At 63.3% G+C, this 83,949-nt stretch carries 82 protein-coding genes (1 of these 82 cut by a window edge); 49 read left to right on the top strand and 33 right to left on the bottom strand.

Annotated elements, in window-relative coordinates:
- Positions 1 to 285 precede the first annotated feature (285 nt).
- The 11 genes from oscA (at position 286) to ACIPW4_RS09980 (ending at position 9,262) form a co-directional block, all read left to right on the top strand.
- On the top strand, positions 286 to 468 hold the full coding sequence (oscA, locus tag ACIPW4_RS10030; protein WP_012274726.1) for a sulfur starvation response protein OscA: 183 nt from the start codon (positions 286 to 288) through the stop codon (positions 466 to 468).
- A 50-nt stretch (positions 469 to 518) separates the two neighbouring features.
- Complete coding sequence (locus ACIPW4_RS10025) at positions 519 to 1,526, top strand: sulfate ABC transporter substrate-binding protein (RefSeq protein WP_110632752.1); 1,008 nt, start codon at positions 519 to 521, stop codon at positions 1,524 to 1,526.
- Between the two features lie 100 nt (positions 1,527 to 1,626).
- Positions 1,627 to 2,445 carry a sulfate ABC transporter permease subunit CysT gene (gene cysT, locus ACIPW4_RS10020; protein WP_346643105.1) on the top strand — a complete coding sequence of 273 codons (819 nt, stop codon included), beginning with the start codon at positions 1,627 to 1,629 and terminating at the stop codon, positions 2,443 to 2,445.
- Positions 2,446 to 2,455: 10 nt separating this feature from the next.
- Positions 2,456 to 3,328 carry a sulfate ABC transporter permease subunit CysW gene (gene cysW, locus ACIPW4_RS10015; protein WP_400657173.1) on the top strand — a complete coding sequence of 291 codons (873 nt, stop codon included), beginning with the start codon at positions 2,456 to 2,458 and terminating at the stop codon, positions 3,326 to 3,328.
- Between the two features lie 3 nt (positions 3,329 to 3,331).
- Entirely contained in the window at positions 3,332 to 4,321 is a 990-nt protein-coding gene (locus ACIPW4_RS10010; RefSeq protein ID WP_400657171.1) for a sulfate/molybdate ABC transporter ATP-binding protein, read from the top strand.
- 388 nt (positions 4,322 to 4,709) lie between these two features.
- Positions 4,710 to 5,498, top strand: a complete 789-nt coding sequence (locus tag ACIPW4_RS10005) for an energy transducer TonB (RefSeq protein ID WP_400657169.1) — start codon at positions 4,710 to 4,712, stop codon at positions 5,496 to 5,498.
- Between the two features lie 30 nt (positions 5,499 to 5,528).
- A complete protein-coding gene (locus ACIPW4_RS10000) occupies positions 5,529 to 6,248 on the top strand; it encodes a MotA/TolQ/ExbB proton channel family protein (protein WP_400657167.1) in 720 nt (239 codons plus the stop codon).
- A gap of 1 nt (position 6,249) precedes the next feature.
- Positions 6,250 to 6,651 (top strand): biopolymer transporter ExbD, encoded by a 402-nt coding sequence (locus tag ACIPW4_RS09995; protein WP_261942257.1) that lies wholly within the window; start codon positions 6,250 to 6,252, stop codon positions 6,649 to 6,651.
- 174 nt (positions 6,652 to 6,825) lie between these two features.
- Positions 6,826 to 7,407, top strand: coding sequence for an alpha/beta hydrolase (locus ACIPW4_RS09990; protein ID WP_400657165.1), 582 nt, complete (start codon positions 6,826 to 6,828; stop codon positions 7,405 to 7,407).
- Between the two features lie 64 nt (positions 7,408 to 7,471).
- Positions 7,472 to 8,302, top strand: a complete 831-nt coding sequence (locus tag ACIPW4_RS09985) for a sigma 54-interacting transcriptional regulator (RefSeq protein ID WP_400657164.1) — start codon at positions 7,472 to 7,474, stop codon at positions 8,300 to 8,302.
- Between the two features lie 174 nt (positions 8,303 to 8,476).
- Positions 8,477 to 9,262, top strand: a complete 786-nt coding sequence (locus ACIPW4_RS09980; RefSeq protein WP_400657163.1) for a MetQ/NlpA family ABC transporter substrate-binding protein — start codon at positions 8,477 to 8,479, stop codon at positions 9,260 to 9,262.
- Between the two features lie 102 nt (positions 9,263 to 9,364).
- Here ACIPW4_RS09980 and ACIPW4_RS09975 read toward each other — a convergent pair whose 3' ends face one another.
- Positions 9,365 to 11,734 (bottom strand): penicillin acylase family protein, encoded by a 2,370-nt coding sequence (locus ACIPW4_RS09975; RefSeq protein ID WP_400657162.1) that lies wholly within the window; start codon positions 11,732 to 11,734, stop codon positions 9,365 to 9,367.
- Between the two features lie 87 nt (positions 11,735 to 11,821).
- On the opposite strand from ACIPW4_RS09975, the gene ACIPW4_RS09970 reads away from it, so the two are divergent.
- Positions 11,822 to 12,388 (top strand): sugar O-acetyltransferase, encoded by a 567-nt coding sequence (locus ACIPW4_RS09970; RefSeq protein ID WP_400657160.1) that lies wholly within the window; start codon positions 11,822 to 11,824, stop codon positions 12,386 to 12,388.
- Here ACIPW4_RS09970 and ACIPW4_RS09965 read toward each other — a convergent pair.
- Entirely contained in the window at positions 12,367 to 12,936 is a 570-nt protein-coding gene (locus ACIPW4_RS09965) for a DUF6436 domain-containing protein (protein WP_400657158.1), read from the bottom strand. The genes ACIPW4_RS09970 and ACIPW4_RS09965 overlap by 22 nt on opposite strands.
- Positions 12,937 to 13,171: 235 nt before the next feature.
- On the opposite strand from ACIPW4_RS09965, the gene ACIPW4_RS09960 reads away from it, so the two are divergent.
- Positions 13,172 to 14,098, top strand: coding sequence for an alpha/beta hydrolase (locus ACIPW4_RS09960; protein ID WP_400657157.1), 927 nt, complete (start codon positions 13,172 to 13,174; stop codon positions 14,096 to 14,098).
- On the opposite strand, the gene ACIPW4_RS09955 is transcribed toward ACIPW4_RS09960, so the two are convergent.
- On the bottom strand, positions 14,099 to 14,851 hold the full coding sequence (locus tag ACIPW4_RS09955) for a DUF2059 domain-containing protein (protein WP_400657156.1): 753 nt from the start codon (positions 14,849 to 14,851) through the stop codon (positions 14,099 to 14,101).
- A 113-nt stretch (positions 14,852 to 14,964) separates the two neighbouring features.
- On the opposite strand from ACIPW4_RS09955, the gene ACIPW4_RS09950 reads away from it, so the two are divergent.
- On the top strand, positions 14,965 to 15,597 hold the full coding sequence (locus ACIPW4_RS09950) for a 2OG-Fe(II) oxygenase (RefSeq protein WP_400657257.1): 633 nt from the start codon (positions 14,965 to 14,967) through the stop codon (positions 15,595 to 15,597).
- A 33-nt stretch (positions 15,598 to 15,630) separates the two neighbouring features.
- On the opposite strand, the gene ACIPW4_RS09945 is transcribed toward ACIPW4_RS09950, so the two are convergent.
- The gene (locus tag ACIPW4_RS09945) at positions 15,631 to 16,119 is read right to left on the bottom strand and encodes a transporter substrate-binding domain-containing protein (RefSeq protein WP_400657154.1); all 489 of its coding nucleotides are present in this window, start codon (positions 16,117 to 16,119) and stop codon (positions 15,631 to 15,633) included.
- 199 nt (positions 16,120 to 16,318) lie between these two features.
- Here ACIPW4_RS09945 and ACIPW4_RS09940 point away from each other — a divergent pair, with 199 nt between their 5' ends.
- Positions 16,319 to 16,795, top strand: coding sequence for a DUF4399 domain-containing protein (locus tag ACIPW4_RS09940; protein ID WP_400657151.1), 477 nt, complete (start codon positions 16,319 to 16,321; stop codon positions 16,793 to 16,795).
- A gap of 47 nt (positions 16,796 to 16,842) precedes the next feature.
- On the opposite strand, the gene serA is transcribed toward ACIPW4_RS09940, so the two are convergent.
- On the bottom strand, positions 16,843 to 18,072 hold the full coding sequence (gene serA / locus ACIPW4_RS09935) for a phosphoglycerate dehydrogenase (protein WP_400657150.1): 1,230 nt from the start codon (positions 18,070 to 18,072) through the stop codon (positions 16,843 to 16,845).
- Positions 18,073 to 18,243: 171 nt separating this feature from the next.
- On the opposite strand from serA, the gene ACIPW4_RS09930 reads away from it, so the two are divergent.
- From ACIPW4_RS09930 to ACIPW4_RS09915, 4 genes are all read left to right on the top strand, one after another.
- Positions 18,244 to 19,650, top strand: a complete 1,407-nt coding sequence (locus ACIPW4_RS09930; protein ID WP_400657148.1) for an FAD-binding oxidoreductase — start codon at positions 18,244 to 18,246, stop codon at positions 19,648 to 19,650.
- Between the two features lie 15 nt (positions 19,651 to 19,665).
- The gene (locus ACIPW4_RS09925) at positions 19,666 to 20,331 is read left to right on the top strand and encodes a fumarylacetoacetate hydrolase family protein (RefSeq protein ID WP_400657146.1); all 666 of its coding nucleotides are present in this window, start codon (positions 19,666 to 19,668) and stop codon (positions 20,329 to 20,331) included.
- Positions 20,332 to 20,513: 182 nt separating this feature from the next.
- Complete coding sequence (locus tag ACIPW4_RS09920) at positions 20,514 to 21,437, top strand: SdiA-regulated domain-containing protein (RefSeq protein WP_400657145.1); 924 nt, start codon at positions 20,514 to 20,516, stop codon at positions 21,435 to 21,437.
- A gap of 81 nt (positions 21,438 to 21,518) precedes the next feature.
- Positions 21,519 to 22,424 carry an SdiA-regulated domain-containing protein gene (locus ACIPW4_RS09915; protein ID WP_400657144.1) on the top strand — a complete coding sequence of 302 codons (906 nt, stop codon included), beginning with the start codon at positions 21,519 to 21,521 and terminating at the stop codon, positions 22,422 to 22,424.
- A gap of 23 nt (positions 22,425 to 22,447) precedes the next feature.
- On the opposite strand, the gene rpiA is transcribed toward ACIPW4_RS09915, so the two are convergent.
- Positions 22,448 to 23,122: a ribose-5-phosphate isomerase RpiA gene (gene rpiA / locus ACIPW4_RS09910; protein ID WP_400657142.1), complete on the bottom strand. Its 675-nt coding sequence runs from the start codon at positions 23,120 to 23,122 to the stop codon at positions 22,448 to 22,450.
- Positions 23,123 to 23,256: 134 nt separating this feature from the next.
- On the opposite strand from rpiA, the gene ilvA reads away from it, so the two are divergent.
- On the top strand, positions 23,257 to 24,771 hold the full coding sequence (ilvA, locus tag ACIPW4_RS09905) for a threonine ammonia-lyase, biosynthetic (RefSeq protein ID WP_400657141.1): 1,515 nt from the start codon (positions 23,257 to 23,259) through the stop codon (positions 24,769 to 24,771).
- 38 nt (positions 24,772 to 24,809) lie between these two features.
- On the top strand, positions 24,810 to 25,235 hold the full coding sequence (locus ACIPW4_RS09900) for a DUF2269 domain-containing protein (protein ID WP_400657139.1): 426 nt from the start codon (positions 24,810 to 24,812) through the stop codon (positions 25,233 to 25,235).
- Positions 25,236 to 25,363: 128 nt separating this feature from the next.
- Here the strand turns inward: ACIPW4_RS09900 and ACIPW4_RS09895 are convergent, their stop codons facing one another.
- Positions 25,364 to 26,020, bottom strand: coding sequence for an HAD family hydrolase (locus ACIPW4_RS09895; RefSeq protein ID WP_400657137.1), 657 nt, complete (start codon positions 26,018 to 26,020; stop codon positions 25,364 to 25,366).
- A 141-nt stretch (positions 26,021 to 26,161) separates the two neighbouring features.
- On the opposite strand from ACIPW4_RS09895, the gene ACIPW4_RS09890 reads away from it, so the two are divergent.
- Positions 26,162 to 26,641 (top strand): RNA pyrophosphohydrolase, encoded by a 480-nt coding sequence (locus ACIPW4_RS09890; RefSeq protein WP_003249017.1) that lies wholly within the window; start codon positions 26,162 to 26,164, stop codon positions 26,639 to 26,641.
- A 22-nt stretch (positions 26,642 to 26,663) separates the two neighbouring features.
- Entirely contained in the window at positions 26,664 to 28,943 is a 2,280-nt protein-coding gene (gene ptsP / locus ACIPW4_RS09885) for a phosphoenolpyruvate--protein phosphotransferase (RefSeq protein ID WP_400657135.1), read from the top strand.
- 117 nt (positions 28,944 to 29,060) lie between these two features.
- Here the strand turns inward: ptsP and ACIPW4_RS09880 are convergent, their stop codons facing one another.
- Positions 29,061 to 29,807, bottom strand: coding sequence for an NRDE family protein (locus tag ACIPW4_RS09880; RefSeq protein ID WP_400657133.1), 747 nt, complete (start codon positions 29,805 to 29,807; stop codon positions 29,061 to 29,063).
- Positions 29,808 to 29,936: 129 nt separating this feature from the next.
- Here ACIPW4_RS09880 and ACIPW4_RS09875 point away from each other — a divergent pair, with 129 nt between their 5' ends.
- From ACIPW4_RS09875 to ACIPW4_RS09865, 3 genes are read left to right on the top strand one after another with little or no spacing between them, the layout of a single operon-like run.
- Positions 29,937 to 30,719: a sulfite exporter TauE/SafE family protein gene (locus tag ACIPW4_RS09875; RefSeq protein ID WP_400657132.1), complete on the top strand. Its 783-nt coding sequence runs from the start codon at positions 29,937 to 29,939 to the stop codon at positions 30,717 to 30,719.
- 16 nt (positions 30,720 to 30,735) lie between these two features.
- Complete coding sequence (gene lgt / locus ACIPW4_RS09870) at positions 30,736 to 31,545, top strand: prolipoprotein diacylglyceryl transferase (RefSeq protein WP_400657130.1); 810 nt, start codon at positions 30,736 to 30,738, stop codon at positions 31,543 to 31,545.
- A gap of 47 nt (positions 31,546 to 31,592) precedes the next feature.
- Complete coding sequence (locus ACIPW4_RS09865; protein WP_400657128.1) at positions 31,593 to 32,564, top strand: thymidylate synthase; 972 nt, start codon at positions 31,593 to 31,595, stop codon at positions 32,562 to 32,564.
- A gap of 125 nt (positions 32,565 to 32,689) precedes the next feature.
- On the opposite strand, the gene cadR is transcribed toward ACIPW4_RS09865, so the two are convergent.
- Positions 32,690 to 33,133, bottom strand: coding sequence for a cadmium resistance transcriptional regulator CadR (cadR, locus tag ACIPW4_RS09860; RefSeq protein WP_400657126.1), 444 nt, complete (start codon positions 33,131 to 33,133; stop codon positions 32,690 to 32,692).
- An 84-nt stretch (positions 33,134 to 33,217) separates the two neighbouring features.
- On the opposite strand from cadR, the gene ACIPW4_RS09855 reads away from it, so the two are divergent.
- From ACIPW4_RS09855 to ACIPW4_RS09830, 6 genes are all read left to right on the top strand, one after another.
- On the top strand, positions 33,218 to 35,431 hold the full coding sequence (locus ACIPW4_RS09855) for a heavy metal translocating P-type ATPase (protein WP_400657124.1): 2,214 nt from the start codon (positions 33,218 to 33,220) through the stop codon (positions 35,429 to 35,431).
- A gap of 9 nt (positions 35,432 to 35,440) precedes the next feature.
- Positions 35,441 to 36,310 (top strand): LysR family transcriptional regulator, encoded by an 870-nt coding sequence (locus tag ACIPW4_RS09850; RefSeq protein ID WP_400657122.1) that lies wholly within the window; start codon positions 35,441 to 35,443, stop codon positions 36,308 to 36,310.
- Between the two features lie 218 nt (positions 36,311 to 36,528).
- A complete protein-coding gene (locus ACIPW4_RS09845) occupies positions 36,529 to 37,587 on the top strand; it encodes a putative 2-aminoethylphosphonate ABC transporter ATP-binding protein (RefSeq protein ID WP_400657120.1) in 1,059 nt (352 codons plus the stop codon).
- Position 37,588: 1 nt separating this feature from the next.
- Positions 37,589 to 39,313 (top strand): putative 2-aminoethylphosphonate ABC transporter permease subunit, encoded by a 1,725-nt coding sequence (locus ACIPW4_RS09840; RefSeq protein WP_400657118.1) that lies wholly within the window; start codon positions 37,589 to 37,591, stop codon positions 39,311 to 39,313.
- Between the two features lie 30 nt (positions 39,314 to 39,343).
- Positions 39,344 to 40,369, top strand: a complete 1,026-nt coding sequence (locus ACIPW4_RS09835) for a putative 2-aminoethylphosphonate ABC transporter substrate-binding protein (protein ID WP_400657116.1) — start codon at positions 39,344 to 39,346, stop codon at positions 40,367 to 40,369.
- 17 nt (positions 40,370 to 40,386) lie between these two features.
- Entirely contained in the window at positions 40,387 to 40,935 is a 549-nt protein-coding gene (locus tag ACIPW4_RS09830; RefSeq protein WP_400657114.1) for a phosphonate degradation HD-domain oxygenase, read from the top strand.
- Between the two features lie 59 nt (positions 40,936 to 40,994).
- On the opposite strand, the gene ACIPW4_RS09825 is transcribed toward ACIPW4_RS09830, so the two are convergent.
- Both ACIPW4_RS09825 and ACIPW4_RS09820 read right to left on the bottom strand, forming a co-directional pair.
- Positions 40,995 to 42,359, bottom strand: coding sequence for a GTPase/DUF3482 domain-containing protein (locus tag ACIPW4_RS09825; protein ID WP_400657112.1), 1,365 nt, complete (start codon positions 42,357 to 42,359; stop codon positions 40,995 to 40,997).
- Complete coding sequence (locus ACIPW4_RS09820) at positions 42,352 to 43,743, bottom strand: DUF2868 domain-containing protein (RefSeq protein WP_400657110.1); 1,392 nt, start codon at positions 43,741 to 43,743, stop codon at positions 42,352 to 42,354. Before ACIPW4_RS09820 ends, ACIPW4_RS09825 begins: the two co-directional genes overlap by 8 nt.
- 54 nt (positions 43,744 to 43,797) lie before the next feature.
- On the opposite strand from ACIPW4_RS09820, the gene ACIPW4_RS09815 reads away from it, so the two are divergent.
- The 4 genes from ACIPW4_RS09815 (at position 43,798) to ACIPW4_RS09800 (ending at position 48,432) form a co-directional block, all read left to right on the top strand.
- A complete protein-coding gene (locus ACIPW4_RS09815; RefSeq protein ID WP_400657107.1) occupies positions 43,798 to 44,313 on the top strand; it encodes a dihydrofolate reductase in 516 nt (171 codons plus the stop codon).
- A gap of 94 nt (positions 44,314 to 44,407) precedes the next feature.
- On the top strand, positions 44,408 to 44,941 hold the full coding sequence (locus tag ACIPW4_RS09810; RefSeq protein ID WP_400657104.1) for an RNA polymerase sigma factor: 534 nt from the start codon (positions 44,408 to 44,410) through the stop codon (positions 44,939 to 44,941).
- Complete coding sequence (locus ACIPW4_RS09805) at positions 44,938 to 45,915, top strand: FecR family protein (protein ID WP_400657102.1); 978 nt, start codon at positions 44,938 to 44,940, stop codon at positions 45,913 to 45,915. The genes ACIPW4_RS09810 and ACIPW4_RS09805 overlap by 4 nt, the downstream gene beginning before the upstream one ends.
- Before the next feature lie 132 nt (positions 45,916 to 46,047).
- Positions 46,048 to 48,432: a TonB-dependent siderophore receptor gene (locus tag ACIPW4_RS09800; RefSeq protein ID WP_400657100.1), complete on the top strand. Its 2,385-nt coding sequence runs from the start codon at positions 46,048 to 46,050 to the stop codon at positions 48,430 to 48,432.
- An 84-nt stretch (positions 48,433 to 48,516) separates the two neighbouring features.
- Here ACIPW4_RS09800 and ACIPW4_RS09795 read toward each other — a convergent pair whose 3' ends face one another.
- The gene (locus tag ACIPW4_RS09795; protein WP_400657098.1) at positions 48,517 to 49,908 is read right to left on the bottom strand and encodes an L-cystine transporter; all 1,392 of its coding nucleotides are present in this window, start codon (positions 49,906 to 49,908) and stop codon (positions 48,517 to 48,519) included.
- Between the two features lie 260 nt (positions 49,909 to 50,168).
- Positions 50,169 to 52,010, bottom strand: a complete 1,842-nt coding sequence (gene ilvD / locus ACIPW4_RS09790) for a dihydroxy-acid dehydratase (protein ID WP_400657095.1) — start codon at positions 52,008 to 52,010, stop codon at positions 50,169 to 50,171.
- Positions 52,011 to 52,682: 672 nt separating this feature from the next.
- Between ilvD and mgtE the strand changes: the two genes are divergently transcribed.
- Positions 52,683 to 53,738, top strand: a complete 1,056-nt coding sequence (mgtE, locus tag ACIPW4_RS09785; protein ID WP_400657093.1) for a magnesium transporter — start codon at positions 52,683 to 52,685, stop codon at positions 53,736 to 53,738.
- Positions 53,739 to 53,774: 36 nt separating this feature from the next.
- On the opposite strand, the gene ACIPW4_RS09780 is transcribed toward mgtE, so the two are convergent.
- Complete coding sequence (locus tag ACIPW4_RS09780; RefSeq protein ID WP_400657091.1) at positions 53,775 to 54,971, bottom strand: class I SAM-dependent rRNA methyltransferase; 1,197 nt, start codon at positions 54,969 to 54,971, stop codon at positions 53,775 to 53,777.
- A gap of 289 nt (positions 54,972 to 55,260) precedes the next feature.
- Here ACIPW4_RS09780 and ACIPW4_RS09775 point away from each other — a divergent pair, with 289 nt between their 5' ends.
- Together ACIPW4_RS09775 and mutM are read left to right on the top strand one after the other, a co-directional pair.
- Entirely contained in the window at positions 55,261 to 56,079 is an 819-nt protein-coding gene (locus tag ACIPW4_RS09775) for an HDOD domain-containing protein (protein WP_400657255.1), read from the top strand.
- 3 nt (positions 56,080 to 56,082) lie between these two features.
- Complete coding sequence (gene mutM / locus ACIPW4_RS09770) at positions 56,083 to 56,895, top strand: bifunctional DNA-formamidopyrimidine glycosylase/DNA-(apurinic or apyrimidinic site) lyase (RefSeq protein ID WP_400657089.1); 813 nt, start codon at positions 56,083 to 56,085, stop codon at positions 56,893 to 56,895.
- Positions 56,896 to 56,925: 30 nt separating this feature from the next.
- On the opposite strand, the gene ACIPW4_RS09765 is transcribed toward mutM, so the two are convergent.
- From ACIPW4_RS09765 to ACIPW4_RS09745, 5 genes are all read right to left on the bottom strand, one after another.
- The gene (locus tag ACIPW4_RS09765; protein WP_400612523.1) at positions 56,926 to 57,177 is read right to left on the bottom strand and encodes a YfhL family 4Fe-4S dicluster ferredoxin; all 252 of its coding nucleotides are present in this window, start codon (positions 57,175 to 57,177) and stop codon (positions 56,926 to 56,928) included.
- A 108-nt stretch (positions 57,178 to 57,285) separates the two neighbouring features.
- Complete coding sequence (coaD, locus tag ACIPW4_RS09760) at positions 57,286 to 57,765, bottom strand: pantetheine-phosphate adenylyltransferase (protein WP_400657088.1); 480 nt, start codon at positions 57,763 to 57,765, stop codon at positions 57,286 to 57,288.
- 111 nt (positions 57,766 to 57,876) lie between these two features.
- Positions 57,877 to 59,475 (bottom strand): GMC family oxidoreductase N-terminal domain-containing protein, encoded by a 1,599-nt coding sequence (locus ACIPW4_RS09755; RefSeq protein WP_400657086.1) that lies wholly within the window; start codon positions 59,473 to 59,475, stop codon positions 57,877 to 57,879.
- Between the two features lie 17 nt (positions 59,476 to 59,492).
- Positions 59,493 to 59,978 (bottom strand): twin-arginine translocation pathway signal protein, encoded by a 486-nt coding sequence (locus ACIPW4_RS09750; protein ID WP_400657084.1) that lies wholly within the window; start codon positions 59,976 to 59,978, stop codon positions 59,493 to 59,495.
- A complete protein-coding gene (locus tag ACIPW4_RS09745) occupies positions 59,978 to 61,408 on the bottom strand; it encodes a coniferyl aldehyde dehydrogenase (protein ID WP_400657082.1) in 1,431 nt (476 codons plus the stop codon). Before ACIPW4_RS09745 ends, ACIPW4_RS09750 begins: the two co-directional genes overlap by 1 nt.
- 151 nt (positions 61,409 to 61,559) lie before the next feature.
- On the opposite strand from ACIPW4_RS09745, the gene ACIPW4_RS09740 reads away from it, so the two are divergent.
- On the top strand, positions 61,560 to 62,225 hold the full coding sequence (locus ACIPW4_RS09740; RefSeq protein ID WP_400657254.1) for a TetR/AcrR family transcriptional regulator: 666 nt from the start codon (positions 61,560 to 61,562) through the stop codon (positions 62,223 to 62,225).
- 34 nt (positions 62,226 to 62,259) lie between these two features.
- The gene (locus tag ACIPW4_RS09735; RefSeq protein ID WP_400657079.1) at positions 62,260 to 63,114 is read left to right on the top strand and encodes a sulfurtransferase; all 855 of its coding nucleotides are present in this window, start codon (positions 62,260 to 62,262) and stop codon (positions 63,112 to 63,114) included.
- Here the strand turns inward: ACIPW4_RS09735 and ACIPW4_RS09730 are convergent, their stop codons facing one another.
- From ACIPW4_RS09730 to ACIPW4_RS09710, 5 genes are all read right to left on the bottom strand, one after another.
- Positions 63,115 to 64,107, bottom strand: a complete 993-nt coding sequence (locus ACIPW4_RS09730) for a hydrolase (protein ID WP_400657077.1) — start codon at positions 64,105 to 64,107, stop codon at positions 63,115 to 63,117.
- A gap of 63 nt (positions 64,108 to 64,170) precedes the next feature.
- Entirely contained in the window at positions 64,171 to 66,795 is a 2,625-nt protein-coding gene (locus ACIPW4_RS09725; RefSeq protein ID WP_400657075.1) for a M16 family metallopeptidase, read from the bottom strand.
- A gap of 97 nt (positions 66,796 to 66,892) precedes the next feature.
- On the bottom strand, positions 66,893 to 67,495 hold the full coding sequence (gene rsmD / locus ACIPW4_RS09720) for a 16S rRNA (guanine(966)-N(2))-methyltransferase RsmD (protein WP_400657072.1): 603 nt from the start codon (positions 67,493 to 67,495) through the stop codon (positions 66,893 to 66,895).
- The gene (locus ACIPW4_RS09715) at positions 67,495 to 68,979 is read right to left on the bottom strand and encodes a M16 family metallopeptidase (protein ID WP_400657070.1); all 1,485 of its coding nucleotides are present in this window, start codon (positions 68,977 to 68,979) and stop codon (positions 67,495 to 67,497) included. Before ACIPW4_RS09715 ends, rsmD begins: the two co-directional genes overlap by 1 nt.
- On the bottom strand, positions 68,972 to 70,327 hold the full coding sequence (locus ACIPW4_RS09710) for a M16 family metallopeptidase (protein WP_400657068.1): 1,356 nt from the start codon (positions 70,325 to 70,327) through the stop codon (positions 68,972 to 68,974). Before ACIPW4_RS09710 ends, ACIPW4_RS09715 begins: the two co-directional genes overlap by 8 nt.
- A 232-nt stretch (positions 70,328 to 70,559) precedes the next feature.
- Between ACIPW4_RS09710 and ftsY the strand changes: the two genes are divergently transcribed.
- The 4 genes from ftsY (at position 70,560) to rpoH (ending at position 74,766) form a co-directional block, all read left to right on the top strand.
- The gene (ftsY, locus tag ACIPW4_RS09705) at positions 70,560 to 72,101 is read left to right on the top strand and encodes a signal recognition particle-docking protein FtsY (protein WP_400657067.1); all 1,542 of its coding nucleotides are present in this window, start codon (positions 70,560 to 70,562) and stop codon (positions 72,099 to 72,101) included.
- Positions 72,102 to 72,103: 2 nt separating this feature from the next.
- Positions 72,104 to 72,775 (top strand): cell division ATP-binding protein FtsE, encoded by a 672-nt coding sequence (ftsE, locus tag ACIPW4_RS09700; RefSeq protein WP_400657065.1) that lies wholly within the window; start codon positions 72,104 to 72,106, stop codon positions 72,773 to 72,775.
- Complete coding sequence (ftsX, locus tag ACIPW4_RS09695) at positions 72,772 to 73,800, top strand: permease-like cell division protein FtsX (RefSeq protein WP_400657063.1); 1,029 nt, start codon at positions 72,772 to 72,774, stop codon at positions 73,798 to 73,800. The genes ftsE and ftsX overlap by 4 nt, the downstream gene beginning before the upstream one ends.
- Positions 73,801 to 73,911: 111 nt before the next feature.
- The gene (gene rpoH, locus ACIPW4_RS09690; RefSeq protein WP_079230062.1) at positions 73,912 to 74,766 is read left to right on the top strand and encodes an RNA polymerase sigma factor RpoH; all 855 of its coding nucleotides are present in this window, start codon (positions 73,912 to 73,914) and stop codon (positions 74,764 to 74,766) included.
- Positions 74,767 to 74,922: 156 nt separating this feature from the next.
- On the opposite strand, the gene mtgA is transcribed toward rpoH, so the two are convergent.
- On the bottom strand, positions 74,923 to 75,633 hold the full coding sequence (mtgA, locus tag ACIPW4_RS09685; protein WP_400657253.1) for a monofunctional biosynthetic peptidoglycan transglycosylase: 711 nt from the start codon (positions 75,631 to 75,633) through the stop codon (positions 74,923 to 74,925).
- 64 nt (positions 75,634 to 75,697) lie between these two features.
- Here mtgA and ACIPW4_RS09680 point away from each other — a divergent pair, with 64 nt between their 5' ends.
- The 4 genes from ACIPW4_RS09680 (at position 75,698) to trmB (ending at position 77,971) form a co-directional block, all read left to right on the top strand.
- Positions 75,698 to 76,069 carry a DUF423 domain-containing protein gene (locus tag ACIPW4_RS09680; RefSeq protein ID WP_400657061.1) on the top strand — a complete coding sequence of 124 codons (372 nt, stop codon included), beginning with the start codon at positions 75,698 to 75,700 and terminating at the stop codon, positions 76,067 to 76,069.
- A 102-nt stretch (positions 76,070 to 76,171) separates the two neighbouring features.
- Positions 76,172 to 76,372: a sulfur carrier protein ThiS gene (gene thiS, locus ACIPW4_RS09675; protein ID WP_033696634.1), complete on the top strand. Its 201-nt coding sequence runs from the start codon at positions 76,172 to 76,174 to the stop codon at positions 76,370 to 76,372.
- A 54-nt stretch (positions 76,373 to 76,426) separates the two neighbouring features.
- Complete coding sequence (locus tag ACIPW4_RS09670; protein ID WP_232882985.1) at positions 76,427 to 77,239, top strand: thiazole synthase; 813 nt, start codon at positions 76,427 to 76,429, stop codon at positions 77,237 to 77,239.
- A 9-nt stretch (positions 77,240 to 77,248) separates the two neighbouring features.
- Positions 77,249 to 77,971: a tRNA (guanosine(46)-N7)-methyltransferase TrmB gene (trmB, locus tag ACIPW4_RS09665; RefSeq protein WP_103446094.1), complete on the top strand. Its 723-nt coding sequence runs from the start codon at positions 77,249 to 77,251 to the stop codon at positions 77,969 to 77,971.
- Between the two features lie 632 nt (positions 77,972 to 78,603).
- On the opposite strand, the gene ACIPW4_RS09660 is transcribed toward trmB, so the two are convergent.
- From ACIPW4_RS09660 to proC, 8 genes are all read right to left on the bottom strand, one after another.
- On the bottom strand, positions 78,604 to 78,930 hold the full coding sequence (locus tag ACIPW4_RS09660; protein WP_186601822.1) for a DUF3392 family protein: 327 nt from the start codon (positions 78,928 to 78,930) through the stop codon (positions 78,604 to 78,606).
- A 9-nt stretch (positions 78,931 to 78,939) separates the two neighbouring features.
- Entirely contained in the window at positions 78,940 to 80,115 is a 1,176-nt protein-coding gene (gene hemW, locus ACIPW4_RS09655; RefSeq protein ID WP_400657059.1) for a radical SAM family heme chaperone HemW, read from the bottom strand.
- Positions 80,112 to 80,708: an RdgB/HAM1 family non-canonical purine NTP pyrophosphatase gene (gene rdgB, locus ACIPW4_RS09650; protein WP_400657056.1), complete on the bottom strand. Its 597-nt coding sequence runs from the start codon at positions 80,706 to 80,708 to the stop codon at positions 80,112 to 80,114. The genes hemW and rdgB overlap by 4 nt, the downstream gene beginning before the upstream one ends.
- Positions 80,705 to 81,139 carry a DUF4426 domain-containing protein gene (locus ACIPW4_RS09645; protein ID WP_400657055.1) on the bottom strand — a complete coding sequence of 145 codons (435 nt, stop codon included), beginning with the start codon at positions 81,137 to 81,139 and terminating at the stop codon, positions 80,705 to 80,707. Before ACIPW4_RS09645 ends, rdgB begins: the two co-directional genes overlap by 4 nt.
- A 22-nt stretch (positions 81,140 to 81,161) precedes the next feature.
- Positions 81,162 to 81,782: a methionine biosynthesis protein MetW gene (metW, locus tag ACIPW4_RS09640; protein ID WP_027920979.1), complete on the bottom strand. Its 621-nt coding sequence runs from the start codon at positions 81,780 to 81,782 to the stop codon at positions 81,162 to 81,164.
- Positions 81,783 to 81,789: 7 nt separating this feature from the next.
- Positions 81,790 to 82,929, bottom strand: a complete 1,140-nt coding sequence (locus tag ACIPW4_RS09635; protein ID WP_400657053.1) for a homoserine O-acetyltransferase — start codon at positions 82,927 to 82,929, stop codon at positions 81,790 to 81,792.
- A gap of 88 nt (positions 82,930 to 83,017) precedes the next feature.
- Positions 83,018 to 83,608, bottom strand: a complete 591-nt coding sequence (locus ACIPW4_RS09630) for a YggT family protein (protein ID WP_027920981.1) — start codon at positions 83,606 to 83,608, stop codon at positions 83,018 to 83,020.
- Between the two features lie 10 nt (positions 83,609 to 83,618).
- A protein-coding gene (gene proC, locus ACIPW4_RS09625) for a pyrroline-5-carboxylate reductase (protein WP_400657051.1) crosses the window boundary here: on the bottom strand, positions 83,619 to 83,949 show its final stretch. 488 nt of this gene lie beyond the right edge of the window; the window shows 331 of its 819 coding nt (coding positions 489-819); its start codon lies beyond the right edge, outside the window; the stop codon is at positions 83,619 to 83,621.

Below are 83,949 nucleotides of genomic sequence, written 5' to 3'. Positions count from 1 at the left end.
TCCCCCCGGCCCGCCCCAAAACCCCCCACACCCCCCCCCACCCCTGCGCGTGGGGGGGGGGGGCGGCCGGGGGGGGGGGGGGCCCGCCCCCCCCCCCCGCCCCCCCCCCCCCCCGCTCCCACAGAGTGCATGTTGTCGCCTTCAAAATCGGATTTAAATTTTGGTTATATAAACATTCTTAAACAGTATTTTTAAGAATAACCCCGCCTCACTACTATTGCCCTCAAGCCAGGCGCAAACCCCTCCATACCGCAGCCCGGCACCCTCACTCCAAGGAGAACGAGCATGAGTGCATCGCTGCGCAGCATCGACGGTCAGGACGAAGCCACCATTCTGCGGGAAATCCAGAGCGCCTTGCGCGACCTGCGATTCGGTGCGGTGGAGATCACTGTGCACAACGCTCAGGTCGTACAGATCGAGCGCAAGGAGAAGTTCCGCCTGCAACAGCCCGGCAACAAGCCCAGCTGATCTGCACCCAAACACCCAAAACTAGAAAAATGCCAATCGGGAGCTTCACCATGTCCATCCGCCGTTATGCGCTCGCCGCGCTGGCCAGTGCTGTTTTTGCCGGTTCCGCCATCGCCAAGGATTACGAACTGCTGAACGTGTCCTACGACCCGACCCGTGAGCTGTATCAGCAATACAACGCCGAATTCATCAAGCACTGGCAACAGGCTCACCCGGGCGACAAGGTGAAGATCCAGCAATCCCACGGTGGCTCGGGCAAACAGGGCCGTGCGGTGATCGATGGCCTGCGTGCCGACGTGGTGACCCTGGCCCTGGCCGGTGACATCGACGAAATCGCCAAGCTCGGCAAGACCCTGCCGGACAACTGGCAGACCCGCCTGCCGGACGCCAGCACCCCCTACACCTCGACCATCGTGTTCCTGGTGCGCAAGGGCAACCCGAAAGGCATCAAGGACTGGGGCGACCTGATCAAGAAGGACGTGTCGGTCATCACCCCCAACCCGAAAACCTCCGGCGGCGCCCGCTGGAATTTCCTCGCCGCCTGGGCCTACGGCCTGAAGACGGGTGGCAGCGAAGACAAGGCCAAGGCCTATGTGCAGGAGCTGTTCAAGCATGTGCCCGTGCTGGATACCGGCGCCCGCGGCTCGACCATCACTTTCGTCAACAACGGCCAGGGCGATGTGCTGCTGGCGTGGGAAAACGAAGCCTTCCTGGCGCTGAAGGAAGACGGTGGCGCCGACAAGTTCGACATCGTCGTGCCGTCGCTGTCGATCCTTGCCGAACCGCCTGTGGCGGTGGTCGACAAGAATGCCGAGAAGAAGGGTAATACCGAGATCGCCACCGAGTATCTCAAGCACCTGTACAGCCCGGCCGGCCAGAAGATCGCCGCCGAGAACTTCTACCGACCGCGTGACGAGAAAGTGGCTGCCGAATTCGGCAAGCAGTTCCCGAAACTGGACCTGGTGACTATCGACAAGGACTTTGGCGGCTGGAAGACTGCACAACCGAAGTTCTTCAATGACGGCGGTGTGTTCGACCAGATCTATCAGGCACAGTAAGGGCCAAGGAAAAGCGGGGCTGCGCAGCAGCCCCAGGATTCAGAAGCTTGCACCGGCCCGGGATCGCTCCCGGGCCAAGTGCGTTCAACCAGGGATATTTATGTCACGTCGCATTTCCCCCGTCATACCCGGCTTCGGGCTGACGCTGGGCTACACCTTGGTGTACCTCAGCCTGATCGTGCTGATACCGCTGGCGGCCATGTTCATCCATGCCTCGCAGCTGACCTTCGAGCAGTTCTGGAACATCATCAGCGCGCCGAGGGTGATCGCCGCGCTCAAGCTGAGTTTCGGCACCGCCCTGTTCGCCGCCATCATCAACGGTGTGATCGGCACCCTGCTGGCCTGGGTGCTGGTGCGTTACACCTTCCCCGGGCGCAAGGTCATCGACGCGATGATCGACCTGCCGTTCGCCCTGCCCACCGCCGTAGCCGGTATTGCCCTGACCGCCCTGTACGCGCCTGCAGGCTGGGTCGGCCAGTTCGCCACCGACCTGGGCTTCAAGATCGCCTACACGCCGCTGGGCATCACCCTGGCGCTGACCTTCGTCACGCTGCCGTTCGTGGTGCGCACCGTGCAGCCAGTGCTGGCGGACATTCCGCGGGAAGTCGAAGAAGCGGCTGCCTGCCTGGGCGCGAAGCCGTTGCAGGTGTTCCGCCATATCCTGGCGCCGGCGCTGCTGCCCGCCTGGCTCACCGGCTTTGCTCTGGCCTTCGCCCGTGGCGTAGGCGAGTACGGTTCGGTGATCTTCATCGCCGGCAACATGCCGATGAAAACCGAGATCCTGCCGTTGCTCATCATGGTCAAGCTCGACCAGTACGACTACACCGGCGCCACCGCAATCGGCGTCTTGATGCTGGTGGTTTCCTTCATCCTGCTGCTGCTGATCAACCTGCTGCAGCGCCGCATCGAAACCCCTTGAAGGAGGCCGCATGTCCAGTTCAACCCTGAGTACAAGCGCCGCCGCCAACGCCGCCCGGCGTGGCAGCGCCACTTCGCGGCGCATCCTGATCGGCCTTGGCTGGCTGGTGTTCGCGCTGTTCCTGCTGCTGCCGCTGGTGATCGTGGTATCGCAGGCGCTGAAGAACGGCTTCGGCACCTTCTTCGAGGCGATCTTCGAGCCTGATGCCTTGTCGGCGCTGAAGCTGACCTTGCTCGCCGTCGGCATCTCGGTGCCGCTGAATCTGGTGTTCGGTGTCAGCGCCGCCTGGTGCGTGAGCAAGTACAGCTTCCGTGGCAAGAGCATTTTGGTGACCCTGATCGACCTGCCGTTCTCGGTGTCGCCAGTGATCGCCGGCCTGGTCTACGTGCTGATGTTCGGCGCGCAAGGCCTGTTCGGTCCATGGCTGCAGGACCACGACATCCAGATCGTGTTCGCCCTGCCGGGCATCGTCCTGGCGACCATCTTCGTTACCGTGCCGTTCGTCGCCCGTGAGCTGATCCCGCTGATGCAGGAGCAGGGCACGCAGGAGGAAGAAGCCGCGCGCCTGCTCGGGGCCAATGGCTGGCAGATGTTCTGGCACGTGACCCTGCCGAACATCAAATGGGGCCTGATCTACGGCGTGGTGCTGTGCACTGCGCGGGCCATGGGCGAGTTTGGCGCGGTGTCGGTGGTGTCGGGCCATATCCGAGGCGTGACCAACACCTTGCCGCTGCACGTGGAGATCCTCTACAACGAGTACAACCACGTCGCGGCCTTCAGCGTGGCTAGCCTGTTGCTGATCCTGGCGCTCTTCATCCTGCTGCTCAAGCAGTGGAGCGAGAACCGTATTAACCGCCTGCGCCACAGCGCCGCGGAGGAATGATTCATGTCGATCGAAGTTCGTAACGTCAGCAAGCGCTTCAACAGCTTCCAGGCCCTGGACAACATCAACCTGGACATCAACAGCGGCGAGTTGGTGGCCCTGCTTGGCCCATCGGGCTGCGGCAAGACCACCCTGCTGCGCATCATCGCCGGCCTGGAAACCCCGGACCAGGGCAATATCGTGTTCCATGGCGAGGATGTGTCTGGCCACGACGTGCGTGATCGCAACGTCGGCTTCGTGTTCCAGCACTATGCGTTGTTCCGCCACATGAGCGTGTTCGACAACGTTGCCTTCGGCCTGCGCATGAAGCCCAAGGGCGAGCGCCCGAGCGAGAGCAAGATCGCCGAAAAGGTCCACGAACTGCTGAACATGGTGCAATTGGACTGGCTGTCCGACCGCTACCCCGAGCAGCTGTCCGGTGGCCAGCGCCAGCGTATTGCCCTCGCTCGCGCCTTGGCGGTGGAGCCCAAGGTGCTGCTCCTCGACGAACCGTTCGGTGCGCTCGATGCCAAGGTGCGCAAAGAGCTGCGCCGCTGGCTGGCACGGCTGCACGAAGATATCAACCTGACCTCGGTGTTTGTCACCCACGACCAGGAAGAGGCGATGGAAGTGGCCGACCGCATCGTGGTGATGAACAAGGGTGTGATCGAGCAGATCGGCTCGCCGGGTGAGGTGTACGAGCAGCCGGCCAACGACTTCGTCTACCACTTCCTCGGTGACTCCAACCGCCTGGCCTTGAGCGAAGGGCACCATGTGCTGTTCCGCCCGCACGAGGTATCGTTGTCGCGACATGAGACCGAAGGGCACCATGCCGCCGAGGTGCGCGACATCCGCCCGCTGGGCGCCACTACGCGCGTGACCTTGAAGGTGGAAGGGCAGAGCGAGTTGATCGAGGCCGAAGTGGTCAAGGACCACGACAGCCTGACCGGGCTGGCGCGTGGCGAGACGCTGTTCTTCCGGCCCAAGGTGTGGCAGAAGCTGGCGAATATCTGAGCCGCCTTGACGCATGAAAAGCCCGGGCTTGGTTCCCGGGCTTTTTGTTGCCTGCAAGATTGTTGGGGCTGCTGCGCAGCCCTTTCGCGACGCAAGGCCGCTCCCACATGGGTATGCAATCCTCCTGTGGGAGCGGCCTTGTGTCGCGAAACGAGGGCGCAGCCCTCGCGGCAAACTGATGCCTTGCGCGAATATTTAATATGCCCGCAATGCATCGCCAGTCCTCCGTTAACCCACACCCCGCGAAGCCTGCGGGCTAGAGCGGTTCTGTCGAATTAAATATTCCCAAAAGGTCTAGCTTTAAGTTTAAACATTACTTTCAGAGATAAGTCCCTGCCCGCGATGATTCAGCCACACACCTGAATCAAGAACCCCAGGAGTTTGATCAATGGGTAATGTCCAGTCGGCCGTCAGGGCCTACGACCAGCCATGGCGCCCGAGCCCGGGCGACCTGGTCGAGCTTGGACGGACACTTCGCCTGCCGTTGGGCCAGCTGCGCCTGCAACGCACCCCGGTCAGCGGCCTGAAACGCCGTGACAAGCTGGCGCTGGGCCTGCTGGTGCTGGCCCTGCACGGTGCCGCTGCCTACTGGGTCAGCCAGGCCCCCACGCCCGCGCTGCCCGTGGTGCCGCCACAGATCCCGCCCATGACCATCGAGTTCGCCGCCCCCGCGCCGCCCGTTGTGGAACCCCCGCCACCTGCGCCTGCACCGCCAGTCGTCGAGCCGCCGCCCCCGGTAATCGACGAGCTGGCCTCCAAGCCCAAGCCGAAGCCTAAACCCGTGGCCAAGCCGGTCGCCAAGCAACCACCCAAGCCGCAGCCCAAGCCGGTCGAGGCACCGCCGCCTGCTCCGGTGGCGGCCCCGGCGCCGCCTGCGCCACCCGCACCGGCCCCGGTCACGCCACCGTCAGCCAACGCCGCGTACTTGAAGAACCCGGCACCGGAGTACCCGCAGATGGCTCAGCGCCGTGGCTGGGAAGGCACCGTGCTGCTGCGGGTCGAAGTACTGCCCAGCGGCAAGCCGGGGCAGATCCAGATCCAGCAGAGCAGCGGCCGCGATGCCCTCGACGCCGCCGCGGTGGCTGCGGTCAAGCGCTGGAGCTTCGTTCCCGCCAAGCAGGGCGACGTGGCCCAGGCCGGCTGGGTCAGCGTGCCGATCGATTTCAAGCTTCGCTAACTTTTTCGCAGAACACAGGAAGACATCATCATGAGCCTGCTGGCATCCCCCCTCGAATCCGTTGAAAGTGCAGTCATCTGGCTGCTGGTCGGTTTTTCCGTCGCCACCTGGGGCCTGGCCCTGGTCAAGGTCGCGCAATTCGTGCGGCTGAAGAATCAGGACAAACGCTTCCACCAGCAATTCTGGGCCGCATCGAGCCTCGACTCGGCGGCGGAAATCAGCCACGAGTTGCCTGGCCCGGCCGCCCGCGTCGCCCAGTCCGGCTATGCCGCCATTGCGGTTGGTGAAGCGCACGCCAGTGACCTGAGCCACGCCATCAACCATCAGGACCGCCTCGAACGCGCCCTGCGCCAGCAGATCGTGCGTGAGCGGCGCTCGCTGGAAACCGGCCTGGCAGTGGTCGCCAGTATCGGCAGCACCTCGCCCTTCATCGGCCTGTTTGGCACTGTGTGGGGCATCATGGAAGCTCTTAAAGGCATCAGCGCGGCCGGCTCTGCCAGCCTGGAAACGGTGGCGGGCCCGATCGGCGCAGCGCTGGTCGCCACCGGCGTGGGTATCGCCGTCGCGGTGCCGGCGGTGCTGGTCTACAACTACTTCCTGCGCCGCCTCAAGCTGACCGCCGCCGACCTCGATGATTTCGCCCACGACTTCTACAGCCTGGCGCAGAAGAGTGCCTTCCGCGTGCTGGTGCACCCGGCCGTGCACAAGGCCCAGGCCGGTTTCACCCAGCCAGTGAAGGAGGCGTCCTGACATGGCCTTTTCGACCCAGGACAGTGACGAAGTCCTCAGTGAAATCAACGTCACGCCATTGGTGGACGTCATGCTGGTGCTGCTCGTGGTGTTCATCGTCACCGCGCCGCTGCTGACCAACGCCATCCCGATCAACCTGCCCAAGACCGAAGCAGTGGCCCCTGTGGAACAGAAAGACCCGCTGGTGGTGAGCATCGACGGTGGCGGCAAGCTGTTCATCAACAAGGACGAGATCCAGCCGGACCTGCTGGAAACCAACCTCAAGGCAGCCAAGGACAAGGACGCCGACGTACGTGTGCAGCTACAGGCCGACGATGGCGTTAACTATGGCGAAGTGGCGCGGGCCATGGCGGCGATCGAGCGCGCGGGGATCAGTAAACTGGCGGTAATCACTGCACGTTAATCTCCAACCCTCTTCAGGCAAGGCTTATGGGCCATATCTCTTGGCAGGGGTTGGCCCTTTTTTTGTCATCTGAATGTAATTTCAGTTATTAATAAATAGCTTCTTATTCCTTTACGGATATAACTCCCTCCCTATACTGGTCTTCAAGCACGCAAACTTACCGGAGGCGTCCCCATGCGCAATGAGTCGATTCGTTACCTGATTGTGCCGGGCTGGCAAGGATCGCCAGACAACCATTGGCAGAGTCACTGGCAGCGCACGCTGCCCAACAGCGCCCGGGTGGAGCAGCTTGACTGGCTCACCCCACAGCGCCGCGACTGGGTGCAGGCGCTGGAGCAGGCGATTGCCGCCGAGTGCTCGCCGGTGATTCTCATCGGGCACAGCCTGGGCTGTGTCACCGTCGCCCACTGGGCTGCGCAAGCAAGCCCGACTCTGCTGCGCCGGGTGCGCGGCGCATTGCTGGTGGCCCCGGCGGATGTCGAGCGGCCCACCTGCGCGACGGCCTTGCGCAACTTCGCACCGATCCCGCGGCAGCCGCTGCCGTTCCCCAGCCAGGTGGTCAGCTCTGACAACGACCCGGCAGTCAGCGTGCCGCGTGCCTTGTACCTGGCCCAGGCCTGGGGCGCCGAGGCGGGCCTGCTGAGTAATGCCGGGCACATCAACGTGAAGTCTGGCCACGAGCGCTGGGAACAAGGCTTCGCCTACCTGTACCGCTTGCAAAGCCGGATCGAGCAGCGCGCGTTGCGCCGCGCCTGATCGCCCCGATCGTTCACCATTTGCCTGACGCCCGGCCGCCCCTGGCCTGGGGCGGGAGTTCGTCATGACTTTTCAAAACCCGTTCGGCCAGCCGCTGCTGACCTTCCCTGAACTGGACAAGAGCCCCCTGAGCATCCGTGCCAAGGCGCTGGTGTTCATCGACCCGCGCTCGCAGCAGTTGCGCCAGGCCCTGGAGTTGCTGGCGCCGCAACCGGTACCGGTGCTGATCCGCGGCGAGACCGGTACCGGCAAGGAGTTGCTGGCCCGGCAGATTCACCGCGCCAGCGACCGCGCTGGCCTGTTCGTCTCGGTCAACTGCGCTGCCATCAGCCCGACCTATGCCGATGCCGAACTGTTCGGCTACAGCGCCGGCAGCCAGGGCGGCACTGCCAGCAGCCGCGCGGGCTGGTTCGGCTCGGCCAATGGCGGCACTTTGTATCTGGACGAGATCGCCGACTTGCCGTTGGCGATCCAGGGCAAATTGCTGGCTGCCCTGGAAAACCGTGAGGTCACCCGTGTCGGCGCGCAGCAGCCACAGCCGGTGGATGTCCGCCTGGTGGCCGCGACCAGCATCGACCTGGCGCGGGTGGTGAAGGCCGGGCGCTTCAACGAGCGCCTGTACCAGTACCTGCACGAAGGCGCGCTGGAGCTGCCGCCGCTGCGCGAGCGCCCGGGCGATATCCTGCCGTTGGCCGAGTACTTCGCGGGCATTTACAGCGTGCGCTTGCAGCGCTCGCTGGCATTGATCAGCGAGGCCGCGCAGCAGGTGCTGGAAGCGCATGACTGGCCGGGCAACACCCGTGAACTGGAGAACGTGATTCACTTCGCCCTGCTGGTCAACAACGGCAGCGAACTGCTGCCGGAGGACCTGGACCTGCCCAATTCCGCGCGCTAGACGAGCTAATAAGCAAATGTGAGGTGGCATTTTGCTTTTGGAATAAGCAGCTAATTAAAAGATATTGTTAGGGAATAAAAAATCTCGGTATTGTCCGCGTCACGCCTGCCGGTGAAACGGTTGGGCTCCCGACTTCGCCATCCCTGATGGCTCAGATCCAGAACAAGGAACACCATGAAGAAGACCCTGCTTACCACTGCCCTGGCCGCCGCCCTGTCATTCGCCGGGCTGGCATCCGCCGCCGAGAAGCTGGTCGTAGCCGCGACCCCAGTGCCGCACGCCGAGATCCTTGAACTGATCAAGCCAACCTTGGCCAAGGAAGGCGTGGACCTGGAAATCAAAGTCTTCACCGACTACGTGCAGCCGAACGTGCAGGTTGACCAGAAGCGGCTCGACGCCAACTACTTCCAGACCCTGCCTTACCTGACGAGCTTCAACGAAGGCAAGGGCACGCACCTGGAGACCGTGATCGGCGTGCACGTCGAGCCGTTCGGTGGCTACTCGAAGAAGGTCAAGAGCCTGAGCGAGCTGAAAGACGGCGCCACCGTCGCCATCCCGAACGAAGGCAGCAACAGCGGCCGTGCGCTGATCCTGCTGCAGAAGGCGGGCCTGATCACCCTGAAGGATCCGAAGAACGCCCTGGCGACGCCGAAAGACATCGCCGAGAACCCGAAGAAGCTCAAGTTCCGCGAGCTTGAGTCGGCCATGCTGCCGCGCGTGCTGGACCAGGTCGACCTGGACATGATCAACACCAACTACGCCCTGGAAGCCGGCCTGAACCCGGCCAAGGATGCGCTGGTGATCGAGGGCAGCGACTCGCCGTACGTGAACTTCCTGGTAGCCCGCCCGGACAACAAGGACAGCGAGGCCATCCAGAAGCTGGCCAAGGCGCTGACCAGCCCCGAGGTGAAGGCATTCATCGCCAAGAAGTACCAGGGTGCGGTACTGCCTGCGTTCTGATTGTTTGATCGTTGTTTGAAAATGCCGACGCCTTTGCGTCGGCATTTTTGTTTGTGGCTGGCGGGGAAAGGTGGGTTGGCCTCAATTCAAGGGTTTTCAAGATTACTCACGGGTGCCGGGAACAAGCCTGAGGGTACTCTGCGCCGGAATCATGCCCATCTGCGCCCGCTGGTACCGGCCTTCGACATACCGCTCGGCCTGGTCTGCGAAATGCCGGTCGAACGGCACGCCGCTCTGCCCCACCGGGTTGCTGGTCAGTGCCTGCCCGGCATCGGCGAAGTCGATCAAGCGCCGGGTCGATGGCCCGTAAGTCACCGGCCACGGCGCCGGGCCAATCTTCGCCGACAGGTTGTTGGGTACCTCGTGAGTGCCGGGTGCGGCAAACGGGCCGACATTGAACAGCAGGTTCAGCGGCTTCTTCGAGCCCAGTGGATGGTTGTGGGTCAGGGTATGGGCCTTGCCCCATTGCCAGCTGGCCGGGTCTTTGCCGAGGGTGTCGCGCAAGTGGGCAAGGCTCTTCTGCCAGGCCATGCGCACTATAGCGGTGCGGTTTGTGCGCTGGTTGGCGCCGCGGGTGTCCCACCATGGCGAATCGGCATCGGCGGCCAGGCGCGGCAGTGCGGCATCGATGGCGCGGGTGCTGATCAGTACCGGGAACCAAGTGTCGCCCAGTTCGTCATGCAACGCGGCATGAGCCAGTTCGTAGAGGAACTGATTGAACAACGTGGCGCTGGTGGAATCCAGCGGATAGTCGCCGCGCCAGGCAGCCAGCTGCTCGACCAGCTCCTTTTCCTCGTCGCCCTGGGCGACTTGGCGCAAAGTCGCCAACAGAGGCGCCAGGGTGCGCGGGCCATAATCGCTGGTGGTATCGAGCTGCAGCGTCTGGCTATTCTGCGTATCCCATTTCACCTGCGGGTTGGCCAATTGGCGGTCGAGTTGGCGGCCGCGGTCGGGGAGGTTGTAGTAGCCGGGTATCGGTACCACGGCCGGTGGCTGGTAGTTGGCCGAGACGATAAAGCCGCTGGCCGGGTTCTCTTGCTGTGGGTTGACGCTGAACGGGTAGAAACCGCGTTTGTCGGCCTGGCTACCAGCGCCGTCGAGGATGAACGACGAGTTCACACCGTCCGGCCGGATCGGCAGCTTCGCCGCCGCCCACCAGCCGATATCGCCACGTGCATTGGCCCAGACGAAGTTCAGCCCCGGCGCCTGCACCTTGGCCGCCGCTTCGCGCATCTTGCCCAGGGTGTCGGCGCGGTTGAGCTGGTAAAAGCCTTCGAGGATCGGGTTCTCGGTTTCGAGGAACGCCCACCACATGGCAATGGGAGTGGCCCCGGCCGTTGCGCCGAGGACCTCGTTGACGATTGGCCCGTGGGGCGAGCGGCGCAGGTTGATAGTGACCGGTTGTTCGCCTTTGACCGCAACCTGCTGCTCGGTCTTTTCCAGCGTGCGCCACTGGCCGTCGACCATGACCTGGTCAGCATTGGCAGGGTTGGTCTTTTCCGCGATCAGGTCGACATCATCGTTCTGGAACATGGTAAGGCTCCAGCCGAAGTCACGGTTGTGCCCCAGCATTGCGAACGGGTTCAGCGCCTGGAAGTAGCCGTACAGGTTGAAGCCGGGCGCCGAAAGTTCAGCCTCGTACCAGACGGCGGGCACGGCAAAACTGATGTGCGGGTCGCCGGCCAGCAAGGGTTTGCCGCTGCGGGTGCGGCTGCCGGATACGGCCCAGGCATTGCTGCCTTCGAACTGCGGAATGCCGGCTTCGATCAGGGCTTCGTGGCTGGCGCGGGCCACGGCTTCGAGGCTTTGCCAGTCGGCCGCCGCCAGTGGTGTGCCCAGTGCACCTTGCGGCTGCCAGTCGAGGTCGAAGATTTTCAGGTATTGCGGACCAAGCTGGTCGCGGATGTAGGTCAGCGCAGGTTCCGTGCGAAAAGCTGCGGCGAAGCTGTAGGCCAGGTAGCCGGCGATGCTCAGGGTGTCTTCGGCAGTGAACGGCCGTGGCGTGATGCCGATCAGGTCGAACTCCACCGGTTTGGGGTGGCTGGCCTGCCAGGCATTGACGCCCTCAAGGTAGGCCTGCAAGGCCTGCCATGCGGGTGACTGGGGGTCCTGGCGCTGGGCCATCAGCGCAGCCTGCTCGCGGATGCGCAAGCTGCGGAACAGCGTATCGGTGGGTAGCAGCTTGTCGCCCAGCACCTCGGCCAGTTCGCCACGGGCCAGGCGGCGCATGATTTCCATCTGGAACAGCCGATCCTGGGCATGCACGTAGCCCAAGGCGCGGTACAGGTCTGCCTCGCTGTGCGCTTGCAGATGGGGCACGCCACGGGCGTCGTAGCGTACGCTGACCGGCGCTTGCAGCCCGGGCATGGCCACTTCGCCTTCACGTTGCGGCAGCTTGCCGTGCATGTACCAGTAACCGGCGCCAGCGGCCACGGCAATGATCACGGCCAACAGGGTCAGGCTGCGTTTCATCGAGACTCCTTGTGCATTCGAGCGGAAACTGTGGTCCGATCATCGACGTATTCGCGAACAGAGCATAGTCCCCTGCAAGGAGTTTCCATGTCCCTCAGCGAAAAACAGAAAATGCTCAGCGGCCAGCTCTACCACGCCGGTTGCCCCGAGCTGCAGGCCGAGCAGATCGCCAGCAAGCACTGGATGCACCGCTACAACAACAGCGTCGAGTTGCTCAACGACGCGCGCAACGGCCTGCTCGCCGAGCACTTTGGCCATGTCGGCGAAGGCACGGTGATCCGCCCGCCGTTCTATTGCGACTACGGCTACAACATCAGTGTCGGGTGCAACACGTTCATGAACTTCAACTGCGTGATCCTCGACGTGGTGCCGGTTAGCATCGGCGACGACTGCCAGATCGGCCCCAACGTCCAGATCTATACGGCCGACCATCCGCTCGACCCCGAGGTGCGCCGCAGCGGGCTGGAGAGCGGGCGGCCGGTGATCATTGGCAACAATGTGTGGATCGGTGGTGCGGCGATTATCCTGCCGGGGGTGACCATCGGTGACAATGCCATCGTCGGTGCAGGCAGTGTGGTGACCCGTGATGTGCCAGCGGGGGTCACCGTAGTGGGTAACCCGGCGAGGGTGCGTCAGCCTGCCCAGGGGCAATAGCAGCCCACGGCCAGCGTATTGGAGGCGGTGACGTTGCGGCCAGCCAGCAGCGCCTTGAGGATAGGTTCGATGAAACTGTTGCTGGCGTTGCACACTGCGCCTTCGCTGTAGGGGCCGAAGTAGGCGAGGGTGCCCTGGTGGTCCCAGATGGCCACGGCGGGCGAGGCGGGCAGGTGTTCGCTGCCTGGCACGTTGGCGATGGGTTGCAGGCTGCTCAGGTTGGTAGGTAATTGGCCGTGGGTGCCAGGCTTTTGCACGATGTGGAATGACACACCCTGATCGGCGAACTGGGTCATCAGGTCGCCCAGGTGCTGCTGGTTGCCGACGTTGCACGGGCAGGCCGGGTCCCAGAAATGCACCACGCGGATCGGCCCGGGGCCGGCCAGTTCGGGGGGCAGTTGCAGTTGGCTGCCGTCGAACAGGGTGGTCTGGTTGTCGAACGGGCGCAGGTAGCGGGACTGGAAGGTGGAGTAGGCCTGCCAGAGCACGGCAATGCCGATCATTAGGGCGATTGCTGCGCATATGTGTTTGATGATTCGAATCTTCATGAAGTGTCCGCGGCCTTTTTGTGGGAGCGGCCTTGTGTCGCGAAAGGGCCGCAAAGCGGCCCCAGCAATGCTTGCAGCGCTGCCGAAATCCTGGGGCTGCTTTGCAGCCCTTTCGCGACACAAGGCCGCTCCCACAACTGATCTGTGCTGCCTGTTCGAAGTGAGCAAGCTTGCCACGACGCCGGCCAGAGCTGAATATCCCAGATCAATACTCGCTCCGTCCTGGATGTACCTGATGCCCGCTGCCTTTTACCCCGATCCCCTGCGTGCCAGCCTCGCCCCATTGGCCAAACGCCAGCCGTTGTCCACGCAGGCGCAGGACTATCAGCGTTTCTATGGCCTGAACCTGTCGGCCCAGAGCTGGCTGGGCGGTTTCCAGGCGGCGGGGTTCGAGCTGGTCGGGCAGGTCTGGCTGCCGGAAAAGCCGGTTGCGACGCTGTTCCTGTTGCACGGCTATTACGACCACATGGGCCTCTATCGGCATGTGATCGAGTGGGCGTTGAAGCTCGGTTATGCGGTGATCAGCTGTGACTTGCCAGGCCACGGCCTGTCCAGTGGCGAGCGCGCCAGCATCAGTGACTTTGCGGTGTACCAGCAGGTGCTGGAGGCCTTGTTCGAACAGGCGCGTGGCCTTGAACTGCCACGCCCCTGGCACCTCTGCGGGCAGAGTACCGGTGGCGCCATCGCCGTGGACCACTTGCTGCACCAAGGTGAGCGCAGCCCGATCGATGGCGAGGTGATCCTGCTGGCGCCGCTGGTCAGGCCACGTGCGTGGCGCTGGTCGAAGTTCAGTTATCGGGTGCTGCGCCACTTCGTCAACGGCATCGAACGGCGTTTCAGCGAGAACACCAACGACCCGACATTCCTGCCCTTCCTCGAGACCGACCCGCTGCAACCGCGGCGACTGCCCACGGCCTGGGTCGGCGCCTTGATCGCCTGGGTCAAGCGTATCGAAGCAGCGCCGCACTGTGCGCGGCGGCCGCTGATCGTGCAGGGGGAGGCCGATGGTACGGTTGACTGGCCCCATAACCTGGAAGTGCTCAAGGCCAAGTTCAGCGAGCCGCAAATCCTGATGTTGCCCGAAGCCCGCCATCACCTGGCCAACGAGCTGCCGGACATTCGCCGGCGCTACCTCGACTTCATCCAGCAGCGCCTGGGTTGATCACTTGAGGCCGCCGCTGTTCTGGCCCACCGCCAGGCCGGCGCGCACGGCCGCCACGGCAGCCTGATAATAGGCCTTACCGTCCGGCGACTCGGCAAAGGTGGCGAATTCTTCCAGTTCGTCGTCGGACAGGTCGCGGTAGACATACAGCAGGGTGTTGTTCAGGTCTTCGCCGATCTGCCCCATCAAACGTTGGCGCTGGCCGTCGAGCAGGCTCTGGGCCTGGCTGGCGCCGAACAGGCCGGGGATCATCGAACTCAGGCTGTCGGCGGCCACCCCGGCAATCGCCAGGCTGACTTCGGCGCCGGCTTCACGGGCCGGCAGGGCCTGGGCCAGGTGGCCGATGACCAGCATGCGGTTGTCGCTGGCCTGGATCTTCGGCAAGCCCTTGGCATTCTTGGCCAGCTGGTCCTTGCGCGTGGCCAGCAGTTCGGCGGCGACAATCTTGCGACCCAGTGGCGACTGGAAGAAGGCCAGGGCCGGTGCTGGGTTCGGCAGTGTGCTGCGCAGTTTTGCCAGGGCACGGTTGTCCATGGCCTGGGCCTGGAAGCGCTGGTTGCTGTTGTTGACCAGCGCCTGGTAAACCGCAGGCGGCAGGCTGTTGCGGTAGCGCTGCTGGGCGGCGCTCACGGCATCGGAAAAATGGGCGCGCTGGTCGGGCCAGCCGGCGGCCTTGTACAGCTGATCGAGGCTGTCTGCCCAGACAGGCATGGTGCAGATCATCAGCAGAAGCAGGGAAAACAGACGGCGCATTCAGGACTCCTGTCGGCAGTTGGCTATTGTCCTAGGCCCGGCGCCATTTTGTCGAGCAATCCGAACGCTTCTCAGCCAAGTGGCGCTGTGCGCCGACAGGGCGAATGGATATGATGCGCGCCATGCACATCTCCCCTGAAAACCCGATGTTTGCGGCCGTCGTCGACGATCTGGCCACCCACGGCTGGTCGCAGCAGGCGCTTTTTCTGCCTGCCGAGCTGGTGCGCGGGCTTGCGGCCGAATGCCGGCGGCGTGATGCCGAAGGCGAACTCAACCCTGCCGGGGTTGGGCGCGGTGAGGCCCAGGAGGTGCGCGAGAGTATTCGCGGGGATCAGATTCAGTGGATCGACCCTGGCCAGGCCGCGGCCTGCGACCAGTACCTGGCGGCCATGGACCAATTGCGCCAGGCCATCAACCAGGGCCTGTTCCTCGGCCTGGAAGACTTCGAATGCCACTTTGCCCTGTATCCACCGGGGGCGTTCTATCGCCGGCACCTGGACCGCTTCCGCGACGATGACCGGCGCATGGTATCGGCGGTGCTTTACCTCAACGAAGGCTGGCTGCCGGAGGATGGCGGGCAGTTGCGCATGTTCCTGGCAGATGATGTCGAGCACGATGTGCAGCCCGTGGCCGGTTGCCTGGCGATCTTTCTTTCCGGTGAGGTGCCGCACGAGGTGTTGCCGGCCAGGCGCGAGCGCCTGTCGTTGACCGGCTGGTTCCGGCGCCGCGGCAACGACCCGTTCTGATCGGCCCACGCCACTGCGCAGGCCATGGAGGCCCTACTGCCCGGCGGCAGTGTCCTGCGGGCCCTTGAACCACTTCTGCTCGAGCTGGGCTGTGCGGCCGCTGTCCTTCAGCCTTTGCAGGGCATTGTTCACCGCGCTTTCAAAGGCCGGGTTGTCCTTCTGGAACGGGATCACCAGCTTCTTCTCGCCAAATGCCTGGCTCACATCGAACGGGCCATCTGCCTTGGGCGATTCGCTGGACGGCGTTAGCGTGATGTCGTACTTGCCACTCTCCACGCCCGGCAGTACTTCTGCCGCGGTCGCTTCGACGAACTCGGCTCGCAGGTCCAGTTCACGAGCCAGATCCTGGCCGAACTCGATCTCGAAGCCTGTCAGGCGCTCGTTTTCCTTGAAGGAATACGGCGCGTTGTCGGCCTGCACAGCGATGCGCAGTTCGCCCCGGTCGGCAATTTCGTCTATCAGCTCGGCCTGAGCCAACGGCGTGATCAGTACTGCCAGCAGTACGCCTATGGTCGAACGCATGTGTTGCCCCTTTTTCTCAAGCAGATGAATAACTTTCGCCGCAACTTTCTTCCCCGTCGCAGTCGAGCGCAGCCTATGACCTTGAAGCCTTGGCGAGGTTTAACCCTAACTGAAATATTTCTCTTTGTGGGCTATGGTGAACTACCGCCGCCATTCTTTGTGCAGGCAGCGGTCAATAAGTGAATCACAGGAGAAGTGAATGAACAGCCTATTTTCGCGTGCTGCCGTTGCCGGCCTGCTGATGGGGGCCTCGGTATTCGCCAGCGCTGCGGATGCCCTGAAGAGCCAGGAGCCGCCCAAGGATGCCAAGGTCGTCATCGTTTCCCCCGCCGATGGTGCCACGGTCGAGAAGACTTTCACCGTCAAGTTCGGCATCGAGGGCATGCAGCTCAAGCCTGCGGGTGATCAGACGCCGCATAGCGGCCATCACCACCTGCTGGTGGACGTGGACAAAGAGCCGGTGGCCGATATGCCATTGCCGACCAGCCTGATGCCGGAAGCCGGTACCGCGCTGCCAGCGGGGCCGCAAGTGCTGCACTTCGGCAAGGCGCAGACCGAAGCGACCATCACCCTGACACCGGGCAAACACACCCTGCAGCTGGTGCTGGGTGACCAGTATCATGTGCCGTTCAAGCCAAGTGTCGAGTCGAAGAAGATCACCGTAGAAGTGAAATAAAAAAAGGGAGGCCACCAGGGCCTCCCTTTTTCATGCCGCCAGCGACCTTAGAACAGGACGCGCGAACGGATGGTGCCTTTGACCTGTTGCAGCTTTTCTTGCGCCAAATCGGAGTACTCGGCGTCAACGTCGATTACCACGTAACCCACTTTCTCGTTGGTCTGCAGGAACTGACCGGAGATGTTGATGCCGTTCTCGGCGAAGACTTTGTTGATCTCGCTGAGCACGCCCGGGATGTTTTCGTGGATGTGCAGCAGGCGGTGCTTGCCCGGGTGCGCCGGCAGGGCAACTTCCGGGAAGTTGACCGACGAAACGGAAGTACCGTTGTCGCTGTACTTGACCAGCTTCTCGGCCACTTCCAGGCCGATGTTGGCCTGGGCTTCGGCAGTCGAACCACCGATGTGCGGGGTCAGGATCACGTTGTCCAGGCCACGCAGCGGGCTTTCGAATTCTTCGTCGTTGGAGCGCGGCTCGACCGGGAACACGTCGATGGCGGCGCCGATCAAGTGCTTGTCCTTGATCGCGGCGGCCAGGTGGTCCAGCTCGACCACGGTGCCACGGGCGGCGTTGATCAGGATCGCACCCTTCTTCATTGCACGGATTTCCTTCTCGCCGATCATCCACTGGGTGGACGGCAGCTCAGGCACGTGCAGGGACACGATGTCGGCCATGCCCAGCAGCTCGGTGAGGCTGGTGACCTGTACGGCGTTGCCCAGTGGCAGCTTGGTCAGCGGGTCGTAGAAGTAAACCTGCATGCCGAGGTTTTCCGCCAGGACCGAGAGCTGGGTGCCGATCGAGCCGTAGCCGACGATGCCCAGCTTCTTGCCGCGGATCTCGAACGAGTTGGCCGCGCTCTTGATCCAGCCGCCACGGTGGCAGGAGGCGTTCTTCTCAGGGATGCCGCGCAGCAGCAGGATGGCTTCGGCCAGCACCAGCTCGGCCACCGAACGGGTGTTGGAGTAGGGGGCGTTGAAGACGGCGATACCGCGCTCGCGGGCTGCAGCCAGGTCGACCTGGTTGGTGCCGATGCAGAAGCAGCCGACGGCGACCAGTTTTTTGGCGCAGTCGAAGATTTCTTCGGTCAGTTGGGTGCGCGAGCGGATGCCGATGAAGTGGGCATCGGCGATCTTTTCCTTCAGCTCGGCATCCGGCAAGGAACCCGTGAGGTATTCGATGTTGGTGTAGCCGGCAGCCTTGAGGGTATCGACTGCGTTCTGGTGCACACCTTCAAGAAGAAGGAACCGGATCTTGCTCTTGTCGAGAGAAGTCTTGCTCATCTGCGTAAACCTGTATCCCGGAGAAAAAATGGCGAGGACTGATGCCAGGCGCCAGGGCAGCCTTAGCATGAACAGCGGGAGGGCTATGCTAGCATACGCGACACAATCTGAGCTTATCCCGACAGGTGAAGAGTGCTCAGGGTGACTATGAATAAGTCGAGAGTTCCAGCGATGACCCACCCCGCTGTAATTGATGAACTGATGACCCTTGTCGACCCTGGCAAGGTCCTGACCGACCCCGCTTCTCTGGAGGCTTATGGCAAGGACTGGACCAAGCATTACCCGCCAGCGCCCAGCGCTATCGTGTTCCCCAAGACGGTGGAACAGGTACAGGCCATCGTCCGCTGGGCCAACCAGCACCAGGTTGCGCTGGTGCCTTCCGGCGGGCGCACCGGGCTTTCCGCCGGTGCCGTTGCAGCCCATGGGGAAGTCGTGGTCGCCTTCGACTACATGAACCAGATGCTTGATTTCAATGCCGTCGACCGCACCGTGGTGTGCCAGCCGGGCGTGATCACCCGCCAGCTGCAGGCCTTTGCCGAAGAGCAGGGCCTTTATTACCCGGTGGACTTCGCCTCCAGCGGCTCCAGCCAGATTGGTGGCAATATCGGCACCAATGCCGGTGGTATCAAGGTGATCCGTTACGGCATGACCCGCAACTGGGTGGCGGGCCTTAAAGTGGTCACCGGCACGGGCGAACTGCTTGAGCTGAACAAGGGCCTGGTCAAGAACGCCACCGGCTACGACCTGCGCCAGTTGTTCATCGGCGCCGAAGGCACCCTGGGCTTCGTGGTCGAAGCGACCATGCGCCTGGACCGCGCCCCGCGCAACCTTACGGCAATGGTGCTGGGCACGCCGGACTTCGACTCGATCATGCCAGTGCTGCATGCCTTCCAGGGCAAGCTCGACCTGACCGCCTTCGAGTTCTTCTCCGACAAGGGTCTGGCCAGGATCATGGCCCGTGGCGATGTACCTGCCCCGTTCGAGACCGACTGCCCGTTCTATGCCCTGCTGGAGTTCGAAGCCAGTACCGAGGAGGTGGCCAACGAAGCACTGGCCACCTTCGAGCATTGCGTCGAGAAAGGCTGGGTGCTGGATGGGGTGATGAGCCAGAGCGACACCCAGCTGAAGAACCTGTGGAAGCTGCGCGAGTACTTGTCCGAGACCATCTCCCACTGGACGCCCTACAAGAACGACATTTCCGTCACCGTTGCCAAGGTACCGGCGTTCCTGCGCGATATCGATGCCATCGTCAGCGAGCATTATCCGGACTATGAAGTGGTCTGGTACGGCCACATCGGTGACGGCAACCTGCACCTGAACATCCTCAAGCCCGAGCACATGAGCAAGGATGACTTCTTCGCCTCGTGCACCAAGGTCAACAAATGGGTGTTCGAGATCGTCGAACGCTACAACGGTTCGATCTCGGCCGAGCACGGTGTGGGCATGACCAAGCGCGACTACCTGGGCTACAGCCGTTCGCCCGAGGAAATTGCCTGCATGAAGGCAATAAAGGCCGTCTTCGACCCTAACGGCATCATGAATCCGGGTAAGATCTTCGCTCCTGAACAAAAGCAGTAATCAAAGGAGTCGGCCATGAGTTACCAGCACCAGTACGTAGACGGCACACGCATTCACTTCCCGCTGGGCAAGGTGGTGTGCATCGGCCGCAACTACGCCGAACATGCCAAGGAACTGGACAACCCCATTCCTTCCGAGCCGCTGCTGTTCATCAAACCGGGCAGCTGCGTGGTGCCGCTGGAGGGCGGGTTCAAGATCCCGACCGACCGTGGCTCGGTGCACTACGAGGCTGAAATTGCCGTGCTGCTGGGCAAGTCGCTGTCGTCCAGTGCCACCGAGGAAGAAGTGCTGGACGCCATCTCCGGTTACGCTCCGGCCCTGGACCTGACCCTGCGCGACGTGCAGGCCAAGCTCAAGGAAAAGGGCCTGCCGTGGGAACTGTGCAAGAGCTTTGACGGCGCGTGCGTGCTGCCACCCTTCGTTTCCGCTGCATCCTTTGAAGACGTGACCGATATTCCGGTGCGCCTGACCATCAATGGTGAAGTGCGCCAGGACGGCAACAGCGCGATGATGCTCAACCCGATCGTGCCGATCATCCAGTACATGGCGGCGCATTTCTCGCTGCAGGCGGGGGATGTGATCCTGACCGGCACCCCGGCCGGCGTAGGGCCGTTCAATGTCGGAGACGAGCTGGTGCTGGAGCTGCCGGGCGTCTGCCGCTTCGAAAGCCGGGTGCTCTAAGCCGAAACCGCGTTGGCCTCTTCGCGGGCGCGCCCGCTCCCACAGGTGATGCATAAGCCTCAGGCACTGTGTGATCCCTGTGGGAGCGGGCGCGCCCGCGAAGGGGCTGGCGCAATTTACCGATTTTTCACACCTCATCCGGATAATGCGCGGCTCTTTGCCCTTATCCACAGGACCTGCCCATGCCCGCATCCTCCAGCACCCCCGCATCCCCCAAGCGTCGCTTCTACCTGCGCTGGCCCTTCGGCCTGGCCGTGGCGGCGGTGATCGGTTACGGCGTGGCGGTGGCCATGCACTGGGATGACCGCGGCCTGTTGTGGGTCAAGGAAGGCTTCGAAACCAGCGCCGAGCGCAGTGAGAGCGTGTGGCTGCCGGACTATCAGGTCGACATCGACGCCAAGGTGCTGCCGGGCATGGAAGATGATGAGGCCTCGGACATCGCCTTCAACCCGCATACCCGCACGCTGTTTGCGGTGATGGGCAAAAACCCGTTCCTGGTCGAACTGAGCCTCGACGGCGACGTGCTGCGCAAGATGCCGCTGGTGGGCTGGAGCAACCCGGAAGGCGTTGCCGTGATGGAAGACGGCAATATTGCGATCACCGATGAGCGCCTGCACGACCTGACCGTGGTCAAGGTGGATGCGCAGACCACCTCGCTGAACCACGCTGATTTCCAGAGCCACGATCTGGGCGAGTCGGTGAAGAGCAACAAGGGCTTCGAGGCCGTTGCCTGGGACCCGATGCGTCAGCGTCTGGTCATCGGCGAGGAGCGCCCGCCCAAGCTGTATACCTGGAGCACCGACGGGCGTAGCCCGCTCAAAGGCGAAAAGCAGGCACTGGCCAGCGACGAACTCGACCTGCGCAACCTCTCGGGCCTTGGGGTCGATCCGCGCACCGGGCACCTGCTGGTGCTGTCGGCCGATTCCAACATGCTGCTGGAGCTTGACGAGCAAGGCCAGCAGGTCAGCTTCATGACCTTGCTGGGTGGCTTCAACGGTCTGCAACACACCATCCCGCGTGCCGAAGGCGTTGCCATGGACGATCAGGGCAACCTGTACATGGTCAGCGAACCGGACCTGTTCTATCGCTTCAAGAAAGGCCAGTAACAGTATCAGCCCTTTCGTACATTAAGCTTCACTTCAGTCGGCCATGGTTAGCTTCGCTTCCTACATGTCGGGTCTGTTGTCATGCGCTTTGTACGTCTACTCCTGCTTCTTGTGTTTGCCGGGCTGCTGCTTCTGGGTCTGGCCGCACAAGAGTTTCGCCTGTTCGAGCGGGGCTGGTTCAACCTGAAGACCTGGTGGCAGCCCGCCGAGCAGGGCATTGGGCTGGATCGCTATCGTGTGGTTGTCGAGGCGCAGCCGGTCGAAGGGCTGGACGATGACCTTTCGGCGCTGACCTACGATCCCGATCGCAAAACCCTGTTCACGGTCACCAATGCCCGCTCGGAGTTGATCGAGCTGTCCTTGGACGGACGTATCCTGCGCCGTGTGCCGCTCACCGGCTTTGGCGACCCGGAGGCCGTGGAATACGTCGGGCCCAACACCTTTGTGATCACCGATGAGCGCCAGCAGCGGCTGATCCGTGTTCGGCTCGACGATGACACGTTGTTCATCGACGCTGCAGATGCCGAGCAGTTGAGCCTGGGCATAGGCCTCAATGGCAACAAGGGGTTCGAGGGCCTGGCCTACGACTCGGCAGGGCAGCGCCTGCTCGTGGCCAAGGAGCGCGACCCGATGCTGATCTATGAAGTGCAGGGTTTTCCGCATCAGAATCCTGACCAGCCTTACGCGGTGCACGTGGTACAGGACCGCAAGCGCGATGCACGGTTGTTCGTGCGGGATCTGTCGAGCCTGCAATTCGATGAGCGCAGTGGGCATCTGCTGGCGCTTTCGGATGAATCGCGGCTGGTGCTGGAGCTGGATGTAGAGGGGAAGCCGCTGAGTACCTTGTCGTTGCGCAAGGGATATCAGGGGTTGAAGGCGACAGTGCCGCAGGCGGAGGGGATTGCGATGGATGAGGCGGGGACCATTTACCTGGTGAGCGAGCCGAACCTGTTCTATGTGTTCAAACCCGCTCCGGCAATGCCATAGGAGCGGGCTGGTGGGTCAGGTTGTCATTCGGCCTCGAGCGACTTCACGCCTTCCGGCGTGCCCAGCAGCAGCAGGTCTGCCGGACGCGCCGCGAACAGGCCGTTGGTCACCACGCCAACGATGGCGTTGATCTGCGCTTCCAGCTCCACCGGGTTGGTGATCTGCAGGTTGTACACATCGAGGATCACGTTACCGTTGTCGGTCACCACACCCTCACGGTACACCGGGTCGCCGCCCAGCTTGACCAGCTGGCGTGCCACATGGCTGCGGGCCATCGGGATGACCTCGACCGGCAGCGGGAAGGCGCCCAGCACCGGCACCAGCTTGCTGCCGTCGGCGATGCAGATGAAGGTCCTGGCCACGGCCGCGACGATCTTCTCGCGGGTCAGGGCCGCGCCGCCGCCCTTGATCAGGTTCAGGTGCGCGTCGCTCTCGTCGGCGCCGTCGACATAGAACTCCAGCTCGCTGACGCTGTTCAGCTCGTAGACCGGAATGCCATGGCCCTTCAGACGCTGGGCAGTGGCCTCGGAGCTGGCGACCGCGCCATCGAAGGCGGTCTTGTGCTGGGCCAGGGCGTCAATGAAGAAGTTGGCAGTCGAACCGGTGCCGACGCCGACGACGCTCTTTTCATCCAGCTTCGGCAGAATGAAGTCGACAGCGGCCTGGGCGACGGCCTGTTTGAGTTGGTCCTGGGTCATGCGGGCTCCGGAAAGGGGCAGGGCGGTAATGAAAGGAGCCTAGTATAACGGCTCGGGCGGCTTTGCTGTGGTCGCCCGACATAGCGCTGGGGTAGACTCGCAGCCCTTGTCCCGCGGCCAGTGATGCTTTCCCGATGCTCGAACAGTACGTCAAGAAGATCCTCACCTCGCGCGTCTACGACGTCGCTGTCGAAACCCCGCTGCACAGCGCCGGGCAGCTGAGCAAGCGCCTGGGCAACCAGATTCTGCTCAAGCGCGAGGACCTGCAGCCGGTGTTCTCGTTCAAGATTCGCGGGGCGTACAACAAGCTGGCGCAGTTGACCCAGGAAGAACTGGCCCGTGGCGTGGTCACTGCCTCGGCCGGTAATCACGCCCAGGGCCTGGCCCTGGCTGCGCGTGAAATGGGCATCAAGGCGACCATCGTGATGCCCAAGACCACCCCGGAAATCAAGATCGAAGGCGTGCGCTCGCGCGGCGGCAAGGTGGTGCTGCACGGTGACTCGTTCCCCGAGGCGCTGGCCTATTCGCTGAAACTGGTCGACGAGAAGGGCTTCGTCTATATCCACCCTTATGACGACCCGCATACCATCGCCGGCCAAGGCACCGTGGCCATGGAAATCCTTCGCCAGCACCCAGGCCGACTGGATGCGATCTTCGTCCCGGTTGGCGGCGGCGGCCTGATTGCCGGCATCGCGGCCTATGTGAAATACCTGCGCCCGGAAATCAAGGTGATCGGCGTCGAGCCGGATGACTCCAACTGCCTGCAGGCGGCGATGGCGGCGGGCGAGCGCGTGGTGCTGCCACAGGTCGGGCTGTTCGCCGACGGTGTGGCGGTAGCCCAGATTGGCCAGCACACCTTCGACATCTGCCGTCACCATGTGGACGAGGTAATTACGGTCAGCACCGACGAAATCTGTGCAGCGATCAAGGATATCTACGACGATACCCGCTCGATCACCGAGCCTGCCGGTGCACTCGGCGTCGCGGGCATCAAGAAGTACGTCGAGCTCAAGGGCGTGACCGGGCAGACTCTGGTGGCCATCGACTCAGGTGCCAACGTCAACTTCGACCGCCTGCGGCATGTGGCCGAGCGCGCCGAACTGGGCGAAAAACGCGAGGCCATCATCGCCGTGACCATCCCCGAGCGCCCGGGGAGCTTCAAGGCGTTCTGCGAGGCCATTGGCAAACGCCAGATCACCGAGTTCAACTACCGCAAACACACATCCGATGAAGCGCACATCTTCGTCGGTGTGCAGACGCACCCGGAAAACGACCCGCGGGCAGCGCTTGTGCAAAACCTGACCGAGCAGGGCTTCCCGGTTACCGACTTGACCGACAATGAACTGGCCAAGCTGCACATCCGCCACATGGTCGGTGGCCATTCGGCCGGTGCCAGCGACGAAATCGTGCTGCGCTTCGAATTCCCCGAGCGGCCGGGGGCGTTGTTCAACTTCCTCAACAAGCTGGGCGGGCGCTGGAACATCTCGATGTTCCACTACCGCAACCACGGCGCGGCTGATGGGCGTGTGGTCGCCGGCCTGCAGGTGCCGACGGATGAGCGCCACCTGGTGCCGGCGGCGCTGGCCAAGATCGGTTACCCGTACTGGGACGAGACCGACAACCCGGCTTACAAGCTGTTCCTTGGCTGAGCGGCTAAGCTTGGCTTATCGCTCAAGGATGTGAAGACATGGAACACCTGACCACCCTCAAGGCCCTGCACATCATCGCCACCGCGCTATTGCTGCTGGGGGCCCTGGGCCTGGCGATCTGGACGGTGCGGGCTCGCCGGAAGGGCGATGCCGGGGCCTATGCCAAGCTGCTGCGCCGGCCTTTGGTGTTCGTCTGGCTGGTGATGGGATTGTGCCTGGTGAGCATGCCGTTCACCGGCTGGTGGCTGGTGCATTTGGTTGGCTGGCCACTGGGGCAGACCTGGGTGTTGGCTTCCAGCGTCATCTATACCTTTGGCGCGTTTGCCGGCTGGTGGCTGCTGGTGCGGCTGAACCGGCTGCGCAAGGCTGAAGTGGTCGGGTTGCGCTTTACCCTGGCGCTGGCAGTGTTCAGCGGCGTGTGCTTCCTGTCCATCGCCGGGCTGATGGGTGCCAAGCCTATTTGAAAGCCTTGTGCTTCCCATGCCGGCCTATTCGCGGGTAAACCCGCTCCCACAGGGATAGCGCCGCCGGTGAAGGCTGTGCAGCATCTGTGGGAGCGGGTTCACCCGCGAAAGGGCCGGCGCAGCAAACCTCAATCCCTCAGAGAAACCACCGGCCACCCGCGCCGCTCGGCCTCGGCCTGCAGGTTCGGGTCGGGGTCCACCGCCACCGCATGCGCCACCCGCTCCAGCAACGGCAGGTCATTCATCGAGTCGCTGTAGAAATAGCTGTCCTCAAGATCAAACCCGTTCTCCAGCATCCAGCGCTCAAGCCGCGTCACCTTGCCTTCACGGAAACACGCTATATCGGTACTGCGCCCTGTATAGCGCCCGTCGCGGGTCTCGCATTCGGTTGCCAGCAGCACGCGCACACCCAGGCGCCGGGCGATGGGCGCGGTGACGAAGCGGTTGGTGGCGGTGATGATCACCAACTGGTCGCCGGCTTCGCGGTGCTGCTGCAGCAATGCCAATGCCTTGGGCAGGATGATCGGCTCGATACAGTCGCGCATGAAGTCGCGGTGCCACTCGTCTAGCTGAGCCGGTTCGGTGGCGGCAAGGATCTCCATGGAAAAGGCCAGGTAGGCCTGCAGGTCCAGGGTGCCGTTCAGGTAGTCCTGGTAGAACGCGTCGTTGCGGTTCTTGTACGCGACCGGGTCAAGAATGCCCCGTTCGCATAGGTAGTCACCCCAGGCGTGGTCACTGTCACCACCGAGGAGGGTATTGTCCAGGTCGAATAAAGCCAGGCGCATCGCGGTCACTCGTGTCAGCCACAGGGTAGGCCCGCAGAATACGGAGTTTTCACCGCGCTGCACATAAGCTTGGCGGGCGCGTTGCTGCGCTCGCAGGCTTTGTGGAACAATGCGGTGACATGCGTTTGCGAGGTTGTTGCCGTGATCGACCCGGATGGTTTTCGCCCCAATGTTGGGATCATTCTGACGAATGATGCCGGGCAGGTGCTATGGGCTCGACGGATCAACCAGGATGCCTGGCAATTCCCGCAGGGTGGCATCAACCCTGACGAGACACCAGAAGATGCCCTGTACCGCGAGCTGAACGAAGAAGTTGGCCTTGAACGCGACGATGTGGAAATTCTTGCCTGCACCCGCGGCTGGTTGCGTTATCGTTTACCCCAGCGGCTGGTCCGCACCCACAGCCAACCGCTGTGCATTGGCCAGAAGCAAAAGTGGTTTTTGCTGCGCCTGGTGAGCAATGAACAACGGGTGCGGATGGACCTGACCGGCAAGCCGGAATTCGACGGTTGGCGCTGGGTCAGCTATTGGTACCCGCTGGGCCAGGTGGTGACATTCAAGCGTGAAGTCTACCGCCGCGCCCTGAAAGAGCTTGCACCGCGTCTGCTGACGCGCGACTGACGACGGAGTTCGACCCCGAGCCATGCTCAATACGCTGCGCAAGATCGTCCAGGAAGTGAACTCCGCCAAAGATCTCAAGACGGCGTTGGGGATCATTGTCTTGCGCGTCAAGGAGGCCATGGGCAGCCAGGTCTGCTCGGTGTACCTGCTCGACCCGGAAACCAACCGCTTCGTGCTGATGGCCTCCGAGGGTTTGAACAAGCGCTCCATCGGCAAGGTCAGCATGGCCCCCAACGAGGGCCTGGTCGGCCTGGTGGGCACCCGGGAAGAGCCGCTGAACCTGGAGAACGCCGCCGATCACCCGCGTTATCGCTACTTTGCCGAAACCGGCGAAGAAAAATTCGCATCGTTCCTGGGCGCACCGATCATCCACCACCGCCGGGTGGTGGGCGTACTGGTCATTCAGCAGAAGGAGCGCCGCCAGTTCGACGAGGGCGAGGAAGCCTTCCTGGTCACCATGAGCGCCCAGCTCGCCGGGGTTATCGCCCACGCCGAGGCCACCGGTTCGATCCGTGGCCTGGGCCGCCAGGGCAAGGGCATCCAGGAAGCGCGCTTCGTTGGCGTGCCGGGTTCGCCGGGTGCCGCCGTCGGCCGGGCCGTGGTCATGCTGCCGCCAGCCGACCTGGAAGTGGTGCCGGACAAGAGCGTCGATGACATCGACGCCGAACTGCAATTGTTCCAGAACGCCCTCGAAGGCGTACGCGAGGACATGCGCAAGCTGTCGGCCAAGCTGGCCACCCAGTTGCGCCCAGAAGAGCGCGCGCTGTTCGACGTGTACCTGATGATGCTCGAAGACGCCGCCCTCGGTGGCGAGGTGACCGAAGTCATCAAGACCGGCCAGTGGGCCCAGGGCGCCCTGCGCCAGGTGGTCGGCGAGCACGTCAACCGTTTCGAGCTGATGGACGACGACTACCTGCGCGAGCGCGCCTCGGACGTCAAGGACCTCGGCCGGCGCCTGCTGGCCTACCTGCAGGAAGCCCGCTCACAGTCGCTGGTGTATGCCGACAACACCATCCTGGTCAGTGAAGAGCTGACCCCGGCGATGCTGGGTGAGGTGCCGGAGGGCAAGCTGGTTGGCCTGGTCTCGGTACTGGGTTCGGGCAACTCCCACGTCGCCATCCTGGCCCGGGCCATGGGTATTCCGACGGTTATGGGCCTGGTCGACCTGCCGTATTCCAAGGTCGATGGCATCGAGATGATCGTCGACGGCTACAAGGGCGAGGTGTTCACCAACCCTAGCGAGGTGCTGCGCAAGCAGTACAGCGACGTGGTCGAGGAAGAGCGCCAGCTGGCACAGGGCCTTGACGCCTTGCGCGAGCTGCCGTGCGTCACCCCCGACGGCCATCGCATGCCGCTGTGGGTCAACACCGGCCTGCTCGCCGATGTGGCTCGTGCCCAGCAGCGCGGCGCCGAGGGTGTTGGCCTGTACCGCACCGAAGTACCCTTCATGATCAACCAGCGCTTCCCCAGCGAGAAGGAACAGCTGGCGATCTACCGCGAGCAGCTGGCGGCCTTCCACCCGCTGCCGGTGACCATGCGCACCCTCGACATCGGTGGTGACAAGGCGCTGTCGTACTTCCCGATAAAGGAAGAAAACCCGTTCCTCGGCTGGCGCGGTATCCGTGTCACCCTCGATCACCCGGAAATCTTCCTGGTGCAGACCCGCGCCATGCTCAAGGCCAGCGAGGGCCTGAACAACCTGCGCATCCTGCTGCCGATGATTTCCGGCATCCACGAGCTGGAAGAAGCACTTCACCTGATCCACCGTGCCTGGGGCGAGGTGCGCGACGAAGGTACGGACGTACCGATGCCGCCGGTGGGCGTGATGGTGGAGATCCCGGCGGCGGTTTACCAGACCAAGGAGCTGGCGCGGCAGGTGGACTTCCTCTCGGTCGGTTCCAACGACCTGACTCAGTACCTGCTGGCGGTGGACCGCAACAACCCGCGGGTCGCCGACCTTTACGACTACCTGCACCCGGCGGTGCTGCAGGCGCTCAATACCGTGGTGCGTGACGCCCATGGCGAAGGCAAGCCGGTGAGCATCTGCGGCGAGATGGCCGGTGACCCGGCAGCGGCAATCCTGTTGATGGCCATGGGCTTCGACAGCCTGTCGATGAACGCCACCAACCTGCCGAAGGTGAAGTGGATGTTGCGCCAGGTGAACATGAGCAAGGCCAAGGAGTTGCTGGTCGACGCGCTTAGCCATGACAACCCGCAGGTTATCCACAGCTCGCTGCAACTGGCCCTGAAGAACCTTGGGCTGGCGCGGATGATCGGGCCTGGGGCCAACAAGACCCTTTGAGATTTTGGGGCTGCTTTGCGGCCCTTTCGCGACACAAGGCCGCTCCTACAGGGATCGCATATCTTCTGTAGGAGCGGCCTTGTGTCGCGAAAGGGCTGCAAAGCAGCCCCATGGCCCTCAGACCAATAGCTCAACTTCCCCCAGATGCCCACCAAAAGGCCCGAAACTGCGCTCAATCAGCCGCCTTCTCCCCTGATCATCCACAATCAGCACGGTGCTCGCCCGAGTGCCATAGTTCTGGCTGGCAATAAACACACTCGACAGCAACTTCTCGGTGGCCATCCCCACGCCGGTCTCCGGTAACTCACCGTCGGCTGCTGGTTCGTTATCCGCCAGCAACGCCAGCAACTGCTGCGGATCTGCCGTCTCAAGCAGCCCTTCCAGCCCTGTGCGCGCCTTCACCAGCTTCGGCCATGGCGTATCCAGCCCGGCATTGGAAAGCCCGTACACGCCGGTCTCCAGCAAGCGTGGCGCCACGTCACGGGCATGCAGGTAGCCCAGCTGTCGGCCATCACCCACCAGCAGATTGAACCCTGAATACTGAGCGCTGCGGCTGGCTACCTCATCAAGGTATGCCTCCACTCCCAGTTCACCCTGCAGATACGCCGCCACCAGCTCGCCCCGCGAGCGTGGCCCCAGCACCTGCCCAGGGTCGCGAATGTTGGTCAACGCCGCAAAGCGCCCCTGAGGGCCAATGCCCAGCCAGGTGCCGCCGGCTTCAAGATCGCGCCCGGCATGCACCCCGGGGGCATCGTCCCAGGCCGCCAGGGCTTGGGTCGGCCGGGCATAGAATTCATCACGGTTGGCCGCGACGATCAGCGGCAGCGCATGCCCTGGCCGCCAGGCGAATACGATCAGGCACATCGGTTGGGCCTCTGTGTTTTTGCCCACTGTACCCACTGCGCGGGTGCCGATCCATCCTGTCACAGAGTTCACTAGAGCCACGAGGGCGGCTTCCGTTACCATGCCGGATTGTTTTCTCGGGGAAGACGAATGGAATTCGTGCTCTATCTACTGTTGGGCGCCTGTGCCGGCGTGCTGGCCGGGCTGTTCGGCGTGGGCGGCGGCATCATCATCGTGCCGGTGCTGGTATTCAGCTTCACCCTGCAAGGCTTCGATGCGTCGGTGCTGACTCACCTGGCAGTCGGTACGTCGCTGGCGACCATCGTCTTTACCTCCATCAACGCCGTGCTCGAACACCACCGCAAGGGCGCGGTGCAGTGGCCGCTGTTCGCCTGGATGACCCTGGGTATCCTGATTGGCGCAGGTATCGGCGCCAAGACCGCTTCATTGATCCAGGGCCCACAATTGCAGAAGATCATCGGCGTATTCGCCCTGATCATCGCCGCGCAGATGGCACTGGACCTCAAGCCCAAGGCCAGCCATGGCCTCCCTGGCAAGCCGACACTGATCGGCGCTGGGGGTGTAATCGGCTGGGCTTCGGCAATCTTCGGCATCGGCGGCGGTTCGCTGACCGTGCCGTTCCTGACCTGGCGCGGCCTGCCAATGCAAAAGGCTGTGGCCACCTCATCGGCCTGCGGCCTGCCAATCGCCCTGGCCAGCGCCCTGAGCTTCATGCTGTTGGGCTGGCACGACGAACACCTGCCGCCCCACAGCCTGGGTTTCGTCTACCTGCCGGCGCTGGTGGGCATTGCCGTCACCAGCATGTTTTTCGCCCGCTTCGGCGCGCGCCTGGCGCACAAGTTGTCGCCGCGCCTGTTGAAACGCCTGTTCGCAGCCTTGCTGTTCTGCGTCGGCCTCAGCTTTCTGATTTGAACCAAGAGGAAGTTCCATGCTGCCTTACCCGCAGATAGACCCCGTGGCCGTCGCCCTCGGGCCACTGAAAATCCACTGGTACGGGTTGATGTACCTGGTCGGCATCGGCGGTGCCTGGCTGCTGGCCTCGCGCCGGCTCAACCGCTTCGACCCGACCTGGACCCGCGAGAAACTCTCCGACCTGGTGTTCTGGCTGTCGATGGGGGTGATCGTCGGTGGGCGCCTGGGTTACGTGTTGTTCTACGACCTGCACGCCTACCTGGCCAACCCGACGCTGATCTTCGAGGTGTGGAAGGGTGGCATGTCGTTCCACGGCGGCTTCATCGGCGTGATGCTGGCTGCGCTGTGGTTCGGCAAGCGCAACAACAAGTCGTTCTTCGAGCTGATGGACTTTGTCGCCCCGCTGGTGCCGATCGGCCTGGGTGCCGGGCGGATTGGCAACTTCATCAACGCCGAGCTGTGGGGCAAAGCTACCGATGTGCCTTGGGCAATGGTCTTCCCGCCGTTCAGCGATCCGGCGCAGTTGCCCCGTCATCCGTCGCAGCTGTACCAGTTCGCCCTGGAAGGTGTGGCATTATTCGTGATTCTCTGGTTGTACTCGCGCAAGCCGCGCCCGACCATGGCCGTGTCGGGTATGTTCGCGCTGTTCTACGGTATTTTCCGCTTTATCGTGGAGTTCGTACGGGTGCCCGATGCCCAGCTGGGTTACATCGCCTTCGGCTGGCTGACCATGGGTCAATTGCTTTGCGTACCGATGATTGTCGGCGGCATCTTCTTGATCTGGTTGGCCTACAACCGCAATCCTACGGCCAAACCTGCCGTCTGATTTCAACGGCAGGGGTGATCCCCTGCCGTTCTTGTTACAGGAAAGTCATGAAACAGTATCTAGATCTGGTCCGCGACGTCATCGACAACGGCACGCTGCAGGGCAACCGCACAGGCATCCGCACCATCAGCCTGCCGGGCGCCATGCTGCGCTTCGACCTGCAGAAGGGTTTCCCGGCCATCACCACGCGCAAGCTGGCGTTCAAGTCGGCGATCGGCGAGATGGTCGGCTTCCTGCGTGGCGTGAAGAATGCCGGTGAGTTTCGCGAGCTGGGCTGCAAGGTCTGGGACCAGAACGCCAACGAGAACGCCCAGTGGCTCGCCAACCCGTTCCGCCAGGGCCATGACGACCTTGGTGAAATCTATGGCGTGCAATGGCGCCAGTGGCCGGGTTACAAGCGCATCCCGCTGAGCAACCCGGCAGCCATCGAAATGGCCGAGAAGGCGGGCTTCCGTCGTATCGCTCAGGACGAAGAGGGCGGCGTAGCCTTCGTCGTCCTGTACAAGGCCATCGACCAGGTGCGCCAGTGCCTGGACACCATCGCCAACGACCCGGGCAGCCGGCGCATCCTGTTCCACGGCTGGAACTGCGCCCAGCTCGATGAAATGGCGTTGCCACCGTGCCACCTGTTGTACCAGTTCCATCCGAATGTCGAGACGAAGGAGATTTCCCTGACCCTCTACATCCGCTCCAACGACCTGGGCCTGGGCACGCCGTTCAACCTCACCGAAGGCGCGGCGCTGCTGTCGCTGTTCGGCCGGCTGACCGGCTACACCCCGCGCTGGTTCACTTACTTCATCGGCGATGCCCATGTGTACGAGAACCACCTGGACATGCTCAACGAGCAGCTCAAGCGCGAGCCGCTGGAGGCGCCGAAGCTGGTGATCAGTGATCGCGTGCCTGAGTTTGCCAAGACCGGCAAGTACGAGCCGGAGTGGCTGGAGAAGGTCGAGCCGAGCGATTTCAGCCTGGAAGGGTATGAACACCACGCTCCGATGACGGCGCCGATGGCGGTCTGATTCTCTAGATCGCCGGGGCTGCTTTGCAGCCCTTTCGCGACACAAGGCCGCTCCTACAAGGGATCGCGTTGTCCTGTAGGAGCGGCCTTGTGTCGCGAAAGGGGCGCAAAGCGCCCCCAGCAATCTCAATGTCCGTGGCTTCGCCCCACATGCGAATGCTCGGTATCCGGTACGGTTACCGCCCCGTTCGTCTCCAGCTGCTGCAAGATCGCGCACTCTGCCCCCTGCGCACTGCAGCGCCGCCGCAGCTCCACCAGCTGCTCCTGCAACGCCACCAAGCCATCAATCCGCGCCTGCACATGCTCGATATGCTCATCGATCAGTGCATTGACGCTGCCGCACGCGTCATCGGGGCTGTCGCGCAGGCGTAGCAGGCTGCGGATCTCGTCCAGGGTCATGTCCAGTGTTCGGCAGTTGCGGATGAAGGTCAGTCGCTCGACGTGGGCCTGGGTGTACTGCCGGTAGTTGCCTTCCGTGCGTGCCGGCGCCGGCAGCAATTGCTCGCGCTCGTAATAGCGGATGGTCTCCACGGCGCAATCGGTGGCTTTGGCCAGTTCTCCGATCTTCATGACAAAATCTCCAGCAAAGTGGCTTGACCCTATAGTGGCTACAGGGTGTTCACTTGGCAACAGGCTCAATTTAAGGATGACCCTATGAACCAGCCTGTCAGCCATCAACACAAGCACGATCACCATGCCCACAGTTGCTGTGGCGCGGCTGCTGCGCCGGCCAAGGTGCAACTGAGCGAGAAGGCCAGCGGCCACGCCCAGCTCAGCCGCTTTCGCATCGACGCCATGGACTGCCCCACCGAGCAGACGCTGATCCAGGACAAGCTGGGTAAGCTGGTGGGCATCGAGCAACTGGAATTCAACTTGATCAACCGTGTGCTCGGTGTGCGCCACACCTTGAACGGCACTGTCGACATCGAGCGAGCCATTGACAGCCTGGGCATGAAGGCCGAACCGCTTGCCGCCGAGGATGACGGCAGCGCCGCCGCAGCGCAGCCGCACAAGACTCGCTGGTGGCCGTTGGCCTTGTCGGGAATCGCCGCGATCGCCGCCGAAATCGTGCACTTCGCCAGCCTCGCGCCGGAGTGGCTGGTGGCCGGGCTGGCGCTGGCGGCAATTCTCGGCTGCGGCCTGGGCACTTACAAGAAGGGCTGGATCGCCCTGAAGAACCGCAACCTCAATATCAATGCGCTGATGAGCATTGCCGTGACCGGTGCCGTGCTGATTGGCCAGTGGCCGGAAGCGGCCATGGTCATGGTGTTGTTCACCGTTGCCGAACTGATCGAGGCGCGCTCGCTGGACCGTGCGCGCAATGCCATCGGCGGGCTGATGCAACTGGCCCCGGACATGGCCACGGTGCAGCAGGCCGGCGGCCAGTGGCATGAGGTGGAGGTGCGCGAGGTGACTATCGGTACCTTGGTACGGGTGCGCCCCGGCGAACGCATCGGCCTGGATGGCGAGGTGGTCAGCGGGCAATCCAGTGTCGACCAGGCGCCGATCACCGGCGAAAGCCTGCCTGTGGAAAAGGCAGCGGGCGACAAAGTATTCGCCGGCACCATCAACCAGGCAGGTGCCTTGGAATACCGTGTGACGGCGGCGGCCGGGCAGTCCACCCTCGCACGCATCATCAAGGCTGTCGAAGAAGCCCAGGGTGCGCGTGCGCCTACCCAGCGTTTCGTTGACCAGTTCTCCCGCATCTATACCCCGGTGGTGTTCGCCCTGGCCCTGGCGGTGGCAGTGATCCCGCCGCTGTTCATGGGCGGTGCCTGGTTTGACTGGGTCTACCGCGCGCTGGTGCTGCTGGTGGTCGCCTGCCCCTGTGCGTTGGTCATCTCTACACCCGTGACCATTGTCAGTGGTCTGGCTGCTGCAGCGCGCAAGGGCATCCTGATCAAGGGTGGCGTGTACCTGGAAGGCGGGCGCAAGCTGGACGTCCTGGCCCTGGACAAGACCGGCACCATCACCCACGGCAAACCGGTGCAAACCGATGCCAAGGTGCTTGAACCGCTGTTCGAGAGCCGTGCCCAGACATTGGCAGCGAGCCTGGCCGACCGTTCCGATCACCCGGTGTCGGGCGCCATCGCCCAGTTCGCCAAGGCGCAGAACCTGCCGCTGAGCGAGGTCAGCGAATTCGCGGCCCTGGCTGGCCGGGGCGTGCGTGGTGATATCGACGGCGAAACCTATCACCTGGGCAACCACCGCCTGGTCGAGGAGCTGGGCCTGTGCTCGCCGGCGCTTGAAGCACAGCTCGATGCGCTGGAGCGCCAGGGCAAGACTGTGGTTCTGCTGCTCGACCGCTCCGGGCCGTTAGCCCTCTTCGCCGTGGCCGACACGGTCAAGGACAGCAGCCGCCAGGCCATCGCCGAACTGCACGCGCTGGGCATCAGGACCGTCATGTTGACCGGCGACAATCCTCACACCGCCCAGGCCATCGCCGCGCAGGTGGGTATCGACCGCGCAGAAGGCAACCTGCTGCCGGCCGACAAGCTGCAGAGCATCGAGCAGCTGTACGCTGAAGGGCATCGGGTGGGCATGGTCGGTGACGGCATCAACGACGCGCCAGCCCTGGCCCGTGCGGAAATCGGCTTCGCCATGGCGGCGGCTGGCACCGACACGGCAATCGAGACCGCCGACGTGGCGCTGATGGACGACGACTTGCGCAAAATCCCGACGTTCGTCAGGCTGTCGCGCCAAAGTGCGGCGATCCTGACGCAGAACATCGTTCTGGCGCTGGGCATCAAGGCGATATTCCTGGCGATCACCTTTGCCGGCATGGCCACCCTGTGGATGGCAGTGTTCGCCGACATGGGCGTGAGCCTGCTGGTGGTGTTCAACGGTCTGCGCCTGCTGCGCAAATGAGGTCCTGCAATGCTGAGTGCCGAGCTCAAAGCCTTCTACATGGTGGCCCGTCTGGGCAGCATCACCCTGGCGGCGAAGAAACTCGGGCTCAGCCAGCCGACAGTGACCACGCAGATCCGCAACCTGGAAAGCCAGTATGCGGTGGAGCTGTTCTACCGCGGTGGCCGGCGCCTGGTGCTGAGCGAGGAGGGCGTGCGCCTGCTGCCGATGGTCAAGGCGCTGCTGCAGCAGGAGGCCGACATCGAGTTCGAGTTGCGCAACAGCGGCCAGGCCCAGGGCAGCTTGCGCATTGCCGCCACCGCGCCGTACTACATCCTCGACCTGGTGAAGATCTTTCGCGAGCGCCTGCCTCAGGTCGAGGTGGCGGTAGAGATCGGCAATTCGCAGCAGGTGCTGGAGATGCTTGAAGACTACCGGGTGGACATCGCCGCTTCATCGCAGCTGGTTGAGGATGCGCGGCTGGTGAGGCGGGTGCTCGGCACCGACCCATTGGTGGTGGCGGTGCACCGCAACCATCCGCTGGCCCATCGGCAGGTGGTATCCATCGAGGCGATAGCAGGGCATTGCCTGCTGATGCGCGAAAAGGGCTCGACCACGCGCAAATTGACCGAACAGATGATGCTCGATGCCGGGGTCAAGGCCGGGGCGTTGCTGGAAATAGGCAGCCGCGAGTCGATCCGCGAGGCGGTGCTGCGCAACATCGGCATCAGCGTGATCGCCCGGCATGAAGTGCCGCATAACCCGGAGCTGCGGGTGCTGGCGCTGGAAGATGCGCCGGTGATGCATGAATACCTGTATTGCCTGAAGGAGCGGCGCCAGTCCAGGCTGCCGGCGGCCTTCCTTGGCGTGGCGCAGGAAGTGGTGGGTTCGCAGTTCTAGATCGGTGTTGCTTGCTTCGCGGGCGCGCCCGCTCCTACAGGGACTGCACAGTATTCAAAAGCTGTGCGGTACCTGTGGGAGCGGGCGTGCCCGCGAAGAGGCCCGCAAGGCCACTACAAAATCTGCCTATACCACTATCACCGGCTTTTGCCCAAACGCCACAGAACCTTCGCACAGCCTTCCTAGCATGGCCCTCACTTGTTCGATGAGGCCTTGCCATGAACCACGCCACCCCGGGCGCACAAATGAAAGTGCGCGGTATCCACAAGCGTTTCGGTGCCTTCACGGCGCTGAACAATGTGTCCCTGGACATCGCCGCCGGTGAGCTGGTCTGCCTGCTTGGCCCGTCCGGTTGCGGCAAGACCACCCTGCTGCGCTGTATCGCCGGCCTCGAACGCCAGGACCGTGGCACGTTGTACATCGGCGATCGTGACATCTCCGAGCTGCCACCACAGGCCCGTGACTACGGCATCCTGTTCCAGTCCTACGCGCTGTTCCCCAACCTTACCGTCGAAGCCAATATCGCCTATGGCCTGACCGGCACCAGCCGAGACGAGAGCCGCCAGCGCGTGACGGAAATGCTCGAGCTGGTCGGCCTGGGCGGAAGCGAGAAGAAATACCCCGGCCAGCTGTCCGGCGGCCAGCAGCAGCGTGTGGCCCTGGCCCGTGCGCTGGCGCCGTCGCCGTCGTTGCTGCTGCTCGACGAACCGATGTCGGCGCTGGATGCCCGTGTTCGTGAGCACCTGTGCACCGAGCTGCGCCAGCTGCAGCGCCAGCTGGGCATTACCACGCTGATGGTCACCCACAACCAGGACGAAGCCATGCTCATGGCCGACCGCATCGCAGTGATGAACAACGGCCAGGTCGAGCAATATGCGACCCCGCAGGAAATCTACGACCAGCCAGCCACGCCGTTCGTGGCCGAGTTCGTCGGCCAGGGTAACTGGCTGCCGTTCCAGCGCAGCAGCGACAGCCATGCCCAGGTCGGCGCCATGAGCATGCGCCTGGCGACCAACGCCGGTAGCGCCCGCAGTGGCCGGCTGTTCTGCCGCCCGGAGGCCATCACCGTGAACCCGGTGGTGCATGAGGAAAACCTGTTCCCGGCCAAGGTGCGCGAAATCACCTTCCTCGGCAACCGCTGCCGCATGAGCTTCGAGCTCAAGGCCCTGCCCGGCCATGCGCTGCTTGCCGAGCTGGCGCCCGAAGCCATGCCGCTCCTGGGCTCGCAGGACATCTGGGTGGCACTGCCACCGCAGAGCCTGCAGGTGTTTGCCTGAGATGGCCGCGCCAATGTCTTTGCCGCTGAACCAGACCAAGGATGCGCGACGCGGCGACGTCGCCCTGGGTGACCGACTGTTCGTCCTCGGTGGCAAGAGCCTGCTGCTGGTTCTTCTGCTGCTGGCCGTGGTGATGCCACTGCTGGCCATTTTCTGGAAAGGCTTCAGCGGTGAAGCCGGGCAGGGCGGTGGTTTGCTGGCGGCCCGCGAACTGTTCGCCAGCGAAAACTTCCATTGGTTGCTCGGCAACAGTCTGTCGGTGGCCTGCACCGTCGCTGCGATCGTGGTGCCGCTGGCCTACCTGTTCGCCTACGCGTTGCAGCGCACGCTGATACCGGCCAAGGGCCTGTGGCGTGGCATTTCGCTGCTACCGCTGCTGGCGCCGTCGATGCTGCCGGCGATTGCCCTGGTCTATCTGTTCGGCAATCAGGGCCTGCTGCGCAGCTTGCTCAGCGACAACATCTACGGCTTCTGGGGCATTGTCCTCGGCGAGGCCATCTACACCTTCCCACATGCGCTGATGATTCTCCTCTCGGCGCTGTCGCTGGCTGATGCAAGGCTGTTTGACGCCGCGTCGAGCATGGGCGCCGGACCGTGGCGGGCGTTCCGCAGCATCACCTGGCCCGCCACGCGTCAGGCGGTGTTCGCCGCTTTTTGCCTGGTGTTCACCTTGACCATTACCGACTTCGGCGTGCCGGTCGTGGTGGGCGGCGATTATCAGGTGCTGGCGTTGGAAGCCTACAAGGCGGTGGTCGGCCAGCAGCAGTTTGGCCGGGGCGCGTTGATCGGCATGGTACTCCTGCTGCCGGCGCTGCTCAGCTTTGGCGTCGATGCCTGGCTGCGGCGGCACCAGGGCGAGGCGATGAGTGGCCGTGCCCAGGTGTTCGAACCCAAGCCCTCGCGCTGCCGTGACGCCTGTTTCCTGGCCATCGTGCTGCTGGTCTGCGCGGCGCTGTTGGTGGTGATCGGCATGGCGGTGTACTCGTCGCTGGTCACGTTCTGGCCGTACAACCTGACCCTGTCGTTCAAGCACTACAGGTTCGACGACACCGCCGGTGGCGGTTGGCTGGCCTACCGCAACAGCGTGACCATGGCTGTGTGCACCGCGCTGATCGGCAGCATCGTGATCTTCACCGGTGCCTACCTGATGGAGAAAACCCAGGGTCAGCGCCTGCTCAATCAGGCCCTGCGCCTGCTCAGCTTCATCCCCATGGCGGTCCCCGGGTTGGTGCTGGGCCTGGGCTACGTGTTCTTCTTCAACCTCGGCGGCAACCCGTTGCACGTGTTCTATGGCGGCATGGCGCTGCTGGTGCTGTGCACCATCGCCCACTACCTGACCACCGCGCAGATGACCGCCGCCACCGCGCTGCGCCAGCTCGACGGCGAGTTCGAGGCCGCTGCGCTGTCGCTCAAGGCGCCGCTGTACAAACATTTCGTGCGGGTCACCGTGCCGATCTGCCTGCCGGCGCTGCTGGACATCATCCGCTACCTGTTCGTCTCGGCGATGACCACCGTGTCGGCCGCGATCTTCCTCTACAGCCCCGACACCATCCTCGCCGCCGTCGCCGTGTTGAACATGGACGATGCCGGCAACGTTGGCGGCGCCGCTGCCATGTCGACCCTGATCCTGCTGACCAGCGCCGCCGCATCCCTGCTGCTGGCCGGCGCTTCACGCGGCCTGCTGCGCCGCTCCCAGGCCTGGCGCCAGCGCGCCCCCGGCCATTGACCGACTGCCCATACCCACAGGAAACGCATCATGTTCAAGCCCCTCGCACTTGCCGCTGCCGTATCCGCCGTCTTCAGCCTGCAGGCTTCGGCCGCCGCCACCCAGCTGACCGTCTACACCGCCCTGGAGGCCGAGCAACTCAAGAGCTACAAGCAGGCCTTCGAAAAGGCCAACCCGGACATCGAGATCAAGTGGGTGCGTGACTCCACCGGCATCATCACCGCCAAGCTGCTGGCCGAGAAGGACCGCCCGCAGGCCGACGCGGTCTGGGGGCTGGCCGCTTCCAGCCTGGCCATTCTCGACCAGAACGGCATGCTGGAAGCGTACGCACCGAAAGACCTGGGCAAGATCTCCGCGAACTACCGCGACGCCGCCAACCCGCCAGCCTGGGTTGGCATGGACGTGTGGGCCGCGACCATCTGCTTCAACACCATCGAAGCCGAGAAGCAGGGCCTGAGCAAACCGGTGAGCTGGCAGGACCTGACCAAGCCTGAATACAAAGGCAAGATCGTCATGCCCAACCCGGCCTCGTCCGGTACCGGCTTCCTTGACGTCAGTGCCTGGCTGCAGACCTTTGGCGAGCCCCAGGGCTGGGCATACATGGACGCTCTGCACCAGAACATCGGCCAGTACGTGCACTCCGGCTCCAAGCCGTGCAAGCTGGCGGCGGCCGGCGAGTTCCCGATTGGTATCTCGTTCGAGTACCCGGCCGTGCAGCTCAAGCGCCAGGGTGCGCCGCTTGACATCGTATTGCCCAAAGAAGGGCTAGGCTGGGAGATCGAGGCGACGGCCGTGATCAAGGGGTCGCCGAAGGCTGACGCGGCCAGGCGGCTGGCTGATTTTTCGGCAAGCCCGGCGGCCATGGAGCTGTACAAGGACAACTTTGCCGTACTGGCCGCGCCAGGCATCGCCAAGCCGCAGACCGAGCTGCCGGCCGACTATGAACAGCGCCTGATCAAGAACGACTTTGCCTGGGCCTCGAAGAACCGCGACGACATCCTCAGCGAATGGCGCAAGCGCTATGACGGCAAGTCGGAGAAAGTGGCCCAGCAATAATCCCGGGAACGAAGCCAATGCAGACACCAGCCCAGACCATCGACAAACTGTTCATCTTGTACGAGCAGCATGGCAGCGACGACTACATCGGCGAAGCCATCAACCAGCTCGAACACATGTCCCAGGCTGCGCAGCTGGCCATGGCCGAGGGCTTCGACGATGAAGTGGTGCTGGCGGCATTCTTCCACGACATTGGCCACTTGTGCGGCGGTGACGCCAGCATGGGTGGTTACGGCGTGGTCAGCCATGAGCGCATCGGCGCCGAATTCCTGCGCCGTTGTGGCTTCGGCGAGCGCATGGCGCGGCTGGTGCAGTATCACGTGGAGGCCAAGCGTTACCTGACCTTGAGTCAGCCGGGGTACTACGAACGGTTGAGCGAAGCGAGCCGGCGGACCCTGGAATACCAGGGGGGAGTGATGAGCCCGGACGAGGCGGATGCGTTCGAGCGCGATCCGCTGTTCGAGGTGAGCTTGCGGATGCGGGAGTGGGACGAGATGGCCAAGGAGGTCGGGGTGCCGGTGATGGATCTGGAGCTGCTGAAAGAGAAGGCACTGGCCTTGCTTTGAGGATTGCCTGTACCGGCCTCTTCGCGGGCTTGCCCCGCGAAGAGGCCAGACCTGCTGATTCATATCTGTGAAACCAACGCCTCCAGCTGTTCCTGCCGCTCAGCCTGATTCAGCTTCGCCCCTGGGTTGAGCGTCGACCACTGCGGATGCGCCCGCGCCTTGCTCAACGCTTCCGGCAGTTTTCCCTGGCGCCAGGCCTTCTCATCCAGCTCGGCCAGGCGGATGCTGTCCTGCGCCGCATGCCCACGGTTATCCAGCGCCACCATCAGCTGCTGCTGACGCAAGGCCAGCAGCCGCAGCACCGTGTCATCCACCGTCAGCTCGCGTTGGCCCTTCAGCTTGCCCATCAAGCGCGAACCATAGTTGCGTGCCGTCTGCAGCGCACCACCGGCAATGGCACCAGCCAGCGCGGCAGCGCCGAGGGTCAGGCCGCCAACCAGCAGATCCACGCCGGCACCGGCCGCAGCCCCGGCCGCCACGCCGCTACCCAGGCGTACACCCAGCAATTTCAGGGTCTCGGGATTGAACAGGTCATCGCCCCAGCGTCCATCCAGCAGTGGCAGATCACCGGCGTTGGCATCCTCACGGCGGAAGGCATACAGCTTGAGCAGCGCCTCCACGCAACGCTGCTCGCGCTGGCGTATATCCTGACGCAAGGCCTCGATAGCCCTGGCTTCAGCTGCTGGCTCGGCTTCTACGCTGCGCCGGCAGGCGGCGCAGTCGAGCAGCAGTTCGGCGATCAGCCGCTTGCCGCTGTGCTGGCGTGCCAGGCGCTGGGCCTGCTGGTCATCGATCAGCCGTTGCAGGGCTGGCCGGGCGTCCTCCAGCAGCAGTGCGAGGCTTTCGTACAGCCGACGCTCACCGTCTTCTGGCGGGGCCACGCTGTCGAACCGCACCAACGCGTGAAGCCCAAGCCGGGCGAGGGCTTCACGCCATTCCGGTTCGCGGTGCTGGCTGCTGGCGACGAAGTTGAGCACCGGCAACAGCGGCTTGCCGCAGCTGGCCAGTACTTCCAGTTCGTCGCGGTACTTGGCCAATACCGGCTCGCGGGCGTCGATCACATACAGGCCGGCGTTGCTGGCCAGCAACTGGCGCAGCACCTTGGCTTCCTGCTCGAAACGCTGGCGCGCTTCGCTGCCTTGCAGAAAGCGTTCGAGGCGGGCCGGGCCGTCCAGGCGTTCACCGGGGCGTTCCAGGCGCTCGAGGTAGTCGAGCAGGGCGATGGCGTCTTCCAGGCCGGGGGTGTCGTAGAGTTCGAGCAGAGGTTCGCCGTCCACCGACAGCCGCGCTCCTTCGACGTGGCGGGTGGTACTGGGGCGGTGCGAGACCTCGCCGAAGCCGACGTCGCGGGTGAGGGTGCGCAGCAACGAGGTCTTGCCGACGTTGGTATGGCCGACCACGGCCAGTTTCAGCGGCTCAGTCATGGCCATGCTCCAGCCAGGTCAGGGGCGAGGTGTCGGCATGGGGCAGGCCGAGGCGATCGAGGGCGTCATGCCAGTCACCCAGGCGCTCGGCGTCCAGGGCGTGGCCGGGGGCGGCTTGCAGCAGCCAGATGCGTGTGGCACCGGCATGGCGCGCCAGCTCCGCGAGCAGCGCCAGGCTGCCGCGGTCGGGCGAGCGGCGCGGGTCGCAGGCGATGGCCAGACGTGCCGGCGGAAAGCGGCTGAGCTGCTCGAGCAGCTTGTTGCGTGACTCGCGGCTGTCGAGCACGCCGGCGTCGGTCACTGCCTTGGGCAGGGCGGGTGGCCAGGGGCGCTGGTCGTCCAGTTCCAGGCCCACCAGCAGGGCGCCGCTACTGCCGCTTTCCAGCTGACCAGCGTGGTACTGCGGCAGCGCATCAGGAGCGGCATCCTGTACGCCAATGCGTTCGCTGCGGGGCATCAGTGCGTCACGCAATTGCGCGTAGCCGGGCAGGCTGAGGTCAAGCGACAGCCGGTTACGGCCCTGGCGCCAGCGCCACAGGCACAGCCCGGCCAGCAGCAGGCGCGGCAGCAGGCCATACACCAGCACCACGCCGAGCAACCAGCTGGCCCAGGCTTGGCGGGCAATCTCAAGGGCGGGGAGGGTGTCGCCACTGGCGCGGATCATGACCTCGTCCGGCACCGCAAAACCGAGCAGCGAAGGCAGCGCGCCGAGGGTTTGGGTCAGGTGAATGAACGGGTCGGCGGCAAGCAGCGTGGTTTCCCAGACAAAACCATAGCGGCGGGTAGCCAGCAAGGTCAGGAGCATGACCAGGGCGGCGAGCATCGCCAGCAGCCACAGGCTGTGCACAAGGGCGCCAAGCAGCCAGCGGTTCAGGCGCTGACGTTGCAGCAGCACCAGCAGTGCCGGCGCCAGGTGCGCGGCCTTGGCATCGCGGGCGAAGCGTTCGCTCAACCACAACCACAGTCGACCGAGGCTGGCCCCGTGCTCGCCACTCAAGGCAAAACCCACGGCCCAGCCCAGCAGCATCAGCAGGTTCAGCCCGAGCAGGCTGCCCAGGGCCCAGAACACGTTGACCGGGCGCTGCCCGTCGCCCAGGGCGGCGAAGGCCAGGCCGGCACCGCTGAACATGGCCAACAGCATCAGGGCCAGCAGCGCCAGGCGTGCGCCCTGCTTCCAGTGGCGCAAGGCCGCGCTCATGCCATCGCGTTCGGCCAGCCACAGCGCGCGGGTTTCGATGCGCGCCGCCAGGTCGCCGCCTTGCTGGCGGGCGTGGCGGTTGGCCTCCTGGTCGTCCAGGAGGCCTGCGTGTTCCTCGCGCAGGCGTACCGCTTCGGTGAGCCAGCGCTTGTCCAGTGCAGTCGGTGCAGTCACAAGGTCTTCCATTGCGTGGTTCAGTGCAGAAGCATAACCCACACGCCCGGTGCTATCCTCGCTGGCATGAATACATCACTCCCCCTCAGCCTGATCGCGGCTCACGCCGAGAACCGCGTGATCGGTATCGACAACTCCATGCCCTGGCACCTGCCGGGGGATTTCAAGTACTTCAAGGCCACCACCCTGGGCAAGCCGATCATCATGGGGCGCAAGACCTGGGATTCACTGGGCCGGCCGTTGCCGGGGCGGTTGAATATCGTGGTCAGCCGGCAGACGGGTCTGCAACTGGCCGGGGCCGAGGTGTTCGCCTCGCTGGAGGCAGCGGTGGCGCGGGCCGAGCAGTGGGCGCGTGAGCAGGGTGTTGAAGAGTTGATGCTGATTGGCGGGGCGCAGCTCTATGGTCAGGCGCTGGAAAAGGGGCTGGTGAGCCGGATGTACCTGACGCGCGTAGAGCTGGAACCGGAAGGCGATGCCTGGTTCCCGGAGTTTGATGCGGGCCAGTGGAGGTTGGTGTCGAGCGAGGCACAAGCTGAAGAAGGCAGACCTGCATACCACTTCGAAGTCTGGGACAAGGTCTGAAATTGCTGGGGCTGCGTCTGCAATAAGCAATTGCGAATGCATCTCATCTTCTGCTAGCGTGCGCAGCTCTTGAGACCTTGAGCCGAGACGTGCCGTGTCTTCATGGAACAAGCAGATCGCTCGGCTGTTCACCGAGCAGAAGAAAGCGCTGGAGGCGTTTGTCGCACGTCGTACCGGCAATGCTCAGGTGGCCGCCGACCTGACCCAGGAGTCGTTCCTGCGCCTGGCCCGGCTGCCGGCCGACAAGCAGATAGACAATCTGCCTGCGTTTCTTTTCACCATTGCCAGCAACCTGGTACGCGACCACCAGCGCCAGGTCATTCGTCGCGAGCGTCTGGAGTGTGGCGAGCCAAGTGAAGAACTGGCCAGCGACGACCCCGGTGTCGAAGAGCAACTGTTCGACCAGCAGCAGAACGCCCTGATGCAGGCTGCGATCGAGGCTCTGCCCGACGCTACCCGGCATATTTTTCTGCTCTATCATGTGGACGGCTGCAGCTATCGGGAAATCGGCGAGCGCATGAACATTACGCCACGCAGCGTCGAATACCAATTGCGCCGAGCACTGCTCGACTGCCGAGCCTTCATCAAGCGGCAACTGGTGGGCCAGGCGAGGTTGGCGCAGTCATGAAACCTGGATCAATGAATAACCCGATGAGCGAAGCGCCAGATAGCGACGAGCTGTTCGCCGAAGCCACTGGCTGGTACTACCGGCTGCAGGCAGACGACGTCACGCCCGAGGAACAGGCGGCGTTTGCAGCATGGATGGCAACTGGGGCGGCACAGGCACAGGCTTGGGACGAGGTCATCCGGTTGCTCGGTGCATTGCAGGTTCCTGCTGCTCGCCTGCGTGAACTGCAGCGCCAACAGTGGCGCAGGCCTGCTCGGCGAAAGTGGCGCAAGGTTGTGCAGGGTGCAGCGGCGGCACTGTTGCTTGGCCTGCTGATTGGCCAGACGCCTTTCCTTGACCGCTGGCGCGCCGACTATGCGACGACTACGGGTAAATCGCGTAGCGTCCGCTTGGCGGATGGTTCGCAGCTACAACTGAACTCCGACACGGCACTGCAGGTCGAGCTGACGGAGGGTGAGCGGCGGGTTCGGCTGTTACGCGGTGAAGCCTGGTTCGACGTGGCGCGCGACCCTGGTCGGCCATTCGTGGTGAATGCGGGCGACGGCTGGGTCCGGGTTGTCGGCACCCGCTTCAGTGTAGCCAGTGCTGCTGGGCAGACACGTGTCAAAGTCGCCCAGGGCAAGGTCGAGGTCAATGCAGGGCGTGGCGAGGGCATATTCCTCGAACCGGGCCAGGCGGTGGAGTACGCGTCGGGGTCGCTCGCTGCCCTGCATCCGTTCGACCTGGCCAGTGCCTTTGCCTGGCGGCAGCGCCAACTGGTGTTCAGCCAGCAACCGCTAGCGCAAGTGGTCGCCGAGTTGAATCGCTACTGGCCGGGCCAGACCGTGCTGCTGGGCGATGACTTGCGCCAGCGCAAAGTGTCTGGCGTATTCGAGATCGACAAGCCCGATGCGGTCCTAAAGGCGCTTTCTCATACGTTGGGGTTGCGTGCGGAGCAGTTCACGCCTTACCTGCGCGTTCTTCACGAAGGTTGAACGAAGAATTTCAAAAAACTTACGGGGATTCCTGACAGATCATCGTCCTTGATTGGGTAGGCGCAAATAATAAGCACTCTCAGACAGTGCCGCGCCATCGATCATCAGGACGAATTCGGGGAGCCTCACCACATGAACATCATCGCCACGCGCACTGCGCTCGGCCTGGCTGTAGCGCTTGGCTGTGGTGCACTGGCCGTGCCCTTGCACGCCATTGCTGCCACTCAAGCTCAGGCCTATCGTTTCGAGATTCCGGCGCAGACGCTGGACTCGGCCCTGGCAGCCTTCAGTGCGGTGACGCGGGTTCAGGTGCTGGTACCCGGCGAGTTCACTCAGGGTCTGCATTCGCCGGGGGTAAGCGGCAGCTACTCACAGGACCAGGCGCTGAGCCGCCTGCTACAGGGAACCGGGCTGAGTGCCAGCTACATCGATGGCGATAGCGTCACACTGCACCGGGGCGGCAGCGGCGACGATGGTTCATTGCAACTGGGGGCCACCAGGATCGACAGTCAGCAGCTTGCGGCCACCACCGAAGGTAGCGGCTCCTACACGACCGGTGCCCTGACCATCGGCAAGGGCGAGCAGAAACTCAAGGACATCCCGCAGTCGGTCTCGGTGGTTACCCGCCAGCGGCTGGACGACCAGAACATGAACAGCCTGCAGGACGCCATGCGGCAAGTGACAGGTGCCACGATCAAGTCCTATAACGCCGGCTCCAACCTGAACGATGTGTACATGCGCGGCTTCCTGGTCGATCAGGTGCAGGTCGACGGCGTGTCGCAACGTACGGGCCAGGGAGACATGGCCACCAGCTTTGACCTGGCGATGTTCGACCGGGTCGAGGTGCTGCGGGGGCCTTCAGGGTTGTACCAAGGGGCGGGCGAGCCAGGTGGCACCATCAACCTGGTGCGTAAACGGGCGCTTGGCCAGTTCGGTCTGTCTGGCGAGTTGTCTGCAGGCAGTTACGATCATTACCACTCCACGGTCGATATCACCGGGCCGCTGAACGACCAGGGCACTTTGCGTGGTCGTTTCGTCACGGCCTACGAGAACAACCAGTCGTTCGTCGATTACGCGCAAAACGAGCGGCCGATGATCTACGGCCGCCTGGAATATGACATCACGCCGGCAACCACGCTTTCCTTCGGTGGCGCCTATCAGCGCAACAACTCTACGCCAGCTTTCGGCTTGCCGGCTTACGCCAGTGGCAAGCTGCTCGATGTCAGCCGCTCGACCTTCGTGGATGCCAAGTGGAACGAGCTGGACGAGCGCCTGTGGGAGAGCTTCTTCGAAATTGACCATGCGCTGGACAATGGCGGCCAGTTCAAGACCTCGCTGACCTACCGCGATGCCGAGACGCCGACCCGTAACTTCACCTGGAGCGATGATGCGGTCAATCCGCAGACCGGGGACAGCGCTGCGGTCGCCTACTCCTACTACACGCACATCAAGTCGGTGGGTGTGGATAGCTTCGTCACCTTGCCGGTGGAGGTGTTCGGGCGCAGCCATGAGTTCACTGTCGGCGCTGAATATCAGCATCTGGACAAAGACTTTACCTACGGTGGCGGCGAGTACTTCGACATCAATGTGTTCAACCCGGGCAGTATCGATATTCCCAAGCAGGAGTACGAGATGGTCAACGGCAACTGGTCCAAGTCGAACCAGTACGGAGCCTATACCCGAGCCAAGATCAGTGCCACCGACTGGTTGGATGTGATTGTCGGCGGCCGCGTGACCTGGTTCGACAGTGAGGCGCGCAACGCCAACCCGTTCTTCAATCAGTTCAATAGCTCCGAGACCAACATCGATCACAAGTTCATCCCCTATGCGGCGCTGATTGCCAAGCTGACGCCGGAGGTTTCGGCCTATGCCAGCTATACCAGCATCTTCAAACCGCAGACTGAGGTTGATGCTGCCGGCCAGCCGATTGACCCGCGCAAGGGCAAACAGTACGAACTGGGGCTCAAGCGCGAATTTTTCGATGGCCGCCTGAATGGCAGTGTGGCGGTGTTCCGCATCTACGACGAAAACCGTGCACAGTCGGTCAGCCAGACCGCTTACTACGAAGCGCAGGCCAAGGTGCGCAGCCAGGGATGGGAGACCGAGCTGTCCGGCAACCTGACCGATAACTGGAGCATCAGCACCGGCTATGCGTTCACCATGCTGAAATCGATGAGCGAGGAGAACTACCAGGGCATCAGCATCACGCCGAAGCACAATTTCAATCTGTGGACACGGTACGAGTTCAGCGATGGGCCGCTGACAGGGTTCAGCGTTGGGGGTGGGGTGCGCGTCGTGAGCGAGACCTACTACAAGCGCGATGTCGACTTTGTTCAGGGTGGCTACAGCGTGGCAACCGCACAAGTGGGTTACCGCTTCAACAAGCATCTGACTTCGACGCTGACGGCCAACAACCTGTTTGACCGTAAGTACTATGAGCGGGTGGACAGTGCGTGGGGTTCGAACTTCTATGGTGAGCCGCGCAACCTGACATTGACCTTGCGGGCCAGTTACTGATTTGAGAGTGCCGGGGGCGCTTTGCGCCCCTTTCGCGACACAAGGCCCCACATTGGTCGGTGTACGCAGGGCCCCGGTAATCTGTCAGGAATGACTCAGCTCGGCATGTTCCTCACCAGCCAGCACGTCCTTGTCGGTCTCTTTCAGCAGTTGGCTGGTTACAACGCCAGCCGTCATCGAGCCGTTCACGTTCAACGCCGTGCGCCCCATGTCGATCAGCGGCTCCACTGAAATCAGCAGCGCCACCAGTTCGACTGGCAAGCCCATGGCCGGCAGCACGATCAGCGCGGCGAAGGTCGCACCGCCACCGACGCCAGCCACGCCCGCCGAACTCAACGTCACAATTGCTACCAGAGTCGCGATCCACAGCGGGTCGAGGGTGTCGATGCCCACCGCAGGCGCCACCATCACGGCCAACATGGCGGGATAGAGCCCGGCGCAGCCGTTCTGGCCGATGGTGGTGCCGAACGATGCACTGAAGCTGGCAATCGACTGCGGCACGCCCAGGCGACGCGTCTGCGCTTCGATGTTCAGCGGGATGCTGGCGGCGCTGGAGCGGCTGGTGAAGGCAAACGTCAGCACCGGCCAGACTTTGCGGAAGAAGCGCAGCGGGCTCACGCCGGTGGCGGCGAGGATGATGCCGTGGACCACGAACATTAGCGCCAGGCCCAGGTAGGAAACCAACACGAAGCTGCCGAGCTTGAGGATGTCTTCCATGTTCGAACTGGCCACCACCTTTGTCATCAACGCCAGCACGCCGTAAGGGGTGAGCTTCATCACCACCCGCACCAGGCGCATCACCCAGGCCTGCAGGGTATCGATGGCCGACAGGGCACGCTGGCCCTTCTCGGCGTCGTCCTTGATCAGCTGCAGCGCGGCCAGGCCGACGAAGACGGCGAAGATCACCACGCTGATGATCGAGGTCGGCTTGGCCCGGGCCAGGTCGCCTACCGGGTTGCTGGGGATGAACGACAGCAGCAGCTGCGGGATATTCAGGTCGGCGACCTTACCGGCGTAGTCGCTGTGGATAACCTGCATGCGTGCGCTTTCCTGCACACCGGCCACCAGTCCTTCGGCGCTCAGGCCGAACAGGTTGGTCAGGACGATGCCGATCAGCGCGGCGATGGCGGTGGTCAACAGCAGCGTGCCGATGCTCAGCACACTGATGCGGCCCAGCGACGAGGCGTTGTGCAGGCGGGCCACGGCGCTGAGGATCGAGGCGAAGATCAGCGGCATGACGATCATCTGCAGCAGGCCGACGTAACCGTTGCCGACCAGGTCGAGCCAGCTGATGGTGGCCTTGAGTACGGGGTGGCCGGCGCCGTAAAGGGTGTGCAGGACCAGGCCGAACACTACGCCCAGCACCAGGCCCAGCAGGACCTTCTTGGCCAGGCTCCAGTCGGTGCGGCGGGTTTGCGCCAAGCCCAGCAGCAAGGCCAGGAACGCCAGCAGGTTGAGAGATAGCGGCAGGTTCATTGAAGCTCCAGGAAAAAGCAGAAGAGGCATCGCCTCTGGTGAGCGATTGCGAACGGAAATGCTAACAGCCTGAAAAGAAACGAATTTATACCCAAAAGTAATTTGCTTAGAGGCTTATGGAATAACAACTTGGCGGGGATAGCAATAAACACGGTGTTTATGGGTGTCTCTGCGCTCCCGTGCAAAACCATCCAGGGGTGAGCGCAGGCATAAAAAAACCGGCGCTCAGAGCGCCGGTTTTCTACAACACCGTCAGAGCCTCACAGCCCTTCAAGCATCGCCTTGTTACGCACAGCACCCTTGTCGGCACTGGTCGCCAACAGGGCATAGGCCTTCAGGGCAGTGGTCACCTTGCGTGGGCGGACTTCGACCGGCTTCCAGCCTTTCTTGTCCTGCTCGATGCGGCGGTGGGCCAGCTCTTCGTCACTGACCAGCAGGTTGATCGACCGGTTGGGGATGTCGATCAGCACTTTGTCGCCGTCGCGCACCAGGCCGATGGCGCCGCCAGCGGCGGCTTCCGGCGAGGCGTGGCCGATCGACAGGCCCGAGGTGCCGCCCGAGAAGCGGCCGTCGGTGAGCAGGGCGCAGGCCTTGCCCAGGCCCTTGGACTTCAGATACGAGGTCGGGTAGAGCATCTCTTGCATGCCCGGGCCGCCTTTCGGGCCTTCGTAACGAATGATCACGATGTCACCGGCCTTCACTTCGTCGGCAAGGATGCCGCGCACGGCGCTGTCCTGGCTTTCGAAAATCTTCGCCGAGCCTTCGAACACGTGGATCGACTCGTCGACACCAGCGGTTTTCACTACGCAGCCGTCCAGGGCGATGTTGCCGTACAGCACGGCCAGGCCGCCTTCTTGCGAGTAGGCGTGTTCGAAGCTGCGGATGCAGCCGTTTTCACGGTCGTCGTCGAGGGTTTCCCAACGGGTCGACTGGCTGAAGGCGGTCTGCGTCGGGATGCCGGCCGGGCCTGCCTTGAAGAAGGTGTGCACGGCTTCGTCATCGGTCTGGGTGATGTCCCATTTGGCGATGGCTTCTTCCATGCTGCGGCTGTGCACGGTCGGCAGGTCGGTGTGCAGCAGGCCGCCACGGGCCAACGACCCGAGGATGCTGAAGATGCCGCCAGCGCGGTGCACGTCTTCCATGTGGTACTTCTGGATGTTGGGCGCCACCTTGCACAGCTGCGGCACCTTGCGCGACAGGCGATCGATGTCGCGCAGGTCGAATTCGACTTCGCCTTCCTGTGCTGCAGCCAGCAGGTGCAGGATGGTGTTAGTCGAACCGCCCATGGCGATGTCGAGCATCATGGCGTTTTCGAACGCCTTGAAGTTGGCGATGCTGCGCGGCAGTACCGAGGCGTCGTTTTCCTGGTAGTAACGCTTGCACAGCTCGACGATGGTGCGCCCGGCAGTGAGGAACAGCTGCTCACGGTCGGCGTGGGTGGCCAGGGTCGAACCGTTGCCCGGAAGGGCCAGGCCCAAGGCTTCGGTCAGGCAGTTCATCGAGTTGGCGGTGAACATGCCGGAGCACGAACCGCAGGTCGGGCAGGCGCTGCGCTCGTATTCGGCGACTTTCTCGTCGGACGCCGTGGAGTCGGCGGCGATGACCATGGCGTCGACCAGGTCCAGGCCGTGGCTGGCCAGCTTGGTCTTGCCGGCTTCCATTGGGCCGCCGGACACGAAGATCACCGGGATGTTCAGCCGCAAGGCCGCCATCAGCATGCCTGGGGTGATCTTGTCGCAGTTGGAGATGCAGACGATGGCGTCGGCGCAGTGGGCGTTGACCATGTACTCGACGGCGTCGGCAATGATCTCGCGGCTTGGCAGCGAATACAGCATGCCATCGTGGCCCATGGCTATGCCGTCATCGACCGCGATGGTGTTGAATTCCTTGGCCACGCCACCGGCGCGTTCGATTTCGCGGGCGACCAGCTGGCCCAGGTCCTTCAGGTGCACATGGCCCGGGACGAACTGGGTGAACGAGTTGGCGATGGCGATGATCGGTTTCTTGAAGTCTTCGTCCTTCATGCCGGTGGCGCGCCACAAGGCACGGGCGCCGGCCATGTTGCGGCCGTGGGTGGAAGTCTTGGAACGATAATCAGGCATGAAACACTCCTGGCGGCTTAATCAGGTCACAAAAAGGGGAGTGAGCTTCTCTTGTCCTTTGTGCCGCAGGCCGGTTGCCACTGGCACGGATGGGGCCGAAGACCGCGCGGGATCGCCGCGTGCTTGGCCAGAGCTCATAAACCCGCCGGGGATGACTGGCGATGAATAGGCCGATTCTACACCGCTGGCGCGGCGAGGGAATGAACAAGCGTATGTAATCCGAGGTTCGGTCGGGGTTGGAGGCCGAGTCATTAGATAAATAGCGCGCGGCAACTTCGTATTGACCCGCGACGACCTCAAGAAACTGAACACCTTGGGTACGAGCAAGCGGACCGTTGGCATCATGATGGCCGACTTCCCTGGAGAGTCGCTGATTGCCAGCGTCATCGCTAATAACCATCACGTCTTGCACGATTTAGGGAAGTGATCTGTAGGACAAGTCTGAAATACCCTTGTCACGTGTTTCAGTTGCTGACGCAGGCCGCCACCTTGCCTATCATCCCCGCGCCGCATGTGCGGCTTGACGAGATACATCCTTAATGGACCTTCCCAGTTTTCGGTTCAATCTGAACCCACGATCTGGCACTGAGCGTGCCGTCGCCGGGGCTTTCGAAGGCTCGAGCCTGCAAGGCTGAGTTTTCTGGGCGCCTGCGTCGGCGCCTGGAGAACTGCATGCAATCTGTTTCCGATTTCCGCGATACCCCATTGGCCTTGCGCCAGGCCGCCCAGGCTCGGCGCGACGACTTCCTGCGCCCTGAAGGCTATGGCGAAGGGACGGCTGGTGGCTTGATGAGCAGTGAGTACTCAAGCCTCGACATCGGCCTGACAGCCAGCCAAGCCATCGACATGTTGCGGCGTGAAGCGGCGGATGCCGAAACCATCTATCAGTCCTATGTGCTCGACGCGCAGCGCAACCTGCTCGGCACGCTGTCTTTGCGACAGTTGATCCTGGCGGCGCCCGATGAACCTGTCGAGCGCATCATGGTGCGCACTGTCATCTGTGTCTGCACCAGCACCCGGCAGGAAGAGGTGGCGCGAAAGATCCGCGAGCATGATCTGCTGGCCCTTCCGGTACTGGACGAAGCTGGGCGGCTGGTGGGCATCGTCACCTGCGATGAAGCACTCGATGTGGTGGTGGACGAAGCCACCGAGGATTTCCACAAGGGCGCCTCGATCACCAATCATGTCGGCAACTTGCGCGACGCCACGGTCGGCCTGCTGTACCGCAAGCGCGTACTGTGGCTGGTGCTGCTGGTTTTCGGCAACCTGTTCTCGGGGGCAGGTATCGCTGCGTTCGAGGAGACTATTGCCGCGCACATCGTCCTGGTGTTCTTCCTACCGCTACTGGTGGACAGCGGTGGCAATGCCGGGGCGCAGTCGGCAACGCTTATGGTACGAGGGTTGGCGACAGGTGAAGTGGTGATGCGCGACTGGTTGCGCATGCTGGGGCGCGAGTGCGGCGTTGCGCTGGCGCTGGGGGGCACCATGGCGTTGGCGGTGGCCTCGCTGGGAGCGTTGCGCGGAGGGGCGGACGTTGCGCTGATCGTTGCCAGCAGCATGCTGGTGATCGTCTTGCTGGGCAGCCTGATCGGCCTGAGTCTGCCGTTCATGTTCACCCGGTTCAAACTCGATCCGGCAACGGCCAGCGGCCCGCTGGTAACCTCGATCGCCGATGCGGCGGGGGTGCTGGTGTATTTCGGAATCGCGTCGTACGTGCTGGGTATCTGAGATATCCAAGGGGCCGCAGGGCGGCCCCAAAGCCGGCTAGCTGTTGGGCAGCAATCGGCAGGTAATGCTCTTGATGTAGCGGGTTTCAGCGATGGCAGGGTGTACCGGGTGGTCCGGGCCCTGGCCGCCGCGCTCCAGTAGTTGCAGGTTGCGGTCCAGGTGGCGGGCGCTGGTCAACAGGATGTTGTGCAGGTCGTCTTCGGGCAGGTGCATCGAGCACGAAGCGCTGACCAGGATGCCGTCCTTGCTCAGCATGCGCATGGCCTGCTCATTGAGGCGACGGTAAGCCGCTTCGCCGTTTTTCAGGTCCTTCTTGCGCTTGATGAAGGCGGGTGGGTCGGCAATGATCACGTCGAAGCGTTCTTCGGCAGCCTTCAGCTCACGCAGGGCCTCGAACACGTCGCCTTCAATGCAGGTCAGCTTCTCGCTGATGCCGTTCAGCGCGGCGTTACGCTCGACGCCATCCAGGGCAAAGGCCGAGGCATCCACGCAGAACACTTCACTGGCGCCGAACGCACCGGCCTGCACACCCCAGCCACCGATGTAACTGAACAGGTCGAGCACGCGCTTGCCTTTGACGTAGGGGGCCAGGCGCGCGCGGTTCATGCGGTGGTCGTAGAACCAGCCGGTTTTCTGGCCTTCACGTACCGGGGCTTCGAATTTGACGCCGTTCTCTTCCAGCGGCACCCAGTCCGGGACTTCGCCGTAGACGGTCTCGACGTAGCGCTGCAGGCCTTCAGCGTCGCGCGCCGCGGAGTCGTTCTTGAACAGGATGCCGCTGGGTTTGAGCACCTGAACCAGGGCGGCGATCACGTCATCCTTGTGCGCTTCCATGGTGGCCGAGGCCAGCTGTACCACGAGGATGTCGTGGAAGCGATCGACCACCAGGCCCGGCAGCAGGTCTGAATCGCCGTACACCAGGCGGTAGCAAGGTTGGTCGAACAGGCGCTCGCGCAGGGACAGGGCGACATTCAGGCGGTGCACCAGCAACGACTTGTCCAGTGGCAGCTTGATGTCACGCGACAGCAGGCGAGCGCAGATCAGGTTGTTCGGGCTCAGTGCAACGATGCCCAGCGGCTTGCCGTTGGCAGCTTCGAGTACTGCCTGCTGGCCGGCCTGGAAGCCCTGCAGCGGGGTCGCGGAAACGTCGACTTCATTGCTGTAGACCCACAGGTGGCCGGCGCGCAGGCGGCGGTCGGCATTGGCTTTGAGGCGAAGGCTGGGCAGGGACATGACGTCGCTCCGGGAAAAAAGAGCGGGATTATAGCGTGTTGCCTGCCTGTAGGAGCGGCCTTGTGTCGCGAAAGGGCCGCAAAGCGGCCCCGGCAATTTCTGCTGCAAAGCTGTAAACCCTGGGGCCGCTACGCGCCCCTTTCGCGACGCAAGGCCGCTCCCACAGTTACTCAGTGGTTGGTCGCCTGGCGCTTCAGGGGGTTAGAATCCCCCCGTCTTTCACGAGTGTGCACGCATGTCCCAAGAACTCAGCGCCGAACAGATCCAGCAAGCCTTGCAAGGCATCACCATTCCGCCGCAGCCGCAGATCATGGTCGACCTGCAGTTCGAGCAGTACATGCCTGACCCGGATCTGGAAACCATCGCCAAGCTGATTTCCCAGGACCCTGGCCTGGCCGGAGCCTTGCTCAAACTGGTCAACTCGCCGCATTTCGGCCTGACGAACAAGATCGGCTCGATTCAGCGTGCTGTAAACCTGCTGGGTAGCCGTTCGATCATCAATCTGATCAACGCACAGTCGATCAAGGGCGAGATGAGCGACGAGACCATCGTCACCCTCAACCGCTTCTGGGACACCGCCCAGGACGTGGCCATGACCTGCCTGACCCTGGCCAAGCGCACGGGTATCCAGGCAGCGGACGAGGCCTATACCCTCGGGCTGTTTCACGACTGTGGCGTGCCGCTGATGCTCAAGCGCTTCCCTGAGTACATGCAGGTGCTGGAGGACGCCTACGCCAAAGCCAGCGAGCAAACGCGCGTGGTCGACACGGAAAACCGCGCGTTCAACACCAACCATTCCGTGGTTGGCTACTTCACTGCCAAGTCCTGGCGCTTGCCTGAGCACATCAGTGCGGCCATTGCCAATCACCACAATGCCTTGGCCATCTTCCGCGAAGATTCGTCGCGCAATGCCCAGAGCCAACTAAAGAACCTGCTGGCCGTGCTGAAGATGGCCGAGCACATCTGCGCCTCGTATCGCGTGCTGGGCAACCAGAGTGTCGACCACGAGTGGAGTGCGGTCGGCCCGCTGGTGCTGGACTATATCGGCTTGTCGGAGTACGACTTCGAACAATTGAAACAGAACATTCGCGAGCTGGGCGGGCACTGATCCATGCCGGAATTACCTGAAGTCGAAACCACGCGGCGCGGAATTGCGCCGCACCTGGAAGGCCAGCGCGTCAGCCGTGTGGTGGTGCGTGACCGGCGCCTGCGCTGGCCGATCCCCGAGGACCTCGACGTGCGCCTGTCCGGGCAGCGCATCGTCAGCGTCGAGCGGCGGGCCAAGTACCTGCTGATCAACGCCGAGGTCGGTACCCTGATCAGCCACCTGGGCATGTCGGGCAACCTGCGGCTGGTGGAGCTGGGCTTGCCGGCGGTCAAGCATGAACATGTCGACATCGAGCTGGAATCGGGGCTGATGCTGCGTTATACCGACCCGCGACGCTTTGGCGCCATGCTCTGGAGCCTCGACCCGCTCAACCATGAGCTGCTGCTGCGCCTGGGGCCTGAGCCGCTGACCGACTTGTTCGACGGCGAACGGCTGTTCCAGCTTTCGCGCGGGCGCTCCATGGCGGTCAAGCCTTTCATCATGGACAACGCAGTGGTGGTGGGGGTTGGCAACATCTACGCGACAGAGGCGCTGTTCGCTGCCGGTATCGACCCGCGCCGTGAGGCGGGCGGGATTTCCCGGGCGCGCTATCTGAAGCTTGCGATGGAGATCAAGCGGGTGCTGGCGGCGGCGATCGAACAGGGCGGCACGACATTGCGCGATTTCATCGGCGGTGACGGTCAGCCGGGCTACTTCCAGCAGGAGTTGTTCGTCTACGGGCGGGGCGGGCAGCCGTGCAAGCTGTGCGGCACGGCCTTGCGCGAGGTCAAGCTGGGCCAGCGGGCAAGCGTATTCTGCCCACGCTGCCAGCGCTGAACGCCGCTCTCACAAAGGCCTACGTGACGGTCAGGCCTTGCCGGTGATCCGGTGGTACTTGGCCATCAGCTGTTCCTCGGTTTCCGGGTGCGCTTCATCCAGGGGGATGCAGTCGACCGGGCAGACTTGCTGGCACTGCGGCTCGTCGTAGTGACCCACACACTGGGTGCACAGATTCGGGTCGATCACGTAGATCTCTTCGCCTTGGGAGATGGCCTCGTTCGGGCACTCGGGTTCGCAGACGTCGCAGTTGATGCAATCGTCGGTGATAATCAGGGACATGGGGACTCCGGCCGGGGCGCATCGCCCGGGCATGTTCAACGCTTTGCGCACAATTGTGCCGCATTCGCGCCCGCAGTGCACGCGGGCGCAATGATCAGGCGTTCAAGGTTACTTCTTGAAGCGTTCGGTCAGCGCCTCGGCCACCACAGGATGGACGAATTTGCTGATATCTCCGCCCAGCGCGGCTATTTCCCGCACTAACGTCGAGGAAATGAACGAGTAACGCTCCGACGGCGTGAGGAACAGACTCTCGACGTCGGGTGCCAGTTGCCGGTTCATGTTAGCGAGCTGGAACTCGTATTCGAAGTCCGACACCGCGCGCAGGCCGCGCAGGAACACGTTCGCGCCCTGATCCTTGGCGAAGTGCGCCAACAACGACGAGAAGCCGAGGACTTCCACATTGGGCAGGTGCTTGGTGACCTCACGGGCAAGCTCGACCCGTTGTTCCAGCGGGAACAGAGGGTTTTTCTTCGGGCTGGCCGCCACCGCGATGATCACGTGGTCGAACAGACGCGAAGCGCGCTCGACCAGGTCGCCGTGGCCTTTGGTAATGGGGTCGAAAGTACCCGGGTACAACACTCGGTTCATCGCGTCATCCTGGCTGGAGTGCGTTGGGGAGTCGGATGGTAGCGCAGCGATTGCGCCCGGCCAAGTCATGCAGCCGGCTGATGGCACTATAGACAGGAGGCGACTTTGTTGTCATGCACTCTGTGCCAGGCGTGTGGCCAGCGCCTGGCTGAGCATTGCGCTGATGGCATAGACCGACAACTGCGGGTTGGCGCCGATGCTGGTAGGGAACAGTGAACCGTCATGAACCGACAGGTTTTCCAGTTGATGATGGCGGCCCAGGCTGTCGCACACCGCCTGGCGCGGGTCGTCACCCATTGTGCAGCCCCCCATCACATGGGCGCTGCCCAGTCGGGTGCGGAACGGCTCCAGGCGCAAGGCGTCGATCATGCGCCTGGCCTGATCAGGGCTGGCAGCGGCGCTGGCGTCACTGTGCACCGGGATCACCTGGGCGGCACCTGCTGCGAACTGGATTTGCGCCATGCTGTGGAAGGCGCGGCGCAGGCCCTCGCGCAGGTAGTCGGTGACCGGGTAATCGAGCACCGGGGAGCCATCCCCGCGCAATTCAACCGAGCCACCCGTGCTTTCGGGGTGAAAGCCATCCCGCAGCAGGGCCAGCATCACGTGAGTGTGCGGCAGTTCGGCCATGCGCTGGGCATTGTCGCTGCCGTATCCACCGAGCAGGGTGCTGGCCAGGGCCGGGTGCAAGGGCGGCACTTCCAGTTTGTAGCCCACCGGCCCATCGATGCCGTCTTGCCACTGGAAGTGGTCGCTGTAGATGGATTGCGGAGCGCCGTAGTACGGGTCGATGCGCGCATCGAAACGCGCAGCGCTGAAGTTGACCAGGTGCAGGAAAGTCCGTTTACCCAGGCGTGCATGCGGATCGGGGGCTTTGGAGCGCAGCAGCAGGGCGGGGCTGTTGATGCCGCCACCGGCGACGATGTAGTGGCGGGCGCGCACACTGATCTGCCGGCCGGTGGGATGGACCCCTTGCGCATCCAGGGCCAGGCACTGCAGCCGGGTGATGCGTGTGCCATCGTGCTCGAAGCGTTCGGCGCGGGCGAGGTAGAGCAGCTCGCCGCCATTTTCGAGGGTGGCCGGAATGCGCGTCACCAGCATCGACTGCTTGGCATTCACCGGGCAGCCCATGCCGCAATAGCCGAGGTTCCAGCAGCCGCGCACGTTGCGCGGGATCACCGCCCAGCGGTAGCCGAGTTGTTCACAGCCGCGCCGTAGCACGTCGTTGTTGGCGTTCGCGGGCATCGCCCAGGGCGTGATGCCCAGATCGTGCTCGATGCGCTCGAACCAGGGCTGTAGCTGTGCTTCCCCCAGCCCGCGGACGCCATGCACCGTGGCCCAATGCTGCAGGGTCTGCGGTGGCGTGCGAAAGCTCGAAGTCCAGTTGATCAGTGTGGTCCCGCCGACAGCACGGCCCTGCAGAATGGTGATGGCGCCGTCCTTGCTCATCCGCCCCAAGCCCTCCTGATAGAGGCTGGCGTAGGCCTCGTTTTCCAGCAGCCTGAAGTCGCTGCTGGTCTTGAGCGGGCCTTCCTCGATCAGCAGTACCTTGAAGCCGGCAGCGCTGAGCATCTGCGCACTGGTGGCGCCGCCGGCACCGCTGCCTATCACGGCGACATCGGCTTCCAGCGTCAGGTCCTGCTGCAGGCGTGAGCCGTCATGGGTGATCCAGCCGCGCTCGAGGCCTTGGCGAAACGGGTCGGTTACAGGCATTGAGGATGCTCTTGTTGTCAGATCTTGGGTGGGCCGGGGTAGCCACAGGCGGCCCAGGCTTCCGGGCGCTCGTACCAGGCCATTTGCAGCAGTTGCAGCAGCGAGGCATGGCCCATGCGCAGCAGGTTCAGCGAACTGTCCTGCCAGCGCTGCAGAAATGCCGTGACCTGCCCGGCGCCGGCCTGCTCCCAGGCTCCCCAGACCCCGGTCAGCGGGCCGCGAGTCAGGGGCAGGTTGAGCACATCGAACAACTGCCGGGTGAGCTTGAGCATTTCCGGCGACAGCGCCGCCAGCTTGTGGTCGAGGCTGGTCAGCACCAGATCACTACGTGCCGAGGTACCGGCCAGCACCACCGGAATCAGCGCAAGCAGGGCCGGCAGGTCATCGTCACGCAGCACCTGGTAGCCGGCGGCGGGGGTCTGCGCGCTGCAGCCGACCAGGCTGGCGGTGCTCAGGAAGAGGCTGGCACCCAGGCTGAAGCGCAGAAGGTCGCGGCGCTGCATCAGCGGATGAACAGCTTGTAGACCAGGCGCTGCAAGGCCTTGCCATAGGGCGGGTAGATCAGCCGCGCGGCATTCAGGCGCTGCTTGGCCAGTACCGCCTTTGCCTTGCTGAAGGTCTGGAAACCTTCGTGGCCATGGTAGTGGCCCATGCCGGAAGGGCCGACCCCGCCGAACGGCAAGTCGTCCTGGGCCACATGCAGCAGGGTGTCGTTCAGGCAAACGCCGCCGGAATGGCTGTGCTGCAGCACGTGCTGCTGTTCGCTGCGGTCATAGCCGAAGTAGTACAGCGCCAAGGGGCGAGGGCGTTGATTGATGTAGGCCAAGGCCTCGTCGAGGTGGTCGTAAGGCACCAGCGGCAGCAGCGGGCCGAAGATCTCGTCCTGCATGACCTGCATGCTGTCGTTGACCCTGGTCAGCAGGTGCGGCGGCAGGCGCCTGCCCTGGCGTGCCTCGTCGGGATACAGGTCGATCACCTCGGCGCCCTTGCCGCGGGCGTCGTCCAGCAGGTGCTGCAGACGCTGCACCTGCCGTGGGTTGATGATGGCGCTGTAATCAGGGTTGTCGGCGATGCGTGGGTACATGCGCTTCACAACGTTGCGATAGGCATCGGCGAAAGCGTTCAGGCGGTCCCGCGGCACCAGCACGTAGTCGGGGGCGACGCAGGTCTGGCCGGCATTGAGGGTCTTGCCGAAGGCGATGCGCTCGGCCGCGGTGTCCAGTGGCACGCTGGCCGAGACGATGGCGGGGGACTTGCCGCCCAGCTCCAGGGTCACCGGGGTCAGGTTTTGCGCGGCAGCCAGCATGACCTGGCGGCCGATGCTGGTGGCGCCGGTGAACAGCAGGTGGTCGAAGGGCAGGCGTGCGAATGCCTGGCCGACCTCGATTTCGCCCAGCACGACGTTGACCAGGTCCTCGGGAAATACCCGTTCCAGCAAGGCTTTCAGCGCCTGCGCGCTGGACGGGGTGGACTCGCTGAGCTTGAGCATGACGCGGTTGCCCGCGGCCAGGGCCCCGGTCAGCGGGCCAATGGCGAGGAACAGTGGGTAGTTCCACGGCACGATGATCCCCACCACGCCCAGCGGTTGGTACAGCACGCGAGCGCTGGCCGGTTGGAAGGCCAGCCCCACGGCGCGCCGGGCCGGGCGCATCCAGCGCTGCAGGTGGCGCTCGGCATGGCGAATGCCTTGCACAGACGGCAGCAGCTCGGCCAGCAGCGTTTCGTCGGCACTACGGCCGCTGAAGTCGGCATCGATTGCGTCGATCAATGCTTGCTGGTCGGCCAGCAAGGCCTCGCGCAGGCTTTTCAGCCACTGCCGCCGCTGCGCCGCCGGTGGCATGGGGTTGCCGGCAAAGGCCTGGCGCTGGGCGGCGAACGTCGCGTCAAGGCCGGTGTCGGTATGCACAGGAGGCAAGGCGCTGGGCGAGATCACGGTGTTCTCCCGTCGGGGCTCGAGGTCCCTAGAGCCTATACTCTAATCCGTACCATGGTGCGACTTTTTTCACGGTCAGGCCCAGTGCACCGAGGCTGTAATTCACCGTAAGATGGCCCATTATCGAATGCCCGCAGACTGGGAGCTGAGCATGGCCCCGCGCATGAAGACACGAGAGCGCATCGTGCAGAGCAGCCTGGAGCTGTTCAACCAGCAGGGCGAACGCTGCGTCAGTACCAATCACATTGCCGCGCACATGGAAATCTCGCCCGGCAACCTGTACTACCACTTCCCCAACAAGCAGGCGATCATCGCCTTGCTGTTCAGCCAGTACGAAGCGCTGGTGGACAGCTTCCTGCGCCCGCCGCAGGGGCGCCTGGCCACGGTCGAGGACAAGCGCTTCTACCTCAAGGCGCTGCTGGCAGCGATGTGGAACTACCGTTTCCTGCACCGTGACCTGGAACACCTGCTGGAAAGCGACCCGGAGCTGGCTGCCCGCTACCGGCGCTTTTCCGAGCGCTGCCTGCGCCAGGGCCAGGCGATCTACCGCGGCTTCGTCGATGCCGGGATACTGGCCATGGAAGCTGCTCAGATCGAGTCGCTGACCATCAACGCCTGGATCGTGCTGACCTCGTGGGTACGCTTTCTCAGCACTACGCGCGAACATTCCGCGCACCTGGGTGAAGAAGCCTTCAAGCGCGGCGTCTATCAGGTGCTGGTGCTGGAGTTGGGTTTCGTCACCCCTAATGCCCGCACCGCCGTGGCCACCTTGTGCCAGGAATTCCACGTCCCGTTCAACCAGGCCCTGGAACAGTAGCCAGGGCTTTCGTGCCATCGATCAGGAGATTGTCATGCCCCTTGCGCAATTGATCACCCCGCAACAGCTGGCAGAGCGTCTGGACTCGCCCAAGCTGGTGATCCTTGATTGTCGTTTTGCCCTGGAGGATGTGGACTACGGCCAACGCAGCTATGCCGAGGGGCATATCGCCGGGGCGCATTTTGCCGACCTGGAGCGTGACCTGAGCGGGCCGGTCAGCAAGGGCCGCACCGGCCGCCATCCGTTGCCGGACCCGCACCGGCTGGTCGAACGCTTGCGCGAGTGGGGCCTGGACGACGACAGCGAAGTGGTGCTCTACGACGATGGTCCGGGCGCCTTTGCCGCCAGGGCCTGGTGGTTGCTGGTCTGGCTGGGCAAGCGCAGCGACGTGGCCATCCTCGACGGTGGCCTCAAGGCCTGGCATGCGGCGCATCTGCCATTGAGCCTGGATGCGCCGATCAAGCGTGAGGGGACCTTCAGTGGTGAGCCGGACGCCAGGCTGCTGATCGACGCCGAGCACCTGGCAAAGCGCCTGGGTAGCGCTGACCTGACCCTGATCGATGCCCGTGCGTTGCCACGCTTTCGCGGCGAGGTGGAGCCGATCGACCCCATTGCCGGGCACATTCCAGGCGCCCAGTGCGCGGCCTTCAACGAGAACCTCGGTGCTGACGGGCGATTCCTGGCGCCGGAGCAGCTCAGGCACCGTTTTGCCGAGAAACTGGCAGGCCGGTCACCGGAGCAACTGGTGGCCTATTGCGGGTCGGGCGTGACAGCTTGCCATGACCTGTTTGCGCTGGCGCTGGCGGGATATCCCTTGGGACGGTTGTACGCCGGGTCGTGGAGCGAGTGGATCAACGACCCCAGGCGCGGTGTGGCGACTGGCGAATAGTCATTGCCCCTCCAGCAGCCACTGCGGAATCCGCCGCTCCAGGTAGTAACCCGGGTTTCGCAGGCTGCCTTCGACAAATCCCACGTGGCCACCTCGCCGATGCAGCTCGAATTGCGTCTGCGGCGCCAGTTCACTGGCCGTGGGCAGGCTGTGGCCGAACACGAACGGGTCATCGGTGGAGTGGATGATCAGCGTCGGCGTACGGTTTTCGCCCAGATAGTACCGGCTCGATGAGCGGCGATAATAATCGTGGGCATCGCTGAAACCGTTGAGCGGCGCAGTGACCTTGCCGTCGAAGTCCCAAAATGTTCTCAGCCTGCCCAATGGCCCCAGCCGGTCGAGCGTGGCCAAGGCTTCGTGATGCCCGCGGTCGCGGAAGTGCCGTTGCTTCACCTGCACATAGGTCATCATCTCGCGCATGAAGTGAGCCTGATAGACCTTGGAAAAGCCCTGGCCTATGCGGTCGGCACACTGGTCCAGGCGAAACGGCACCGACACCGCCACGGCCGACTCCAGCTGGCTGGCCGAGCCGCTTTCGCCCAGGTACTTGAGCAGCACATTGCCGCCCAGCGAGTAGCCGACGGCGTAGAGCGGTGCCAATGGGCGCTGGGCACGCAGGTGAGCGACCACTTCGGCCAGGTCTTCGCTGGCACCGGAGTGATAGCTGCGCGGCAGCAGGTTAGGCTCGCCAGAGCAGCCCCGCCAGTTCACGGCGACGCTCGCCCAGCCGCGTGACTGCAGTGATTGCTGCAAGCCTTTGACATAGGGCGAGTGGGACGAACCGGTCAAGCCGTGCAGCACCACTACCAACGGTGCATCGGGCCGGTGCGGGCCATGCCAGTCGAGATCGAGAAAGTCGCCATCGGCCAGCCACAGTCGCTCGCGGTTGCGCTCTATGGCGGGCAGTTTGCGCCACAACGGGCCCCACAAGGTTTGCAGGTGCGGGTTGGACAGGCCGATGGCCGGGCGGAATGTAGCGGTCAGGCTGGGCATGCTCGATGACTCGTGATTTGCCTGCCTAGATTGCCATGAAAAACCACCGCTGTACTTACGCTATTAGTCGGCAAGGGTGCCGGTTGGCAGAGGTTGCTGGTCGACCACCGGACCGACGCTGACCAGAATCTTGCGTTGCAGGTCCAGCCGTAGTTTGACGGCCAGGTGTGCGGCCTCGGGGGTTACGGCCATGAGGCGTTCGACGAAGGTCAGCAGGGCATCAGACGGCAAGCCGTCATGGCTGTGTGTGTCGAGAAGCCTTACCAGTGAGCCATTGCTCGCCACGATGCGACGCAGGTCGCCGAGCAAGGCCTGCCTGGCCAGATCCAGTTCATGTTCGTCCGGCCCTATGGCCGAATAGTCCTGCAGCACACGCATCACTTGCTCGATGGAAGCATCCAGAGACCGGGCAGCCACTTCCCATTCGATGTAGAGCAACCTAGTGTCTGGCGCGAGCCCCGAATCGACCGCATAGGTCAAGCCATGGCGCTGACGAAGTTCTTTGTACAGACGCGAATCGTTTGTACCTCCCAGCACGTCATTGGCCAGCACCATGGCTGCGTAGTCGGCATCTGCAGGGCTTGCACTCATGGGAAGCAACAGCAGTGCCGCATGGTTGGCGCCGGGTTGTTCCAGTGTCACGGTGGCGGCCTTGAGCGGCGGTAATGCTGGGGGGGCGATCGCCGCCCAGTGCTGCGGTAGTGCTGCGCAGATTCGCCCGGCAAGGGCTTCGGCGGCCTCGCGTGAGATATCGCCCACTATTGAAATCGCCAGATTGTTCGCCGAATAGGCCTGCTGGTGAAAGCGCTTGACGTCATCAGCGGTAATCATTGCTATGCCCGCGCTCGTACCGCGAGTCGGGGAGCCGTAGGGGTGGTCGCCAAAGGCGAGCGACAAGGCGGTGCTTCGGGCTTTGAGCGCTGGAATCGTCTGACCTCGCCGGTTGTTTTCCAGCATATGGGTCTTCATCAGTTCGAGGGCGCCAGCGTTGAGTGCGGGGCGGGCGACCATGGCGGTGATCAGGTCTGTCGATGGCGTGAGTGTCTCGTTCGTCAGGCAACGTAGATGGATGATGGCGTGGTCGCGAGTGATCTCTTTTGTATATCGCGCGCCAAGTTTTTCGAGATGTTCGGAGAAGGCGCCGGCATCCAGTTCCGTGGTGCCTTCATCGAGCATGTACAGCGTCATCGCGGCGAGGCCCGCCTTGTCGCCATCCAGTCGGCTGCCAGCATTGAAGCTCAGTACCAGGTCGACCATCGGGAGTTCGTGTGACTCGACCAGTCGCGCACTTGCCCCCGCAGTGGTTTGCCAGGCTTGCACACGGGGCGGAGCAAGGTCGACGCTGCTCAGGTCGAGCGTTTGCAGCGAAGCCAGGGCGACGGTTTGCGTGTCGCGGTTGTCAGCGGGGGGCTGCGCAGCGGAAGGGGCTTCCAGATATGTGATGGTCAGGCGTTCATGCGTGAGGAACAGGTGTGCAGCAAGCCGAACGTCTTCGGCAGTGATGCTTTGTATCCAATGATGCTCTTGATCCAGCGTGGCAGGATCGATGCCGCACACGGCGTGTTTGCCTATGGCATTGGCCTGTACCTCGATGCTGTCCCGATCGAAGACCAGGCCTGCCAGCAGGCGGTTCTTGGCCCGCTGCAGTTCGTCATCCGTGGGAGGGGTACGGCGCAAGGCTTCTATTTCCTCCAGTACGGCAGCTGTTGCGGACTTTGCCGTGGCCTTGGATGGGTTGGCGTACAGATTGAGGGTGAGCAAGCTATCGCCTCGTTGAAGGTGCTGATAATCCGCACTGGCCGCCAGCAGGCATTCATCACCGCGAACCCTGCGCAGGACCAACCGTGAGCTGCTGCCATTGGCCAGTATCTGAGGAACAAGTCGCAGGGCATAGGCATGGGCCGGTTGCATCGCAGTGGCCAGGCTGGGTGTATTGAACGCAAGGATTGCGCCTAGCGGCAGGTTTGCCAGTGCAAGGGTCTGGCGGCGATGAGCGAAGTTCCGATTTGGAGCCTGTGTCCAGCGTTCGGGCAGCCGGGCAGCTGCAAGGCTGGCGAAATGGCGTTCGACCAGAGGCCGAAGCGAAACCATGTCGATATCACCGACTATCACCAGTGAGGCGTTGTTCGGCTGATACCAGTCCTGATACCAGCTGCGCACCTCTGTGATGCCCAGGTGCTGCAGGTCGGCGAGGTGGCCGATGATTGGGCTGGCATAAGGTGTGTGGCTATTGGCCAGGATCCGTGCGCGCTCTCTGGCCAGCGTCAGCGGCAGGTTGTCCACCCGTTCGCGCCTCTCGGCCTTGACCACCTCGAGCTCACGGTTGAAAACCGGCTCGCCAAGCGTGGCGCTGACCATGGCGTCGGCCATGATCTCCAGTGCCACTTCAAGGCGACTCGCGGGCAGTGTGACGGGGAAGTACGTAGCGTCGGCGGTGGTGAACGCATTGGGGGCGCCGCCAAGTCGAGTCATGACCTCATCGTACTGACCAGGGCCCAGCTTGCTGCTGCCCTCGAACATCAGGTGTTCGACCAGGTGGCAAAGCCCGCTTTGCCCCGTGGGCTCCTGGCTGGAGCCGACGTGATACCAGAGTTGGGCGCTGACCAGGGGGGAGCGGTGGTCTTCACGCAGATAGACCACAAGGCCATTTTCCAGGGTGAAGCGTTGCAGGGCAGATGCAGTGGACATGATCGAAGTGCTCCTGTTGGCAGTTTGCCGGAGCAGCTTCGATCAGGCTGTGGCGCCACCTGCGTTACATAAGTCTGCGAACAGGTGGCAGGCGGGGTCAGCTTCTTTGCCAGAGGGCGTAATGCACCTGGCCGGTCTTCTTCTCGCGGTGCAGGCGCCAGTTGCCTGGCAGCGCCAATGTCGACGGGGCCGCTTCGCTTTCGGTGTAGATCCACGCCTGATCGCGCAACCACTGATTCTGCTCCAGCAGGTCGCAGGTGTTGGCCAGCAGGTCCTGGTGAAACGGCGGGTCGAGAAAGACCACATCGAACTGCTGCTTGGCAGGGTTCTGCAGATAGCGCAGGGCGTCGGTCTGCAAGATCTGCCCACGCGGGCAGCGCAGCAGCTCGAGGTTGTTCTTCAGGTTGGCGATGGCCGCCGGGTTGCTGTCCAGTGCTACGGCGTTCTCGGCGCCACGGGAAAGTGCCTCCAGTACCAAGGCGCCGCTGCCAGTGAATGCATCCAGCACCTGGGCGCCTTCGATGTAGGGCGCCAGCCAGTTGAACACGGTTTCTCGCACGCGGTCAGGGGTTGGGCGCAGGCCCTCGCCTTCCGGTACTGCCAGGCGGCGGCTTCGCCACTCGCCGGCGATGATGCGCAGGTGACCCTGGCCCTTGCTTTGGCCCTGCTGGGGGCGGGCGTGAGGGGTGGATCTAGGCATTAGTGCTCCGGTACGCCGAGCGGTTGCTCGGAAGGTTTGTCAGTGGGGGCAGGCAGGGGCTTCTGTGGCACTTTCGGGCCAACGGTGACAATCACCAGTTTATCGGCTGCCAGGTGCTTGTTCATCGCCGTTTTGACCTGTTCGACGGTCAGCGCCTGCGATTGCTGCATGAAATCTTCAAGCCAGGTCAGTGGCAGGTTGTAGAAACCGATCGCGCCCAGTTGGCCGACGATACTGGCGTTGCTGGCATTGGACAGCGGGAAGCTGCCGGCCAGTTCGCGCTTGGCGTCGTCCAGTTCCTGCCGGGTCGGGCCGCTCTTGAGGTAGTCGGCGAGAATGTCCTGGACCAGCTTGAGCGTGCCCTCGCTGAGTTCGGCACGGGTCTGCAGGTTGATCATGAACGGGCCACGCACCTGCATCGGGCTGAATACCGAATACACACCGTAGGTCAGGCCACGCTTTTCGCGGACCTCGCTCATCAGGCGGGTGCCAAAGGCGCCGCCGCCAAGGATCTGGTTGCCCAGCGACAGGGCCGGCCAGTCCGGGTCCTGGCGGTCGATACCAAGCTCGGCGAGCATCAGGTGAGTCTGCTTGCTCGGAAATTCGATATGGGTAACGCCAGCCTTGGGTTCGGTCGGCTGGGACGGTTTGGCCAGTGCCGGGCCCTTGGGCAGGGCGGCAGACACCTGGGCGGCGACGGCCTCGGCTTCCTCGCGGCTGAGGTCGCCGACCAGGGCGATCACTGCGTTGCCAGCGGCATAGGCCTTGGCGTGGAAGGCCCGCAGTTGCTCGAGGGTGATGCCAGGCACGCTCTCGGCGCTGCCATCGCTTGGCTGGGCGTAAGGGTGATCGCCGTAGAGCTTGCCGAACAGGGCCTTGCCGGCAATCTTGCCGGGATTCTGCTTCTCGTACTCGAAGCCGGCCAGCAGCTGGTTCTTGATGCGCTTGAGCGCGTCGTCCGGGAAGGTTGGCTTGCCGGTCACTTCAGCGAACAGCTTGAGGGCTGGCTCGCGCTTGTCCTTGGCACTCAGGCTGCGCAGCGAGGCCACGGCCATGTCGCGATAGGAGCCATTGCCGAAGTCGGCGCCCAGGCCTTCGAAGCCTTCGGCGATGGCGGTCACGTCCTTGCCGGCAACCCCTTCGTTGAGCATGGCGTTGGTCAGGGTGGCCAGGCCCGGGGTGTTGCCGTCCTGACTGCTGCCCGCGGCGAAGGTCACGCGCAGGTCGAACATCGGCAGCTCGCGGGCCTCGACGAACAGCACCCGGGCGCCTTCGGCGGTGGTCCAGTGCTGGATGTTCAGCTGGCGCCGGCTGGGCGCCTTGCCATCCAGCTCGGCCAGCGACTGCAGGGTATTGGCCGGGCGCGCGGCACTGCTTTCGGCTTCGGAATGCGCCGGGCGGGCGAGCACGGCGGCCACCGCCACCACCAGCGCGATGATGCCCGTGCCGATCAGGGTGTAGCGTGGTGCGCTGCGATCACTCATGAGCGGACTCCTCGGGCAGTACGTGGGCAACGCTCAGGCGTTCGCGGGTGAAATAGGTGCGTGCGGCATCCTGCACGTCTTGCGGGGTGACGCGCTTGAGCTCGTCCAGTTCGCTGTCGATCAGTTTCCAGGACAGGCCGACTGTCTCCAGCTGGCCGATGGTGGTGGCCTGGCTGCTGATGGAATCGCGGTCATAGACCAGGCCGGCGATGACCTGGGCACGTACGCGCTCCAGTTCTTCGGCGCTGGGCGGCGTGGTCTTGAGCTCGTCGAGCAGCTGCCAGACGCCTTTTTCGACGTCGGCCAGGGTCTTCTGCTTCTGCACGTTCGGCGTGGCCGAGATCAGGAACAGGCTGTCGCCACGGGTGAAGGCGTTGTAACTGGACGAAGCGCCGGCCACCAGCTCCTGGCCACGTTCCAGGCGAGCCGGCATGCGTGCACTGTAGCCACCGTCGAGCAGGGCCGAGATCAGCCGCAAGGCGTGCACACTGTGCGGGTCCTTGGCGGTTGCCAGGCTCGGCACGTTGAAGCCGTAGATCAGGCTCGGCAACTGGGTACGCACATGCAGCGTCAGCAGGCGCTGGCCTGGCTCGGCGAGCTCCAGCGGCAGTTTGGCAGGTGGCACGGCGCGCTTGGGAATGCTGCCGAAGTATTTCTGTGCCAGGCCTTTGACCTCATCTGCGGTGACATCGCCGACCACCACCAGGGTGGCGTTGTTCGGTGCGTACCAGGATTCGTACCAGTGGCGCAGCTCCTCGACCTTCATGCGTTCGAGGTCGGCCATCCAGCCGATGGTCGGGGTGTGGTAACCGCTGGCTGGGAAGGCCATGGCGCGGAACAGTTCGAAGGCCTTGGCGCTTGGCTGGTCATCGGTACGCAGGCGGCGCTCCTCTTTGATCACCTCGATTTCACGGGCGAACTCGTCGGCAGGCAGGCGCAGGCTGGCCAGGCGGTCGGCTTCCAGCTCCAGGGCCACCGGCAGGCGGTCGCGGGCCAGCACCTGGTAATAGGCGGTGTAGTCGTCGCTGGTGAAGGCGTTCTCTTCCGCACCCAGGTCACGCAGGATGCGCGAGGCCTCGCCGGGGCCGATCTTGGCGCTGCCCTTGAACATCATGTGCTCCAGTGCATGGGACAGGCCGGTCTGGCCCGGTGTCTCGTAGCTGGAGCCGACCTTGTACCAGATCTGCGAGACCACCACCGGAGCGCGATGGTCTTCGCGCACGACCACTTTCAGGCCGTTGTCGAGGATGAATTCGTGGGTGGGTTGCACGTCTGCGGCGAAAGCCACGAGCGGCAGGCAGAGCGTGCTGAGCAACAGGCCAGCGGCGCGGCGGGCTAGAGCATTCATACGGTGTTTAACCTGTTCGGCGGCCCGCTGGTTTAGCGTCGGCGGGCCAGGAGGTGCTAGGATACTGATCCGGTTGCCTGGCGACCATGCCTGTCGCCGTTCTGGCCCACAGGTCCATTAAGACAAAACATTGCGCATGAACCAGCCGGATTCAAAATAGTCTGTTCTGCGTTAAGAGAATTCCCGATGCGCCAGCTGCTGGCCCATCGCTACCCTGAGATAGCCGTCTTCCATGTTTGGTTCCAACGACGACAAAAAAGCGCCGGCCGAGGCTGGCGAGAAAAAAGGCCTGTTCAGCTGGTTTCGCAAGAAGCCGCAGCAACCTGTGGGAGCGGGCGTGCCCGCGAACGAAACCCACGCCGTCGAGCAACCTGTAGCCGCTCCGGTCGAGGATTCTGCCGCCAGCGCGCCACAGGCTGCTGAACCGGTCCAGGCGCCGGTGGTGCCTGCCCAAGTGGAGCTGCAGCAGGTCCCGGAACCCATTCCGGCGCCTGAAGTATCGGTTCCGCAAGAGCAGCCCGTGGCTTCCCAGCCACTTCAGGCACCGGAGCCCGACCCAATCGCCTCGCAGCCACTGGTTGCGCCCGCGGCAGAACCTGTTGCTTCCACTGCGCTGCAAGCAGCGCCGGTCGAGGTTGCGCCGGTCGTCGAACACGCAGCCCCAGTGAGCAACCTGGTACTGCCGGTTGCTGAAGAGCCGGTGGCTTTGGTTCCTGATCTTGAGCCTAAGGCGCCGCCCATCATCCCTGAGCGCCCAGCGCCAGAAGTTGTGGTCGCGGCTCCTGCCCCCGTCGTCGCGCCAGAGTCAGAGCCAGCGTCAGTCCCAGTCGTTGCCGCCGGACAATCCAAGCCCGGTTTCTTCGCCCGCCTCAAGCAGGGCCTGTCGAAGACCAGCGCCAGCATCGGCGAGGGCATGGCCAGCTTGTTCATGGGCAAGAAGGTCATTGATGACGACCTGCTCGATGAGATCGAAACCCGCCTGCTGACTGCCGACGTCGGCGTCGAAGCCACCTCGGCCATCGTCCAGAACCTGACCCAGAAGGTCGCCCGCAAGCAGCTGGCCGATGCCGAGGCGCTGTACAAGTCGTTGCAGGACGAACTCGCCGCCATGCTGCGCCCGGTCGAGCAACCGCTGAAGGTCGAAGCGCAGAACAAACCCTACGTGATTCTGGTGGTTGGCGTGAACGGTGCTGGCAAGACCACCACCATCGGCAAGCTGGCCAAGAAGCTGCAGCTGGAAGGCAAGAAAGTCATGCTGGCTGCCGGCGATACCTTCCGCGCCGCCGCCGTCGAGCAGTTGCAGGTCTGGGGCGAGCGCAACCAGATCCCGGTCATCGCTCAGCACACCGGCGCCGATTCCGCCTCGGTGATCTTCGACGCCGTGCAGGCTGCCAAGGCCCGTGGTGTCGACGTGCTGATCGCCGACACCGCCGGCCGCCTGCACACCAAAGACAACCTGATGGAAGAGCTGAAGAAGGTCCGTCGGGTGATCGGCAAGCTCGACGCCGAGGCGCCGCACGAGGTGCTGCTGGTGCTCGACGCCGGCACCGGGCAAAACGCCATCAGCCAGGCCAAGTACTTCAACCAGAGCGTCGAACTGACCGGCCTGGCCCTGACCAAGCTGGACGGCACTGCCAAAGGCGGGGTGATCTTCGCCCTGGCCAAGCAGTTCAACATCCCGATCCGCTTCATCGGCGTCGGTGAAGGCATCGACGACCTGCGCACTTTCGAAGCCGAGCCGTTCGTCAAGGCTCTGTTCGCCGAGCGAGACTGACCATGATCCGATTCGAACAGGTTGCCAAGCGCTACCCTAACGGCCATGTCGGCTTGCATGAGCTGAGTTTCCGGGCGCGCCGGGGCGAGTTCCTGTTCGTCACCGGGCATTCGGGCGCGGGCAAGAGCACCTTGCTGCGCCTGCTGCTGGCCATGGAACGCCCGACCAGCGGCAAGCTGATGCTGGCCGGGCAGGACCTGGGCCAGATCAGCAATGCGCAGATCCCGTTCCTGCGCCGGCAGATCGGCGTGGTGTTCCAGAACCACCAGTTGCTGTTCGACCGCACGGTGTTCAACAACATCGCCCTGCCACTGCAGATTCTGGGCTTGTCCAAGGCCGAGATCGTCAAACGCGTGGATTCGGCGCTGGAGCGCGTTTCGCTGTCCGACAAGGGCGAGCTGTACCCGGCCGACCTGTCCACCGGCCAGCAGCAGCGGGTCGGTATCGCCCGCGCCATCGTCCATCAGCCGGCCCTGCTGCTGGCGGATGAACCCACCGGTAACCTCGACCCGCGCCTGGCCGCAGAGATCATGGGCGTGTTCGAAGACATCAACCGCCTGGGCACCACGGTTCTGATCGCCAGTCACGACCTGGCATTGATTGCGCGCATGCGCCACCGCATGCTGACCCTGCAGCGCGGCCGTCTGATCGGCGATGGGGAGGCCGGGCAATGAGCACTACACGTACACCAAAGGTTTCCGAGCGCGTTGCACCAAAGGCGGCCGATCCGCAGCCGGCCAAGAAAAAAGGCGGTGACAACGAAGACGACGGCCCGGACTTCCGTACCCTGCTGCACGCCTGGCTGGAAAGCCATCGCGCCAGCCTGGCCGACAGCCTGCGGCGCCTGGGCAAGCAGCCGATCGGTAGCTTCTTCACCTGCCTGGTGATGGCAGTGGCTCTGAGCATGCCCATGGGCCTGTCGCTGCTGTTGAAGAATATCGAGGTGCTGGGTGGCTCCTGGCAGCGCGCTGCGCAGATTTCGCTGTACCTCAAGCTCGATGCCGGCAGCCAGCAGGGTGAAGCCCTGCGTGACGACATCAAGAGCATGCCGGGTGTCGCCGACGCCCAGTACGTCAGCCCCGGGCAGGCCCTGGAAGAATTCCAGCAGCAGTCCGGGCTGGGCGAGGCACTGCGCGAACTGCCCGACAACCCGTTGCCCGGTGTCGTGGTGGTGACCCCGAGCGAAGTCGACAAGCCGGCCCTGGAAGCCCTGCGTCAACGCCTGTCGGAACTGCCAAGGGTAGAGAATGCGCAGCTGGATCTGGTTTGGGTGGAGCGCCTGGCGGCGATCCTCAAACTGGGTGACCGGTTTGTCTTCGGCCTGGCGGTGATGCTGATTTCTGCGCTGCTGTTAGTAATCGGTAACACAATTCGTCTACATATCGAAAACCGCCGCGTCGAGATCGAAGTGATCAAGCTGGTAGGTGGCACCGACAGCTACGTCCGCCGGCCTTTCCTGTACATGGGCGCCTTGTATGGCCTGGGTGCGGGCGTGCTGGCCTGGGCGATCCTGGCGTTTGGCCTGAACTGGCTGAACGAGGCCGTGGTAGGGCTGTCCGGGCTGTATGGCAGTGACTTCGCCCTGGGCGGGGTGCCTGCATCCGATGGTCTGTCGCTCTTGATCGGAGCGGTGCTGTTGGGGTATATCGGTGCATGGATCGCAGTCGCCCGCCATTTGAACGAGCTGGCGCCGCGATAGTTTTTACGTGCCAGCATTGACATTTTCTTCACGATGGAACTTGTACGGTCGTTCCGGGTCAATGTTGGCAGCGCCCACAAGGCGCGAGTTTTGTAAGTCGGAGGTTCTTGAATGACCACATCGTTGCAACCTGCCTATGCCCTGGTACCCGGTGCAAACCTGGAAGCCTACGTGCACACGGTCAACAGTATCCCGCTGTTGTCTGTCGAGCAGGAGCGTGATCTGGCCGAGCGTCTCTATTATGAGCAGGATCTCGAGGCCGCTCGGCAAATGGTGATGGCCCACCTGCGTTTCGTCGTACATATCGCCCGTAGCTATGCAGGCTACGGGCTGGCCCAGGCCGACCTGATCCAGGAAGGCAACGTCGGCCTGATGAAGGCGGTCAAGCGCTTCAACCCGGAAATGGGTGTGCGCCTGGTATCCTTCGCCGTGCACTGGATCAAGGCAGAGATTCACGAATTCATCCTGCGCAACTGGCGCATCGTCAAGGTCGCGACCACCAAGGCTCAGCGCAAGCTGTTCTTCAACCTGCGCAGCCAGAAGAAGCGTCTGGCCTGGCTGAACAACGACGAAGTGCATCGTGTGGCGGAAAGCCTCGGCGTCGAGCCACGTGAAGTACGTGAGATGGAAAGCCGCCTGAGTGGCCAGGACATGGCCTTCGACCCGGCAGCGGAAGCGGATGACGACAGTGCATTCCAGTCGCCTGCGCATTATCTGGAAGACCACCGCTACGACCCGGCTGTGCAGCTGGAGGATGCCGACTGGAGCGACAACTCCACCAGCAACCTGCACGAAGCGCTGCAAGGCCTGGATGACCGCAGTCGCGATATTCTCTACCAACGCTGGTTGGCGGAAGAAAAGGCCACGTTGCATGAGCTGGCTGACAAGTACAGCGTTTCGGCTGAGCGGATTCGCCAGCTGGAGAAAAATGCGATGAACAAGGTCAAGGCACTGATCACCATCTGATCAAGCCGGCCTGAATTGAAAAGCCGCTGACCCGTGAGGGTGAGCGGCTTTTTTGTGCTGTATTTGATGGCCTCTTCGCGGGCAAGCCCGCTCCCACAAGTACTGCACAGGCCTCGGAGACAGTGCTGACCCTGTGGGATGCCCGCGAAGAGGCCATCAAAGCCGGTGCGAGTTGTCGAGTTGCATCAGGTAGCTGGGCCCGCCCAGCTGACTCATTTGCCGGCGAATCCATCCGGCCCGGCTGGCCACATAGGCGCTGGGTCGGCTGGCACTCCATTTGATCGGGCTTGGCAGTACTGCGGCGAGTTGCGCGGCCTGCTGGCGGGTAAGTCGGCTGGCATCGACGCCAAAGTGATAACGCGCCGCAGCCTGGGCCCCAAACACGCCCTTGCCCCACTCGGCGCTGTTCAGATAGACCTCGAGAATCCGCTCCTTCGACCAGAACAGCTCGATCAGCGCAGTGAACCAGGCCTCCAGACCCTTGCGGAAATAGCTGCGGCCCGACCACAGGAACAGGTTCTTGGCCACTTGCTGGGTCAGGGTGCTGGCACCCCGAATGCTGCCACCGCGCTCGTTGTAGGCCAGCGCCGCCTGGATGGCCGGAATGTCGAAGCCCCAATGGCTGGCGAACTTCTGGTCTTCACCGGCGATCACCGCAACCTTGAGCTGGTCGGAGATGTTATCCCACGGTACCCAGTCGCGTTGCAGGTCGATCGGTTCGCCACTCACCCATGACTGCACCTTTCGCTCGACCATCAGTGCCGTACCCGGAGGAGGCACCCAGCGAAACACCAGCACCAGCACGATGCTGCCGGCAGCGAACCAGAGCAGGGCGCGGGTGAGGCGACGGAGAATGGATGACAGCATGGCGATGGCTTGGCCGGACCGGTGGAACGGGCCATTATACAGACCCGATACAAGGAGTCGTCCCATGCTTCGCAGCTTCCTCATGCTTGCTGCCTTTTTCGGTTGTACCGGCGTTGCCCTGGGTGCGTTCGCCGCACATGGGCTGAAGAACCGCCTGACCGCCGATTACCTGGCCATTTTCCACACCGGGGTGACCTATCAACTGGTGCATGCCCTGGCGATCCTTGGTGTCGCCGTGCTCTCGGCGCACCTGCCTGGGCGCCTGGTCGGCTGGGCCGGCGGGCTGTTCGCCGTGGGCATCGTGCTGTTCTCCGGTAGCCTGTACCTGCTGACCCTCAGCGGCCTGGGCAAGCTGGGCATCATCACCCCCATCGGCGGCCTGTGCTTCCTTGCCGGCTGGCTGTGCCTGGGCCTGGCAGCCTGGCGCCTGGGCTGACCAAGCGGTCCACAATCGCGACTAATGGCGCGCAGCGCCCTTGGGTTCGTGCGTGGATCGGCGCTAGAATGCGGGCCCCAAAGAACGATGGTGGCCGTGCGCATGCGCATTCAACTGAACGGTGAACCTTACGAATTGCCCGCTGGCGAAAGCGTCGCGGCCCTGCTGACCCGCCTGGAACTGACCGGGCGCCGGGTGGCGGTGGAACTCAACCTGGATATCGTGCCGCGTAGCCAGCACGACAGCACACAGCTGAACGAAGGCGACCAGGTCGAAGTGGTCCACGCCATCGGCGGCGGCTGAGCCCGGCCCGGCGATTCACCTGCAAGCCCAGCAATCTTTTTCCGAGGAACAACGATGAGCAACGTTCGTAGCGACAAGCCCTTCATCCTGGCCGGGCGCACTTTCCAGTCGCGCCTGCTGGTCGGCACCGGCAAGTACCGTGACATGGAAGAAACCCGCCTGGCCACCGAGGCCTCGGGCGCCGAGATCGTCACCGTGGCCGTGCGCCGGACCAACCTTGGCCAGAATGCGGGCGAGCCGAACCTGCTCGACGTGCTTTCGCCCGACAAGTACACCATCTTGCCAAACACGGCAGGTTGCTTTGACGCTGTCGAGGCGGTACGTACCTGCCGCCTGGCCCGTGAGCTGCTCGATGGCCGCAAGTCCCACGAGTCGCGCACCCTGGTGAAGCTGGAAGTGCTGGCCGACCAGAAAACCCTGTTCCCTAATGTGATCGAAACCCTCAAGGCCGCCGAAGTGCTGGTCAAGGAAGGGTTCGACGTGATGGTCTACACCAGCGACGATCCGATCATTGCGCGCCAGCTGGCCGAAGCCGGCTGCATCGCGGTGATGCCGCTGGCCGGCCTGATCGGCACTGGCCTGGGCATCTGCAACCCGTACAACCTGCAGATCATTCTGGAAGAGTCCAAGGTGCCGGTGCTGGTCGATGCCGGCGTCGGTACCGCTTCCGATGCCACCATCGCCATGGAAATGGGCTGTGAAGCGGTGCTGATGAACTCGGCCATCGCCCACGCCCAGCAGCCGGTGCTGATGGCCGAGGCCATGAAGCACGCCATCCTTGCTGGCCGCATGGCCTACCTGGCCGGCCGCATGCCGAAAAAACTTTATGCCAGCGCCTCTTCGCCGCTGGATGGTCTGATCAAGTAAGAGCCCCTGATGACTGACTCGCAAGATACGCCGATCTCCGCCGACGGCGACCAGCGCCCACACCGCCGCATCAAAAGTTTCGTGATGCGCGCCGGGCGCATGACCGAAGGCCAGCAACGCGGCCTCGACCAGGGCGGCCCGCAGTTCATCCTGCCGCTGGCCGACAGCCCGGTGGACTACGACCAGGTGTTCGGCCGTTCGGCGCCGCGTACCCTGGAGATCGGCTTCGGCATGGGCCATTCCCTGCTGGAAATGGCCGCTGCCGCGCCTGAACAGGACTTCATCGGTGTAGAAGTGCACCGTCCGGGTGTCGGTGCGCTCCTTAACGGCGTGCTGACCCAGGGCCTGAAGAATCTGCGGGTGTACGACTGCGACGCCATCGAAGTGCTCAACCGCTGCGTCGCCGACAACAGTCTCGACCGCCTGATGTTGTTCTTCCCTGACCCATGGCACAAGGCGCGTCACCACAAGCGCCGCATCGTCCAGTTGGAGTTCGCTGAGCTGGTGCGCCGCAAGCTCAAGCCCGGTGGCGTGTTCCACATGGCGACTGACTGGGAGCCGTATGCCGAGTACATGCTGGAAGTGATGAGCGCCGCCCCGGGCTATCGCAACCGTGCTGAAGACGGTACTTACGTGCCGCGCCCGGAAGAGCGCCCGATCACCAAGTTCGAACGCCGTGGCGAGCGGCTGGGGCATGGGGTATGGGATTTGAAGTTTGAGAAGGTAGATTGATTGGCGGATTGGGCCTTTCGATTTGCTGAGGCCTGTAGAAATACAAGTGAAAAAAAACCGCTCTGATAAGAGCGGTTTTTTTATGGGAGCGATAGGACTGAGTATCCTTCGCTCAGAGGCTTCACCGAAAACATTCGCACAGTCAGCTGATCATAGGCAGCCTCAGATGGCGCGTCAATGATCAGCAATATCCAGCATCATGTGTGTCGGAGCTACTAACAGCTTTGGCAGTGCATCCCAAGTATGATCGCGCTGCTCCTGTGTGGATAAGTATCGGTGATGGGCCGGGTAGGAGAAGAATTCTGCTTTCCGGCCCCTTCGACACGGCCTGAGAACCGTGCCGGTGACTCTGCTCGAAGGGCCATTTACCTGGCCACTTCACCGAAAACATTCGTACAGTTTTCGAAGGCATCGAAGCGCCGGTTAGATGCTGGAAGATTGGCCCGCCAACACGGAGGCCAAGGCATATGAAGCGTTTGCTTGATGCGCTGAGCCGCGTCTGGAAGCTCATCCGGATCTTGACTGTGATCAAGACCGTTCGAGACTTCATGCGCGATCACTTCGATGATGCCCAGTAAGGGCTAGTCAGGTGGTAGGGCTGCCCTGGTTCTCCGGGGCAGCTTTTAGCAGGCTCATCCGCGGCGATCAGCCACCACGCCAATCAACACCAGCACCACCAGCAACACCGGCGCCAGCGCATAGTTATTGAACTGCGCCAACCCCTTCACCACCCAAGGCGTGGCGTAGATCAGCGCCGCACCACTGCCGATCATCACCAGGGCAGCCATCACCGGCACTCGCAGCGCACCCGCCAGGGCACCCAGCCGCTGGTCCACCCAGCCTTTGATGTCGGTGCCGAACAGCACCAGCAGGCAGCCTACCAGGGCCAGGGATATCTCCGAAAGGTTGCTGCGGCTCCAGCGGGAAACTGTGGCGAGCAGATCAAGTACCAGATCCATGGGTCATCCTTAGGTCAAGAAATACTGCAGCAGGTCGTTGAGGAACAGCTGGCCGCGCGGCGTGGCCGCCAGTCGATCCGGTTCGACCTGCAAAAGGCCCTTTTGTTCGGCCGCGCGGCGGGCTTCGGCCAGCTGCGCCAGGGGCAGCCCGGTGCGCTGGGTGAACAGCTCGGCTTCCACGCCATCGGTGAGGCGCAGGGCGTTCATCAGGAATTCGAACGGCAGTTCATCGACCGGCAACAGCTTCTCACCAGCCTTGAATGGCTTGGCCAGGTTCAGGTAATCCTTGGGCAGACGGGTCTTCCAGGTACGCAGGATGCGGCCATCGGCAAAGGTCAGCTTGCCGTGTGCACCGGCACCGATGCCGATGAAGTCTCCGAAGCGCCAGTAGTTGAGGTTGTGCCGGGCGGCCCGGTTCGCCTGGGCGTATGCCGAAACTTCATACTGCCTGAAGCCGTTGGCCGACATCAGCGCCTGGCCGGCTTCCTGGATGTCCCAGAGGATATCGTCCTCGGGCAGCTCCGGCGGCTGGTTCCAGAACACCGTGTTCGGTTCGACGGTCAGCTGGTACCACGACAGGTGCGTCGGCCCCAGGTCGATTGCCTGGCGCAGATCGCCCAGGGCTTCGTCCAGCGACTGATCGGGCAGGCCGTGCATCAGGTCCATGTTGAAGTTGTCGAAGCCCGCCGCGCGAGCCATGCCAGCGGCACGGATCGCTTCGTCGCCATTGTGGATGCGCCCCAGCGCCTCCAGTTTGGCCGGCTGGAAACTCTGCACACCGATGGACAGGCGGTTGATACCCGTCTGCCGGTAGGCTTTGAACTTCTCTTGCTCGAACGTACCCGGGTTAGCTTCGAGGGTGATCTCGATGTCTGCTGCGAACGGGATACGCTGCTCCACGCCGCGCAGCAGGCGGCCCAGGGCGTTGGCACTGAACAGGCTCGGTGTACCACCGCCGAAGAAGATCGACGACAAGGTCCGGCCCTGCACGGCGGACAGTTCCAGGTCGAGGTCGGTCAACAGGGCGCCGACGTAGGCCTCTTCCGGCAGCTCAGGCCCGGCGGCGTGGGAGTTGAAATCGCAGTAAGGGCATTTGCGCACACACCACGGAATGTGGATGTACAGCGCCAGCGGCGGCAGGCGGCTGAACGCCACCGACCCGGCTTCGGACAGCGTTGCGATCATGCCAGGCCCAGACGTTGACGCAGCAGCGCCATGGCGCGGGCGCGGTGGCTGAGCTGGTTCTTGTCCACAGGGGCGAGGTCGGCGCTCGAGCACTTGCGCTCCGGCACCCAGAACAGCGGGTCGTAGCCGAAGCCGTGCTCGCCGCTGGCCTCGAACAGGATGCTGCCGTGCCACAGGCCTTCGCAAAGGATCGGCAGTGGGTCATCGGCGTGGCGCACCAGGGCCAGTACGCAGACGAACTGGGCGCCGCGCTGCTCTGGCGGCACGTCCTTCAGGGCTTCGAGCAGTTTGGCGTTGTTCGCCGCGTCACCCTTGCCGTCGGCATAGCGCGCCGAATAGATGCCCGGCGCGCCACCGAGGAAGTCCACCGCCAGGCCGGAGTCGTCGGCCAGCGCCGGCAAGCCCGAGATGCGCGCGGCGTTGCGGGCCTTGAGAATGGCGTTTTCGACGAACGACAGGCCGGTCTCTTCGGGCTCGACCAGGCTGAACTCGCCGATCGAACGCAACTGCACGGACTGGCCGAGCATGGCCTGGAGTTCCTTGAGTTTGCCGGCATTGTGGCTGGCCAATACGAGTTGCTGGAAATTCATCATTCGCCTGGGAACACTTCCTGGTTGAAACTGAGTTGATGGCTGATTCCGCCGCTTTCGACATTGAGGTCGAAGGTCAGGGTTTCGGCCTGCTCGATCTTGAACTGGGCGATGTAGTACACCGCGCCTTGGTCGGTTATCTGTTTGAACGACAACGGGCTGGTACGCCCGGTCAGGTCTTTCACGGTGCCGCTGACCACCGCCATGGCGGGCTTGTCGGCCTTGAGCACGGCGATGTTGAGCACGCCTTGGTTCTTGCTGCGGTTGAGCCCGGTGGCAGCGGCGATGTCCGGTTGCAGCATGCTTGAGGTGAAGGCGCTGTAATGCACCGTCACGTCGCCGAAGACTTCCTTGCGCTCGGGGCGGGCGGCATCGGCAGCCATCACTGGCAGGGCCAGGCACAGGCTGATCAGGAACAGGGCTAGGCGACGCATGGTGCGGATCCTCCGGTAGGCGTCAGACCGCCAGTTGGTGCTCCTGCAAGCCCGGGCTGCTGACGCGATAGATGCCGATTTCACCTAGAAGATTAGGCCATAGCCGCCCACCCCACCCGTTACGGTGCAGATGGTCGACGGCGAGGCGGTCAAGCACCTTGGCACGGCGTTCATGGCACAGCTCTTCGAAGTCGGCAAAGGTGCAGAAATGGATGTTCGGCGTGTTGTACCAGGTGTAGGGCATGAAGTCCGACACTGGCATGCGGCCTTTGGTGGCCAGGTACCAGCGGCAGCGCCAATGGCCGAAGTTGGGGAAGGTGATGATGCACTGGCGCCCCACCCGCAGCATCTCGTCGAGGATGCGGTCAGGGTATTCCACGGCCTGCAGGGCCTGGGTCATGATCACCACATCGAAGCTGTTGCTGGCAAAGTTGCCCAGGCCCTTGTCGAGGTCCTGTTCGATGACGTTGACGCCCTTGGCCACGCACGCGGCGATATTGTCGGCGTCGATCTCCAGGCCATAGCCGGTGACCTGCTTGCGGTCACGCAGCGAGGCCAGCAGCTCGCCATTGCCGCAGCCCAGGTCGAGTACCCGGCTGCCGGCGGGAATCCACTCGTGGATGATTTCCAGATCGGCTCTCATGCTGTCCTCAGATGGCGATGCGGTTCATGTAGTTCGCGAAACCCTGCATGTAGCGAGGCGTGGGAATCAGGAAGGCATCGTGCCCGTAAGGTGAGTCGATCTCCAGATAACAGACGTTCTTGCGCGCCGCCATCAAGGCATCGACGATCTCCCGCGAGCGGGCTGGCGAGAAGCGCCAGTCGGTGGTGAACGACATGATGCAGTAGTCCGCCGTGACGTGGCCCAGGGTGGCGGCCAGGTCGCCGCCATTGGCTGCGGCCGGGTCGAAATAGTCCAGGGCCTTGGTCATCAGCAGGTAGGTGTTGGCGTCGAAACGGCCGGAAAACTCCTCGCCCTGATAGCGCAGGTAGCTTTCGACCTGGAATTCGACGCTGTGGAAGTCGTAGTTGAGCTTGTCGCTCTTCAGCTCGCGGCCGAATTTCTCACCCATCGAGTCGTCGGACAGGTAAGTAATGTGGCCGACCATGCGTGCCAGCATCAGGCCGCGCTTGGGGATCACGCCCTGGTCCTGGAACGAACCGCCGTGGAACTCGGGGTCGGTGAGGATGGCCTGGCGTGCCACTTCATTGAAGGCGATATTCTGAGCTGACAGCTTGGGTGCCGAGGCGATATCCACGCAGTGGCGCACGCGATCGGGGTAAGTCATGGTCCACTGCAGGGCCTGCATGCCGCCCAGGCTGCCACCCACGATAGCCGCCCACTGCTGGATGCCCAGGCGATCGGCCAGGCGCGCCTGGCTGTGCACCCAGTCCTCGACAGTCAGCACCGGGAAATCGGCGCCATAAGGCTTGCCGGTGGCCGGGTTGATGCTACTCGGGCCGGTGCTGCCATTGCAGCCGCCGAGGTTGTTCAGGCTGACCACGAAGAAGCGGTTGGTATCGATCGGTTTGCCGGGGCCGATGCAGCTGTCCCACCAGCCCGGCTTGCGGTCGGTGGCGGCATGGTAGCCAGCGGCATGGTGGTGGCCAGACAGGGCATGGCAGATCAGCACGGCATTGCTCGCGCTGGCGTTCAGGGTGCCATAGGTTTCGTAGACCAGCTCGTAGCTGTTCAGCGAACGGCCACAGGCCAGGGCCAGCGGTTCATCGAACCGGGCAATTTGCGGTGTAACCAGACCGACGGAATCTTCGGGAAGGACAGTGGACATCGACCCTGCTCACGCTTGACGGAGGCGTAAGTCTAAAGAGCACTCCCCCCAGCGGCAAGCAAAGGCTTGCCGCTGGGGGTAAGTGGGATCAGATCATCCGCCACAGTTCCTGTGGCATGCCTGCGTAGGCGGCCAGCGGCGGCATGACGAACGATTGGATTACCTGTATCGCCAGGAAAGCGAAGATCGGCGAGATGTCCATGCCGCCCAGGTTGGGCACGATGCGGCGGAACGGTGCCAGCACCGGTTCGCTGATCTGCCAGGCCAGCTCGGCAGCCGGATTGTGGCTGTTCGGTGCGACCCAGGAAACGATCACCATGACGATCATCGCCACCCAGAAGATCTTCAGGAACAGCGAGGTGATACCGATGATGGCCCACATCAGCAGGTGCAGGACGTCGCCGAAGGTGCCGTAGGTGACCATCAGCACGAAGCCCATCAGCAGCGCCTGAATGACGATCGCCAGCAGCAGCGACGAAGTGTCGAGGCCGCCGATGCTGGGGATCACCCGGCGGATCGGCTTGAGCAGCGGCTGGGTCGCGCGCACGGCGAACTGGCTCAGCGGGTTGTAGAAGTTGGCCTTGACCAGTTGCAGCACGAAGCGCAGCAGGACGATCACCAGGTACAGGCTGACCAGGGTTTGCACCACGAAGATCGCGGCGCCGGACAGTGCATTCATCAACAGCTCCTTATTTGCCCAGTTGTTCGGCCAGCTCGGCGGAACGCTTCGACGCCGCTTCCAGCGCCTGCTCGACAATGGCTTCGAAGCCATTGCCCTGGAACGACTTGATCGCCGCCTCGGTGGTGCCGGCTGGCGAAGTGACGCGGCGGCGCAGCTCTGCGGCATCGACATCGCTGGCCACGGCCATGTGCGCGGCGCCCAGGGCGGTTTGCAGGGTCAGCTGCGAGGCGGTTTCGCGTGGCAGGCCAAGCTTTTCACCAGCAGCAGTCATGGCTTCGATCAGCAGGAAGAAGTAGGCCGGGCCGCTGCCTGATACCGCAGTTACGGCGTCCAGTTGC

The organism is Pseudomonas sp. NPDC089996, from assembly GCF_044748405.1.
In the GTDB taxonomy this organism is placed as follows: Bacteria; Pseudomonadota; Gammaproteobacteria; order Pseudomonadales; family Pseudomonadaceae; genus Aquipseudomonas.
The sequence above is the reverse complement of the archived record's forward strand: the minus strand, read 5'-3'. Positions and strand labels throughout refer to the sequence as shown.

What these genes read in the sequence shown, in the direction of transcription:
- ACIPW4_RS09940 (WP_400657151.1), top strand. Translation starts at nt 16,319, where the DNA reads ATGAACAGCCTATTTTCGCGTGCTGCCGTTGCCGGCCTGCTGATGGGG.
- ACIPW4_RS09820 (WP_400657110.1), bottom strand. Translation starts at nt 43,743, where the DNA reads ATGGAAGACCTTGTGACTGCACCGACTGCACTGGACAAGCGCTGGCTC.
- ftsE (WP_400657065.1), top strand. Translation starts at nt 72,104, where the DNA reads ATGATCCGATTCGAACAGGTTGCCAAGCGCTACCCTAACGGCCATGTC.
- ACIPW4_RS09995 (WP_261942257.1), top strand. Translation starts at nt 6,250, where the DNA reads ATGGCCTTTTCGACCCAGGACAGTGACGAAGTCCTCAGTGAAATCAAC.
- cysW (WP_400657173.1), top strand. Translation starts at nt 2,456, where the DNA reads ATGTCCAGTTCAACCCTGAGTACAAGCGCCGCCGCCAACGCCGCCCGG.
- mgtE (WP_400657093.1), top strand. Translation starts at nt 52,683, where the DNA reads ATGCAATCTGTTTCCGATTTCCGCGATACCCCATTGGCCTTGCGCCAG.
- ACIPW4_RS09855 (WP_400657124.1), top strand. Translation starts at nt 33,218, where the DNA reads ATGAACCAGCCTGTCAGCCATCAACACAAGCACGATCACCATGCCCAC.
- ACIPW4_RS09925 (WP_400657146.1), top strand. Translation starts at nt 19,666, where the DNA reads ATGAGTTACCAGCACCAGTACGTAGACGGCACACGCATTCACTTCCCG.
- ACIPW4_RS09635 (WP_400657053.1), bottom strand. Translation starts at nt 82,929, where the DNA reads ATGTCCACTGTCCTTCCCGAAGATTCCGTCGGTCTGGTTACACCGCAA.
- ACIPW4_RS09645 (WP_400657055.1), bottom strand. Translation starts at nt 81,139, where the DNA reads ATGCGTCGCCTAGCCCTGTTCCTGATCAGCCTGTGCCTGGCCCTGCCA.
- ACIPW4_RS09920 (WP_400657145.1), top strand. Translation starts at nt 20,514, where the DNA reads ATGCCCGCATCCTCCAGCACCCCCGCATCCCCCAAGCGTCGCTTCTAC.
- ACIPW4_RS09975 (WP_400657162.1), bottom strand. Translation starts at nt 11,734, where the DNA reads ATGAAACGCAGCCTGACCCTGTTGGCCGTGATCATTGCCGTGGCCGCT.
- ACIPW4_RS09990 (WP_400657165.1), top strand. Translation starts at nt 6,826, where the DNA reads ATGCGCAATGAGTCGATTCGTTACCTGATTGTGCCGGGCTGGCAAGGA.
- lgt (WP_400657130.1), top strand. Translation starts at nt 30,736, where the DNA reads ATGCTGCCTTACCCGCAGATAGACCCCGTGGCCGTCGCCCTCGGGCCA.
- ACIPW4_RS09840 (WP_400657118.1), top strand. Translation starts at nt 37,589, where the DNA reads ATGGCCGCGCCAATGTCTTTGCCGCTGAACCAGACCAAGGATGCGCGA.
- ACIPW4_RS09725 (WP_400657075.1), bottom strand. Translation starts at nt 66,795, where the DNA reads ATGTCCACTGCATCTGCCCTGCAACGCTTCACCCTGGAAAATGGCCTT.
- ACIPW4_RS09945 (WP_400657154.1), bottom strand. Translation starts at nt 16,119, where the DNA reads ATGCGTTCGACCATAGGCGTACTGCTGGCAGTACTGATCACGCCGTTG.
- ACIPW4_RS09815 (WP_400657107.1), top strand. Translation starts at nt 43,798, where the DNA reads ATGAATACATCACTCCCCCTCAGCCTGATCGCGGCTCACGCCGAGAAC.
- rdgB (WP_400657056.1), bottom strand. Translation starts at nt 80,708, where the DNA reads ATGATGAATTTCCAGCAACTCGTATTGGCCAGCCACAATGCCGGCAAA.
- ACIPW4_RS09845 (WP_400657120.1), top strand. Translation starts at nt 36,529, where the DNA reads ATGAACCACGCCACCCCGGGCGCACAAATGAAAGTGCGCGGTATCCAC.
- ACIPW4_RS09865 (WP_400657128.1), top strand. Translation starts at nt 31,593, where the DNA reads ATGAAACAGTATCTAGATCTGGTCCGCGACGTCATCGACAACGGCACG.
- ACIPW4_RS09710 (WP_400657068.1), bottom strand. Translation starts at nt 70,327, where the DNA reads ATGAATGCTCTAGCCCGCCGCGCCGCTGGCCTGTTGCTCAGCACGCTC.
- ACIPW4_RS09680 (WP_400657061.1), top strand. Translation starts at nt 75,698, where the DNA reads ATGCTTCGCAGCTTCCTCATGCTTGCTGCCTTTTTCGGTTGTACCGGC.
- ACIPW4_RS09895 (WP_400657137.1), bottom strand. Translation starts at nt 26,020, where the DNA reads ATGCGCCTGGCTTTATTCGACCTGGACAATACCCTCCTCGGTGGTGAC.
- ACIPW4_RS10010 (WP_400657171.1), top strand. Translation starts at nt 3,332, where the DNA reads ATGTCGATCGAAGTTCGTAACGTCAGCAAGCGCTTCAACAGCTTCCAG.
- ACIPW4_RS09830 (WP_400657114.1), top strand. Translation starts at nt 40,387, where the DNA reads ATGCAGACACCAGCCCAGACCATCGACAAACTGTTCATCTTGTACGAG.
- ACIPW4_RS09755 (WP_400657086.1), bottom strand. Translation starts at nt 59,475, where the DNA reads ATGCCTGTAACCGACCCGTTTCGCCAAGGCCTCGAGCGCGGCTGGATC.
- ftsY (WP_400657067.1), top strand. Translation starts at nt 70,560, where the DNA reads ATGTTTGGTTCCAACGACGACAAAAAAGCGCCGGCCGAGGCTGGCGAG.
- trmB (WP_103446094.1), top strand. Translation starts at nt 77,249, where the DNA reads ATGACTGACTCGCAAGATACGCCGATCTCCGCCGACGGCGACCAGCGC.
- ACIPW4_RS09630 (WP_027920981.1), bottom strand. Translation starts at nt 83,608, where the DNA reads ATGAATGCACTGTCCGGCGCCGCGATCTTCGTGGTGCAAACCCTGGTC.
- cysT (WP_346643105.1), top strand. Translation starts at nt 1,627, where the DNA reads ATGTCACGTCGCATTTCCCCCGTCATACCCGGCTTCGGGCTGACGCTG.
- ACIPW4_RS09825 (WP_400657112.1), bottom strand. Translation starts at nt 42,359, where the DNA reads ATGACTGAGCCGCTGAAACTGGCCGTGGTCGGCCATACCAACGTCGGC.
- ACIPW4_RS09960 (WP_400657157.1), top strand. Translation starts at nt 13,172, where the DNA reads ATGCCCGCTGCCTTTTACCCCGATCCCCTGCGTGCCAGCCTCGCCCCA.
- ACIPW4_RS09955 (WP_400657156.1), bottom strand. Translation starts at nt 14,851, where the DNA reads ATGCGCCGTCTGTTTTCCCTGCTTCTGCTGATGATCTGCACCATGCCT.
- ACIPW4_RS09900 (WP_400657139.1), top strand. Translation starts at nt 24,810, where the DNA reads ATGGAACACCTGACCACCCTCAAGGCCCTGCACATCATCGCCACCGCG.
- ACIPW4_RS09980 (WP_400657163.1), top strand. Translation starts at nt 8,477, where the DNA reads ATGAAGAAGACCCTGCTTACCACTGCCCTGGCCGCCGCCCTGTCATTC.
- ACIPW4_RS09800 (WP_400657100.1), top strand. Translation starts at nt 46,048, where the DNA reads ATGAACATCATCGCCACGCGCACTGCGCTCGGCCTGGCTGTAGCGCTT.
- ACIPW4_RS09795 (WP_400657098.1), bottom strand. Translation starts at nt 49,908, where the DNA reads ATGAACCTGCCGCTATCTCTCAACCTGCTGGCGTTCCTGGCCTTGCTG.
- cadR (WP_400657126.1), bottom strand. Translation starts at nt 33,133, where the DNA reads ATGAAGATCGGAGAACTGGCCAAAGCCACCGATTGCGCCGTGGAGACC.
- ACIPW4_RS09930 (WP_400657148.1), top strand. Translation starts at nt 18,244, where the DNA reads ATGACCCACCCCGCTGTAATTGATGAACTGATGACCCTTGTCGACCCT.
- serA (WP_400657150.1), bottom strand. Translation starts at nt 18,072, where the DNA reads ATGAGCAAGACTTCTCTCGACAAGAGCAAGATCCGGTTCCTTCTTCTT.
- rsmD (WP_400657072.1), bottom strand. Translation starts at nt 67,495, where the DNA reads ATGCCTAGATCCACCCCTCACGCCCGCCCCCAGCAGGGCCAAAGCAAG.
- ACIPW4_RS09965 (WP_400657158.1), bottom strand. Translation starts at nt 12,936, where the DNA reads ATGAAGATTCGAATCATCAAACACATATGCGCAGCAATCGCCCTAATG.
- coaD (WP_400657088.1), bottom strand. Translation starts at nt 57,765, where the DNA reads ATGAACCGAGTGTTGTACCCGGGTACTTTCGACCCCATTACCAAAGGC.
- oscA (WP_012274726.1), top strand. Translation starts at nt 286, where the DNA reads ATGAGTGCATCGCTGCGCAGCATCGACGGTCAGGACGAAGCCACCATT.
- ftsX (WP_400657063.1), top strand. Translation starts at nt 72,772, where the DNA reads ATGAGCACTACACGTACACCAAAGGTTTCCGAGCGCGTTGCACCAAAG.
- ACIPW4_RS09850 (WP_400657122.1), top strand. Translation starts at nt 35,441, where the DNA reads ATGCTGAGTGCCGAGCTCAAAGCCTTCTACATGGTGGCCCGTCTGGGC.
- ACIPW4_RS09950 (WP_400657257.1), top strand. Translation starts at nt 14,965, where the DNA reads ATGCGCGCCATGCACATCTCCCCTGAAAACCCGATGTTTGCGGCCGTC.
- ACIPW4_RS09875 (WP_400657132.1), top strand. Translation starts at nt 29,937, where the DNA reads ATGGAATTCGTGCTCTATCTACTGTTGGGCGCCTGTGCCGGCGTGCTG.
- ACIPW4_RS09670 (WP_232882985.1), top strand. Translation starts at nt 76,427, where the DNA reads ATGAGCAACGTTCGTAGCGACAAGCCCTTCATCCTGGCCGGGCGCACT.
- ACIPW4_RS09660 (WP_186601822.1), bottom strand. Translation starts at nt 78,930, where the DNA reads ATGGATCTGGTACTTGATCTGCTCGCCACAGTTTCCCGCTGGAGCCGC.
- ACIPW4_RS09835 (WP_400657116.1), top strand. Translation starts at nt 39,344, where the DNA reads ATGTTCAAGCCCCTCGCACTTGCCGCTGCCGTATCCGCCGTCTTCAGC.
- ACIPW4_RS09880 (WP_400657133.1), bottom strand. Translation starts at nt 29,807, where the DNA reads ATGTGCCTGATCGTATTCGCCTGGCGGCCAGGGCATGCGCTGCCGCTG.
- ACIPW4_RS09715 (WP_400657070.1), bottom strand. Translation starts at nt 68,979, where the DNA reads ATGAGTGATCGCAGCGCACCACGCTACACCCTGATCGGCACGGGCATC.
- ACIPW4_RS09735 (WP_400657079.1), top strand. Translation starts at nt 62,260, where the DNA reads ATGCCCCTTGCGCAATTGATCACCCCGCAACAGCTGGCAGAGCGTCTG.
- ACIPW4_RS09765 (WP_400612523.1), bottom strand. Translation starts at nt 57,177, where the DNA reads ATGTCCCTGATTATCACCGACGATTGCATCAACTGCGACGTCTGCGAA.
- ACIPW4_RS10025 (WP_110632752.1), top strand. Translation starts at nt 519, where the DNA reads ATGTCCATCCGCCGTTATGCGCTCGCCGCGCTGGCCAGTGCTGTTTTT.
- thiS (WP_033696634.1), top strand. Translation starts at nt 76,172, where the DNA reads ATGCGCATTCAACTGAACGGTGAACCTTACGAATTGCCCGCTGGCGAA.
- ACIPW4_RS10000 (WP_400657167.1), top strand. Translation starts at nt 5,529, where the DNA reads ATGAGCCTGCTGGCATCCCCCCTCGAATCCGTTGAAAGTGCAGTCATC.
- rpiA (WP_400657142.1), bottom strand. Translation starts at nt 23,122, where the DNA reads ATGACCCAGGACCAACTCAAACAGGCCGTCGCCCAGGCCGCTGTCGAC.
- ACIPW4_RS09985 (WP_400657164.1), top strand. Translation starts at nt 7,472, where the DNA reads ATGACTTTTCAAAACCCGTTCGGCCAGCCGCTGCTGACCTTCCCTGAA.
- ilvD (WP_400657095.1), bottom strand. Translation starts at nt 52,010, where the DNA reads ATGCCTGATTATCGTTCCAAGACTTCCACCCACGGCCGCAACATGGCC.
- ACIPW4_RS09780 (WP_400657091.1), bottom strand. Translation starts at nt 54,971, where the DNA reads ATGTCCCTGCCCAGCCTTCGCCTCAAAGCCAATGCCGACCGCCGCCTG.
- ACIPW4_RS09805 (WP_400657102.1), top strand. Translation starts at nt 44,938, where the DNA reads ATGAAACCTGGATCAATGAATAACCCGATGAGCGAAGCGCCAGATAGC.
- ilvA (WP_400657141.1), top strand. Translation starts at nt 23,257, where the DNA reads ATGCTCGAACAGTACGTCAAGAAGATCCTCACCTCGCGCGTCTACGAC.
- ACIPW4_RS09970 (WP_400657160.1), top strand. Translation starts at nt 11,822, where the DNA reads ATGTCCCTCAGCGAAAAACAGAAAATGCTCAGCGGCCAGCTCTACCAC.
- ACIPW4_RS09750 (WP_400657084.1), bottom strand. Translation starts at nt 59,978, where the DNA reads ATGCAGCGCCGCGACCTTCTGCGCTTCAGCCTGGGTGCCAGCCTCTTC.
- hemW (WP_400657059.1), bottom strand. Translation starts at nt 80,115, where the DNA reads ATGATCGCAACGCTGTCCGAAGCCGGGTCGGTGGCGTTCAGCCGCCTG.
- ptsP (WP_400657135.1), top strand. Translation starts at nt 26,664, where the DNA reads ATGCTCAATACGCTGCGCAAGATCGTCCAGGAAGTGAACTCCGCCAAA.
- ACIPW4_RS09730 (WP_400657077.1), bottom strand. Translation starts at nt 64,107, where the DNA reads ATGCCCAGCCTGACCGCTACATTCCGCCCGGCCATCGGCCTGTCCAAC.
- ACIPW4_RS09740 (WP_400657254.1), top strand. Translation starts at nt 61,560, where the DNA reads ATGGCCCCGCGCATGAAGACACGAGAGCGCATCGTGCAGAGCAGCCTG.
- rpoH (WP_079230062.1), top strand. Translation starts at nt 73,912, where the DNA reads ATGACCACATCGTTGCAACCTGCCTATGCCCTGGTACCCGGTGCAAAC.
- ACIPW4_RS09915 (WP_400657144.1), top strand. Translation starts at nt 21,519, where the DNA reads ATGCGCTTTGTACGTCTACTCCTGCTTCTTGTGTTTGCCGGGCTGCTG.
- metW (WP_027920979.1), bottom strand. Translation starts at nt 81,782, where the DNA reads ATGAGAGCCGATCTGGAAATCATCCACGAGTGGATTCCCGCCGGCAGC.
- mtgA (WP_400657253.1), bottom strand. Translation starts at nt 75,633, where the DNA reads ATGCTGTCATCCATTCTCCGTCGCCTCACCCGCGCCCTGCTCTGGTTC.
- mutM (WP_400657089.1), top strand. Translation starts at nt 56,083, where the DNA reads ATGCCGGAATTACCTGAAGTCGAAACCACGCGGCGCGGAATTGCGCCG.
- ACIPW4_RS10005 (WP_400657169.1), top strand. Translation starts at nt 4,710, where the DNA reads ATGGGTAATGTCCAGTCGGCCGTCAGGGCCTACGACCAGCCATGGCGC.